107 protein-coding genes and 2 tRNA genes (2 of these 109 running past the window's edge) are annotated in these 115,343 nt (G+C 35.6%); 75 read left to right on the forward strand and 34 right to left on the reverse strand.

Annotated features, from left to right (window positions below; genetic code table 11):
- The 5 genes in view from fabG to ATE49_RS16880 are tightly spaced (at most 55 nt apart) and all read left to right on the forward strand, a layout consistent with a single transcriptional unit that may run on beyond the window.
- On the forward strand, window positions 1-203 hold the 3' portion of the coding sequence (gene fabG, locus ATE49_RS16860) for a 3-oxoacyl-[acyl-carrier-protein] reductase (protein WP_024563849.1). The gene continues 541 nt to the left of window position 1, outside the view; only the last 203 of its 744 coding nucleotides appear in the window; its start codon lies off the left edge, out of view; it ends in the stop codon at window positions 201-203.
- Window positions 204-243: 40 nt separating this feature from the next.
- The gene (locus tag ATE49_RS16865) at window positions 244-825 is read left to right on the forward strand and encodes a 5'-methylthioadenosine/S-adenosylhomocysteine nucleosidase family protein (RefSeq protein ID WP_065083038.1); all 582 of its coding nucleotides are present in this window, start codon (window positions 244-246) and stop codon (window positions 823-825) included.
- Between the two features lie 2 nt (window positions 826-827).
- On the forward strand, window positions 828-1,589 hold the full coding sequence (locus ATE49_RS16870) for a prolipoprotein diacylglyceryl transferase (RefSeq protein WP_065083039.1): 762 nt from the start codon (window positions 828-830) through the stop codon (window positions 1,587-1,589).
- Window positions 1,590-1,644: 55 nt separating this feature from the next.
- Window positions 1,645-1,827: a hypothetical protein gene (locus tag ATE49_RS16875; protein ID WP_236628096.1), complete on the forward strand. Its 183-nt coding sequence runs from the start codon at window positions 1,645-1,647 to the stop codon at window positions 1,825-1,827.
- Between the two features lie 12 nt (window positions 1,828-1,839).
- Window positions 1,840-3,243, forward strand: a complete 1,404-nt coding sequence (locus tag ATE49_RS16880) for a radical SAM protein (RefSeq protein WP_065083040.1) — start codon at window positions 1,840-1,842, stop codon at window positions 3,241-3,243.
- A gap of 36 nt (window positions 3,244-3,279) precedes the next feature.
- On the opposite strand, the gene surE is transcribed toward ATE49_RS16880, so the two are convergent.
- Window positions 3,280-4,047, reverse strand: coding sequence for a 5'/3'-nucleotidase SurE (gene surE / locus ATE49_RS16885; RefSeq protein ID WP_065083041.1), 768 nt, complete (start codon window positions 4,045-4,047; stop codon window positions 3,280-3,282).
- A gap of 90 nt (window positions 4,048-4,137) precedes the next feature.
- On the opposite strand from surE, the gene ATE49_RS16890 reads away from it, so the two are divergent.
- The 6 genes from ATE49_RS16890 (at window position 4,138) to ATE49_RS16915 (ending at window position 12,585) form a co-directional block, all read left to right on the forward strand.
- Window positions 4,138-6,264, forward strand: coding sequence for a carboxy terminal-processing peptidase (locus ATE49_RS16890; protein ID WP_065083042.1), 2,127 nt, complete (start codon window positions 4,138-4,140; stop codon window positions 6,262-6,264).
- A 61-nt stretch (window positions 6,265-6,325) separates the two neighbouring features.
- Window positions 6,326-7,171, forward strand: a complete 846-nt coding sequence (locus tag ATE49_RS16895) for a mechanosensitive ion channel family protein (protein ID WP_065083043.1) — start codon at window positions 6,326-6,328, stop codon at window positions 7,169-7,171.
- Window positions 7,172-7,309: 138 nt separating this feature from the next.
- Complete coding sequence (locus ATE49_RS16900) at window positions 7,310-7,534, forward strand: FeoA family protein (protein ID WP_009090100.1); 225 nt, start codon at window positions 7,310-7,312, stop codon at window positions 7,532-7,534.
- On the forward strand, window positions 7,524-9,566 hold the full coding sequence (feoB, locus tag ATE49_RS16905; protein WP_065083044.1) for a ferrous iron transport protein B: 2,043 nt from the start codon (window positions 7,524-7,526) through the stop codon (window positions 9,564-9,566). The genes ATE49_RS16900 and feoB overlap by 11 nt, the downstream gene beginning before the upstream one ends.
- Window positions 9,567-9,780: 214 nt before the next feature.
- Window positions 9,781-11,163: a phosphoglucosamine mutase gene (gene glmM, locus ATE49_RS16910; RefSeq protein ID WP_065083045.1), complete on the forward strand. Its 1,383-nt coding sequence runs from the start codon at window positions 9,781-9,783 to the stop codon at window positions 11,161-11,163.
- Between the two features lie 51 nt (window positions 11,164-11,214).
- Entirely contained in the window at window positions 11,215-12,585 is a 1,371-nt protein-coding gene (locus ATE49_RS16915) for a tetratricopeptide repeat protein (protein ID WP_045182673.1), read from the forward strand.
- A 58-nt stretch (window positions 12,586-12,643) separates the two neighbouring features.
- Here the strand turns inward: ATE49_RS16915 and ATE49_RS16920 are convergent, their stop codons facing one another.
- The 3 genes from ATE49_RS16920 to ATE49_RS16930 form a co-directional block, all read right to left on the reverse strand.
- Window positions 12,644-13,834: a DUF6080 domain-containing protein gene (locus ATE49_RS16920; protein ID WP_078794251.1), complete on the reverse strand. Its 1,191-nt coding sequence runs from the start codon at window positions 13,832-13,834 to the stop codon at window positions 12,644-12,646.
- 118 nt (window positions 13,835-13,952) lie between these two features.
- Window positions 13,953-14,192 (reverse strand): hypothetical protein, encoded by a 240-nt coding sequence (locus ATE49_RS16925; protein ID WP_065083047.1) that lies wholly within the window; start codon window positions 14,190-14,192, stop codon window positions 13,953-13,955.
- A 5-nt stretch (window positions 14,193-14,197) separates the two neighbouring features.
- The gene (locus ATE49_RS16930; protein ID WP_065083048.1) at window positions 14,198-14,395 is read right to left on the reverse strand and encodes a quinol oxidase subunit 4; all 198 of its coding nucleotides are present in this window, start codon (window positions 14,393-14,395) and stop codon (window positions 14,198-14,200) included.
- 191 nt (window positions 14,396-14,586) lie between these two features.
- Here ATE49_RS16930 and ATE49_RS16935 point away from each other — a divergent pair, with 191 nt between their 5' ends.
- On the forward strand, window positions 14,587-15,498 hold the full coding sequence (locus ATE49_RS16935) for a GLPGLI family protein (protein WP_065083049.1): 912 nt from the start codon (window positions 14,587-14,589) through the stop codon (window positions 15,496-15,498).
- 135 nt (window positions 15,499-15,633) lie between these two features.
- Here ATE49_RS16935 and ATE49_RS16940 read toward each other — a convergent pair whose 3' ends face one another.
- A complete protein-coding gene (locus ATE49_RS16940) occupies window positions 15,634-16,143 on the reverse strand; it encodes a superoxide dismutase family protein (RefSeq protein ID WP_034870805.1) in 510 nt (169 codons plus the stop codon).
- A gap of 145 nt (window positions 16,144-16,288) precedes the next feature.
- On the opposite strand from ATE49_RS16940, the gene ATE49_RS16945 reads away from it, so the two are divergent.
- The 14 genes from ATE49_RS16945 to menD all read left to right on the forward strand — a co-directional run bounded on the left by ATE49_RS16945 (window position 16,289) and on the right by menD (window position 30,513).
- On the forward strand, window positions 16,289-18,529 hold the full coding sequence (locus ATE49_RS16945) for a TonB-dependent receptor (RefSeq protein ID WP_065083050.1): 2,241 nt from the start codon (window positions 16,289-16,291) through the stop codon (window positions 18,527-18,529).
- 31 nt (window positions 18,530-18,560) lie between these two features.
- The gene (locus tag ATE49_RS16950) at window positions 18,561-19,205 is read left to right on the forward strand and encodes a tetratricopeptide repeat protein (protein ID WP_065083051.1); all 645 of its coding nucleotides are present in this window, start codon (window positions 18,561-18,563) and stop codon (window positions 19,203-19,205) included.
- Between the two features lie 132 nt (window positions 19,206-19,337).
- Entirely contained in the window at window positions 19,338-20,690 is a 1,353-nt protein-coding gene (locus ATE49_RS16955) for a 2TM domain-containing protein (RefSeq protein WP_065083052.1), read from the forward strand.
- Complete coding sequence (locus ATE49_RS16960; protein ID WP_059345831.1) at window positions 20,681-20,965, forward strand: 2TM domain-containing protein; 285 nt, start codon at window positions 20,681-20,683, stop codon at window positions 20,963-20,965. The genes ATE49_RS16955 and ATE49_RS16960 overlap by 10 nt, the downstream gene beginning before the upstream one ends.
- An 11-nt stretch (window positions 20,966-20,976) precedes the next feature.
- Entirely contained in the window at window positions 20,977-21,306 is a 330-nt protein-coding gene (locus ATE49_RS16965; RefSeq protein WP_065083053.1) for a 2TM domain-containing protein, read from the forward strand.
- On the forward strand, window positions 21,299-22,042 hold the full coding sequence (locus ATE49_RS16970) for a LytR/AlgR family response regulator transcription factor (RefSeq protein WP_059156164.1): 744 nt from the start codon (window positions 21,299-21,301) through the stop codon (window positions 22,040-22,042). Before ATE49_RS16965 ends, ATE49_RS16970 begins: the two co-directional genes overlap by 8 nt.
- A gap of 302 nt (window positions 22,043-22,344) precedes the next feature.
- Entirely contained in the window at window positions 22,345-22,779 is a 435-nt protein-coding gene (locus ATE49_RS16975) for a hypothetical protein (protein ID WP_065083054.1), read from the forward strand.
- Between the two features lie 15 nt (window positions 22,780-22,794).
- Window positions 22,795-23,343 (forward strand): RNA polymerase sigma factor, encoded by a 549-nt coding sequence (locus tag ATE49_RS16980; protein ID WP_065083055.1) that lies wholly within the window; start codon window positions 22,795-22,797, stop codon window positions 23,341-23,343.
- A complete protein-coding gene (locus tag ATE49_RS16985; protein ID WP_065083056.1) occupies window positions 23,340-24,692 on the forward strand; it encodes a hypothetical protein in 1,353 nt (450 codons plus the stop codon). The genes ATE49_RS16980 and ATE49_RS16985 overlap by 4 nt, the downstream gene beginning before the upstream one ends.
- A 115-nt stretch (window positions 24,693-24,807) precedes the next feature.
- Window positions 24,808-26,727 carry a glucosamine-6-phosphate deaminase gene (gene nagB / locus ATE49_RS16990; protein WP_065083057.1) on the forward strand — a complete coding sequence of 640 codons (1,920 nt, stop codon included), beginning with the start codon at window positions 24,808-24,810 and terminating at the stop codon, window positions 26,725-26,727.
- Between the two features lie 152 nt (window positions 26,728-26,879).
- On the forward strand, window positions 26,880-27,062 hold the full coding sequence (locus tag ATE49_RS16995; RefSeq protein ID WP_199161549.1) for a hypothetical protein: 183 nt from the start codon (window positions 26,880-26,882) through the stop codon (window positions 27,060-27,062).
- Between the two features lie 136 nt (window positions 27,063-27,198).
- The gene (locus tag ATE49_RS17000) at window positions 27,199-28,239 is read left to right on the forward strand and encodes a PA0069 family radical SAM protein (protein ID WP_065083058.1); all 1,041 of its coding nucleotides are present in this window, start codon (window positions 27,199-27,201) and stop codon (window positions 28,237-28,239) included.
- A 32-nt stretch (window positions 28,240-28,271) separates the two neighbouring features.
- Window positions 28,272-28,784 carry a GNAT family N-acetyltransferase gene (locus ATE49_RS17005; RefSeq protein WP_059156170.1) on the forward strand — a complete coding sequence of 171 codons (513 nt, stop codon included), beginning with the start codon at window positions 28,272-28,274 and terminating at the stop codon, window positions 28,782-28,784.
- Between the two features lie 61 nt (window positions 28,785-28,845).
- A complete protein-coding gene (gene menD / locus ATE49_RS17010; RefSeq protein WP_065083059.1) occupies window positions 28,846-30,513 on the forward strand; it encodes a 2-succinyl-5-enolpyruvyl-6-hydroxy-3-cyclohexene-1-carboxylic-acid synthase in 1,668 nt (555 codons plus the stop codon).
- On the opposite strand, the gene ATE49_RS17015 is transcribed toward menD, so the two are convergent.
- Window positions 30,494-31,114 (reverse strand): aminotransferase class IV, encoded by a 621-nt coding sequence (locus tag ATE49_RS17015; RefSeq protein ID WP_065083060.1) that lies wholly within the window; start codon window positions 31,112-31,114, stop codon window positions 30,494-30,496. The two genes, menD and ATE49_RS17015, sit on opposite strands and share 20 nt — an antisense overlap.
- Entirely contained in the window at window positions 31,098-32,078 is a 981-nt protein-coding gene (locus ATE49_RS17020) for an aminodeoxychorismate synthase component I (RefSeq protein ID WP_065083061.1), read from the reverse strand. The genes ATE49_RS17015 and ATE49_RS17020 overlap by 17 nt, the downstream gene beginning before the upstream one ends.
- 45 nt (window positions 32,079-32,123) lie before the next feature.
- Here ATE49_RS17020 and ATE49_RS17025 point away from each other — a divergent pair, with 45 nt between their 5' ends.
- The 4 genes from ATE49_RS17025 (at window position 32,124) to ATE49_RS17040 (ending at window position 34,979) form a co-directional block, all read left to right on the forward strand.
- The gene (locus tag ATE49_RS17025; RefSeq protein ID WP_233174258.1) at window positions 32,124-32,843 is read left to right on the forward strand and encodes a hypothetical protein; all 720 of its coding nucleotides are present in this window, start codon (window positions 32,124-32,126) and stop codon (window positions 32,841-32,843) included.
- Between the two features lie 71 nt (window positions 32,844-32,914).
- The gene (locus tag ATE49_RS17030) at window positions 32,915-33,661 is read left to right on the forward strand and encodes a hypothetical protein (protein WP_065083063.1); all 747 of its coding nucleotides are present in this window, start codon (window positions 32,915-32,917) and stop codon (window positions 33,659-33,661) included.
- Between the two features lie 6 nt (window positions 33,662-33,667).
- Window positions 33,668-34,738, forward strand: a complete 1,071-nt coding sequence (locus ATE49_RS17035; RefSeq protein WP_065083064.1) for an AI-2E family transporter — start codon at window positions 33,668-33,670, stop codon at window positions 34,736-34,738.
- Between the two features lie 19 nt (window positions 34,739-34,757).
- On the forward strand, window positions 34,758-34,979 hold the full coding sequence (locus ATE49_RS17040; RefSeq protein WP_065083065.1) for a DUF3820 family protein: 222 nt from the start codon (window positions 34,758-34,760) through the stop codon (window positions 34,977-34,979).
- A 32-nt stretch (window positions 34,980-35,011) separates the two neighbouring features.
- Here the strand turns inward: ATE49_RS17040 and uvrB are convergent, their stop codons facing one another.
- From uvrB to miaE, 6 genes are all read right to left on the reverse strand, one after another.
- Entirely contained in the window at window positions 35,012-37,006 is a 1,995-nt protein-coding gene (gene uvrB, locus ATE49_RS17045; RefSeq protein WP_065083066.1) for an excinuclease ABC subunit UvrB, read from the reverse strand.
- A gap of 137 nt (window positions 37,007-37,143) precedes the next feature.
- A complete protein-coding gene (locus ATE49_RS17050; protein WP_065083067.1) occupies window positions 37,144-38,637 on the reverse strand; it encodes a M56 family metallopeptidase in 1,494 nt (497 codons plus the stop codon).
- Window positions 38,630-39,016 (reverse strand): BlaI/MecI/CopY family transcriptional regulator, encoded by a 387-nt coding sequence (locus ATE49_RS17055; protein ID WP_065083068.1) that lies wholly within the window; start codon window positions 39,014-39,016, stop codon window positions 38,630-38,632. Before ATE49_RS17055 ends, ATE49_RS17050 begins: the two co-directional genes overlap by 8 nt.
- Window positions 39,017-39,113: 97 nt before the next feature.
- Window positions 39,114-40,490, reverse strand: a complete 1,377-nt coding sequence (locus ATE49_RS17060; RefSeq protein ID WP_065083069.1) for a tryptophanase — start codon at window positions 40,488-40,490, stop codon at window positions 39,114-39,116.
- 129 nt (window positions 40,491-40,619) lie between these two features.
- The gene (locus tag ATE49_RS17065) at window positions 40,620-41,237 is read right to left on the reverse strand and encodes a DUF502 domain-containing protein (protein WP_065083070.1); all 618 of its coding nucleotides are present in this window, start codon (window positions 41,235-41,237) and stop codon (window positions 40,620-40,622) included.
- Between the two features lie 3 nt (window positions 41,238-41,240).
- On the reverse strand, window positions 41,241-41,819 hold the full coding sequence (gene miaE / locus ATE49_RS17070; RefSeq protein ID WP_065083071.1) for a tRNA-(ms[2]io[6]A)-hydroxylase: 579 nt from the start codon (window positions 41,817-41,819) through the stop codon (window positions 41,241-41,243).
- Between the two features lie 69 nt (window positions 41,820-41,888).
- Between miaE and ATE49_RS17075 the strand changes: the two genes are divergently transcribed.
- Complete coding sequence (locus ATE49_RS17075) at window positions 41,889-42,743, forward strand: DUF4846 domain-containing protein (protein ID WP_260256195.1); 855 nt, start codon at window positions 41,889-41,891, stop codon at window positions 42,741-42,743.
- 2 nt (window positions 42,744-42,745) lie between these two features.
- On the opposite strand, the gene ATE49_RS17080 is transcribed toward ATE49_RS17075, so the two are convergent.
- The 4 genes from ATE49_RS17080 to ATE49_RS17095 form a co-directional block, all read right to left on the reverse strand.
- Entirely contained in the window at window positions 42,746-43,219 is a 474-nt protein-coding gene (locus ATE49_RS17080; protein WP_065083073.1) for an SRPBCC family protein, read from the reverse strand.
- Window positions 43,220-44,314 carry an acyltransferase family protein gene (locus ATE49_RS17085; protein WP_065083074.1) on the reverse strand — a complete coding sequence of 365 codons (1,095 nt, stop codon included), beginning with the start codon at window positions 44,312-44,314 and terminating at the stop codon, window positions 43,220-43,222.
- 64 nt (window positions 44,315-44,378) lie between these two features.
- Window positions 44,379-46,829, reverse strand: coding sequence for a vWA domain-containing protein (locus tag ATE49_RS17090; protein WP_065083075.1), 2,451 nt, complete (start codon window positions 46,827-46,829; stop codon window positions 44,379-44,381).
- Window position 46,830: 1 nt separating this feature from the next.
- On the reverse strand, window positions 46,831-47,364 hold the full coding sequence (locus ATE49_RS17095; RefSeq protein WP_065083076.1) for an RNA polymerase sigma factor: 534 nt from the start codon (window positions 47,362-47,364) through the stop codon (window positions 46,831-46,833).
- 139 nt (window positions 47,365-47,503) lie between these two features.
- On the opposite strand from ATE49_RS17095, the gene ATE49_RS17100 reads away from it, so the two are divergent.
- From ATE49_RS17100 to ATE49_RS20270, 4 genes are all read left to right on the forward strand, one after another.
- Window positions 47,504-49,420, forward strand: a complete 1,917-nt coding sequence (locus tag ATE49_RS17100) for an LTA synthase family protein (protein WP_065083077.1) — start codon at window positions 47,504-47,506, stop codon at window positions 49,418-49,420.
- A 94-nt stretch (window positions 49,421-49,514) separates the two neighbouring features.
- Window positions 49,515-49,913 (forward strand): 50S ribosomal protein L21, encoded by a 399-nt coding sequence (rplU, locus tag ATE49_RS17105; RefSeq protein WP_045182615.1) that lies wholly within the window; start codon window positions 49,515-49,517, stop codon window positions 49,911-49,913.
- A gap of 28 nt (window positions 49,914-49,941) precedes the next feature.
- A complete protein-coding gene (rpmA, locus tag ATE49_RS17110; protein WP_016199026.1) occupies window positions 49,942-50,199 on the forward strand; it encodes a 50S ribosomal protein L27 in 258 nt (85 codons plus the stop codon).
- Window positions 50,200-50,304: 105 nt separating this feature from the next.
- On the forward strand, window positions 50,305-50,481 hold the full coding sequence (locus tag ATE49_RS20270) for a hypothetical protein (RefSeq protein ID WP_155759314.1): 177 nt from the start codon (window positions 50,305-50,307) through the stop codon (window positions 50,479-50,481).
- 32 nt (window positions 50,482-50,513) lie between these two features.
- On the opposite strand, the gene ATE49_RS17115 is transcribed toward ATE49_RS20270, so the two are convergent.
- The gene (locus ATE49_RS17115) at window positions 50,514-51,128 is read right to left on the reverse strand and encodes a hypothetical protein (protein ID WP_065083078.1); all 615 of its coding nucleotides are present in this window, start codon (window positions 51,126-51,128) and stop codon (window positions 50,514-50,516) included.
- Window positions 51,129-51,245: 117 nt separating this feature from the next.
- Between ATE49_RS17115 and ATE49_RS17120 the strand changes: the two genes are divergently transcribed.
- The 4 genes from ATE49_RS17120 to ATE49_RS17135 all read left to right on the forward strand — a co-directional run bounded on the left by ATE49_RS17120 (window position 51,246) and on the right by ATE49_RS17135 (window position 56,003).
- Entirely contained in the window at window positions 51,246-52,688 is a 1,443-nt protein-coding gene (locus ATE49_RS17120) for a sensor histidine kinase (protein WP_065083079.1), read from the forward strand.
- Window positions 52,675-53,364, forward strand: coding sequence for a response regulator transcription factor (locus ATE49_RS17125; protein ID WP_065083080.1), 690 nt, complete (start codon window positions 52,675-52,677; stop codon window positions 53,362-53,364). The genes ATE49_RS17120 and ATE49_RS17125 overlap by 14 nt, the downstream gene beginning before the upstream one ends.
- A 48-nt stretch (window positions 53,365-53,412) precedes the next feature.
- Window positions 53,413-55,530, forward strand: a complete 2,118-nt coding sequence (locus ATE49_RS17130) for a prolyl oligopeptidase family serine peptidase (RefSeq protein ID WP_059156193.1) — start codon at window positions 53,413-53,415, stop codon at window positions 55,528-55,530.
- A gap of 128 nt (window positions 55,531-55,658) precedes the next feature.
- The gene (locus ATE49_RS17135; RefSeq protein WP_034870840.1) at window positions 55,659-56,003 is read left to right on the forward strand and encodes a hypothetical protein; all 345 of its coding nucleotides are present in this window, start codon (window positions 55,659-55,661) and stop codon (window positions 56,001-56,003) included.
- Here the strand turns inward: ATE49_RS17135 and ATE49_RS17140 are convergent.
- Window positions 56,000-58,162, reverse strand: a complete 2,163-nt coding sequence (locus ATE49_RS17140; RefSeq protein WP_065083081.1) for an AsmA family protein — start codon at window positions 58,160-58,162, stop codon at window positions 56,000-56,002. The genes ATE49_RS17135 and ATE49_RS17140 overlap by 4 nt on opposite strands.
- Window positions 58,163-58,181: 19 nt before the next feature.
- On the reverse strand, window positions 58,182-58,973 hold the full coding sequence (locus ATE49_RS17145) for a DUF2797 domain-containing protein (protein ID WP_059156195.1): 792 nt from the start codon (window positions 58,971-58,973) through the stop codon (window positions 58,182-58,184).
- A 113-nt stretch (window positions 58,974-59,086) separates the two neighbouring features.
- Here ATE49_RS17145 and ATE49_RS17150 point away from each other — a divergent pair, with 113 nt between their 5' ends.
- From ATE49_RS17150 to msrA, 11 genes are all read left to right on the forward strand, one after another.
- The gene (locus ATE49_RS17150) at window positions 59,087-60,121 is read left to right on the forward strand and encodes a GDP-mannose 4,6-dehydratase (protein WP_065083082.1); all 1,035 of its coding nucleotides are present in this window, start codon (window positions 59,087-59,089) and stop codon (window positions 60,119-60,121) included.
- 66 nt (window positions 60,122-60,187) lie between these two features.
- The gene (locus ATE49_RS17155; protein ID WP_002662059.1) at window positions 60,188-60,409 is read left to right on the forward strand and encodes a DUF2795 domain-containing protein; all 222 of its coding nucleotides are present in this window, start codon (window positions 60,188-60,190) and stop codon (window positions 60,407-60,409) included.
- 92 nt (window positions 60,410-60,501) lie between these two features.
- Window positions 60,502-63,573, forward strand: a complete 3,072-nt coding sequence (secA, locus tag ATE49_RS17160) for a preprotein translocase subunit SecA (protein ID WP_065083083.1) — start codon at window positions 60,502-60,504, stop codon at window positions 63,571-63,573.
- 255 nt (window positions 63,574-63,828) lie between these two features.
- Window positions 63,829-65,982, forward strand: coding sequence for a TonB-dependent siderophore receptor (locus ATE49_RS17165; protein ID WP_065083084.1), 2,154 nt, complete (start codon window positions 63,829-63,831; stop codon window positions 65,980-65,982).
- Between the two features lie 49 nt (window positions 65,983-66,031).
- Entirely contained in the window at window positions 66,032-67,228 is a 1,197-nt protein-coding gene (locus ATE49_RS17170) for a PepSY-associated TM helix domain-containing protein (RefSeq protein WP_065083085.1), read from the forward strand.
- Between the two features lie 13 nt (window positions 67,229-67,241).
- The gene (locus ATE49_RS17175) at window positions 67,242-69,359 is read left to right on the forward strand and encodes a TonB-dependent receptor (protein WP_065083086.1); all 2,118 of its coding nucleotides are present in this window, start codon (window positions 67,242-67,244) and stop codon (window positions 69,357-69,359) included.
- A 58-nt stretch (window positions 69,360-69,417) separates the two neighbouring features.
- The gene (locus ATE49_RS17180) at window positions 69,418-70,617 is read left to right on the forward strand and encodes a PepSY-associated TM helix domain-containing protein (protein WP_065083087.1); all 1,200 of its coding nucleotides are present in this window, start codon (window positions 69,418-69,420) and stop codon (window positions 70,615-70,617) included.
- A gap of 258 nt (window positions 70,618-70,875) precedes the next feature.
- Window positions 70,876-72,936 (forward strand): TonB-dependent receptor plug domain-containing protein, encoded by a 2,061-nt coding sequence (locus tag ATE49_RS17185; RefSeq protein ID WP_065083088.1) that lies wholly within the window; start codon window positions 70,876-70,878, stop codon window positions 72,934-72,936.
- A gap of 10 nt (window positions 72,937-72,946) precedes the next feature.
- Complete coding sequence (locus tag ATE49_RS17190) at window positions 72,947-73,567, forward strand: HmuY family protein (RefSeq protein ID WP_065083089.1); 621 nt, start codon at window positions 72,947-72,949, stop codon at window positions 73,565-73,567.
- Between the two features lie 247 nt (window positions 73,568-73,814).
- Complete coding sequence (locus ATE49_RS17195; protein ID WP_065083090.1) at window positions 73,815-75,407, forward strand: MAC/perforin domain-containing protein; 1,593 nt, start codon at window positions 73,815-73,817, stop codon at window positions 75,405-75,407.
- 142 nt (window positions 75,408-75,549) lie between these two features.
- Window positions 75,550-76,197 carry a peptide-methionine (S)-S-oxide reductase MsrA gene (gene msrA / locus ATE49_RS17200; protein WP_024568515.1) on the forward strand — a complete coding sequence of 216 codons (648 nt, stop codon included), beginning with the start codon at window positions 75,550-75,552 and terminating at the stop codon, window positions 76,195-76,197.
- Window positions 76,198-76,297: 100 nt separating this feature from the next.
- Here msrA and ATE49_RS17205 read toward each other — a convergent pair whose 3' ends face one another.
- Genes ATE49_RS17205 through ATE49_RS17215 form a run of 3 tightly spaced genes read right to left on the reverse strand, consistent with a single transcriptional unit; the run spans window position 76,298 to window position 78,135 of the window.
- Window positions 76,298-76,756, reverse strand: a complete 459-nt coding sequence (locus tag ATE49_RS17205) for a GNAT family N-acetyltransferase (RefSeq protein WP_024568514.1) — start codon at window positions 76,754-76,756, stop codon at window positions 76,298-76,300.
- The gene (gene yihA / locus ATE49_RS17210; protein ID WP_034870852.1) at window positions 76,756-77,373 is read right to left on the reverse strand and encodes a ribosome biogenesis GTP-binding protein YihA/YsxC; all 618 of its coding nucleotides are present in this window, start codon (window positions 77,371-77,373) and stop codon (window positions 76,756-76,758) included. The genes ATE49_RS17205 and yihA overlap by 1 nt, the downstream gene beginning before the upstream one ends.
- A complete protein-coding gene (locus ATE49_RS17215; RefSeq protein ID WP_065083091.1) occupies window positions 77,374-78,135 on the reverse strand; it encodes an alpha/beta fold hydrolase in 762 nt (253 codons plus the stop codon).
- A 274-nt stretch (window positions 78,136-78,409) separates the two neighbouring features.
- On the opposite strand from ATE49_RS17215, the gene mraZ reads away from it, so the two are divergent.
- The 20 genes from mraZ (at window position 78,410) to ATE49_RS17315 (ending at window position 99,261) form a co-directional block, all read left to right on the forward strand.
- Window positions 78,410-78,877 carry a division/cell wall cluster transcriptional repressor MraZ gene (gene mraZ, locus ATE49_RS17220; protein ID WP_034870854.1) on the forward strand — a complete coding sequence of 156 codons (468 nt, stop codon included), beginning with the start codon at window positions 78,410-78,412 and terminating at the stop codon, window positions 78,875-78,877.
- Complete coding sequence (rsmH, locus tag ATE49_RS17225; protein WP_059345869.1) at window positions 78,867-79,760, forward strand: 16S rRNA (cytosine(1402)-N(4))-methyltransferase RsmH; 894 nt, start codon at window positions 78,867-78,869, stop codon at window positions 79,758-79,760. The genes mraZ and rsmH overlap by 11 nt, the downstream gene beginning before the upstream one ends.
- A gap of 20 nt (window positions 79,761-79,780) precedes the next feature.
- A complete protein-coding gene (locus tag ATE49_RS17230) occupies window positions 79,781-80,152 on the forward strand; it encodes an FtsL-like putative cell division protein (RefSeq protein ID WP_009090270.1) in 372 nt (123 codons plus the stop codon).
- Window positions 80,133-82,127: a penicillin-binding protein gene (locus ATE49_RS17235; RefSeq protein ID WP_059156207.1), complete on the forward strand. Its 1,995-nt coding sequence runs from the start codon at window positions 80,133-80,135 to the stop codon at window positions 82,125-82,127. The genes ATE49_RS17230 and ATE49_RS17235 overlap by 20 nt, the downstream gene beginning before the upstream one ends.
- Window positions 82,127-83,587 (forward strand): UDP-N-acetylmuramoyl-L-alanyl-D-glutamate--2,6-diaminopimelate ligase, encoded by a 1,461-nt coding sequence (locus ATE49_RS17240; protein WP_065083092.1) that lies wholly within the window; start codon window positions 82,127-82,129, stop codon window positions 83,585-83,587. The genes ATE49_RS17235 and ATE49_RS17240 overlap by 1 nt, the downstream gene beginning before the upstream one ends.
- 7 nt (window positions 83,588-83,594) lie before the next feature.
- The gene (gene mraY, locus ATE49_RS17245; protein ID WP_009090276.1) at window positions 83,595-84,824 is read left to right on the forward strand and encodes a phospho-N-acetylmuramoyl-pentapeptide-transferase; all 1,230 of its coding nucleotides are present in this window, start codon (window positions 83,595-83,597) and stop codon (window positions 84,822-84,824) included.
- A 34-nt stretch (window positions 84,825-84,858) separates the two neighbouring features.
- On the forward strand, window positions 84,859-86,205 hold the full coding sequence (murD, locus tag ATE49_RS17250; RefSeq protein WP_165689187.1) for a UDP-N-acetylmuramoyl-L-alanine--D-glutamate ligase: 1,347 nt from the start codon (window positions 84,859-84,861) through the stop codon (window positions 86,203-86,205).
- Between the two features lie 11 nt (window positions 86,206-86,216).
- The gene (locus ATE49_RS17255; protein ID WP_059156210.1) at window positions 86,217-87,443 is read left to right on the forward strand and encodes an FtsW/RodA/SpoVE family cell cycle protein; all 1,227 of its coding nucleotides are present in this window, start codon (window positions 86,217-86,219) and stop codon (window positions 87,441-87,443) included.
- Window positions 87,430-88,545, forward strand: a complete 1,116-nt coding sequence (gene murG / locus ATE49_RS17260; protein ID WP_065083093.1) for an undecaprenyldiphospho-muramoylpentapeptide beta-N-acetylglucosaminyltransferase — start codon at window positions 87,430-87,432, stop codon at window positions 88,543-88,545. The genes ATE49_RS17255 and murG overlap by 14 nt, the downstream gene beginning before the upstream one ends.
- A 49-nt stretch (window positions 88,546-88,594) precedes the next feature.
- Window positions 88,595-88,888: a GIY-YIG nuclease family protein gene (locus tag ATE49_RS17265; protein ID WP_065083094.1), complete on the forward strand. Its 294-nt coding sequence runs from the start codon at window positions 88,595-88,597 to the stop codon at window positions 88,886-88,888.
- Window positions 88,889-89,002: 114 nt separating this feature from the next.
- Window positions 89,003-90,361, forward strand: coding sequence for a UDP-N-acetylmuramate--L-alanine ligase (murC, locus tag ATE49_RS17270; RefSeq protein WP_065083095.1), 1,359 nt, complete (start codon window positions 89,003-89,005; stop codon window positions 90,359-90,361).
- Window positions 90,362-90,440: 79 nt separating this feature from the next.
- Window positions 90,441-90,839 (forward strand): GxxExxY protein, encoded by a 399-nt coding sequence (locus ATE49_RS17275; RefSeq protein ID WP_065083096.1) that lies wholly within the window; start codon window positions 90,441-90,443, stop codon window positions 90,837-90,839.
- A gap of 97 nt (window positions 90,840-90,936) precedes the next feature.
- A complete protein-coding gene (locus ATE49_RS17280) occupies window positions 90,937-91,836 on the forward strand; it encodes a cell division protein FtsQ/DivIB (RefSeq protein WP_059156214.1) in 900 nt (299 codons plus the stop codon).
- Window positions 91,837-91,865: 29 nt separating this feature from the next.
- Window positions 91,866-93,227: a cell division protein FtsA gene (ftsA, locus tag ATE49_RS17285; RefSeq protein ID WP_059156215.1), complete on the forward strand. Its 1,362-nt coding sequence runs from the start codon at window positions 91,866-91,868 to the stop codon at window positions 93,225-93,227.
- A 63-nt stretch (window positions 93,228-93,290) separates the two neighbouring features.
- The gene (gene ftsZ, locus ATE49_RS17290) at window positions 93,291-95,123 is read left to right on the forward strand and encodes a cell division protein FtsZ (RefSeq protein ID WP_065083097.1); all 1,833 of its coding nucleotides are present in this window, start codon (window positions 93,291-93,293) and stop codon (window positions 95,121-95,123) included.
- Window positions 95,124-95,219: 96 nt separating this feature from the next.
- Window positions 95,220-95,666 (forward strand): GatB/YqeY domain-containing protein, encoded by a 447-nt coding sequence (locus tag ATE49_RS17295; protein ID WP_065083098.1) that lies wholly within the window; start codon window positions 95,220-95,222, stop codon window positions 95,664-95,666.
- Window positions 95,667-95,913: 247 nt separating this feature from the next.
- Complete coding sequence (locus ATE49_RS17300; protein WP_009090298.1) at window positions 95,914-96,324, forward strand: BrxA/BrxB family bacilliredoxin; 411 nt, start codon at window positions 95,914-95,916, stop codon at window positions 96,322-96,324.
- A 110-nt stretch (window positions 96,325-96,434) separates the two neighbouring features.
- The gene (locus tag ATE49_RS17305; RefSeq protein ID WP_065083099.1) at window positions 96,435-97,946 is read left to right on the forward strand and encodes a GH3 auxin-responsive promoter family protein; all 1,512 of its coding nucleotides are present in this window, start codon (window positions 96,435-96,437) and stop codon (window positions 97,944-97,946) included.
- A 283-nt stretch (window positions 97,947-98,229) separates the two neighbouring features.
- The gene (locus ATE49_RS17310) at window positions 98,230-98,436 is read left to right on the forward strand and encodes a hypothetical protein (RefSeq protein ID WP_065083100.1); all 207 of its coding nucleotides are present in this window, start codon (window positions 98,230-98,232) and stop codon (window positions 98,434-98,436) included.
- Between the two features lie 57 nt (window positions 98,437-98,493).
- Window positions 98,494-99,261 (forward strand): GLPGLI family protein, encoded by a 768-nt coding sequence (locus ATE49_RS17315; RefSeq protein WP_081278500.1) that lies wholly within the window; start codon window positions 98,494-98,496, stop codon window positions 99,259-99,261.
- A 213-nt stretch (window positions 99,262-99,474) separates the two neighbouring features.
- On the opposite strand, the gene ATE49_RS17320 is transcribed toward ATE49_RS17315, so the two are convergent.
- Window positions 99,475-102,012: an ATP-dependent Clp protease ATP-binding subunit gene (locus tag ATE49_RS17320; protein WP_059156219.1), complete on the reverse strand. Its 2,538-nt coding sequence runs from the start codon at window positions 102,010-102,012 to the stop codon at window positions 99,475-99,477.
- A 182-nt stretch (window positions 102,013-102,194) separates the two neighbouring features.
- On the opposite strand from ATE49_RS17320, the gene ATE49_RS17325 reads away from it, so the two are divergent.
- Genes ATE49_RS17325 through ATE49_RS17335 form a run of 3 tightly spaced genes read left to right on the forward strand, consistent with a single transcriptional unit; the run spans window position 102,195 to window position 103,862 of the window.
- Window positions 102,195-102,422, forward strand: coding sequence for a hypothetical protein (locus tag ATE49_RS17325; protein WP_009090305.1), 228 nt, complete (start codon window positions 102,195-102,197; stop codon window positions 102,420-102,422).
- A 52-nt stretch (window positions 102,423-102,474) separates the two neighbouring features.
- The gene (locus tag ATE49_RS17330; protein ID WP_034870871.1) at window positions 102,475-102,894 is read left to right on the forward strand and encodes a SufE family protein; all 420 of its coding nucleotides are present in this window, start codon (window positions 102,475-102,477) and stop codon (window positions 102,892-102,894) included.
- Entirely contained in the window at window positions 102,891-103,862 is a 972-nt protein-coding gene (locus ATE49_RS17335; protein WP_081278501.1) for a glycosyltransferase family 9 protein, read from the forward strand. Before ATE49_RS17330 ends, ATE49_RS17335 begins: the two co-directional genes overlap by 4 nt.
- Window positions 103,863-103,906: 44 nt before the next feature.
- Here ATE49_RS17335 and ATE49_RS17340 read toward each other — a convergent pair whose 3' ends face one another.
- The 10 genes from ATE49_RS17340 to ATE49_RS17385 form a co-directional block, all read right to left on the reverse strand.
- Window positions 103,907-104,383: a hypothetical protein gene (locus tag ATE49_RS17340; protein WP_065083101.1), complete on the reverse strand. Its 477-nt coding sequence runs from the start codon at window positions 104,381-104,383 to the stop codon at window positions 103,907-103,909.
- A gap of 4 nt (window positions 104,384-104,387) precedes the next feature.
- A complete protein-coding gene (locus ATE49_RS17345; RefSeq protein ID WP_065083102.1) occupies window positions 104,388-106,460 on the reverse strand; it encodes a hypothetical protein in 2,073 nt (690 codons plus the stop codon).
- 304 nt (window positions 106,461-106,764) lie between these two features.
- Window positions 106,765-106,839: transfer RNA gene (locus ATE49_RS17350), tRNA-Val, on the reverse strand.
- A 29-nt stretch (window positions 106,840-106,868) separates the two neighbouring features.
- A tRNA-Val gene (locus ATE49_RS17355) sits at window positions 106,869-106,943 on the reverse strand.
- 45 nt (window positions 106,944-106,988) lie between these two features.
- Complete coding sequence (locus tag ATE49_RS17360; protein WP_065083103.1) at window positions 106,989-108,233, reverse strand: bifunctional folylpolyglutamate synthase/dihydrofolate synthase; 1,245 nt, start codon at window positions 108,231-108,233, stop codon at window positions 106,989-106,991.
- 15 nt (window positions 108,234-108,248) lie between these two features.
- Window positions 108,249-109,124: an energy transducer TonB gene (locus tag ATE49_RS17365; RefSeq protein ID WP_021347623.1), complete on the reverse strand. Its 876-nt coding sequence runs from the start codon at window positions 109,122-109,124 to the stop codon at window positions 108,249-108,251.
- A gap of 9 nt (window positions 109,125-109,133) precedes the next feature.
- The gene (locus ATE49_RS17370; protein ID WP_009090321.1) at window positions 109,134-109,535 is read right to left on the reverse strand and encodes an ExbD/TolR family protein; all 402 of its coding nucleotides are present in this window, start codon (window positions 109,533-109,535) and stop codon (window positions 109,134-109,136) included.
- Window positions 109,536-109,542: 7 nt separating this feature from the next.
- Complete coding sequence (locus ATE49_RS17375) at window positions 109,543-110,238, reverse strand: MotA/TolQ/ExbB proton channel family protein (RefSeq protein WP_024563795.1); 696 nt, start codon at window positions 110,236-110,238, stop codon at window positions 109,543-109,545.
- A 98-nt stretch (window positions 110,239-110,336) separates the two neighbouring features.
- Complete coding sequence (locus ATE49_RS17380; RefSeq protein ID WP_045182542.1) at window positions 110,337-110,798, reverse strand: hypothetical protein; 462 nt, start codon at window positions 110,796-110,798, stop codon at window positions 110,337-110,339.
- A gap of 93 nt (window positions 110,799-110,891) precedes the next feature.
- Complete coding sequence (locus ATE49_RS17385; protein ID WP_065083104.1) at window positions 110,892-113,627, reverse strand: carboxypeptidase-like regulatory domain-containing protein; 2,736 nt, start codon at window positions 113,625-113,627, stop codon at window positions 110,892-110,894.
- Window positions 113,628-113,859: 232 nt separating this feature from the next.
- Between ATE49_RS17385 and ATE49_RS17390 the strand changes: the two genes are divergently transcribed.
- Both ATE49_RS17390 and ATE49_RS17395 read left to right on the forward strand, forming a co-directional pair.
- A complete protein-coding gene (locus ATE49_RS17390; RefSeq protein ID WP_065083105.1) occupies window positions 113,860-115,263 on the forward strand; it encodes an MBL fold metallo-hydrolase in 1,404 nt (467 codons plus the stop codon).
- On the forward strand, window positions 115,245-115,343 hold the start of the coding sequence (locus tag ATE49_RS17395; protein WP_065083106.1) for a rhodanese-like domain-containing protein. The gene runs 279 nt beyond the window's last position; 99 of the gene's 378 nt are visible here — the first part of the coding sequence; the start codon lies at window positions 115,245-115,247; the stop codon falls past the right edge of the window. Before ATE49_RS17390 ends, ATE49_RS17395 begins: the two co-directional genes overlap by 19 nt.

Below are 115,343 nucleotides of genomic sequence, written 5' to 3' on the forward strand. Positions count from 1 at the left end.
ACGTAGTTGCACCAGGATTCATTGAAACTGAAATGACAGCCGTTCTGGATGAGAAAACAGTACAAGGTTGGAGAGACGGAATTCCACTAAAAAGAGGTGGGCAGCCGGAAGATGTAGCCAATGCATGCGTATTCTTAGGAAGTGATATGTCTTCCTATATTACAGGCCAGGTTATGAACGTAGATGGCGGAATGTTAACTTAGTATATAAAGGCTTTGAAAAAAGCCTTTTTTTATTTGATATATGAAAATAACCATCAGCGGAAAAACGTATAATAATCCTGTTTTTGTCTTTGCAATGGAGAAAGAGGCAGGAAATGAATTTAAGGATTTACAACGGGTATTTACCGGAATAGGTAAAGTAAATGCTGGTTATTTTTTAATGAAATACCTGTCAGTAAATAAACCTGGTATTATTATCAACTTAGGAACAGCAGGAAGTACAGCTTTCAGAAGAGGAGATGTGGTTTGCTGTACGCAATTTGTTCAAAGAGATATGGATGTATCGCCTTTGGGCATAGAGAAGTTTAAAACACCTTTTTCAGACGATGATGTGGTTCTGGATTACGGAATGGACGTAGATGATCTGCCGAAAGGGATATGCGGTACCGGAGACAGCTTTGAGACAGAATATAATACCGATTTGTATAATGTGCTGGATATGGAGGCCTATGCTCTGGCTTTAATAGCTAGAAGAGAACAAATTCCTTTTCTTTGCCTGAAATATATTTCCGATGGAGCTAATGATGATGCCGTTGAAGACTGGACACAGGAAATTAATAAAGCTTCAAAAATTCTTCGTGAAGTTATAGCAACCAGATTTTAAATATGATTGATTTTCCGGTAACACTACATTTTTTTGGTAAAGATATACTCTTGCATCCAGTATTAGAATCATTAGGGATTTTTCTGGGGATGCGTTATTATTTCTTTCTGAAGAGAAAATCTCCGGAAAAACTTCCTCTTACAATCTCCCTGGCTATTATTGCCGGAGCAACAGCTGGTGCCCTTTTAGGTTCAAAAATTATTGGAAATCTGGAAAATCCATATACATTATTTTCAACAGGTTTTTCATTTAAAAGATTTTGGTCCAATAATACGATTGTTGGAGGTTTAGCATTTGGGTTAATAGGAGTAGAACTTGCTAAAAAAATAGTCGGACATAAAGAAAGCACAGGAGATCTGATTACATTTCCTTTGATGCTGGCAATAATTATTGGCAGAATCGGTTGTTTTTTTACCGGAATTTATGAAGAAACCTATGGATTGCCTACAGATTCAATCTTCGGAATGCACTTGGGAGATCAGTATCTGCGTCATCCTGTGGCATTGTATGAGATTGCTTTTCTCGTATTGCTTTGGGGGACTCTAAAAGTTATTCAGAAGAAACATTTTCCTTCAGGATTTATTTTTCAGATATTTATGTTGTCTTATTTTACGTTTCGTTTTTTTCTTGACTTTCTAAAGCCGAGAATCGAAATTGTAGGAAATTTGGGGGCTATTCAACTCACTTGTTTGTTAGTGATTATTTATTACATTTATAAAATTAATATCACTTTGAAATCTAAATATTTAGCACCAATAATTTAATATGAACCATTCTTTAACCATTTTAGAAGTAGGCGGCTTGGGCGGAATAGTTGTCATGATCATTAGTATGATTGTAGTGGTAGCTTTCGTTTTTGGATTAGTTGTAGCTGCTATTATAAAACTGATCTATGAATCAGGTGGAGATAAAAAATACTCGAAGAGTAACTTCTGGCTTACTGTATTAATCGTGATGCTGATTTGCGGTTTAATTAGTGGAGTTATTTGTGGGGGGATGTAAAAATAACGGAATATGCCAGTTAGAAATTATACTTATTATGATTATACGACAAGTCTTTGCCCGGACTGTTTGAAAAGAGTCGGAGCGAAAATAATCATTGAAAATGATGAAGTTTTTATGACTAAAAGATGTCCGGATCATGGCTTTTTTAAAACTAAGATTGCTACGGATGTCCATTATTATAAAAACATCAGAAACTATAATAAAGCATCAGAAATGCCACTGCATTTTGGTACAGATGTAGCATATGGATGCCCGTACGATTGTGGGTTGTGTGTAGATCACGAACAACACAGTTGTCTTTCCATTGTGGAAGTTACGGATCGCTGTAATCTTACCTGTCCCACCTGCTATGCGATGTCTTCTCCACATTATGGCAGCCATCGGTCACTAGAGGAAATAGAAGCAATGTTCGATATAATTGTAAAGAATGAAGGTGAACCGGATGTTGTTCAGATTAGCGGGGGAGAGCCGACAATTCATCCCGAATTTTTCAAAATAATGGATATTGCAAAGTCTAAACCTATAAAACACCTTATGCTGAATACAAATGGTGTAAGGATTGCCAATGATCCCGGGTTTGCTGAAAAATTGGCTACGTATGCACCTGAATTTGAAGTTTATTTACAGTTTGATTCGTTTAAGCCGGAAGTATTACAAGATTTTCGTGGAAAAGATCTTACAGATGTCCGCATGAAGGCCTTGGAAAAGCTAAATGAGCTGAATTTGTCTACGACATTGGTTGTGGTATTACAGCAAGGAAAAAATGTAGATGAAATAGGTAAGATTATTGATTTTGCACTTAAACAGAAATGTGTACGTGGAATTACTTTTCAGCCAGTAGAAATTGCAGGTAGAAACAGGGATGATTCTGCACATGAGAAAATAACACTGACAGAAGTTCGTCAGGAAATACTTAATCAGTTTCCGGTACTAAATTCCGATGATATAATTCCTGTGCCTTGTAATCCCGATGCCCTGGCAATGGGATATATTTTGAAACTTCAGGGAGAAATAATCCCTTTAACCCGTTATATTAACCCTGCCGATTTATTGAATAATGAATCTAAAAATACGATTGTGTATGAACAGGATGAAGGGCTGAAAATGCAGCTGATTGATATTTTCAGTACAGGAATATCAGTAGATAAGGTGCAGCCTAAAGTGAATCAGTTATTATGTTGTTTACCTGAAGTGTGTGCTCCGGAAATGGAATATGAAAATCTTTTCCGCATCATTATAATGAACTTCATGGATGCTCATGATTTTGATGTACGTGCAGTGAAAAAATCCTGTGTTCACATTGTAAACAAAGATTTGAAGCTAATACCTTTTGAAACAATGAACCTCTTTTATAGAGATCAGAAACAAGAATATTTAGAAGAACTTAGGAAAGATACAAGAGTATTATTCTAATAAAAAGCCACCTATCAGGTGGCTTTTTATTTATGTTTAGAATGTTAAAACATTCTGTAAATCTTTTAGATATTCGTAGGCAGTGAGGTCAAATTTAACTGGAACAACAGAGATGTAACCATCAGAAAGAGCTGTTTCATCAGCATCTTCAGATTTGTCCATATTATTGAAATAACCAGATAGCCAGTAATATTTTTTACCGTGTGGGTTTACTCTTTCATCAAAATTTTCTTCCCATTTTGCATTCGCCTGTTTGCAAACTTTTATTCCTTTTATTTCTTCAGCAGGTAGTTTCGGGATGTTTACATTCAACACAATTCCTTTTGGGATAGGATTTTCTAAAACTTTTTTTACAATACTTTGTATAAAAGTTTTTGCCTGAGAAAAATCAGCATCCCAGCTGAAATCTAATAAAGAAAAGCCAATGGCCTGCAAACCTTCAACTCCCGCTTCAACAGCTGCGGACATTGTCCCGGAGTAGATTACATTGATAGAAGAGTTTGCCCCGTGATTAATTCCCGATACAACAAGATCAGGTTTTCGGGTAAGTATTTTATCCAGTGCAAATTTCACACAATCTACAGGAGTTCCGCTTAATGAATAATCTTTTTGCGGTCCCTCCATGCTAATTTCTTCATAGGTTAATGTAGAATTGATTGTAATAGCATGTCCTTTTCCGCTTTGTGGAGAATCCGGAGCAACTACAACAACATCTCCGATTTCATTCATAAAGCTTACAAGATTACGAATTCCCGGAGCAGTTATTCCGTCATCATTAGTAACCAGAATCAATGGTTTTTTCATTTATTTCAAATTATTGTAACAAAATTAAAGAAAATAAGACCTATTTTTATAAATAAGATATTAAATTTGATCTTCGAAATTTCGTAAAAGATGTTTAAAAAATTCTTTGGTTTTAATAAACTACTGCTGTTGTCCTCATTAGGGACACTTATTTTTTGTTTTAATTCCCCGCAAAATGACGATGAAAAGATGCAGACCATTATGGTCAGTGTAAGCAATACACTGTCGTATCTTAGTTATAATGCGAAACCAATCAACGATGCTTACTCTCAGGATGTTTATAAAGAATATTTTGAAAAGTTAGATCCAAGCAAAAAATACTTTTTGCAGTCTGATATGGATGAGTTTGCAAAATATAAAACAAAGTTGGATGATTACCTTAAAGCAGGGGATATCACTTTCTTTAAACTTACTAATGACAGATACCTTCAGAGGCTTGCAGATATAGAAAAGATGTCACAGGATATCTTTGCAAAACCTATTAACCTGGATGAGGATGAAGATATTATCATGGAGCCGAAGCTTAAAAAGAATCCGACAAACCAGAAAGAAATGTATGCAGAATGGAAGAAGTTTATTAAATATAATATTCTTCAGGAGATGCAGACTCTAAATGAGAAAGAGGAATCGCAAAAAAAGAAAAAGGATTCGGCAATTGCTAAAAAGCAAAAAGATACCATAAAGTATGAGCCACTGACTCTGGAACAAAAGAAAGTAAAAGCAACTGGTGAAATCAAAGATCTTGTTTCCAGTATGTTTAACAGAATCAAAAAAAGAAAGAAAATGGACTGGTTCTCTGCTTCTTATATGAATTCTTATACGGAAGTATTTGATCCGCATACTAACTATTTCTCACCAAAAGATAAAGAAGACTTTGATGCTAACTTTAGTGGTAAGATCATTGGAATTGGAGCGCAGATTTCGGAAAAGAAAGGGCGATTATTTATTGGACCATTGGTAATCGGAGCTCCTGCATGGAAATCTAAACAGGTAAGCGAAGGGGATGAAGTCCTGAAAGTAAAATCTGATCCTAAGAAAGAAGCTGTAAATGTAGTGGGAATGCTTGTAGATGAAGCTGTGCGTTTAATTCGCGGAGCTAAGGGGTCTGAAGTAACACTAACGCTTAGAAAGAAAGATGGTTCTGTAAAAGAAGTTAAGCTAATCCGTGAAGAAGTAGAAATGGAAGATACCTTTGCTAAAAGTATCGTTGTAAACTCTCCGAACGGTAAGAAATACGGGTTTATATACCTGCCAAGTTTCAACGCTGATTTTAACGACTCTAAAGGAAGAAATGCTTCTACAGACGTTAAGAATGAGATTACAAAGCTAAAAGCTCAGAATGTAGAGGGTATTATTCTGGATCTTAGAAACAACGGCGGTGGATCTTTAACCGAGGTTGTGGATATTATGGGTCTATTCATGAATAGCGGACCAGTAGTACAGGTAAGAAGCCAGGACGGGAAAATTCAGGTTCTGAAAAATAAAAACAATGCGCCTGTATGGACAGGGCCATTAGTACTGATGCAAAATGAACTTTCTGCTTCGGCTTCCGAAATTTTAACCGGTGCAATCCAGGATTATGGAAGAGGAGTAATCTTAGGGGCTCCACATTCATTTGGAAAAGGAACTGTACAGACATTTGTTTCTCTTAACAGATTCCTGAATACTAATGATGATTATGGAGATCTTAAACTGACTATCCAGAAGTTTTACCGAATCAGCGGAAATTCTACTCAGCTGGAAGGCGTAAAATCTGATGTTGTAATGGATGATTACTTTACTTACGATGAAATCGGAGAAAAGTATGATGAGCATGCATTACCATGGGATCAGATAAAATCTTCAGACTATAAGCCTCTGAATACAATTGATATGGCTGGTATCGTGAAGAGAAGTACAGAAAGAATTAAGGCAAATAAACCATATCAGCTATTAGTAGAATCAGCAAAATGGCGCCAGGCACTTGGTAAAGAAGAAACAGTTACGCTTAATCAGACTAAATTCTTTGAATTAATGAAAAAGAGAAAAGAAGAATTGAAGAAGTTTGAATCTTTGACTAAGTACGATAATGGACTGCAGTTTACTCAGTATCAGAGTGAAGTAGAGCGTATGAAAAAAGATGAGGCTTTCTCTGTAAAAAGTAAAAACTGGATTAAAAATCTTAAACGAGATTTATATCTTCAGGAGGCGATGAATGTCATATCTGAAATCAAATAATAAAATCAAAGGCTGTCCGTTTAAAAGACAGCCTTTCTTATAAAAACACAAATAAAAACAAATGGAGTTAACATTAAAAGAAATCTTAGAGTACCACATTTTTGCATTAGGACAATATTCATTAACCGTGTATCAGCTGATCTCATCAGCTGTCATTGTTTTAGTAGGTTTAGGAATTGTACGTGTATTTAAATCACTTATTTATAAATCCGAAAAAATTGATGTCGGTAAAAAATTCGCTTTTGCCCAGATTTTAAAATATATTATTATTGTTTTTACTGCTATCCTTGCATTCAGAACATTAGGTGTAGATGTTTCTCCGCTTTTACTTGGAGGTAGCGTTATACTGGTGGGTATTGGTCTTGGTTTACAAAACCTGTTTCTGGACTTTATTTCTGGTGTTATTATCCTTTTGGATAGAAGTATAAAAGTTGATGATGTTGTAGAGATAGAAAATATTGTAGGAAAAGTTCAGCAGATTAATATCCGTACATCCACTATCCTTACGAGAGATAATAAAAGTATGATTATTCCGAACTCTATTCTGACAAAGAATAAGATTGTAAATATGTCTTATGATGATGATGTTGCCAATTTTGGGATCGTTATAGGTGTAGGATATGATTCCGATGTTAATCTGGTGATGAAACTAATGTTGGATGCAGCTAAAGAACATCCTGAAGTTTTTCAGGACAGACCGGCAGTAGCCCGTTTGTCTAACTTTGGTGATTCCTCATTGGACTTTAGTTTGTTTTTTAATTCAAGATATTTGTTCAAAGCTGAAGCTATTAAGAGTGATTTAAGACTTTCAATTCTTAATAAGTTCAAAGAGAATAACATAGATATTCCTTTTCCAATCCGAACACTATATACTCCAGATCTTCTGAAGCAGGGATATAATCAGTAAGATTTCAGGTGTAAAAAACGCAATAGCTGGTATTTATCATTCCAATTTCAATTTAGATTTAATTAAAATAAGGTATATTTGTATTTTTAAATACTAGCCTTGAAGAATTTAGACTCTAATAAGCTTTGCTGCTTTCCGATGGACCGGACAGGAATTATTGTCGATTATGACAATAACAATATGGAAATGCCCGGTAAAATTATTGAAATGGGACTTTTGCCTAATACACCTTTCAGGATATTATATCAGGCCCCATTTGGTGGTCCTTTGTATGTAGAATATGGAGAAGAGCGCTCTAAAGTAGCATTGCGGGAAGAAGAAGCTAGATATATTATTGTGGAAGAATTAGCAGATGGAAAATAAAAAAAAATCCACCAAGATTTTATTGGTTGGAAATCCAAATGTAGGAAAGTCTACTATTTTTAATCAGTTATGTAATCGTAACCAGAAAACAGGGAACTATTCAGGGGTAACAGTCTCCAGCTTGAAAGGAGATTATATTTATAAAGAAAACAAGGTTGAAGTAATTGACCTTCCCGGGACCTATAGTGTCTATCCTACCTCTGAAGATGAAGTAATCTGTGTAGAATACCTGATAAAGGAAAGGAACAATTATGATGGCATACTGTATATTGCCGATGCTCTGAATTTCAAACGGAGTTTATTGTTATTCGAACAAATCAGAGACTTGGGTATACCGGTTATAATGGTCGCAAACCAGATTGATGAAGCTGAAAAAAGAGGCTATTCTTTGGACGTGCAGAAATTATCTGAAGAAATCGGAGTAACTGTAAACCTTACCAATGCTAAGAAGAATAGTGGGATAGAAGCCGTAAAAGAAAGTATACATCTCAATAAGTTTACTGTTGCAGAAGAACCGCTTTTCCAAATTCCGGCAGAGCACAAGAGTAAAGTTGAGGAAATAGCACAAAAAACAGGCGATATGAACCTTTATAAAGCCTGGTTTCAGCTTTCTTCTACCAGAAAGTATATAAGCGGACAGCATCATGTTTTTCAGAATGATACCAACACAGAAGTAAAAGGAGTTGTTCCAAAGCGTTTACAAACGCAGGAAACATTGCGTCGTTACGATAATATTGATCAGATTATTGAAAGGGTAAGATCCAAAAGAACAATGCTGAAGGACTTGCTTACCGAGAAATTAGACCGCTTAATGGTGCACAAATTTTGGGGATATGTTCTTTTCCTGGTTGTTCTTTTGATTATTTTTCAGAGTGTATTCTTTCTGGCAGAATATCCAAAAGGATGGATTGAGGATTTATTTACATGGTTTTCCACGCTTGCCGCAACTTATTTGCCAGAGGGCCCTCTAAACAGTCTGATTGCAGAAGGAGTTCTGCCTGGTATTGGTGGTATTGTTGTTTTTGCACCGCAAATTGGAATATTGATGTACTTCCTGTACATTATGGAAGATAGTGGTTATATGGCCAGAGTCATCTTCCTAATGGATAGATTACTGCGTCCGTTTGGACTGAATGGTAAAAGTATTATTCCGCTTGTCTCAGGTACTGCCTGTGCAATTCCGGCAATTATGTCTGCCAGAAATATTGAAAATACTAAAGAAAGACTTATTACGATCCTTGTAACGCCTTTTATGACATGTTCTGCAAGGCTTCCGATTTATAGTATTATTATAACACTGGTAATTCCGGATGAATATATTTTAGGGATCGGTTACAGAGCTTTAGCATTGCTGGCAATGTATATGCTGGGATTTGTTACCGCACTGGTATTCTCTTTCTTTCTGAAAAAGGGGATTAAAAATACAAACAAAAGCTTTCTGATTCTGGATTTGCCAACTTACAAAATGCCTTTATGGGGATATAACTTTAAAATGGCTTTGCTGAAAGCTTGGGGATTCATTACTGGAGCTGGAAAAGTAATTTTTGCCGTTAGTATTATTATATGGTTCCTTAGTTATTTCGGACCGCACGATAAATTTGATATAACATCACATAAGTCTAATGTAGAGCTGAACGATTCTTATTTAGCACTTATGGGAAAGAGTATAGAGCCTGCTATCAGTCCTCTTGGCTATGACTGGAAAATGGGTGTAGGGATTCTTACTTCATTTGCTGCCAGAGAAGTTTTCGTAGGAACAATGTCTACATTATATTCTCTTGGGGATGGAGCAGAAGACGGAAGATTGATTGATAAAATGAAAGCTGATAAGAAAGCAGACGGTACTCCATTATTTACATTGGCTACCGGAGTATCTATTCTTGTTTTCTATGCATTTGCTATGCAGTGTATCAGTACTATTGCTATTGTTTATAAAGAGACAGGAAGCAAAAAATGGACATTTATTCAGCTGATAGGAATGTCTGGTCTGGCGTATTTTGCATCGTTATTTGTATTTCAGATACTAAAATAATTAAAATGAATACACTTGTTATTCAGTATATCGTAATCGGAGCACTTCTGCTTTTTGCCTGTTTTAGGGTTTGGAAAATTTTTTCAAAAAACTTTAGTAAGAAAAAAAGCGGTGGTTGCGACAAAAACTGCGGATGTTCATAAATCATGTCTGTAGTTGAATAATTTTTTCTTATTTATTCCGTATTTTTGCATAAAATTTAGCAAACAAATTTATGTCATTAATTAAGAGTATTTCTGGAATTAGAGGGACAATAGGAGGTAAAACAGGAGACAATTTAACTCCTCTGGATATCGTGAAATTCGCATCTGCATTCGGAGCATGGCTTCAGCAGAAGAACAACAAAAAGGACATTACTTTAGTTGTTGGGCGAGACGCAAGGATATCCGGTAAGATTGTTTCTAATCTTGCATCTTCTACACTACAGTCCTTAGGGATTAATGTAATAGATTTAGGCCTTAGTACAACTCCTACAGTTGAAGTTATGGTACCGGAGCTTAATGCAGACGGTGGAATTATCTTTACAGCAAGCCATAATCCTAAAGAATGGAATGCTCTGAAGCTTTTGAATGAAAAAGGAGAGTTCATCAATGCTCAGGATGGAGCAGATGTTCTGGACATTGCAGAGAAAGAAGCTTTTGAATATATAGACGTAGATCACCTAGGAAATTACTCAGAAAACAATGAAGGAATACAAATCCACATAGACAAAGTGTTGGAGCTTCCTGAAGTTATTCCGGGTATTGTAAAAGAAAAAAGATATAAGATAGTAGTAGATGCAGTAAACTCTACAGGAGGAATTGCAATTCCAAAGCTATTAGAAAGAATGGGATGTGATGTAGTAAAACTATATTGTGAACCAAACGGACAATTCCCCCACAACCCTGAACCATTAAAAGAACATCTTTCAGAAATCTGTGAGCTTGTTGTAAAAGAAAAAGCTGACCTGGGAATCGTTGTAGACCCTGATGTTGACAGATTGGCACTTGTAGATGAGAATGGCGAGCTTTTTGGTGAAGAATATACATTGGTTGCGGTTGCAGATTACATCCTTAGAAACAAAAAAGGAGTAGCAATTTCTAACCTTTCATCGAGCAGAGCATTGAGAGATGTTGCAAAATCACTGGATTCAGAATACTTTGCATCTGCAGTAGGAGAAGTGAATGTAGTGAATCTGATGAAAGAAAAAGAAGCTGTAATCGGAGGAGAAGGTAACGGTGGAATTATATTCCCTGAATTGCATTATGGTAGAGACTCTTTAGTTGGTGTAGCATTATTCTTAACTCACTTAGCACAACAGGATAAATCAGTTGCTGAACTTAGAGCAACATATCCGGATTACTATATGGGAAAAAAGAAAATTGAATTAACTCCGGAAATCGATGTAGACAAACTTCTTGAGAAAGTAAAAAAAGAATTCAAAAAAGAAGATATATCTACTGTAGATGGTGTTAAAATAGACTTTCCAACGAATTGGGTTCACCTTCGTAAGTCAAACACAGAACCTATTATCAGAATCTATACTGAAGCATCTTCTCAGGAAGAAGCAGACAGGTTGGCTGATGATATGATTGCTAAAATAAAAAGCTTAATTTAGTTGGTGATTTTGGAAATTTTTCCGAAATTCATGATATAATCAAAAATACATTTGGAAGAATTTTTTGAAAATGAAGCTGTAAAACGCTTCGAGGATATGCTAGAGAATAATGAAGAGGTGTTTTTCGATACTGAAGAATACGAGGACATTATTTCTTATTATCTGGAAATCGGCGACTATCAGTATGCCGAAACAGCTATTAAGTATGCACAGAAACTTTATCCGGATTCAGTTAATATAAAAGTTCGCAGATTGGAATTTCTTCTTGAAAAAGAAGATAATGCAAATGCGAAAATTCTAATGAAGGAATTAGCCGGTATAGCAGACGATAATCTTGATTTTATGATCTGTTGTGCCAAATATTATTCCAACATGGGGAATCCGAGAAAGGCGATTGATCTGTGTGAAAAAGCTCTGGAAAAAGAAGAAGATGAAGATTTCATTCACAACTTCATTGCGGACGAATATAAGAATCTTGATGATCCTTTCTCTGCATTAAAACATTATAAGCTCGCACTAAATTTCGAGCCAAATGATGAATATGCTCTGGAAAGCATCATGCTTTGTTATACCGAAATGAATCGGAATGAAGAAGCCCTGACTTTTATTAATGATTATCTGGACAATTATCCATTCTCTGAAACTGCATGGTACGAGTATGGAATTTTCCATTTCAATAAAAAGAACTATCAGGAAGCGATTAAAGGATTTGATTACCTGTTGGCGATCAATCCTAACTCTATGGCCGTTTATACCAACAAAGCAGCTTGTTATGAAGCTCTAAATGAATGGGAGAAGGCTATAGAAACATATATCGATTCACAGGAATACGAGTTTACCAAATCTTATTCTTTTTATAAGATAGGACAATGTTACCAGAAAATGGAGCAGTTGATCCCTGCACTGAATGCTTTACAAAAAAGCTTACACGAGGATCCTCAGTTTCATCCGGCAATGATTGCCATTTCGGATATTTATGAAGAACTAGGTAATCTGAATGAAGCTGCACATTTTGCACTGGAAGCATCCAGACTTAGTGAGAATAATCTGGATATACAAAAGAAGCTTGCATTTTTGTATATCAGCTTAGGAAAACTGGAAGAAGCTCTTATTTGCTTGAAAAAAATGGCCGAAACAGAACCCGGAAGATTTTATAACTGGTATGCCTATACAGAAGTATTAATGTTGGTGGGTGACTATGATAAGGCTGAAGAAAAGCTCTTAACAGCGCTGAAAAGGCACCAGAGAGCAGAGCTGTACTATCAGCTAAGTAACTGCTATTTTAATCTGAAAAGAGACACAGAAGCCAGAGCCGCTTTAGATCAAGCGTTACGTTTGGATCCGACTTTAATGAAAGATATGCAGATGAAATATCCTTATATAGATGCTGAAATAGAAAAAGAACGCTCTAAAACAAAATAAGGATTTGAAATTCTGAAAATGATAAATAAAAAAGCAACTGGTTACAGTTGCTTTTTTATTATCGATAATATTGATTTGCGAAAGTTATAAACTCCGTCAGCCTGTAGATGTTGTTAAAGCCTAAATAAGCAAATAAAATAATCAAAACGACCCAAAGTGCCGAAATAGTTTTTGGGTTCTCTTTTTGGCTGTAAAAAAGCCACCCCAATAACATCGGAACTACAAATATAAAATGACCTCCGTAAATATAAGATGTATGAAGTCCAAACTTTAATACACAGTGTATAATAACATCACACAAAAGCGATAATCCAAGTACCTGAACCAATTTATTCTTATAATTAGCAATAAATGCCCATATAATAAGCAGGGTAATAATGGCTATAAAAAGATATGAGACCCATGAAGAGTAAACATCCATAAATAAACCTTTATACTGAAATCCTGCTTTGCTCTCATAATCTCTGACAATAAAGCTTGGAAAAAGCATGCTTCCTCCCCAGAACCATGAAGTCATCATATCCCATAAAGGTGTTACTTTAGGCTTTGAAAACCTTTCATATTGAGAAGATGTCTGATCAATAATTAACTGAATCTTGAAATCTAATCTCCATAAATATAAGAAGATAAATATACCAGCAGAAATAATAGCTTTTAAGATTGCCCATCCAATATTTTTCCATTTTCTGAATAGATTCTTTTCGAAAAGAACAGGAATGTAAACCTTTACAATATTTGTAATAGTAAGTCCGCCAATCAGAATACCAAAACCAGTTAACGGAAGAAGCCCGATTTTCTTTTCTTGGGAAAGCTTTAAAGCAGCGAAATAATTAAAGAATACCAAAAAAAAGAATGAAAAGGTATATGTTTCCGGAGTAAAAGATAATAGTATAGGTGTGGTAAATAAACTGAAAAACAGTAATAAAAATAAATTTACCAAAAGTGGGAGCTTAATAATATTCCGGAAGTATTTATAGAACTGCAGCATTGTAAATGAAATTGCTGTAGCACTAAATAATGAAAGAACAATACGAAATGTAGCATCAGTTTTTCCACCGGAAAACCATAATGCCGCCTCACGGATAAAATCGAAAAAATAATTAGAAAAAGGATGGCGCTCCCAACCGCCGCCTGTTGTTACAATTGAATAATTGTCAAAACTGAAATAAGCATCCCATGGGACACGGTCATCATAGACTAGACGGAACTGATCCGCTATAAACCATCCAAATGCACTGTAAATACTCATAAAAAACAGTAAAACAAACAATTCTGTTGAGCTTACCGGAAATATGGTCTTAAAAAAGTTGATAAATTTTGCCTTCACGCGGCAAAAATAATGCTTAATGCTGATTTATAAAGAAAAATTAATCATCATAGCGATAATATTTTTTTCTCTGTCCAGGAGCGTAATCTTTAGCCGATCCTCCATACATTTTCTTAGCTTGTCCTGGAGGCAGTTTTCTATACTCTCGACCATTATAATAATAAGAGTCATTATAACGATTGGGGTTTCTTCTGTATGCATAACCATCATAATAAGTATCACATGATACTAGGAACGTTATTGTGAATGCACCGGCAAGTATATATTTTATAGTTTTCATTTTTACTAAGGGTTAACAATTATTGTGGTATTGTTACGTTGTTTTTTTCTTTGCCCAGGAGCATAATCTTTTGCAGAACCGCCATATATTTTTTTAGCCTGCCCGGGAGGCATTCCGTTATTCCCATTATTATATCGGACATCACATGATCCCAATAGTAGAGTTACAAGTACAAATGCTGTTAAATATTTTATAGTTTTCATTTTTCTGATTTTATATATGATAATCTATTTCAAAACAAATGCCATCGTTGATTATCAGGTTTTTAGGTTGTAAATGTTCTAATTGTACATTAGACCTTAATGGTAGTAATAACGGGATATACATAGTAAAAATTGTATTTCTCTGTAACAAAAAAATACTTGTGTATACTAATTGTATAAACAATACTACAATGAAAAAACTGACTCTCCTTTTTGTATTAACATTCGGAGTAATGGTTATGGCTCAGGAAACGGCTAACCGTTTTATTTATGAAATGACATATAAGCCGAAAAAGGATTCCACTAAGCTAGAGAAAGAATTAATGGTTTTAGATATTTCTAAATCGAAATCCATATATCAGGACTATACTAATGTATCACAGGATTCCATCATGAAAGATGCTGTGGAAAAAATGAAAAGAGCAGGAGCTTTCAATCCGGATTTTAGTAAAAATATGAAAAAAGCAAAAATTTCATATAGAGTAAATAAATCTTACCCATCTATGAAAATTCAATATGTGGAAGTATTAATGTCAATGGGTAAGTTAACACCAATCGCATACTCTGAAGATCTAAAGTTTAACTGGAAAGTTCTTCCGGATAAAACAAAAATAGGTGAATATAATGCTCAAAAAGCAACAACAGAATTTGGAGGAAGAAAATGGACAGCATGGTTCAGTACAGATTTACCTTTTCAGGATGGGCCATACAAATTTTACGGATTACCAGGTCTTATTGTAAAAATTGAAGATGATGTCAAAGACTACTCGTGGGTACTTCAGGCAAATAAAAAGGTTTCTGATTACAATGAGAAAACGTACATGGAGCAGACATTTATGCCTAATGCAACTGTAGCCGAGTTATCAAGAGAAAAATTTGATAAAACTTTCAATGAATACAAAAAAGATCCTTTTGGATCTATGCGACAGTATCTTACGCCAGAAGTGATGAAGCAAAAAATGCCTGGATCCGAAAAAACAGTTGGAGAGATGATGAAGGAAGGAGAAAGGGACATGAACAGATTGTATAATTCTGTTGACAATCCAATTGAGGTAAAATCAACAGTACAAATGGGTAAAGGAACCCAGGAAGTAGTAAAATAATATTCAATTTCATATCAATCTAAATGGATACGCTTCACTAAAAATTTTTAGTGAAGCGTATTTTTTAAAAAGAGATCGATACCTCAGAATAAAATAAAAATGATGACCATTTGGTCATCATTTTTATTTTCTGGATTATTTAATCTCAACGCATCCGACTCTTCCGCCTGCATTTCCGGTAGGCTGAGTATGGAAGTCATCAGCAGCTGCATGGATGATTAGTCCGTGATTCAGGATATTCTTCGTGTTATCAGTACAGCCAATACACCATTTACTTGTTTTAAAAGTCAATTTTGCATTACCCTTATCATCAGCATTAAGGTTGCCTATATCTCCCATATGGAAATGCTCTGCACCCCATTTGCCATGGTCACTTCCTGCGGGATTCCAGTGCCCTCCGGTAGATGTTCCGTCCGGAGCTGAGCAATCTGGCTTGTCATGAATATGAATAGCATGTACCCCAGGTGTTAATCCCTTTGCATCCACATTCATTACAACATTTTTTCCCATCTGTTTAAAGGTTACTGTCCCTCCTGTTGCTGTTCCGCTTTTAGGGGTAATAGCATAACTCACTTCCTTAGTTGCACATGAAACTGTAAATACAGCTCCCAGAATACCTAAGGATAATATTTTTAAATTTTTCATAAGCTCAGAATTTGAGGTTTTATTATATGTTAAAGGTACAAAACTTTCAAGAATTACCGTTTAGTATCAAAAACCAACCTTTCAGTAATCTTTTTTTAAAAGATTCGAAATTCTGATATTTCTTTGTAACATAAATCATAACAAAATGCTACTAAGACTACTATTTTCGATTTTTATTTTTGTGTTCTCTCTAATGCAGGCACAAGTGACAATCTCCGGAAAAGTTACTTCTAAAGGAAAGGGACTAAAAAATGTTTCCGTGACTTTGAAAGACACCTATGATGGTGCTACAACTGATGCTAATGGTAATTACATATTTCAGACTTCCGAAAAAGGGACTCAAACACTGGCATATAGTAGTTCCGATTATGCAGATGTAGTAAAGGAAATTGTAATAGCTTCTCAGAATCTTGTAGTCAATGCAGAAATGAAATCGTCTTTTAACGAAATAAATGCTGTTGTGATTACGGCCGGATCTATTGAGGCAAGTGATAAAAACAGAGCATCGGCATTGCTGAAGCCTCTGGACATTTATACTACCGCAGGAGCGGATGCGCAGATTACATCGGCTTTAGGATTTCTTCCCGGAGTTCAGAAAGTAGGTGAAAGTGAAGGTTTGTTTGTAAGAGGAGGGACAGGAACGGAAAGTAAAATATTTATGGATGGTAATCTTATTAATAATTACTTCACAAACTCTGTTCCGGGAATAGCTGGAAGGGATCGTTTTAATACTTCATTGTTTAAGGGAAATGTCTTTTCTTCTGGTGGATATTCTGCCCTTTATGGGCAGGCACTTTCTTCAGTTTTAACTTTAGAAAGCATTGATTTACCAGAAAGAACATCTGCAGATTTCGGATTGTCTCCAATATTTGCAACGGGATCTTTTCAGAAAGTAGACAGTGCCAGAACTCATTCATATGGTATCCAAGCCGCATATTCCAATCTTGCATTGATGACCAAAGTCTTTAAATTCAACACTAATTTTGACAACGGTCCAACCGGATTCTCAACCAATGCAAACTTTAGAATAAAGACAAAAAGGGGAGGATTTATTAAATATTACGGAAGCTATGATAGCAATGATATGTCCTTGAAACAAGAAAGTCTGGAATCAAAGTATAATGAGACGGGCGTAAAAATGAAAGGAGACAATACTTTTCATAACCTGTCTTATAGAGAAAAATTAGGCAGATATACATTGAACCTAGGCTCTACATTTACCTATAATAAAAATGACATGAATCTCGATTTTCTGAATAACGGACAAAGGGTTTACGGAATTGGAATTGAGAATCACGGATCATATTTCAATGCAAAGGCTGTTTTAGAAAGAAAAATCAACAAAGCTTCCATTATTCGTGGTGGAGTTGAATTTCAGAATAGTATTGAAGATATGACCTATCAGCCAGAAAATGCAGCTCGGTTTAAAAAGCATTATCAGGATCTGATATCTTCAGTTTTTGCTGAAACAGATTTGGCTTTGGATCAGAGGTTTTCAGCACGTATAGGAGTAAGAGCAGAAAACTCCTCTTACCTTTCTCAATGGAATTTTTCTCCAAGATTGGCACTAGCCTACAGAATTTCAAAAGAATGGACCAGCTCATTAGCCTATGGTATTTTCTATCAGAATCCAGAATCTAAATATATCAACTATCCGGCGCCATTAGGCTTTCAGAGAGCTGATCACTACATATTTCAGATTCAGAGAACAGCAAATGAAAGAAGCTTCCGTCTTGAGGCTTTTTATAAAGATTACAGAAGGCTTACAAAAACTTATAATTACGGAGACCTGCAAAACCAAACTTCTTTCAATAATATCCAGTCAGCTGTTAATGTAAATGGAGATGGATTTGCTAAAGGATTTGAATTATTCTGGAGGGATAAAAAAACGATTAAAAATGTGGATTATTGGGTTTCTTATTCTTATTTGGACAGTAAGAGAGATTTTTTAAACTATCCATACAGTCTGAATCCTAATTTTGCATCAAAACATACACTTTCATTTGTGGCAAAAAGATTCTTCACCAGTCTTAAAACACAGGTTAACGCATCTTATACCTTCAATAGCGGAAGACCATATTATGATATTATTTCACAAAACGGACAAAATATTATCCGAAATGAAGGAACGGTAAAAGATTTTAGTGCACTTAATTTAAGCATTAATTACCTTCCCAATCTTGGAAAGAAAAATGCAAAATCATTTCCGGTATTTGTATTGAGTGTGAATAATGTTCTGAATACTAAAAATATATATGGATATAATTTTGCTTCAAACGGACAAAGTTCAGCACTCAGACCACCGGTAAATACATTTGTTTTCATTGGAGTATTTATCAGTTTTGGAATCGATAGAACCCAGGATGCGATTAACAGTACATTATAATAACAATATTTAATTTCTAAACTTTAATATTATGAAAAAACTATTTTTAACAACAACACTTCTTTTAACTGGTTTTATAGCCTTTGCACAAAGTGCTTATGAAAAAGCAATGACCGATAAGATGAGCAAAATTGTTCAATGCAAAACCAATGATGATTTTACAGCATTGAGCAATGATTTCTCCAGAATTGGGGATAAAGAGAAAACACAATGGTTACCTTATTATTATGCAGCCTTGTCTACAATACAAGGAGGGCGCGTTCTGATGAGAGATCAAAAAACAGACGGATTAGATGCTTCCGGAGATGCAGCAATTAATTATATTGCAAAAGCAGAAGCTTTGAATCCAAATAATGCGGAACTCTTTCTTTTGAAAAAAATGGCACACGGGATTAAAATGATGGTAGATCCGATGTCCCGCTATATGACAGAGGGGCAGGAAGCTCAAAAATCATTGGGAGAGGCAATTAAATTAGATCCAAATAATCCGAGGGTATATGTGCTTCAGGCTGAAGACCTTTATTTTACACCAGAACAATATGGCGGAGATAAGAAGAAGGCAAAAGAGATGTTCCTAAAAGCAAAAGAACTCTTCAAAACGAGTAAGCCAAAGACGGCATTAGACCCAAACTGGGGAGAAAGTGAAGCTGATTATTTCCTTTCTCAGATGAAATAAATATAAAGCCCGGATTTTAAATCCGGGCTTTTTTATATCCTTTTGATAGAAAACCGATAACTCCTTTACCATTCAGTATATAAAATTAACCTCTCAGGTATAAAAATTTTAAATATTTACCAATTCCTGAGTATGTTTGTAACAGAAATTAAGAAAATGAACCGAAAATTTTTTATCATATGTGCCTGGATTACGATTGTATGCACAATAATATTTGGTGTTATTGAGCCGGGCTATATCTCTTGGGAAAACATATGGAAATCTTTCGTTATTTCTTCTATGTACTGTCTTCTTTTATCCATGTCCCAGGGGTATCTTAATGGATTCTTGGACAAAAAATGGAGCTGGATAGAGGATACTAAAAAAAGACTTATTTACGGAGTGTCACTAACCGTTGTAGTTACAATTGCTACTGTATTTTTATGTAACTATGTTAACTTCGTTCTGATACAAAATGTAAGTACTGAGAAGTTTTTCTCAAGGGATTATAATTTTGTCAATTGGTTTTTTATCAATTTTGCTTTGCTTATTTCAGCTATTTTCCATGCCAGAGGTTTTATGAATGCGTGGAAGTCTGCAGCGAAAAAAGCTGTTACTGAACAAAAGATTATTGCTTCTTCAGCAAATGCACAATTTGAAAGTCTTAAAAATCAGTTAGACCCACATTTTTTGTTTAACTCTTTAAATGTACTGAGTGCATTAATTGAAGAGAATCCTAATAATGCACAAAAGTTTACTTCTTCAATGTCTAAGATTTACAGATATGTTCTGGAACAAAAGGATAAAGAAGTAGTTTCTCTGGAAGAAGAAATAAATTTTGCCAGAACCTATATAGAGCTTTTAAAATATCGCTTTGAAGATAGTATCGTATTTCATTTGAACATAGATGCAGATAATTCTAAAGATTTTGTGGTACCACTTTCATTACAGTTACTTTTGGAAAATTGTATTAAACATAATCATGCTACATCTGCCAAGCCTTTAAACATAGAAATATTTGTCCAGGAAGAATACCTTGTTATCAGAAATAACCTTCAGAAAAGAGAACTTCCAAACGAAAAATCAGGAATTGGACTTTCTAATATCGTGCAACGATACAATCTTCTAACAAAAAGAAATGTTTTCATTGAAAACGATGAAGAGTTCTTTAGTGTAAAAATACCAATACTAACTCATAAAAATAACACCATGCAAGTAAATTATGAAAACGATGAAAGAGAAGCTTATAAGAAGGCTTCACGTAGAGTAAAAGAAATTAAAGATTTCTATTCTAATCTTATTTCTTACTGTTGTGTGATACCGTTTTTAGTTGTTATCAATCTAATGACGTCACCAGGATTTTACTGGTTTGTTTTCCCAATGTTGGGATGGGGGCTAGGAGTAGCAATCCACGGATTTACCACTTTTGGAATTGGTAAAAGCTGGGAAGAAAGAAAGATACAAGAGCTAATGAACAAAGAAAAAAATACACAGCAATGGAAATAAATGATCAACAAGAAGCCTATTCAGAAGCAAGAAAACAGGTTCGAAGAGAAGCGCGACTTTATGGAAATATACTGATGTGTTGTGCTTTCTGGGGCTTTGCAGGGCTCAATGATATTTTTGATTTTGTGAATATACCACGATGGATTGTAATTGTGTTTATTATTATAACCATATTTACTGCATTAAAATTTATAAAGGTTATCTTCTCGGGAATGATTTTTAATAAAAGTTGGGAAGAAAACAGAATCAGAGAGTTAATGAAAAAGAATAATTAATTTCTAATAAAATGAAAAGTTATTTTAATAATGATTCAGAATCCTTTTCGGATGAAGAAATAGAATTTCTTGAAGCCAAAAGAAGAGTAAAAGAAATTAGAGGGTTTTATATCCATTTTCTGATATATTTGGCAGTAAATGTTTTCATATTGGCAGAAAATTTTTATAATTATCATCAGATAGGATGGACAAATATATATGTACCTGTTTTATGGGGAATTGTAGTTCTTATTCATGCAGGATCTATTTTTCTTCCGGGGATAATTTTTGGAGACGACTGGGAAAAAAAGAAAATAAGAAAGTTAATGGAAAAATATAAATCTCAGAATAAATATGATTAAAACACTCATTATTGAAGACGAAAAACCAGCAGCACGACGTCTGGAGCGAATGCTCTCTACATTTCCGGAACTTGAAATCCAAAAGGTTATACATTCCGTAGAAGACGGGGTACAATGGCTTTCGGAGAATGAACATCCTAAGCTGATTTTTTCTGATATTGTTCTGGGGGATGGCCTTTCGTTTGACATTTTTGAGAAAATACCGACCAAGAGTTTTATTATTTATACAACTGCTTTTGATCAATATACATTGAAGGCATTCAAACTAAATAGTATTGATTATCTCCTTAAACCAATTGATGAAGAGGATCTTACAAAAGCTATTGATAAGTTTAAAAGCTTTATTCCGTCCGGAGAAGTGACACCGTCTTATGAAGTAAAATCAATGCTGGGAAAGGAAAAAACAACTCTTTCACGTATACTTGTGAAAATAGGTTATAATCTGAAGATTGTAATGACATCAGAAGTTAGTTGTTTTTATAGTGAAAATAAAATAGTATATCTTCAGACAGCGGAGCGTAGTTTTCCTACAGACTTTTCTCTTGAAGAACTGGAAAATGTTCTCGACGAGACACAGTTCTTCAGGGTAAACAGACAGTTTATGATTAATCTGAATTATATTAAAAGTATTCATACATCACCTGTTTATAAAGTTGAAATGAACTATCAGCCTGATGTTGAAATTACGGTAAGCCGAGACAGAGTGAAAGATTTCAAAGACTGGCTGGTTCGATAATTAATATAGATTATAAATTTGTTTACAGATTAACAGGGCCTGACTTAATCAAGTCAGGCCCTGTTAATTTTTACATACTTTTGCAGCAATAAAAACGAATAATCAATTGATTAAAAATCTTGCAAAGAATTCTTTTGTACATAAATTGATTAAAAGAATAATGTGATATTGTATTGATTATGAGAGTTTTTTTGTGCTGTAGATCAATTGGTTGTGATTGATTTATATAAATTTTATAAAATTAACGCAACCATTTTTATTATAGGCGTCTTATATAGAGACAAATAGAAAAATCAAATATTATGAAGTATTTAAAATTCGCATTCCTTTTAGGGATTTTTGGGGTAATTTTTACCAGTTGTTTAGGAGATAACAGAGGAGACAACATTATGTATGGTCTATTAGCTACAAGCAAAATTGAACAAAAGGATATCAAACCTGTAGGGGAACAGAGTAAGTTAAATATAACTTATACAACTACAAATACTTGTCAGGCATTTGTACAGTTCCAGTTAATAAGAAATGAAAATAATGTTATTGATTTAGGTGTAGTAGGCTCACAAAAATCCGGAGATGCATGTGCAGATAAGGTAGAAGATAAGACTGTAGAATATGCATTTACACCTACAAAAGCAGGTACTTATACTATCAGATTTTGGGCAGGAAAGAACAGTGATAATACGGATAAGTTTATAGAAGAAAAAGTAGAAATTAAAGCATTAGAACCAGCTAAATAGCATAACTTAATTTCTTTGGATAAAGAACTAATTGAGATTATTGAACGGTGCCAAGAAAACGATAGGAAAGCACAAGAACTTTTGTATCGGAGGTATTCTAATGTTTTGTTCTCAATATGTCTGAGGTATTCCGGCAATTATGAAAATGCGCAGGATGTGTTTCAGGAAGGCTTTATCCTTATTTTTAAAAAAATCACACAGTATAGCTTTTCTGGCTCCTTTGAAGGCTGGATAAAACGTGTGATGGTTAACCTAAATCTTGAAAAACACAGGCAGAAAGAAATCTGGTTAACTGAAATAGAGGAAAATATGCCTCTTATAGATGAAGAAGATAATGATCCAAATGATTTCCAGAACGTTAATTATCAGGATCTTATAAAATATGTTCAAAACCTGCCAACACAGTATAGGCAGGTTTTTAACCTTTATGTTTTTGAAGAATATACACATAACGAAATTGCAGAAAGCTTAAAAATATCCCCCGGAACATCCAAGTCCAATCTATCCAGAGCAAGAGAGATTCTTAGAAAAGAATTGATGAAAATAAAACGCAGAGCAGAATGAAAAATATAGACAAAATATTTAAAGACCAGCTTAGCCAGCCGCAGAATCCGCCGGCTGAAGCATGGGATTTTATTCAGTCTGCACTGAATGGAGAGAAACGACGAAAATCTGCGGCCTATATATGGCTTCCTGTTTCCGGAATTGCTGCAATGTTTCTAATTGGTGTTTTTATTTTTAAATCGAATGAAGATTCTTCAGAAAAGAAACAGGAGACAAGACTTGTTAAACAAACTCAACCTCAGAAATCTAATACTGTTGAAACAGAGAAAGATAGTACGAATGAAATAATACAGGAAAGTAGTGGAGTAGATTATATTTCCGGTATGAAGGATAATGTTATAGCCTGGACTAAAAATGTTTTTATACCAAAAGATAAAGCTTCTGATATCTCAGAGACAAATAAAGAGCTTATTTCTCAGTATAAAAATGAAACTGCTACGAATAAGGAAGGAAATGAAAAGACAACAATAGTACAACAGGATAAGAACGGAAATAAAACAGAGAATAAATACGAGCAGATTTTTCCAGATAAAAATAATGCGTCTGATCTTCTTACGGGAAGAAACAAAATATTACAGCAATCAAATAAAGGCTCTCAAAGTAGTGGAGATAAATTTTCTATCTCTGCGTTTTTTGCACCTACACAGGTAAATTCTTTCGGAGGCAAATCTTTACTGTCCAATGATTTCAATAACCTGGACATTCAGAACTCTGTAAACATGTCCTATGGAGCACGAGTAAGCTACGCAATAAATGACAAAATAAAGATCAGAACAGGAGCCGGAATGATGGATATAGAACAAAGAACAAAGAATGTTCCTATTTCCGTAAGTGTTTCCGGTGGAAGAGGAGGAGCAATGTTGTATCAGCTTGCACCTATTCCTCCTGCTCATAATATTTCTTATTCCGGAGATCTCAGAGTAGGGAGCATCGAACCTGTGTCCAACTTACAGGCAGACGGAGCTTTTGCAAAAAGCTATTTACAGGGAGATATTGCTCAGAAAATCCGATATGTAGAGATTCCTTTGGAAGCAGAGATCAATTTTGCCCAACTTAATAAATTAGGCTTTAATGCAACACTTGGAGCAAGCTCATATGTACTAACCCATAATAGCATTTCAGCAGTTACGCCAGGATCTTCTGTAAAACAGGATCTAGGAACAGCAACTAACCTGAATGATTTGAGTTTCAGTGCGAATGCCGGGATTAAAATTGACTATGAAGTTTCTAAAAAAATGAAACTGAATGTAGAACCAACATTTAAATACATGATAAAACCAATGAATAAAGTAAATGATACGAAACCTTATATAATAGGAGTGAGTACCGGAGTTACTTTTTCATTTTAACATAATATTAATTTTAATTTCTTTTTTTATTCAGATGGGGGTTTGGCTATATACCAGCCCCTTTTTGATTGGATTTCAAGTTTACATTCAGTATTTTTGAAAAAACAAAATAAACATGCAAAGATTAAATCTATTAGAAGAGACCAGATTTGAAAAAATTCCAGTAACGGTCTATTCTTCAGAAACAGAAGCAACAAAAACTGTTGCGAGCAGAATAGCACAGTTAATTAAAGATAAACAAGTTAAAGGCGAGAAAGCAGTGCTAGGCTTAGCGACAGGTGTTACACCAATAAAAGTTTATCAGGAATTGGTAAGACTTCATAAAGAAGAAGGGCTAAGTTTTAACAACGTTGTTACCTTCAATTTGGACGAGTATTATCCAATGCTGCCAAACGAACCCCAGAGTTATGTAACTTTCATGAATGAAAACCTTTTCAATCATGTTGATGTACCAAAAGAGAATATTCATATTCCTGATGGTAGTATTAAAGAAGAAGAAGTTGCAGAGTTCTGTAAAGAATATGAACAAAAGATCAACGCTTTCGGAGGTTTAGATATCCAGGTTCTTGGGATCGGTCGTACCGGACATATTGGTTTCAACGAACCAGGAGCAGCACCAAATTCGGGAACAAGAATGGTGACACTGGACGATCTTACACGTAAAGATGCATCCAGAGATTTTGGAGGAAAGGAAAACGTTCCGAAGAAAGCAATCACAATGGGGGTTGGATCTATATTCAAAGCCAGAGAGATTATTCTAATGGCTTGGAATAAGAAAAAAGCTCCGATTATTAAAAAAGCTGTCGAAGGAGAGGTGTCTTCTGATATTCCGGCAACTTATCTGCAACTTTCACAAAACGTGGAGTTTATTGTTGATGAAGATGCAGCATCGTTATTAACAAGATTTGATAAGCCTTGGTTGGCTCAGGATATTGAGTGGGATGATGTAATTACTAAAAAAGCTGTTGTATGGTTGTCTCAGAAATTAGGCAAGCCAATTCTTAAACTTACTGACGACGATTATAATACTCATGGTATGGATAAGCTGATTACCGAAAAAGGTCCGGCTTATAACATGAATATTAAGATCTTTAACGAATTACAGCATACTATTACCGGATGGCCAGGTGGAAAACCTAATGTAGATGATTCTCAGAGACCGGAAAGAGCAAATCCAGCGAAGAAAAATGTATTGTTATTCTCTCCGCATCCTGATGATGATGTAATTTCTATGGGAGGAACATTCATTAAGCTGGCAGACCAGGGACATAATGTCCATGTAGCATACCAGACTTCCGGAAATGCAGCTGTTTGGGATGATGATGTACTGAGATATTTAGAATTTGCTGAAGATTTCTCTAAACTGGTTGGTTTTGACGATCAGAAAGTAAAAAACATCTACAAAGATAATGTAGAGATTTTCGACCAGAAAAAGCCAAACCAAACAGATACAGAATTTATAAGAAAAGTTAAGTTCCTGATTAGAAAAGGAGAAGCAATTGCCGGAGCTCGTTTTGTGGGGCTAAATGAAGATCAAATCCACTTCCAGGATCTTCCGTTCTATGACAGAAGAAAGTTTGATAAAAGCAGTTCGTATGAAGATGATATCCAGCAAACAATCGAGCTACTGAGAAAAGTAAAGCCTCATCAGGTTTTTGCAGCAGGAGATTTTGAAGATCCACATGGAACCCATAAAGTGTGCTTCGATATTATTTTAGAGGCCCTAAAAAGGCTAAAAGAAACAGATGAGTGGACAAAAGACTGTTGGTTATGGATGTACCGTGGTGCATGGCATGAATTCCCGATCCATGAGATCGAAATGGCAGTACCTCTTTCTCCACAAGAAGTTTACAAGAAAAGATTAGCAATATTCAAACATCAGTCACAGAAAGACTTACCTGTTTTCCCTGGTGACGATGCCCGTGAGTTCTGGGTAAGAGCAGAGGACAGAACAAGTGAGACAGCACAGTTGTATAACAACTTAGGTTTAGCTGAATATGAAGCAATTGAAGCTTTTGTAAGATATAAGTTTTAAATAACTGATAATGAATCAATATAAAGGACGGATTTTTCCGTCCTTTTTTGTTTAAATAAACATTTATGCGTAATTTAACAGAATATTAATAGACACATTTTCCCGAAAGGAACACTATTTGCAGTATTTATACCACTTAAATTACAATGAAAATGAACAAGAGTATTGGAGTTTTATTAGCGAGTGCTGTTGGATTAGTAACAGTATTAGGAGTTTTTGGGCTACGTAAATTGGTTTCTAAACATGATCACGATGACTATTATGATTATCTTACAGATCGTAACTCGCAAAAGAATGATGAAGCTGATAGTGTGGAACTTAATGCATATTTGTAGTAAATAAACTTATTCATATTATAGCAGAAAGCTTTAACCATCGGTTAAAGCTTTTTTTGTGGAAAACTATCGGTAATAACTGAATATGTTTTCAGAATGTTTGATCTAAATTCGTACACAGAAATACAAAATTGTAATGGCAATAGATCCCGTAAAAGGGCAGGGCGCTCAGCAGAATGTACATAACAGATTCGATCGGTACTCGTTTGATTCTGAGGACGAAGATGCAGATCTGAGAAAAACCAATTTTACAGAAGTATTTCCGAAAACAATAGTCAACCAGGTTAAAAGTCCGGATCTGCCTATGGAGTATTCTCTAAACCCTTATCAGGGATGCGAACATGGCTGTTCTTACTGCTTTGCAAGGCCTACACATGAATATTGGGGATATAGTGCCGGAGTAGATTTTGAGAGAAGTATCATGTTTAAGAAAAATGCTCCGGAATTGCTTGAAAAATTTTTAAAAAAAAGAGGATATCAGCCAAAGCCTATTTTAGTATCCGGTAATACAGATTGTTATCAGCCTGTAGAACGTAAGCTGGAGATTACCAGAAAACTATTGCAACTGTTCCTGGATTACAGACATCCTGTCAATATTATTACCAAGAATGCTTTAGTACTTCGGGATATTGATATTTTAAAGCCTTTAGCAGAACAAAACCTTGTTTCTGTGGCTTTGAGTATTCCTACAATTAATGAAGATTTAAGAAGGGTAATGGAGCCGCGGACGTCTTCGTCAAAGAATAAAATACGTGCGGTAGAAGAGCTTACTAAAAATGGAATTCCGGTACACATAATGGTTGCCCCAATTATTCCGGGGCTGAACAGTGATGAGATACTCAGTATAATGAAAGTGACATCTGAAGCAGGGGCACTGTCTGCAGGTTATACATTAGTGAGGCTTAATGATACTGTAGAGCCTGTATTTGTAAAATGGATTGAAACATATTTTCCAGATCGGAAAGATAAAGTTCTCAATCTTATACGTTCTATGCGGGGCGGAAATCTGGGTGAAAAGAGATTTTATAACCGCTATGAAGGGGAAGGAAATATTGCAGAAATGATTCATAATACAGTAAAACTTGGAAAGAGAAAATTTTTTGCCGGAAGGGAGAGAATCGTATTGGATACAAGCAATTTTACAGGAACAAAAGACCAGCAACTCCGGTTGTTTTAGTATATTTGTTAGCACAGACATTAAAGTAGAATATGGAAGAAATCACATTCAGACAGGCGGAAGAAAAAGACAAAGATATTATCTGGGGAATCCTTCAGCAGGCTATTGAAAGAAGAAAAAATGACGGAAGCAATCAGTGGCAGGATGGTTATCCAAATTTACAGACTGTTGAAAATGATATTGCAAAAGGCCAGGGATATGTTCTGACACTAAATGATGAAGTAATTACTTATGCTGCTTTAATTTTCAATGACGAACCTGCCTATGAAAATATAAAGGGAGAATGGCTTACTAATGGTGATTTTATGGTTGTTCATAGAGTTGCCGTTTCCGAAAAAGCAGCAGGAAAAGGAATTGTAAAAAAATTCTTTGGTACTCTGGATGACTTTGCCAGATCTAAAAAGGTTTACAGTATAAAGGTAGATACCAATTTCGATAACCTTGCTATGCTGGCTATTCTTGAAAAATTAGGATATGTTTATTGCGGAGAGGTCGTTTTCCGTGAAAGTGCCCGTAAAGCTTTCGAAAAAGTATTAACGGCTTAAGCTTTGAAGGCTAAGCCTTTTTCTTTAGTTTTGTATTCTGGTTTTTATCCAAATTAATTTCATGAAGCAGTATTCCTCTAAACGCAGTATTCAGATTTTAGCACATATCCTGAAACAATACGGGATTGATCATATTGTATTGTCACCGGGCTCCAGGAATGCGCCTATTACTATACATTTTTCAGAAGATGATTTCCACTGTTACAGTATTGTAGATGAAAGATCTGCGGCATTCGTAGCAATGGGGATGGCTAAAAGTATGCATAAACCAGTAGCCGTTTCATGTACCAGCGGATCTGCTGCAACTAATTATTATCCGGCAATTGTAGAAGCATTTTATCAGAATATACCATTACTGATTCTGACTGCGGACAGACCGGAAAATTATGTGGATATTTTTGATGGACAGACGATTCGTCAGAAGGATCTTTTCCATCAGCATTCATACGGAGATTTCCAGATGAAAGAAGATCAGGAAACAGATGCAGACGAATACAATTTTGAAACAGTAAAAAAAGCTGTTGAGCTTTGTCTGGAGAAGCAAGGGCCTGTCCATATCAATATACCTCTTATGGAACCATTGTATGAAATGGTAACGGAGCTGATGCCTATGCCGGAAATAGAAAAGCACATCCAGGAAAATACATATGAGATACCTTCAAATGTTATTGCTGAATGGAATACCAGCAAAAGAATATTGATTTTATTGGGAACATTAGATCCGTCTCCGGAACTTAATGTATTGTTAGAGCAATTGGTAAAGAATCATTCTGCAGTTGTACTTACAGAAAGTACCTCTAATCAGTATCATTCCAAGTTTTTCAACCATATAGACCGCTATATATTTGATTTTACAGAAGAGGATTTTAAGAAATATGCTCCTGATTTATTGATTACAGTCGGACAAAATGTAGTGTCCAAAAAAGTAAAGATTTTCCTCAGAAAAGCTAATCCTGCACGTCATTGGCATGTAGATCCTTATTGGCAGCCCGATACCTATTTTGCACTAACAGAAAAGATTTATTCGGATCATGAAGTATTTTTCTCGCAATTGGTAAAGAAAGTCAATCTGGAACCTCAGGCTTATTATAACCTTTGGGATGCCAGAAGAGATAAAAAGGACGCCAGACATGAAGAGTATTCACAACAAGTGCCTTTCTCAGATTTTATGGTATTTAGAGACCTTGCAGAGAGTATTCCGGAAAACTACAGTGTACATGTATCCAACAGTTCAGCTATTCGTTATACATTGCTATTTAACTTCTCTGAAAAACATGAAGTTTACTGTAACAGGGGAACAAGTGGGATAGATGGCTGTACTTCCACAACTATGGGGTTTGCCATGATGAATGATAACCCGGCTGTTCTTATTACCGGAGATCTAAGCTTCTTCTATGACATAAATGGCTTGTGGAACAAATACATTCCACCTTATACAAGAATCATTATTGTAAATAACGGTGAGGGCAATATTTTCCGTATTATCCCAGGGCCAGGAGACACAAACGCAATAGGAGAATATATTGCGACAAGCCATAAAATGAATGCTTCTAATCTTGCAAAACATTTTAAGTTCGACTACTTCCAGATTGAAACAAAAGATGAATTCTACAGATCGCTGGAAAACTTCTTTAAGCCTAGTGCACAGCCTAAAATTCTGGAGATTAATACCAGAAGCGAAGATAATGCAGATGTACAGAAAGACTACTTTAAATTTCTAAAGTTTTAATACTAAAAAGATTCTGAATCAATGCAATAGGATATTCCTGAGTATTGAACGGAATCATGGCGTTAATCATTTGGAAATGAGAAAACTCTTTAATGTTTTTTAAACCTATTTCTAAGGTTTTTATTTTTCCGGATTTTAATAAATGCTGACGCATAACACCATTAAGTAAAAAAGTTTCGGGGGTGTACCATTCATTGTCTTTTCTGAAAATAAGATTAGAATATGAGGTATCGGTTATCATTCCGTTTTGATAAAATATTACGGCTTCTGCATCTGCAGAAGCTTTTAGTTTATTGATCTCATCCCTGTTTTCGTATTTAAATGAATACTCTAAATGATTTCCGTTGACCAGCTCAAAATTATTATGAATCTCAACAGCATAAGGTATCATCTGGCAGTGTATACCGCCATTAAGATCATACACAATGCGCCATTTGTAAAGGCCATGTTCATCATGATTTTGTTGCAGAAAATACTCTTTAAGCAGATAAGGATTTTCTTTTCCATAATGGAAAAATACACGATCCATCCTTTCCTGATGGAGATCAGGAAGGAAAATCTGAGAATCCTCTACGCGTATAGTTTCAATAAACCGGAACATATATTTTGTTAATCATTTCCTGATATTCTGCAGAAGCATCACTTTGATGCGTAATTCCGCCGCCACTTTTAAAATAAAACTGGTTATCCTCATTTTCTATAAAACGAATCATAACACCAGAATCCAGATCTTTACCATCAAAATAGCCGCAGACACCAGTATAAAATCCTCTGTCATAGCTTTCACTTTTTAATATCACTTCCTGTGTTTTGTCCTTCGGAGCTCCAAGAATGGAGCCTGCAGGAAGCAATTTTTGCATGATACTGCCAACTTTGTTCTGAAAAGAAGGTTTTATAGTTCCTTCAATTTCAGAGCTCATGGTATATAGATTCTTTTTCAAAGTCTTAAGATAGTCAATTCTTTGGAAATCAACTAATTTTACATTATTTGCAACCATACTCAGATCATTACGAAGTAAATCAACAACTGTATAATGTTCTGCTTTTTCTTTCGGATCATTTTTCAGAATATTTTCTGCATCCGGAATGTCAGCATCGATGGTTCCTTTCATTGGAAATGTAGAAATCCTCTGATTTTTAATTTTTACAAAAACTTCAGGTGAGAAGAATACCCAATTATTCTTATAACATATTTTATATTTAGCCTCAGAGTGGTAAAAAATATCCCGGAGTGTAAGATTGGTTTCTATTTTTGTTTTCCGGGTATAATTAATCAGGTAAGAATTACCTAACTGCAGATTTTCCATAACAAGATCGAAGCCTTTTTTGTAGGATTCAAATGTTTCCGGGAAGGACTGCAGATGTATTTTTTTGTTAAAAGAGGTTTCTGGAGTATAATTTCTGTAATCCTGAAAATGAACCAAAATATCAGGATTTTTATTCAGTTCTTCTTCTGTAAAAAGCAGAATATTTTGCTTTAAAAAATCAATAATAAAAATAAAAGGCTCTCCTTTTTCGGAAAGTTTATCCATTTCAGAAAATTCTTTCGCATTTATTGCTTTCATGATGCAAAAGTACGGAAGAAGATGTGTAATTTTGCGCAAAATTTAATGATGCAGCCGCGAGAAGTAATTTCCTTTTCTGAAATCCCCGGAAAAGCTTTTGAATACTGGAGTAAAACAATCATGTTTCAGGTTTTGTTTTCTATCTGTTATTTTGCCGTTTATTTAGGATTAACGTTCTTTCTATTCAGTTATTATGGAGTAATGGAACAAATACATGATCTTTCAGCATACTTTAATACAGATCAGGATCTTGCAAGGGAAAAGTATATGGAAATTATTGCTTCCGAAAACTTCAGATATGTTACACTGTGGATTGTTGCTATTACAGCGCTTCTATTTCCTCTGAATCTGGGACTTTTTAATATTTACCGGAAAATGGATAAAGCCGAAGAAATCTCTGTAGGAGATTTATTTGTTGGCTTTGAGGGAAGTAGCTTCTTTAAATATATTGGCTACGCTTTATTCTGGGGTGGTATTTATTACATCTCTAAAATGACCTTATTTCTTGCTCCTGTCTGGGTTCTATTAACCTTGTTTGTTGGACCTTTAATGTTTTTCAATAATCTGAATATTCAGGAATCGCTAAAGCTAAGTTTTCAGGCAGTTGGAAAAAATATTGTTGGCTGCTTAACAGCAGTGTTACTGGCAGTATTTGGAAGCTATATTGGAGCCGCATTATGCGGAGTCGGCATACTATTAACATTTCCTTTCTGGAATGCTGTTTTATACGCTTATTATCAAAAGATATTTCCTGAGAGCCATTAATTTTATTTCAATTTACCCATAAATCATAATAAGTTAATATATTTGGTATAAACAACAAATCTTAATTTATTATGTCTGAATTTGAAGAATTTGATAGCTCTGCAAAACAACCGCAGAGAGATTTCGGTGATATATTATCCCATGCTTTTAACCTTTATAAAGGGATTATAGGCTATGCTATAGTATTGACAATATTACTTATTGCCGTTTCCTGTTTGCTTGCTCTTATTACCGGAGGATGGTCTGAAATTAGGGAAATGAGCCGGACAGCGGGACCAGGATTTAACTCTAGGATCTATGAAGACATGTATAGCAGTGGCCCTATTATGTGGTGGCTGGGAGGCTCGTTTTTATTCTTTATTCTTGCTTCTCCTCTTATTGTAGGAGTTATCTACATAATGCATAAAAAGAATTCCGGACAGGTATTAGATTTTTCAGATTTGTTTATTGGGTACAAACAGAATACAGTGAATATTATGCTGTTTAGCTTAATCGTTACAATCATATCCGGAATTTGTAATAATTATCTGTATTATATCCCTACGATTTTTATTATGCCTTTCTTTTTCTTAGGTTATCCAATTTTATTCTTTGAAAATAAAGGTGCTATTGACGCAATTAAAAAATCATTTGAAATTGTGAAAAATAATTACGGAGCATTTATACTGTTAAATTTAGTAACTTATATTATATCTGTCCTTGGAATTGTTGCTTGTTGTATCGGAGTCATCGCAACAGCATCATTCTATTATGCAAGTATGTATTCTGCTTATGTAGCTTACAATGGAGTACCAAAACAACTGACTCATACAACATAATTCTGAATGCAGATAAAACAGGATAAACCGATTAGCGAAGTAGCAATCAAGCAAATTGCCCTTATCAGTATTATTATCATATTGGCAGGGCTTATATGTTATAATTTATCAATGTTTATACCCTCGCTTCTGGGAGCGATTACATTGTATATTATCTCAAGGAAATATTTATTATATCTGATTGAAGAAAAGAAATGGAAACCTTCTTTGGCAGCTATAGTAATTATTGTTGCAACATTACTAATTCTGATTCTTCCTGTTTACCTTATTATAGATGTCCTTATTGACAAGCTTGGAAATGCTCAGGCTTATATGCAGAAGTTCAATGTTTTTATCGATAAAATTCATGATTTTGTTTTTAAAGAAGTAGGTATTGACCTATTGAGTAAAGAAAATATCAATAAACTGAAAGATACGGCCGGAAGACTTTCAACGTCATTACTGAATACAACATTCAATGCATTAACAGTTATTGCTTCCATGTATTTTGTTTTGTATTTTATGTTGATTTCTCCACGGAAATTCGAGCGTCTCCTGGAAAGTGCAGCGCCTTTCAAAAAATCCAACAACTTCTTATTAGGAGAGAAGATCCGCAAAATGGTAATTGCAAATGCTATAGGTATTCCTGTCGTAGCGTTGGGACAGGGAATAGCCGGCCTTATTGGTTATATTATCTTTGGAGCACCCAGTCCGATATTGTTATTTGCACTCACATTTGTGACCTCCATGATTCCTATTGTAGGGGCTGCGATTGTATATGTACCTATATGCATATTTATGATTGCAGAAGGACAAACAGGAGCGGGAATAGGATTGGCAATATACTGTCTGGTTGTTGTTGGGCTTATCGATAATTTGCTGAGATTTACGCTGCTGAAAAAACTCGAAGATATACACCCGCTAAATACTGTATTCGGAATTATAGCCGGGATGAATATATTTGGCTTTTTAGGGCTTATTTTTGGGCCAATTCTGGTTTCGGTAACGATATTGCTCATGCAGGTATATAAAGATGAGTTTTTAGGCCGGAAAAACAATCCACCTGATGACGAGTTGCTTTTAGAAAAAGACGAATGATAAAAATTAAAACGAATAAATGAATCCGGAAATCTTAAAAGATATTGTAACCCAGAAAATGCCGTTTGGAAAATATAAAGACGCAATTATTGCAGATCTTCCTGTAAGTTATCTGGAATGGTTTCAAAGAGAGGGAATGCCCCCGGGAAAGCTGGGAATGATGCTTTCTACTATTTATGAGATTAAATTAAACGGACTTGAATATCTTCTGACAGAAATCAAACGACAAGTACAGAAATGATAAAACCTGCCATTTGGCAGGTTTTATTTTATTTATGAGCCTTTTAAAGCGGCTATTTCATCACGTAGCTTTGCTGCAGCAATGAAGTCTAAGTTTTTGGCAGCAAGCTCCATTTCCTTTTGCTTTTTAGCAACAATTTTCTCAATCTCATCGGATGAATAATTAGCCTGTACTTCGGCAACTTTCTGTAATATTTCTTTCTGAATATATTTTTGATCCGGGAAGTCAGGATTACGTCTTACCAAAGACTCACTAATCTTTTTATTCAGTGCCTGTGGCTCTTGACCATGCTCTTTGTTATAATTCATCTGCTTTTCACGACGATAGCTGGTTTCATCAATAGCAGCCTGCATGCTTTTGGTAATTTTATCTGCATACATAATCGCTTTCCCGTTAAGGTTACGGGCTGCACGACCAATGGTCTGTATTAGAGATCTTCTGGAACGTAACATTCCCTCTTTATCAGCGTCCAAAATTGCCACTAACGAAACTTCAGGAAGGTCTAATCCCTCTCTAAGAAGGTTAACACCGACTAAAACATCGAATAATCCGGCCCGGAGATCCTGCATAATCTGTATTCTTTCCAAAGTTTCCACATCGGAGTGTATGTAGCGTGTACGGATTCCAAAACGCGTAAAATATTTGGTTAGTTCTTCTGCCATTTTTTTTGTCAGCGTTGTCACCAATACACGTTCATCTTCTTCAGTTCTTTTCTGGATTTCTTCAATTAAATCATCAATCTGATTCTGAGTAGGTTTTATCTCAATAACAGGATCTAATAGGCCTGTAGGACGAATAATCTGTTCTACATATTCACCTCCTGTTTTCTGTAATTCATAATCTGCAGGAGTTGCGCTTACGTAGATTACCTGATTTTGCAACATTTCAAACTCTTCAAACTTCAAAGGTCGGTTGTCCATTGCTGCCGGTAGACGGAAACCGTGCTCTACCAAAACTTCTTTCCTGCTTCTGTCACCACCATACATAGCATGGACCTGTGGTACCGTAACGTGGCTTTCATCGATAACCATCAGATAATCTTCTGGGAAATAATCTAAAAGGCAGAAAGATCTTGATCCGGCTTCTCTTCCGTCCATATATCGGGAATAGTTTTCTATTCCGGAACAATAGCCTAATTCTTTTATCATTTCCAGGTCAAGTTCTGTTCGTTCCTCTAGTCTTTTCGCTTCATAAGGTTTTCCGATTTCCTGGAAAAAATCAACTTGTTTTACCAGATCATCCTGAATTTCCTTAATAGCATTCTGCATTGTTTCAGGAGAGGTTACAAACAAATTGGCAGGGTAGATATTAATTTTATCGAAGTTAGAAGTTACATTTCCGGAAACAGGATCAAAACTCTGAATTTTTTCGATCTGATCTCCAAAGAATTGTATACGGATAGCGCTATCTGCATAAGCAGGATAGACATCGATAACATCTCCTTTTACCCGGAATGTTCCCCGAATAAATTCGTTTACACTTCTGGAATATAAAGAGCTTACCAGTGTATGCAATAGCTTGGTTCTGGATATCGGGACTTCAACATCTAAGGAAATCACCGATTTATGGAACTCCGTAGGGTTACCAATACCATAAATACATGAAACAGATGCAACAATCAGTACATCCCGTCTTCCGGAAAGCAATGAAGCTGTTGCAGAAAGACGCAGTTTTTCTACTTCCTCATTAATACTCAAGTCTTTTTCAATATAAGTATTGGTAGTAGGAATAAAGGCTTCTGGCTGATAGTAGTCATAATAACTTACAAAGTATTCTACAGCATTGTCCGGAAAGAACTCTTTGAACTCCATGAAAAGCTGAGCTGCCAGAGTTTTATTATGTGCCAGTACCAATGTTGGTTTTTGTATTTCCTGTACAACATTGGCAATTGTAAAGGTTTTACCGGATCCGGTAACCCCTAATAGGGTTTGGTATTTTTCGCCTAGTAAAAGGCCTTTGGAAAGTTTATCAATTGCCTGGGGCTGGTCGCCGGTAGGTTTGTATTCTGATTGTATCTGGAAATTCATGAGACAGGTATTCCTTACAAAAATACGAAATAGGGAAGAATATTACATAAGTTTCTGTAGTCTGCACAATAGGTCTGTTAATGTATTTAAGAAGCAAAAGCTCTGGAAAGGGCAGAGCTTTTGTTGTATTAAATTTTCTATAACTTTTTAATTTCTTCAAAATTCATGGTTATAGGAAAGCGGTAACGTGAAACTACATTTTTGCCATTTAGCTGAGCCGGAATCCATTTTTTCTTTGCAACAATTGTTGCAATAGTTCTTTTTATTTCTGCATTGAGGCTTTCATTAGAACCTGTTGTAACTATATCTTTTACATCTCCGTTCTGATCGATAATATATGATGCTGTGGATTTAAGAGTCCCTTTGCCATCAACTTTACTGTTATCAAAAGTCTGAACGAACAAATTCCGGAAGCCTTCAATACCTTCAGAGAATGTTGCTTCCCTGTCTACTTTTTCTGAGGGACTTATGGGAATTAATTTTGCCATAGGGTCTGGTGGAATTGGAGGAGCGGGTGGTGCTGCTGGAGGTGTAGGAGGTACTGGGGGAGTGGGAGGGAAATCTGAATTTTTTAATTCCCCAGACTTATTGTACTTCTTGATAATTTCTGCCCGTTTTGTGGCTGTTTCGGCGTTAAGTTCCTCTATTTTTTTTGAAATAATAGCTTTCCGTTCCTGTTTTGTGGTATCGGACTTTGCAGAGGCTAACGACAGAGTAGTGTCTGTAATTTGATCTAGTTTAGCCGTAAGGGAGGTTGTTATAGACTCTTTTTCTTTTGCATTCATACTTATTCCAAATGCAGTAGCGGCTATCAATAAAGTAGCGCCGGATAATTTTAAAAAGCGTACTTTGTTTTTGGATGTTTGCTTTGTCATCATAATGAAACGTTTTTTAGTGAGTAAAAAATTGAAGTTACTTGCAAACTGGTTATGATATGGCGCCATTGTTTTTGATATAATCAATTTGCGGTAATGCTGTATATCTTTAGACAAACGAAGCGTATGCTCGTCTGCCAGAAATTCATGATTGGCAGTAATAGATTGTTTAATAAGCCAGAAAAAAGGGTTGAACCATGCAAATGCCAATACCAGCTGAATAAATATAATGTCTAATGTATGCTTCTGAAAAAGATGAGCCTGCTCATGCTGTAATATTTCAGATTCGATGTTTTTGTGAAGAAAATCTTCTCCGGGAACAAATATATAATTGAGAAAGCAATATGGAATTTGATTATTGTCGAGTAGTATATAATGGATATTATCAACAGTTTTCTTTTTGTTTTTATAGACCCTGTAGGCAATTTGAAGTATGCCTAGTAGAAAACGAATAATAAAAAAGGCAGTTATTATGATATAACCATAAGTAACCGTTTTATACCAATTGAATGAAGATTGTGGGGCTTTACCAATAATAACTTCCTGGATATAGTAAATGTTTACAGTTCGGGAAACAGGATTACTTTCCCGGGCAATATCAATTTGTATAAACGGTATAACAAGGCTAATAACAACAGCTCCTAAAAGAAAGAATCTGTTGAATACAAATAGTTTATGATCCGCCAATACGAACTTATAAATAAGCCAGCATAGGAATGAAATCCCTAAAAGCAGAATAATTTTGGAGCTATCCATCTTTTTGTTTTTTCTCTATTTCCAGATCTATCATATCACGCAGTTCTTTTAGCTGCTTTTTGCTAAGCTTAGCATTCGCCGTAAAGTAAGAAGCGAACTGAGAGACTGAGTTGTTGAAGAACTTTTTCATCATGCTTTGCATTTCTCCACTAAAGTACTGTTCCTTTTTCACCAGAGAATAATACTGTCGCGAGTTTCCAACTGTTTCGTATCCTATCAGGTTTTTGTCCTGCATACGTTTCAGTACGGTAGCTAAAGTTGTGCTAGCTGGCTTAGGATCATCATAAGCTTCCATAATATCTTTCATAAAAGCTTTTTCTTTAGACCAGATAACCTCCATTATAAATTGCTCAGCTTCAGTTAATTTTATCTTCGACATTGTTTTTATTTTTAGTTGCTCTACAAATGTAGAATTTATTTTTAATATTCCAAATGAAAAATAAAAAAACTCATCTTTTTAGGATGAGTTTAAAATATTATGCTTCAGTGAGATGAACTGTAAAGTGCCTTAAAATATCAGGTTCCCAGGTAATTTTATAACCTTTTGTAATCTCATTTCTTCGTTCAAAAACATTTTTAAGCGCTGCGGCAATATAATCCATGTGATTGTTGGTATATGTTTTTCTTGGAATAGCCAGTCTGAGGAGTTCCATTTTTGGATAACGGTTTTCTCTGGTTTCAGGATCTCTGTCTGCTAATAAGGTTCCTATTTCTACACCACGAATACCGGCTTCTTTATACAATTCTATAGCGAGGGTCTGTGCAGGAAATTCAGCCCTCGGAACATTAGGAAGAAAGGAAAGAGCATCTATAAAAACAGCATGCCCGCCAATTGGTCTCTGAATTGGGATTCCGTACCCAATGAGCTTGTTTCCGAGATATTCAACCTGAGAAATTCTGCTTTCAAGATAGGTAAACTCTGTTGCTTCATCCAGCCCCTGAGCAAGAGCAGCCATATCACGGCCTGCCATTCCACCATAAGTAATAAAGCCTTCATAAATAATTGTGAAATTTGAAGCTTTCTGAAATATTTCGTCATCATTAAGAGCAATAAAGCCACCGATATTTACGAGTCCGTCTTTTTTGGAAGACATGGTCATCCCATCCCCATAAGAGTACAATTCTTTTACTATTTCTTTAATGCTTTTATCTTGATATGCGGTTTCTCTTTTCTTAATAAAATAAGCATTTTCTGCAAACCTCGCCGAGTCAAAGAATACCGGAATGCCATATTGATTGGACAATTCCCGAACAGCTTTTATGTTTTCCATAGAAACAGGTTGGCCCCCAGATGAATTACAGGTAATGGTAATAAGGCAAAACGGTATTTTTTCCTTACCATATTCCTGGTAAACTTTTTCCAGTTTATTGAGATCAATATTCCCCTTGAAAGGATAAAGGTTATTAATGTCAAAAGCTTCGTCAATTGTACAGTCTATTGCATGGGCTTTACGAAATTCGATATGGCCTTTGGTGGTGTCGAAGTGTGAATTTCCCGGAATAATATGACCTTCTTTTACCAAAACAGAAAAAAGAACATTTTCTGCAGCACGCCCCTGGTGAGTTGGTAAAAGATGTTTGAATCCGGTAAGTTTATTAACGGTATTATAAAGCTGCTCAAAAGAACGGGAACCGGCATAACTTTCATCTCCGGTCATCAATGCCGCCCATTGCTTGTCGGACATAGCGCCTGTACCACTATCCGTTAACAGGTCTATAAAAACCTGTGAGCTTTTTAGGTTAAACAAATTATAATGACTGTTTTTAATCCATTCCGCTCTCTCCTCAGGAGCAGATTGGCGGATTTCTTCTGTCATTTTTATACGATAAGGTTCAGCATAAGGAAGTTTCATGTTGATAATATTTAAGATTGAAAAGAATTTTAGAAATTGTAAACAAAGCCTTTCAAATACTATGGAAGGCAAAATGCTGTTTTTGTAATACTTATACAAAAAACAACAGACTCACAATTTTCTAAAGCATCATTCCGGAGCCTTAAATATATTTTCGTCAGAATGGAAGCCTGATACACCGCCACTAACGGCAAATTTCATGGCTTCTACAGAATTCATACCTTCAACTTCCCGAACATTATCGGGTTCGGTAAGGATTACCCAGCCAGAAATTGCATATGAATGGGGAAGGTAAACGGCAATTTTTCCGCTCAAACCTACAGGTGATAAATCGTGTTGCGTAAGGAAACCGATACGCCATACTTCCGGGTTATTGTTGGTTTTTACCCATACCGGGTTACTGAATTTCTTTTTATCCCCGACAAAGGAGCTCATTACATCCTTTAGGGAAGAATAGATGTATTTAATCCCGGGAGTATGTTCCAACAAATTATCCATAGCATCTACAAGGATACGTCCCAGTAAGAACTTGGTGCCTATAAAACCTACAAGTGCAGTGATGATAATAACAGAAATGAATACAAGTCCGGGGAATCTCTCGGAAATGGAGGGGATAATATTATCGATGGAGGAAACAAGATACCAGATCAATCCAATGGTGGCACCAATAGGTCCAAGGATCACTAAGCCCTGTAGCAGCGATCTAAAGCATAAACCTATATAATAATTGATTCCTCTTTTTTCCATTAATTAGCCGTGGATGGTTTCTTTTTTTCCGTAAGACTGGATTATTTTGGCCTCATATTCAAGCCATTCTTCCCAGCGTTGGTTTACTTTTTCAGAATCACCCAATTGTCTTGCGAATTTAATGAAAGTTGTGTAATGATTGGCCTCAGAAATCATTAAATCGTTATAAAAAACTTTTAGTTCCTCATCTTTTATATTTTCTGTCAGCACTTTGAAACGCTCGCAGCTTCGTGCTTCAATCATGGCAGCAAATAACATTTTGTCTATAATAAGCTCCTCACGGGTTCCCTGAACAATAAATTTAAAAAGATCATTTACATAATCGTCTTTGCGGGGTCTGCCTAATGTATAACCTCTTTGTTTGATAATTTCATGTACCTGATTGAAGTGATCCAGCTCTTCCTGAGCAATAGCCAATAGTTCTGTTACTATTTCCGGATATTCTGGAAGCAGCGTAATAAGGGTAATGGCATTGGTTGCAGCCTTCTGCTCGCACCATGCATGGTCGGTTAATATTTCTCCGAGATTACCTTCAGCAATATTTGCCCAGCGTGGATCGGTTGGTAATTTTAGCCTGAACATGAATTATAATTTTTCACAAAATTAAGAATTTGGAGGATGAAATCAGTTATATTTGGTAAAATGAGTTCTATGAAAACAGCATTTTTATTAGGAGCCTTTGCAATACTCTCTTCCTGTCAGAAGAATGAAAATTTGTCTGCAAAAGTATCGACAAAGAATGATTCTGAAATTCAGGAACGTTATGTTGATGAAAATGCCAATACCCTGAAAGAAAGACTTTTGCTCCCAAAGGGCTTTACCCGGGAAATAACGAATGAAAATACGTGGCAGCATTTTATTCAGAATCAGGCACTGGAAAAATATGGTAGCCCGATTCTGAGGTATGACGGAACGAGAATATCGGATCAGATACATCATGTTGGAACTCTGAAGTATGATGTTGGAGAAAAAGATCTCCAGCAATGTGCAGATGCTTTAATAAGACTCCGGGCTGAATACCTTTTTGGCCAAAAAAGATATAGTGAAATAGGGTTTAATTTTACCAGTGGTGATCACTTTTCATGGAAAAGTTATACAGAGGGCATCCGCCCACTAATTAACGGAAATAGTGTGAAATTCATAAAAAGAGCTCCGGAAAATATGCTGAATTCCTATTCCGATTTTCGTCAATATCTTGATATTATCTATAATTATGCGGGGACAATATCACTTTCTAAAGAATTAAAAGACGGACAAAGCAATACTGAGCTGAATATTGGAGACTTAATCATCACGCCTGGAAGTCCTGGGCATACGGTAATGATTGCAGATAAAATCTCAAAAGGGAAGGACAAAAGATATGCTTTGATTGAAGGCTTTACTCCGGCACAGACTATTCATATTCTTTCCGTAAATGGAAATCCATGGTTTAATATTAAACCTGGGGCTATTATTGAAACACCGAGATATACTTTCCAAAATGCGGTTATAAAAAGATTTGAATAGATTTATTTTAGAATCTGTTTCCATTTGTCACTCTCAGCGAAATCTTTTATAACTTGATTTCTTTCTGATAGGAACTGCCTTAGGTAATGGGTTAGAATAAGTTTATTAAATATCTTACCTAAAATACCAAAAGGAGAATCAAATCTGAAAATATCGGTCATTAGTGTTCCGGTATTTGTTTTCTCAAAATAATGATCATGTTTGATGTATTTAAAGGCACCTTTTAACATCTCATCCCGAAAATGAAAAGGCAGATCAAATGCTGTTATTTTTGATGTTAAAGTCTGTCGGATACCAAAGTGTGTTGCCTGCCATGTAACCGTTTCACCATTGTTTATTAAACCAGAAGTGGCCCCGGCAATAGCTTTTTCATTAGTTTTGGCTGTTGAAATAGAATGCAGATCAATGCTTCTCGATAAATCAAAGACTAAATGAATATCAGCATTTATATAGGTTTTTAATTCTATTACCGGCATTTAGACCTTTTTTGCAGTTAATTTCCTCAGTTTTTCCAGAATTTTCCAGCCTAAAGTATCTGCTTTTTTCAGTATTTCTGCAATAAGAATTGCCAGAATAACATTGATTACATATACAAGAACCATCAGTATTGCCCAATGGATATTCCCTTTTAGAGGAACAACAATAAAGTAAACCAGAGATGAACTGATCCCCTGTGCAAAATAGAAAAATATGGCATTCCGGCCAATATTATTGATGAAGGTATCTTTTGTAATTTTTAATCGGTTGTACAAAACAAAAACAGTAATCAGAGAGAGCAAAGACCAAACAATATAAGGTATCTGTGGCGGGAATTTCTGTTTGTTGATTTTATAATAAATATTTGGTCCATAGATGTAGCCGATTGTAATAATACTTATCACTGCTAGTGCATATAAAACAGGAATGTAAGTCTTTTTTATAGTTTTTCCTTTTAACAAAAATCCTATAAGAAATACACCTAAATAATACACAACATAACCAACCTGTCCGGAAGGATAATTGTTGAGATCAATATTGAAAATAAGAGTAAGTACTACACAAAGAGCGATAAACCAAGGGATATGCTGTTTGAAGAAGCGAAGAATTAGCACACCTAAAACAGTAACAATATAATATACCTTAAGGTACCAGAAGCTGCCCATGACAACCGGAAATGTATCGCAGTTGCTATAGCTGTGCAGATACCAGTTGCCTAATTGTGCCCAGTTGATCGCTGTAGAAGGATTCTGAGGAACATACTTTCCACCGAAAGTAGAATAAAAGCTTTTTAGTGTATCTGTATCCCAAAAGTTTATGACACCCGCTTTGAATATCCAGTCTGCAAAAAATAATCCGGTCACAAAGATCATATAAGTAATCTGTAACTTTAGTAAGCGATAAAGTGTTTTCTCTATATTGCCGGAAGATGTAATCCCACTTAATGCAAAGAAAATAGGAACATCTATCAGAAGACTTAATAATCTGAATTCACTGGGGATATAAAATTGGCCGGACCAGAATGCGGTATGAATAAAAATAATACTAAGTGTAGCCAGTCCTTTGGCAAAGTCAATATAGAGATCTCGCTTCATGAATTTCTTTTTTCAAAAATAGAAAATAAAACAGCCGCTTAAAACTTTTTAAGCGGCTGCAGCATTATTTAACTAATTCTACTAGTTTTAGGAATTCATTCCGGTAGCCGTCCGGATCATATTTTATAGCTGATTTTCCGAGATTTAAGATACTTTTTGTTTCTTTATTTTTCAGGTATTGGGAATCACGTAATTTCATTCCGAACCATGCTACATCAGCAGCAAATCTGAAATCATCGGAAGTATTGCTTAGAGCAACATTTTTATTGTCAATATTTTTAATGATCTCAATACTTTTGTCTCCGTCAGGTTTTTTATATCGGAATTTTATGGTTGCCAATTCTTTTCCAAAATTGTTGTCTGTTTCTGTTTTTTTGGAATATTTCAGATTTATATTCTTTGGAGAAAATTCATCTTCTGTACCTGCAGGTATAATTTCATAGAGAGCAGTAACCTGATGTCCTGCACCGATTTCTCCTGCATCTATAGCGTCATTCACAAAGTCTTCATCTTTCAGCAATCTGTTTTCATAACCAATCAGTCTGTATGCCTGTATATTTTGTGGGTTGAATTCTATCTGGATTTTTACATCTTTGGCTATTGTATACATGGTGCCGGCAAATTCCTTTACTAAAAACTTATTAGCTTCCTGCAGGTTATCTATATAAGCGTAGTTTCCGTTTCCTGCTTTTGCAAGGGTTTCCAATGTAGTGTCTTTATAATTGCCCATCCCATATCCCAGGCAGGTTAGGAAAATTCCGGATTTTCTTTCTGCTTCAATAAGACTTGTAAGGTCGTTTCTGGAAGAAACCCCAACATTAAAATCTCCGTCAGTAGCAATTACTACTCTGTTGTTTCCATTTCTAATGAGGTTTTCTCTTGCTATTTTATAGGCTAGCTGAATTCCTGCACCACCAGCGGTACTTCCTCCGGCAGAAAGTCTGTCAATAGCTTCAAGAATTTTTTTCTTATCACTTCCGTAAGTAGCTGGTAAAACCAGTCCTGCTGAACCAGCATATGCTACTAAGGATACTTTATCCTCAGAGCTGAGCTTTTCTGTCATGAGAGCCAATGATTTTTTGAGCAGAGGTAATTTGTTTTCCTGATTCATAGAGCCTGAAACATCTACCAGAAAAACCAGATTAGATTTGGGAGCCTTACCCATGTCTAAATTTTTGCCCTGTAAACCTATTTTCAAAAGCTTATGCTTCGGATTCCACGGTGCAATACTGTATTCTGTACTGATAGAAAAAGGGTGCTGATCCGTTGGCTGAGAGTAGTTATAAGGGAAATAATTAATCATTTCTTCAATTCTTACAGCGTCTTTAGGTACAGTCTGTCCATAATTAATCATTCTTCTGATATTGGAATAAGCGGCTTTGTCTACATCAACAGAGAAAGTTGAAAGAGGATTTATTGCAGGGTTCTCAAAACTATTTTCTGTGAATTCTGGATACTCCTCTTTTGAAACTTCAATTTTCGGTTGAGGAAGTGTAATTATTGGATTTTCTTTTTCTAATTTCCTCGCTTTACGTTTTATTTTTCTTAGCTCCCGTTTAGATAAATCTTTAGTGGTAATAACAATTACACCATTTGCCGCTTTTGAGCCATATAATGCAGTCGCATTTTCACCTTTCAGCACATTTATAGATTCAATATTGTTGGGAGACAGGACTTTTAAATAGCTATTGTTTACAACTTCATCATTCATTACATATAAAGGGCTGTTGGTTTGTGAAGGAGTAGATACTCCTCTGATAATAACATTGTTCATGTTACCTGGAGATCCCTTGATTCCCATTGCAGATGAAATTGTATTTACTCCTGTTTCAGCAGCGACTTTTTTATATGCTCTTGCTGAATACCCGGTAATAACAACTTCTTTCATATTGTTTTCCGATGATATTGCAAGACCAGCCACTTTTCCCTGAAGATTCATACTATTAGTTCCATCTGCATTACTAAGCCTTTTAATCTCTCTTCTTTCATCTCGCATGCGAGGAAGCTCTACATTTTTTCCGGCTCCGGTAGTTGCTGGAGGTGGTGGCGGAGCATAGCTGGCAGAAGGGCTTGTCCCAAGAGAAGGTGCTGCATAATAAGCTTCTGTTTTAGCAGGTTCCTGATATGCAATAATATCTTTAGGAGCATTTAGTTTCTTTTTCTCCTCTTTTATTTTTTCTATCTGGCCCGTTGTAATATCATTTTGTACAATTTTTTGTGGCGGGGTATGTGTTTCAACGGGAGAGTCTGCTACGTTTACAGATTCAGTCTTAGCCATTATCGGTGTTTGTTTATCTGTAGGTTTGACAAACAGATAAGTAACTCCTGCAAGCATTATTACTGCAGCTGCAGCAAGCCATTTCCGATTGAATGAAAACTCTTTTGTCTCTTTTTTAGCAGGCTGTTCCAGTTTGTTTTCCAGCATAGCCCATACCTTCTCTTTAGAAGAAAGGTCGTTAGATTCCGAATGGTCTAACTTTTTAAATATATCGTTAAGTGGATCTCGTGGGTTCATTTTAGTTGGTTTTTGAAAAGTAAAACTGATGTACCAATTTCTGTAGCTTGTTTTTTGCAAAGTTTAGCTGAGACTTGGAAGTTCCTTCACTTATCCCCAGTTGCTCAGCAATCTCTTTATGAGAATAGCCTTCAATAGCATACAGATTGAAAATGGTCTTGCTTCCTGTCGGAAGAGTGTCCATTAAGCGTAATAATTCTTCTTCATTATACGGAAAGTCCTGTATAACGGGATCCGGTATATTGAGTTCAAACTCATCAATAGAGATGGAGGCCAGCTCTTTTCTGCGCAGAAAACTGAGACATTGATTGATCGTAATCCTTCTTGCCCAGGCATCAAATGCCAAAATTTCCTTCAGCTGCGGCAATTTGGAAAAGATACTGAAGAAGGCATCAGCCAAAACTTCTTCTATGTCTTCCTGAGACTTCAGGTATCTTTTGCAGACAAAATGCAGCTTCGGATAGTAGGCGTCATACAGCTTTCGCTGTGCGATACGATCGTTACCGATACATTGTTGTAGAATTTCCTCGTTCATTTTGGTGGTTTCTATTGATAAAGACTCTGTTTCTTTTCAAAAGGTTGGAAAAGATAACTAAGTTTTATCTTTTAAAAAACAGTGTTATGCTTTTCAGTATGAATTATTTGCTAATTTTGTCATTCTCTATTTACTAAAAATGATCAGGAATTTTAGAAAAAATGAATATCTGGCTTTAGCATATCGCTTATTTTTAGCCTACTTCTTTTATTTTGTAACCAGAGTTTTGTTTGCCGTTTTCAATTGGGATCTTTTAAAAATTGATTCAGTTGGAGAACTGCTGAAACTTTGTTTTCATGGGATAGCATTCGATACTACAGCAATTTTATATACCAATGCGCTGTTTATTCTATTTTCGATTTTACCATTGTTTATAAATACAAAAAAGGGATATCAGAAATTTCTGATGATTCTTTATTTTGTCTGTAACCTTGTGGCAATATCGTTCAATTTCGTAGACTTTATTTACTATAAATTTACTTTCAGCAGAAGTGCAGTTAACATATTGGAAAGTGTTCAGCATGAGTCGAATAAAGGAAAGCTTTTTGCAGACTTTCTTATAAATTACTGGTACGTATTTTTATTATATTTTGCATGTGCATTTCTATGGATTTTCCTCTATACGAGAGTTAAAGTAAAGGAAAAGATATATGAACATAAAGGAATGTATGTGCTAACATCAGTTATAGGTATTTGTATCATCACTGTTTTGGCAGTAGGTGGAATCAGAGGCGATTTCAAGAAGAGTACAAGACCTATTAATCTGGTAGATGCCAATAAATTTGTAGATAAATATGTACAGGCCAATGTGGTTCTTAATACGCCATTTTGTATCATCAGAACAATTGGTACAACATCTTTCAAGAAGCTCACCTTTATGCCACAGGAAGAGGCAGATAAATTGGCTCATCCTGTAAAGCAGTATGAGAATAATGCTCCCTCCAAACCTAATATTGTGATCTTTATTCTGGAAAGTTATTCTCGGGAATATATTGGTGCCTTTAATAAGAATAGCGGAATCAAAGATTATGTAAGCTATACACCGTTTTTAGATTCATTATCACAGAAGAGTATGATTTTTACCAATGCCTATGCCAATGGTTATAAATCTATTCACGGGATGTCTTCCGTTCTGTCTGGCATTCCGTCATTTAAAGATGCATTTACATCTTCTCCTTATCCTAATCAGACGATACAGTCTTTGGTTTCCATTTTAAACGGTGAAGGTTATGATACTTCTTTCTTTCACGGTGCTCCAAACGGATCTATGGGATTCTTAGGCTTTGGAAATATTCTTGGCTTCAAGCATTATTATGGTAAAACAGAATATAATAACGATGCGGATTTCGACGGAGTCTGGGGGATCTGGGACGAACCTTTCTTTCAGTATATGAATAAGACGCTTACTCAGAAAAAAGGACCTTTTATGTCGACAATATTCTCTGTTACTTCACATGAACCTTTCCAGGTACCAGCTAAATTTAAAGGAAAATTCCCGATGGGTAAAGTACAGATGCACCAGGTTGTTGGTTATACAGATTATGCATTGAAAAAGTTCTTTGAATCTGCGTCAAAAGAGCCGTGGTATAAGAATACTATTTTTATTCTGACAGCTGACCACGATAATCAGAGTTATTATAAAGAATATCAGGAAGGTATGAACAAGCAGGCTGTGCCGATTATTATTTATAAACCGGATGGAAGTTTGCAAGGGGTAAATGATGAATGGGCTCAGCAGATAGATATCTATCCGACAGTTCTGGATATGATAGGCTATCAGAAACCTTTCAGAAGCTGGGGGGTAAGTTTATTCGGAGATAAAAATCAGTTACCGTTTACTGTAAACTATATGGATAATACATACCGTTATGCATCCGGAAATTATATTTGTGTTTTCGATGGACATAAAACTTTAGGTTTTTATGACAAGAATGATAAGGGGCTGAAAAACAATCTCATCGGTCAGCGAAATTCAGAGATGAATCAATTAGAGCTGCAGTGTAAAGCATTCCTGCAAGATTATTTCCACAGAATAGTAGATAAGAAACTGAACTAATTGATTTTGTGCGCAAAAAATGTTGATAAACATATTGCTAATTGCAAAAAAATAAATATCTTTGCACCTCGAATAATTATAAAAAATATATACAATGTTTGCAATCGTAGAGATAGCAGGGCTTCAATACAAAGTTGAGCAAGACCAAAAATTGTATGTTAACCGTTTGAAAGGAGATAAAGGAAACAAAGTTTCTTTTGACAAAGTTCTTTTAACTGTTAACGGAGCAATCACTGTGGGCGCCCCAGCTGTAGAAGGAATCGCTGTAGAAGCGGAGATTATTGATCATGTTCAGGCTGATAAAGTAATCGTTTTCAAAAAGAAAAGAAGAAAAGGTTACCAAGTTAAAAACGGTCACAGACAACAATTAACTCAAATCCAGATTACTTCAATCACAGGATTTGACGGAGCAAAGCCAGCTAAAAAAGCTGCTGCTAAAAAGACAACTAAAAAAGCTGCAGAAGAAACATCTGAAGAAGCTGCAGGAGAATAATATTTAACCCGAAAAAAGTTAAAATAAAATGGCACACAAGAAAGGGGTAGGTAGCTCCAAAAACGGTAGAGAATCACACTCTAAAAGACTAGGTGTTAAAATTTTCGGTGGTCAAGAAGCTATCGCGGGTAACATCATTGTTAGACAAAGAGGTACTCAGCACCACGCTGGAGAAAACGTAGGTATCGGTAAAGATCACACGCTTTTCGCTCTAGTAGATGGTAAAGTAGTATTTACTAAAAAGAGAGATAACAGATCTTATGTATCTGTAGCACCAGACGCTTAATTTTAGCGTTTTATAAAAATTAAAACCCCAACTTTCGTTGGGGTTTTTTGTTTTTTATTAAATAATGTTATATTAGTAAAACCAAAACCTTATAAATATTACATTATGAAAAAGTTATCTAAAAAAGGACTGAAGTCTATCAAGGGGGGCGCCTGTGAAGTAATTATCAATCCACCAATGAATTGTGATGAATATTGTGATATTCAGCGCAAATATAACGGAGTAGATGTATGTTATAACAATCCTCAGATTCCTTTGTCATGTGAAACATCTTGTCAATAAATTAAAACCTCAGTATTTACTGAGGTTTTTTGTCATTTTATTTGTTCTAAAAATTGAAGAGTAATAATGAAGTAATGAGGAATATTATATTTCCTGCCTAATTGATCCGGGGAAATTTCTGATCCGGAGACTTCACAATAAGAAGCTGATCCATCTGATTGTACATAAGGTGTCATAATAATGAAAATCGGAGTTTCTTTTCTCAAATCCAGGTTTTTGATTTTTTGCGCGCTTATCAAATCGTGTAGAACATAAGAATATTTGTTTTCTTTAAGTAAAAATTCTTTTTTAGGTGTTCCAAAATGGTTTGCTCTGAAAGCTATATTCAGAATATTATTTTTTTTATCAGTTTCAGTAAATAAACGTAGTGTAAAAGGTGTTGATTGTATTGCAAGCCCTTCTTCGGGAGAAATAAGATTTTCTGTTTTTGAAAGTTTCCCATTAGTAAACTCTTTTATTTTTACTAAAGAGTATTTGCCAATAAGTTCTTTAGCCTGAAGTGTTAAAGTAATTGATGTAATGTCCTGAAAATCCATTAGTTGGTTAATAACTGGATCCTTGCTGCCGTATTCGGATGATACTTTTGCTGTTTGTCCAAATGTAGAATGTGCTATTAGTGCTAAAAAATAAAATGTAATCTTTTTCATATTTTTTTATGTAAAAGTACCTTGTGGTAATAACTATGATGGTTATTTACTGAAAATTAGCGTTAATTAGTGTTAATGAAATTTTATTTCCAAAGAGAAAAGTATTTATTTTGAAACGTGAATCTGAAAATTAAAATAGCAGTTACATTGGTAGTTGGCTTATTGCTAACTGTGACGGGTTTGCAGTTTCTGTATAACTACAATCTCTATAGAACAGAGACGACAGTTTTTACCAGAACAGCTGACGAATCTTTAAAAGAGGCTATTCAGCTGTCCAGAGATCAGAAACGACAAACAATGCTCAGAAATTTAAAATACTATCTTGAAAATCCAAAGTACTTTAAAATTATTGTTGAAAAAAAAGAACCACTAAAATTTTCTTTAATAGAGCGCTCTCCTAAAATTAAGAATCATGATCGCCTAACTATGAGTTTTCAGAATCTGAATTTAGATAATGAAGATTTAAAAGGAAAAGAAAAAGATATTTTTATTCCACGTTTTTTAAAAAATGTGGATGATGATTTAAAAGAATATTATACATGGTATTACACGCCATTAGTTGGAGACTTTATTGATAATCAGTTTGAAATAAATGTTATAACACTAAATAAAGTTCAGGAAAACTACCTGAATATATTGAAGCAAAAAGGGATTAATGAATTTTTTGTATTTAATAAACCCAATAGAGGAGAAGTGACCACCCATACTTATGAGGTAGAGCCCCGTGTAAAAAATATAATGAATGTCTATGCGGCTTTTCCCAATCCTATGAAGTATTTTCTTCGTCAGCAAATATGGACAATATTAGGCTCCTTTTTGCTGGTTTGTGTTGTTCTGATAAGTAGTGTTTACCTGACAAAACTACTTTTAAGTCAAGAGCGGCTTGGTAAGGAGAAAGACCAGCTCATGCAACACCTGTCTCATGAACTAAGAACTCCTGTAAGCTCAATCCAGATAGCGGCAGAGGGTATGCGGGATCATTTACAGGGTGAAAGAGAAAGAAGAGAATATATAAATATTATACTAGATAAAACAAAAGAGCTTTCTTCTTTTACACATGATGTATTGAATGAATTGAGTTTAAATAAAACCCGTTTTTTTGTTGAAGAATATGATCTGAGTGATATACTAATAAGATTAAAAAATAGATTCGAAAATGAAAGAGTCGTAATTGATGTTATAGAAATTAATCCTGTAAAAATATTTATTAATGTCAAACATTTTGAAAACGCACTTAATAACCTTATTGAAAATGCGATTAAATATAATAAAAATGAAACCCCAAGAATTATTATAAGATCCAGAAATATAAAAAAGACAATAGAAATAACATTAGAAGATAATGGAGAAGGCATTGAAGATCAATATAAAAAAAAGGTGTTCAAAAGATTTTTCAGAGTCCCTAAAGAATCTGGTTATATATACGAAACAAAAGGATTTGGAATAGGACTTAGCTATGTAAAATATGTAATAGAGTTACATAAAGCATCAATAGAAATCCTGGATGCTGACCCACAAGGAACAATTTTTAAAATTATTTTACCTTATGCAAAAGCATAGATTACTTTTGGCTGAAGATGATATTACCTTGGGAAAACTGATTAAAGAGAGTCTTGATAGACTCAATTATGAGGTTGTGTGGGTAACAAATGGCATAGAATCACTGAAACATATTAATAAACAGACGGATTTATGTATTTTGGATGTTATGATGCCCGGAAAAGATGGATGGAGTGTAGCGAAAGAGGTAAAGAAAAACTATCCCGAAATTCCTGTAATATTTCTCACAGCATTATCCGAAACTAAAGATCTGGTAAAAGGATATGAAGCAGGGGCTAATGATTACCTTAGAAAGCCCTTCAGTATAGATGAATTGCATTTAAGGGTGAAGGAGCTATTGAAAAGAAATAAAACGGACTCCGAACAGATGAAAATTGGAGCTTATCTTTTTGATAATCACAGACAGGAACTTATCTTTGAAAATCATCAAATTATAAAACTTTCATATAAAGAAGCAGAACTCTTGAAAAGGTTATTTTTTCATAAAAATGAACTTCTGAGTAAAATAAAAGTTCTAAAGGAATTATGGGGAGATGATAACTTTTTTACCAGCCGGAACTTGGATGTCTATATTACTAAATTACGCAAGAAATTAAGTCTTGATAATAATGTTGAAATCATTAATGTGCGCGGATTCGGATATAAGTTGCTAATCAAAGAAAATAGATTTAATTAGAATTCTTAGAATTAAGAAAACTTCCCTATTTTTGGTAAAACCAATTCTATGAAGTATAAAAAACTATCTGTGGCAGTTGCAGCTTTTGCTTTTGCGGCTGTTTCAGCACAAAATTCTAACTCATTGAAGTATCCCGAAACAAAGAAAGTAAATCATACCGATACCTATTTTGGTAATCAGGTAGCAGACCCATACCGTTGGCTGGAAGATGACAGAGCCGAAGATACCAAAGCATGGGTACAACAGGAGGTGAAATTTACGCAGGATTATCTTGCGCAGATTCCTTTCCGTGAGCAGCTTAAAAAACAACTTTTAGATATCTGGAATTATGAAAAGATTTCAGCTCCGTTTAAGAAAGGTAAATACACTTATTTCTATAAAAATGATGGTCTGCAGGCTCAATCAGTATTATACAGAAAGGATGCTGCTGGTAAGACAGATGTATTTTTAGATCCCAATAAGTTTTCTGATAAGGGAACAACCTCTTTAGCAAGTCTTTCATTCAACAAAAAGGGCACGCTAGTAGCCTACAGTATCTCTGAAGGGGGATCTGACTGGAATAAGATTATTATTCTGGATGCAGAAACTAAAAAGCAGATCGACGAAACGCTTCTTGATGTGAAATTTAGTGGTATATCCTGGTTAGGAGATGAAGGTTTCTTCTATTCCAGCTATGATAAACCAAAAGATGGAAGTGTGCTTTCCGGAATGACAGATAAGCACAAGGTATATTTTCATAAGCTTGGAACAAAACAGTCTCAAGATGAGTTGATTATTGGCGGTGATAAATTCCCAAGAAGATACTTAAGTGGTTATGTAACAGATGATCAGAGGTATCTTGTTATTTCTGCAGCTAATGCAACCAACGGCAACGAACTGTATATTAAAGACCTTAAGAATAAAACAGATTTTATCCCAATTGTTACAGGTTTTGACAGCAATGTAGGTTTGGTTGATACAGATGGAGATACATTGTTCCTGCATACGGATAAAAATGCGCCGAATATGCGCATGGTAAAAACAACGATTCAAAATCCGAAACCGGAAACCTGGAAGGATGTTATTGCTGAAACATCTGAGCCTATGCGTGTGAACTCAGGCGGAGGTTACTTCTTTGCAACCTATATGAAGGATGCACTGAGTCAGATTAAGCAATATGATAAAACAGGAAAGCTGGTTAGGGAAATTAAACTTCCGGGTAATGGTACTGCTGGTGGTTTTGGTGGTGAGAAAACAGAGAAAGAACTGTATTATTCATTTACCAACTATATTACGCCTCCAACGATCTTTAAATTTAATGTAGATTCAGGAAAATCCGAGGTATACCAAAAACCAAAAGTGAAATTCAATCCTGAAAACTATGTTTCTGAGCAGGTATTCTATACGTCTGCAGACGGAACTAAAATTCCGATGATGATCAGTTATAAAAAAGGACTGAAAAAAGACGGAAAGAATCCTACAATATTGTATAGCTACGGAGGATTTAATATCAGCCTGCAACCTGCATTCTCTGTTGTAAATGCCATCTGGATGGAGAATGGAGGGATTTATGCTGTTCCGAATATCCGTGGTGGCGGTGAATACGGAAAAAAATGGCATGATGCCGGAACCAAACAGCAAAAGAAAAATGTTTTTAATGACTTCATTGCTGCAGGGGAATATTTACAGAAGAATGGTTATACTTCCAAAGATTATATGGCGCTTTCAGGACGTTCAAATGGGGGATTGCTTGTTGGTGCTACAATGACAATGCGCCCTGATTTAGCTAAAGTAGCTTTCCCTGGTGTTGGTGTACTGGATATGCTGCGTTATAATAAATTTACAGCTGGTGCCGGATGGGCATATGATTACGGTACAGCTGAAGACAGTAAGGAAATGTTTGAGTACCTGAAATCTTATTCACCAGTACATAATGTAAAAGCAGGTACATGTTACCCTTCTACAATGGTAATTACGAGTGATCACGATGACAGAGTTGTTCCTGCGCATTCATTTAAATTTGGAGCTGAATTACAGGCAAAACAGGCTTGTAAGAACCCAGTTCTTATCCGTATTGAGACGAATGCGGGGCACGGAGCGGGACGTTCTACCGAGCAGGTTGTTGCAGAGAATGCAGATCTGCTTTCATTTGCACTGTATGAAATGGGTATTAAAAACCTGAAATAGAATTTGTTTTCAATTTAGATATAAACAGACAGGCCAAAAGCTTGTCTGTTTTTTATTATGTTAAAAAGAGAACGGATAAGCCTTATTTGTCTGGAAATGCATAACTTTAGTAGACTAAATTACAGACAATGGAAAATAATGACATGACAACTCTGGTACAGGTAATGAATACCTTGAAAAGAAGAGGTGTAGATAAGGAAATTCAAATGAATGAAAATAAAAAATTTGTTCTTCAGAATTCCGATAAAGAGTACCAACCGGAAGATCTTACAATTATTAAAGTTTATCGTTTCGAAGGTGATTCGAATCCGTCTGATAATGCCGTGCTTTATTTAGTAGAAGATACTACAGGGCAAAAGGCATATATTATAGATTCATATGGTGCTGAAAGCAACTATGCCGGATCAGAATTTAATAACTTTCTTACAGGGATTGCTGTAGATGAGAGAGAAGGTAGAAATCTGAGTATCTAGTCTGTTGTTTCTTTCTTTTTAAAGAGGCCGTTAAAAAGTCCTTTTTTAGCCTGATTATTTTGTTTTCGGGCGTCAATCTTTTGCTTTATTTTTTCCTTTTTTTCTTTGATGTCATCTACTGTCTTTTCAATTTTGGAGGTATCACCAATCAACGAGCCTTTTAATCCGGTTTCTATACCGCGCCACAATAAATTGAAAAGAGATCTTTTTTCGGCTCTGGTATAATCCACATCAATTTGTTTTGGGGTATTACCGGTATTATTTTTTATAAACCAGTTGGTCAGAAAGCTTAGGAATTTTTTCTTTTTCTGATTTTTCTCATCCAGAAATTCTACTTTCAGATTGGTATTTGTCATCAGGAAAGGACCTTTTATACCATATTTGTTCCCCTTGAAATCAAAATCGACACTATTAATCATCCCACTGGTGCTTACATGCAGATAGGGTCTTATAAAATCATTAACTCGGGAGGCATCCAGATTGATGATATTGGCTTTGAAGTTAAAAGCATCTTGCATGTTTTCAACATCAAAAGTCCACAAAACTGTAGTTGGAGAAGTTCCGAAGAAGCTGGTTTTCCCGTTTACGGTAACCATAGTATTCTTTCCTTTTAATTTGGCTGTATTTATATTTTCAATACCAACATTAAGGTTCGCAAAAGAAAGTTTTCCCGGAGCTAAGGCTCCTTGGTCTGTCTCCTCATATTCCAGAAGGCTATTGATTACTTTCGTATGGTGTATAGTCAACGGAAATTTAATTTTTCTGAATTTTTCTGAAAAAAAAGTTCTTGGAGTAGGATCTGGTGGTGGCAGGTTACTGCTGAAAATATTCATGTACATCTGATATACATTCAGATTGTTGACTTCTACCTGCAAATGGTTGTTTAGATTTGAAACTTTATATCCGACGAGTTCTATTTTAGGAATCTTTACAGTATACAAGTCTTCCTGCACCGGAATTGATTTATTGAACTGAGTTCTGTTCATGGTCGGAAGAAAGCTGAAATCCGAAACAGTAATTTTATGATTGTCCAGAACAAGAGATGATAATGAGAGCTTGTAGTATTTGCCAGGATTATAGTTGAAATCGTGTGTCTTAAAGCTATAGGCGCCATATTTAAATGGGATTTCTCCTTTTGATGTTTCCTCGTTCATCAGGATTTTATTCATATTGGCAGAAACTCTTTTTAACTGGAAATGTTGGCTCCCGTCTGGTTTCAGCATTAGGATATTTCCATTTTTTAGAGAAATGTTATCCAATTCAATATCATAAGAGAAATTTTTCTGAGATTTAGGACTCTTCCCATTAGTTGACATGATTCTGATGTCAGGGCTGTCAAACTTTACTTCTGCCAATGAGATTTTATTATCCTTAAAAACAACATCCTTAAAGGTCATTTCTCTGGAAGTAACAGCGAACAGATTTGTTTTATTGGGATATTTTTGGGCAAACTTCTGCTGGGTGAGTAAAGGTTTCATTTCAAAACCTTTAATACTCATCTGTCCATTTTCAGTAGCAATTCTTTTCGCTTTATAATCATAAATATTTTCGTCACGGTAGATGAAATCCTCTCCGGAAATAGAGTAGGAGTCAAAAACGACAGGAAGTTTTTGTTTTACCTCCTTTTCTGTCATTCTGAAGTTTGTTAGCTCAAGATTCAGATTCTTTACTGTAATAAGAGAATCTTTATTGAACTTCAAAATATCAATATCGCCATTCTGTACATGGATGTTTTTAAAAAGTATAGGCTGTTTACTATTATTGCCTGCCTTCTCATCTTTTGGCTTCGCCAGCACAACTCTTAATTTCGGCTGTACAAATGTGACATCGTCAGTATTGATTACTTTATTGTATAAAGCGTCCCATATTCCGAGGCTGCTTATTTTTAGTTCCCCGATACTTCCGTCTAAGCCAATTTCATTTTGATTATTCGGATTTTTATTGGAAATATTAATCTTTTTCGCGGTTATATTTCCTGTTTTAATATCTACATCCAGGTGCTGGTATGTAATATTATATGGAGATCTCTTTTTAATGATCTCCGGCAGATTGTTTTTTAGCCAGTAATTGAATCCATAAGAAGCAGCAAAAGAAAGAATCGCTAATATGCCGATACCAAAAGCAAATATTTTTAAAAATCTTTTGTACTTTAATTTCATCCGTGTATTGTGTTTTCGTTTATCCGGCCGAAAAATCTATTACATAGCCTTCATGGCTTCGTACGTTGATGAAGTTTCCACCATCAAAGTATAGATATTGGCCTTTTATACCTTTTAGTACTCCTGTAAATTCAGGTTTCTTATCCAATGTAAATACTTTTATATCATTAGGTGCTTCATATGGATAATCCAGTCTCCAGATTTCTTCATCAGAAGAATAGAACTTTTGCGAATCTTTTGGGAAATACTCTTTTATTTTTTCACGGAAATCAGCAAGGTCAACGTCTGATTCCAGTGTTTGTAGCATTTTTTTCCAGTTGGTCTTATCAGCAAGGTGATTTTTCATCTCTACTTCTATAACTCCTGCTTCATATCGGTTGTCAGTTCTTGCAATAGGAAGAGCAAATGTAGCACCTTGATCAATCCATCGTGTCGGAACCTGAGTTTCCCTTGTTACACCAACTTTTACATCCCCTGTATATGCCAGATACACAACATGAGGAACTAACTGAATTTCTTTTTCAACTTCCAGATCTCTCTCTTCAATACCTAAATGAGCTGTTGATAATTCAGGGCGGAGGATCGTTTCACTGGCATAGGGACTTTCAAAAAAACATTTTTTACAGAATCCCATACGGAAAATAGGTAGATCCTGCCCGCAGGAAACACACTGATATCCGATATGCTTTATGCTTATTTCTTTATCAAAAAGCTGATTCATACTAATCAAATCACCCGAAAGATTAAGGTAATATTGTATAGGTTTACCATTTTCAGTGATCATTTTTAGTATTTGTCCGGAGAATTTCATGTGTATATAAATTATGTATATGTAAAAGTAAGTAATATTTCAGAAATTTATTTATTCCGAAATTAACATAAATGTCTATAGAAAAGGTTATTTTTGTTAGGAACAGGAAAAAGATGAATTATTTAGTAACAGGAGGATCTGGTTTTATAGGATCACATCTGGTGGAAAAATTATTGAGAGAAGGACATTCTGTCATAAATGTGGACAACTTTGATAATTTCTATGACTACCAGATAAAAGTTCAAAATACACTGGAATCAGTAGGTGATGACAGTGCTTTTGAATTCGATCATAAGCTTACAGATATAGCTAAGCTTATTGACAGAACAAGGTCCGAACAATATAGGCTTTACTATCAGGATATCAGGGATAAAGACGGGCTGGAAAAGATTTTTCAGATGCATTCTTTTGATATGGTAATACACCTTGCTGCATTAGCGGGGGTACGACCATCTATCGAAAAACCTCTTGAATATGAAGAAGTGAACATCCGTGGTACCATGAATCTTTGGGAGCTTTGTAAAGATTTTGAAATCAGTAAGTTTGTATGTGCTTCATCTTCCAGTGTTTATGGTAATAATGATAAGGTGCCATTTGCAGAAACAGATTTTGTCGACGAGCCTATATCTCCTTATGCCGCTACCAAGAAATGTGGCGAAATATTAGGACATGTATACCATAGTCTGTATAAAATTGACATGATCCAGCTGCGTTTCTTTACAGTATATGGGCCAAGACAAAGACCGGATCTTGCCATTCATAAATTTGCTGATTTACTGCATCTTAATGAAAAAATTCCTTTTTACGGAGATGGCACTACTGCCAGAGATTATACCTTTATAGACGATATTATAGATGGTGTTACCAAATCAATTAGTTATCTTCATAATCATGAGGGTGTTTATGAGATACTAAATCTGGGGGAGAGTGATGTTATAACCCTGCAGGAGATGGTTTCGATACTATCAGAAGAGTTAAATACAGTTCCTGTTCTTCACCGCTTACCTATGCAGGCCGGAGATGTACAGAGAACAAATGCTGACATCCTGAAAGCAAAAACTTTAATAGGCTATCAGCCAAAGACTAAGTTCCAAAATGGCATAAAAATATTTGTGGAATGGTTTTTGAGAAAAAAAACAAAAAAATAGTGAGTTAGAGGTGGAAAATTAATTAATATCCCACCTAATTTTTTACATTTGCAAAAAATTCAAAATATGTACTGGACATTAGAATTAGCTTCATATCTTAGTGATGCACCATGGCCAATGACTAAGGCAGAATTAATCGATTATGCTATTAGAACAGGCGCACCGATGGAGGTTGTGGAAAACCTTCAGGCTATTGAAGATGAAGGTGAAATTTATGAAAGTATCGAGGAAGTTTGGTCAGATTACCCGACCGATGAGGATTTCCTTTGGAACGAGGACGAATATTAATAAAACGTTTGGCTGATTGCATAGAGCTATCGGCTTTTTTTAATGATTAACTAATGCAATTAGCCAAATGCTATTTGCCAAATGCGATATAAATGGGTTTTTTAGACACGATTCTCAAGGGTTTTTTAGGTAACAAAAATGAAAAAGACCTGAAGGAAGTAAAAAAAGTAGTAGAGAAGATAAAAAAGACTGAGCCGGCTATTGGACAGCTTTCCGATGATGGGCTTAGAGAAAAGACCAGAGAATTTCAACAAAAAATTCAGGATGCTGCAGCTAGTGTGCGTAAGCAGATAGAGGATATCCAAAGCAAAATCGAGACAACTGATAATGTTGACGAGAAAGAAGCGCTTTACGGGCAGGTAGCAGATCTTAATAAAGTTGCATATCAGCACGAAGAGAAAGTTTTAGGAGATATTCTTCCGGAAGCTTTTGCATTGCTGAAAGAAACTGCAAGAAGATGGGCACAGAATGGTGAGATCCGTGTAACTGCATCAGACAGAGACCGTGAACTGGCTGCAACAAAAGATTTTGTTGTAATAGAAGGGGATCAGGCAATCTGGAAGAGCGAGTGGGATGCTGCCGGTACTGCTGTGAAGTGGGATATGGTACATTACGATGTTCAGTTTATCGGAGGAACGATACTTCACCAGGGTAAAATTGCCGAGATGGCAACCGGTGAAGGTAAAACATTAGTAGGAACACTACCTATTTTCCTTAATGCACTTCCGGGCCGTGGTGTACACGTTGTAACGGTAAATGATTACCTTGCAAAACGTGACTCGGCATGGATGGCTCCTATTTTCGAATTCCACGGACTTTCTGTAGATTGTATCGACAATCACCAGCCAAACTCAGAGAGCAGAAGAAAAGCATATAAATCCAGTATTACCTACGGAACCAATAACGAATTTGGTTTTGACTACCTGAGAGATAACATGGTAAACAGTCCTGAAGAATTAGTTCAGGGTGAGCTAAACTATGCGATTGTGGATGAGGTAGACTCTGTATTGGTGGATGATGCAAGAACTCCGCTTATTATCTCCGGTCCTGTTCCACAAGGAGACAGACAGGAATTTGATCTGCTAAAACCAAGTGTTGACCGTATTGTAGAGGTACAGAAAAAGACCATTACTGGTATCTTCGGGGAGGCTAAAAAACTTATCGCAGCCGGAAACAAAAAAGAAGGAGGATTCAAACTTCTTCAGGCGTTCAGAGGATTGCCAAAGAACAGACAATTAATTAAATTCCTTTCTGAGGAAGGAAACAGAGCGCTTCTACAGAAGACTGAAGCGCAATATATGGCAGATAACAACCGTGAAATGCCAAAGGTAGATAAAGACCTTTATTTCGTTATCGACGAGAAAAACAATCAGGTAGACCTTACCGATAAAGGGGTAGAATACATGTCTCAGGGTAACTCAGACCCTAGCTTCTTCGTTCTTCCTGATATTGCAACTGAAATTGCAGAACTAGAAAAGCAAAACCTCCTTAAAGAAGAAGAATTTGCTGCTAAAGAAGAATTATACCGTGATTTTGCAGTAAAATCTGAACGTGTACACACTTTAAGCCAGTTACTAAAAGCTTATTCATTATTCGAAAAAGATGATGAATATGTGGTAATTGACGGCGAAGTTAAGATCGTTGACGAGCAGACAGGTCGTATTATGGAAGGAAGACGTTATTCAGACGGTCTTCACCAGGCGATTGAAGCAAAAGAAAATGTAAAAATTGAAGCGGCAACCCAAACCTTTGCAACGATTACATTACAGAACTATTTCCGTATGTACAACAAACTTGCGGGGATGACAGGTACTGCAGAAACAGAAGCAGGCGAACTTTGGGAAATCTATAAATTGGATGTAGTGGTAATCCCTACCAACAGACCAATCCAGAGACATGATAAACACGACTTGGTTTACAAGACCAACCGTGAGAAATATAATGCGGTAATTGAAGAAATTGAGAAGCTTACAGCTGCCGGAAGACCTGTACTGGTTGGTACAACTTCAGTAGAGATTTCTCAGTTATTGTCAAAAGCACTTCAGTTAAGAAAAATACAACACCAGGTACTTAATGCTAAGCTTCACAAAAAAGAAGCTGAAATTGTTGCCGGAGCCGGACAGCCAGGAGTTGTGACTATTGCAACAAACATGGCAGGACGTGGTACCGATATCAAGCTTTCTAAAGAAGTAAAAGATGCGGGCGGTTTAGCAATTATTGGTACAGAAAGACATGACTCCAGACGTGTAGACAGACAGTTAAGAGGTCGTGCAGGACGTCAGGGAGACCCAGGTAGTTCTCAGTTCTATGTTTCTTTGGAAGATAACTTGATGCGTCTTTTCGGCTCAGAAAGAATTGCGAAGATGATGGATAAGATGGGGCATAAAGACGGAGATGTGATTCAACACTCTATGATCAGCCGTTCCATCGAAAGAGCTCAGAAGAAAGTGGAAGAGAATAACTTTGGTATTCGTAAGAGATTATTGGAGTATGATGATGTAATGAACAAACAACGTGATGTTATCTATAAGCGTAGAAAAAATGCTTTATTTGGGGAACATTTGAAGTTTGATATTATGAACATGATCTACGAAACAGCAGGATCTATTGTTAACCAAACAAAGGCAGATAATAACTTCAAAGAATTTGAATTTGAAATTATTAAAAACTTTACAATGGATGCTCCGGTTTCTGAATCCGAATTCAAAAATATGCAGGCACCTGCACTAATTGATAAAGTATACCATACAGCTGTAGAAGACTACAAGCAGAAGTTAGCTTTATTGAAAGAGAAGGCTTTCCCTATCATCGAGAATGTATACCAAAACCAAGGTAGTATGTTCAAAATGATTCAGGTTCCTTTCAGTGATGGTCACAGAACTCTGACTATTGTTACTGACCTTCAGAAGGCTCATGAGACACACTGTGAATCTTTAATTACAGATTTTGAAAAGAATATTTCTTTAGGTATTATCGACGAAAACTGGAAGAATCACCTTCGTGAAATGGATGACCTTAGGAGATCTTCTCAGGGGGCTGTTTACGAACAAAAAGATCCGTTAGTAATCTACAAGCAAGAATCTTTCTTCTTATTTAGTGAGATGGTAGATAAAATTAACAAAGAGATTGTTTCTTTCCTTTACAAAGGAGAGATCCCGGCTTAATAATCTTTAATTTAAATATTGTTGAAAACCGTCAGCCTCAGGCTGGCGGTTTTTTTTATATCACATACGACATTAAAATATATGATAAATGATAGGTTTATATATATGATCAGTATTTCACGTATTAGTGATGACCTTTTGTTATTACAAATTTCAGAAGTTATTTATATTTATAATAAATAAAAGAAATTTGATAGAAAAATAAAATTTATTTAGAATTGTTAAAGATAATATATTTGCAAAAAAATTACACACATGAATAAAGCACTAATATGTGCCTCTTTACTAGGTTCTGTATTGTTTTTTGCGCAGGAAAAAGATTCTCTTAAGTCAAAAAATATAGATGAAGTAGTCATTAGCGGGAAATATTACCAAAAATATAAGCTAAATGAAGTTTCGGGATCACTAAGATTACAGACCCCAATTATAGAACTCCCTCAGAATGTTCAGTCCATAAGTTCTCAGATTCTGGCTGATCAGATTACTTTAAATATGTCAGAAGGCATTGTCAGAAATGTAAGTGGTGCCAGAAAAGTAGAGCATTGGGATAATGTTTATTCTAATGTATTTATGAGAGGAGCTAGTATTGCAACTTTTATGAACGGAATGAATGTTTCGTCTACATGGGGGCCAATTAATCCGGATGCAGCAATTATTGATAGAATAGAATTTGTAAAAGGTCCTGCTGGTTTTATGGGATCTATGGGAGATCCTGCCGGATTTTATAATATCGTAACCAAGAAGCCAACAGGTAGGTTTAATAATAGTGTAAGATTTACAACAGGCAGTTACAATCTTTTCAGAGGAGAAGCAGATTTAGATGGCGTATTGGTGAAAGGTGGCGTATTGGACTATCGTTTAAATCTTATGGGAAGTACCAATAAAAGTTGGGTAGAGAACGATAAAACCAACAAGATAATTATAGCACCTTCCATTACTTTCAGACCTACAAAAACAACAACTTTTACAGCTCAGTATAACTATCAGTACCTTAAGTTTGCACAGCCCGGGGCTTATCTGATGTCTAATGACGGATATGCATCTCTGAATGTACATACCAACTTTAATGATCCTAACTTTAAAAAAACTGAGGTAAAAGATCAGAGTTTATTTTTAAGTTTGGATCAGAGACTATTCAACGATTGGGTTTGGAGCACTCAGTATGCTTATATGGACTTGAATTATGATGGTGGTTCATGGTGGGGAACATTTGATAAGGATAATAAGAATATCCTGAACAGGGCTTTGAGCAACTGGCAGGCTGTCGGAAAAAACCATATTTTCCAAACCTATGTTAGGGGTAGCCTAAAAACGGGAAATGCTGTTCACAAGATTATTGCAGGATTTGATTTTGGAGACAGGAAATACAATGCTGATTTTTCATCATTCCCGGGGAGTTTTCCAATTGATATTTATAATGTTCAATATGGTGTAGACCCATCAAAATTACCTTCGTTCGATTTTTATACGCTAAACACCAAAGCCGATTTTTATAATGATCAAGGCGTAAAATACACTTCGTATTATGCTCAGGACCAGATAGAGTTATTTAATAATAAACTTCGTATTACTCTGGCAGGAAGATATACAAGCGGTACAACCTATGCAGCTTATCCTAATCTTAGCCTTGGCACACCTATCGTACCAGATAAAGCAGGTGAATTTACGCCAAGGGTTGGTATTAGTTATTCCATTATGAAAGATTTCTCTGTGTATGGTGTTTATGATAAGACTTTTATCCCACAGTCAGGAACAGGTATTGGAAAAACTAAAGTTACGGATCCACTTAGAGGTCAAAACCTTGAAGTTGGATTGAAAAAAGACTGGTTTGGTGGAAAATGGAACTCAACATTTGCAGTATATGAGATCAGAAGAAAGAATATCCTAACAAATGGTGATATAACACAAAATGATGGGAAGCCTTTTGTGATTGCAACAGGTGAACAAAGAGCCAGAGGGTTTGAAGCAGATATTAAAGGTGAGATTTTTAAAGGATTGAATGTTGTAATTAACTATGCTTACACCGACGCAAAAACTATTAAAGATAATAATCCAACAAGGATAGGGGTTCAGTCTCCGGGGAATGCTAAGAATGTTCAGAATACCTGGTTAAGTTATAGATTTGGAGATGGATTCTTAAAAGGGTTTGGCCTTTCTGCAGGTTATCAGTATCAAGGTGGAAGACAATCCTGGTTTGGATCTAATACGCAATACGATCAGAGATTACCAGACTATTTTGATACCAACTTGGGAATCTCCTATGTGGCTAAAAAATTCGATGTTAATTTGTTGCTGAACAATACGCTTAACAGAAAGCTTTATAGTGGATACAGAGGTGGGGCAGGAGAATATGCATGGATCTATAATGCTCCAAGAAACTTTAGATTATCAATAGGATATAAATTTTAAATAATGAAGAGCTAAACCGGTGGGATCCCGCCGGTTAACTTTTTTTAGAATGAAGAAGAAACATCACCATAAAAAGAAGCCTGGATTTTTTAAAATATGGTCTGCCAAATTACATCTTTGGCTGGGACTATCTGTCGGGTTTATTGTTTTCATAGTGTCCTTATCGGGGACTTTATTTGTTTTTAAAGACGAGGTACAGAACGTGCTCCGAAAAGAGGCTATTTATGTAAAATCACAGACCGTAAAGGAACAGGCCTTGCCCATAGAAGTACTCCGTAAAAAGGTGATGACTCATGTTCCGGAGAAATATCCTGTGAGCGCTGTAGAAATCCCTTTAGATAAAAATAAAACCTATATGTTCTCTTACTATGAGAAGAGCAAGAAAGGATGGAATTACTTCGGTCAGGTAAAGGTCAATAAACTGATTTATGTGAATCAGTACACAGGGGATATACAAGCAGTATATAATGAGAAGTACGATTTTTTCATGCTTATGAAATATCTTCACTGGAGTCTTTTATTGAATTCTGAATGGGGTCCATATGTTATCGGAATTCCTGTTGTACTCTTTATTTTTATGCTGATTACCGGAATTGTATTATGGTGGCCGAAAAATAAAAAAGCAAGAAAAGGACGATTTAGTTTCGACTGGAAGAATGTGAAAACCTGGAAACGCAAAAACTATGACCTTCACAATATTTTAGGCTTCTATGCTTCATTTATTGGGCTAATAATGGCTGTCACCGGAATCTATTTCACTTATCCGTACGTGAAGAATGTATTCAATTATGCCCTATCCGGATCCGCAGAGCTCAAAAAAGAGAAAGATATTAAATCACCGGATTCACTTACAATAAAGAACAGTTCTGTATATGATCTTACCGCACAGCAGACAAGATTACATTATCCCGGATCATCAAGTTTCAGAATTCCCCTAAGCGGAAAAAATAAGAAAGGAAAGAAACTGAAAAATATCCCAGTAACGGTCTATCAGAAAGAGGGCAGGTACAGCGAAAGGCATCAAATCATTTTTGATAAATATTCAGGGAAAATCCTTCTGAATAAATCTCATGAAAGCCTAAATGCTGCAGAGAAATATTCTAACGCCAACTATGACATTCATACCGGGTCCTATTTTGGACTGTTTGGAAAAATAATCTGGTTTATTACAGGGCTTATATGTACATCTTTACCTGTAACAGGATTTTTAGTATGGTGGGGAAAACAGAAGAAAAAGAAAATATAAGCACACATTAAAAATGAATAAGGCAATACTAACTGCAGCTTGTCTGGCTGCAATCAATATATTTGGGCAAAAAAATGACAGCCTGAACACCAAAAGTGTAGACGAGGTTATACTTACTGCTTCAAGAAAAAAAGAGAATATAAAAGAAGTACCAAGTTCTGTTACTATTGTAGGAGAAAAACAGGTACAATCCCAGTTAACTGTAAACTCTGATATTACAAGTATTTTACAATATACAGTTCCCAGTTTAGGGCCTAGTGCCGGACAGACTTCCAATACAGGGCAAACCCTTAGGGGCAGACAGGTGCTGGTACTGATAGATGGTGTGCCACAATCGACACCGTTGAGAAACGGAGGAAGAGATATCAGGGTAATAGATCCCTCTTCAATAGAACGTATAGAAGTTATTAAAGGAGCGTCTTCCATCTACGGAAACGGAGCAGACGGAGGTATCATTAACTATATCACGAGAAGAGGTAAATCGGACAAAAAGATTTCCGGAATTTCTCAGGTTGGTTTTACAGGACAACCTTATGGCGGAACGCTTGGAGTAAGAGCGAGCCAGCTTCTTTCGGGTAAACTATCGGATAAATTCGATTATGTTGCTTCATTAGCCTATGAAAGAACGGGATATATGAAAGATGCCAATGGTGTAAATCTTAGCCCTTCTTACAGCACAGCAAAGATGGACAACTATAATGGGATGCTGAAGCTGGGTTATAACATCAATGAAAATCAGCGAATAGAAGCTTCTTATATTGGTTATGCCTCAAAATCCGATTTGAATTTGGGATTAAAAACCGGTAAATATGGTATTACTCCAACTATAGGAGAAGGCAAAGGTCTTGGATTGGAGACAACCCCACAAGGAACACCTAGAAATCATAACTATAAATTGAGTTACGATAACAAAAACCTTTTCAATGGTACTTCTCTGAATGTAAATCTTTATTATCAGGATTTCAGAACTGTTTATGGCTATAGTGATACTTTCCTGAACGGAGGGCAATCCAACGTAATTTCAAAGAAAAAAGGGTCAAGAATAAATCTGGATACACAGTTATGGAATACAGCGAACTCTCAGGCTGAAGTCATCTATGGAGTAGATATCCTAAATGATCAGACTGTTCAGAAGCTGGAAGACGGACGTTATTGGACTCCGGATATGGATATGACAAACATAGCGCCCTTTGCATTAATAAAAATTGATTTATTAAAAAAGCTAACGATAAAAGGAGGGTTGCGCTATGAAAATATGAAAGTAAAAGTGGGGGATTTTAATACCCTGTCTACACTTAAAAGTGACGGAACTTTTACCAAGAGTATATTTGTAAAAGGTGGAAATTTAGAATATAATGCCCTTGTTGGAAATATAGGTGTACGTTATAATGTTCAGCCCTACATCAACTTATTTGGTAGCTTCTCACAGGCTTATTCCATTAATGAGTTGGGAAGGATATTAAGGACGTCTACAGCCAGTACAATTGCCAGTCTGGAAACCAAGCCGATTATTGTAAACAATTATGAATTTGGAGCAACCGGACAACTTGCTAAGTGGATTAACTATGAGATTACGTCTTATGTAAGTACCTCCAAACTAGGGGCAACATTTGTACAAAGTCCGGACAGGTCTCTTACTATACTCAGAGCACCGGAAGTTGTGTATGGAGTAGAAGGATTCCTGCACTTTACACCAGCCCGATGGATCAACTTCGGTACCAGCTACAGCTGGATGGAAGGTGTTACATCGCTGAATAACGATGGCGATTATTCTGCAAAGATTAATAACAGCAGGATCTCCGCACCCAAAGTTTTAGCTTATGTACAGGTTAGACCAATTCAGGCACTTTCTGTAGGATTGGACATGATGCATTCCTTTAAGCAGGATCGTTTCCAGCCAAACCCTAAAACAGGCCAATTTACATATGGTGAAGGTTTTGTTCCGGAATACACCATTTTTAATTTGAAATCCAGCTATGAGGTAAATAAGAACTGGAAACTGTCATTAGGTATTGAGAATCTTTTTGATAAGCTTTACCAGCCAGCCGTTGCATGGTGGAATGCACGAGACAACGAATTTGTCAATTCTATGGGGATGAGAGGTACTTTTATGATTGAATACAAATTTTAATTAATCTAAATAAAAAAAGAAGCTTATCTTTGGGCGAATTTATTTTCACTGACAGGATATGAAAAAACATCATCATAAAAAGAAGCCGGGATTCTTCAAAAAATGGTCTGGAAAGCTGCACCTTTGGTTTGGTCTTTCTATTGGCTTTCTCATATTTATTATTTCAATAACCGGAGCTTTGTATGTTTTCAAAGATGAGGTTGAAAACTATACCCGAAAAGATGTAATCTACCATAACGAACAGAATATTGAAAACAAGCAGATCCTTCCGATAAAGGTTATGGAAAAGCTGGTGGTAGAGCAGGTGAAAGAAAAATATCCCGTTCACTGGGTAAATATCCCGATAGATAAGAAACAGTCTTACATGTTCTTCTGGTATGAGCATAATCCGAAGGCATGGAACTATTTTGATGAATTTCCTGTTTACAAGCAAGCTTACGTAAATCCCTATACAGGAAAAGTTCTAAGAGTATATGATGAGAAAAACGGATTTTTCAATATTGTAAAGATGATCCACTGGAGCTTTCTGCTAAAACAGGAATGGGGTTCTTATGTGGTAGGTATTCCGGTGATTATTTTTATGGTTATGTTAATTACAGGAATTGTCCTTTGGTGGCCTAAAAATAAAGCGGCGAGAAAACAACGATTTTCTTTTAAATGGAAAAACATTAAAAGCTGGAAAAGGAAGAATTATGACCTTCATAATGTTCTGGGCTTCTATGCTTCTATATTTGCTTTGATCTTCTCCATTACAGGGTTGTTTTATGCTTTTTTCGTTGTTCAGGCAATGATCTATATTGTTTTCTCCGGGGGCAATACAAAATATCCGGATTTTACACATATCAAGACCAAAGCTCCTGTAGAAATGAGAACAGACAGAACACTGGATAAGATTATTAATACTGTTAAGGAAAAGTACCCTGAGTCTTATGGTTTTGCATTAGACCTTGGACACGAGCATATGGATGATCATGAACATGCTAACTTTGAAGTTTATGTAAAACATTTATCCTATTCTTATCATAAAAACAGCAGCCTTATTTTTGATGAAAACTCTGGTGACTTGCTTCATACACATGACCCTAAAGACAAAAACTTTGGAGAGAAGGTTGTGGGGGCTAATTATGATATCCACGTAGGAGCTATATTGGGACTGCCGACTAAGATTATAGCCTTTATTGTGAGTCTGGTCTGTGCATCATTACCCGTAACCGGATTTATGATCTGGTGGGGCAGAAGGAAGAAAAAGAAAGCTTAAATTTTTAAAAGATTATAATAATTGACGAAGCCGGAACTTTAGTTCCGGCTTCTGTATTTCAGTATAGGATCATTATTTACTGAATGTATATGTCTGTTTTCAATCAGTTTACTGCTTAATTAAGTAGCCTGAATATAAACTATTTGTTTTCGTTAAATTTTATACACCAAAGTTATTTAAATTTAGTCTAAATAAAATATGATTAATTTCATGTCTTAATTTAGAATAAATAAATATAATTTTGCACAAAAGAAGATTATGAAAAAAGCTGTCTTGTTTTTCTGTCTTTCAGCTTCTATAGCTGTGGGTGCTCAACAACAATCTGAGAAAGAAAAAGAGATTGAAGAAGTTGTGGTATCCGGAAATACTTTCGAGCAGAAAGTAAAGGAAGTTCCTATTCCTATAAAGGTTATAGATAAAAAACAGATTCAGCAGTCAGGAAGTGTACGATTAAGTGATATTCTTGCAGAGCAAACGGGTCTTATTATTACCCCAAACCATGGTACAAGCCTGCAAATGCAGGGGATGACCGGTGAATATACACTAATACTTATAAATGGAGAACCTTTGGTCGGAAGGACTGCGGGAACTCTGGATCTTTCCAGAATTACCGTAAATAATATTAAGAGAATAGAGATTATAAAGGGACCCAGTTCTTCACTATATGGATCAGATGCTTTAGCCGGAGTGGTTAATATCATCACCGAAACAGCAACCAAAGATTCAGGAAGTTTAAGCTTGCGCTACGGGACCAATACCAACATAGATTTTGGTGGAGACATCAACATCCGAAGAGATAAATTTTCAGTAAACCTATCTGCCAACCGTTATAGTTCCGAAGGCTACAGCCTTAATTCCGGAGCAGACAGCTATGGGAAAACAGTGAATCCATTCGAAAATTTCACTTATTCCACCAATATCAATTTTACACCTAATAGTAAATGGAAGTTTGGCCTGTATGCAAGATATTATTATGACGATCAGGATGGTAAGATGCTTAGCCAGGGGCAAAAAGTTGATGGTTACTCTAAAAACAAAGACTACAACATTGCCCCACAGGCTACATGGACACCAAATGATAAAGTGACTTCCAGATTAAGGCTTTATATGTCTGCATCGAACAACGATTCTCAGTATAAGTTTGTAGATGGAGGGCAGGTGATGGATGAAACCTACTTTAGAGAACGTTATGTTAAAGCTGAAAACTTTACAGATATCAAGTGGAGCAAAAAATGGCAGACCACTTTAGGTGCAGGTATTATTTATCAGGATATTGAAGCCAATAGATATAATGAGAGAAAATCTTCAAATCAGTTTTATGGATTAGGGCAGATTGCATATACACCAATGCAGGGTTGGAATATTCAGGCAGGATTCCGTTATGATAACAACAGTGTATTCGGATCTCAGTTTAGTCCAAAGTTGGCAACAGATATACAGGTCTTTAAGTTTCTAAGTATTCAGGCTTCTGCAGGACGTGGATTTAAGGCTCCGGATTTCAGACAGCTCTATCTTAACTTCACCAATAATTTAGTAGGTTATTCTGTATTAGGAACACAGGAGGTTGGTGTAGAACTGGCCAAAATGATAGCACAGGGAATTGTAAAACAAGAAAATGTACTTATAGATCCTTCAAAAATTAGTGAGCTAAAACCCGAAAGCTCATGGGCCTATAATTTAGGAGCAACATTAAAACCAGCTAAAGGAGTAGTTGCCAAAGTGAATATATTCCGTAATGATATTGACAATCTTATTCAGACGGTCCCTATTGCCAGAAAAGAAAACGGACAGAGTGTTTTCTCTTATCAGAACTTTAACAAAGTCTTTACTCAGGGAATAGAAACAGAGTTGTCTGTAAGTTTCCTGAACAATTTTACGCTTGCGGGAGGTTATCAATACCTTGAGGCAAAAGATAAAGATGTATTAGACCGTATAAAAGCCGGACAATTAGGTGGGAATAATGACAGAGGAAACTATATCATATTAGGCCCCGGAGATTACTATGGTATTCCGGGAAGAAGTAAACATACTTTCAATGCTAAGCTATTTTATGAGGACAAAAATGGCTGGTTCTTCAATGTAAGAGGAATCTATAGAGGCGAATATGGCTTTGCAGATAAAGACGGCAACGGAATTATCAATAATAAATCCGAAATGGCACCAGGTTATTTCTTACTCAACGCTTCACTAGGAAAGAAGATTTTCAAAAACTATCATATCAGCATAGGTTCTGATAATATCACGAATTTCAAAAATATACAATTTAACCCAGAGTTTGCCGGAAGATTACTATGGGTGAGCTTTAAAATAACTTATTAATATATTATATATGAAAAAATTACTTTTTACTACAGCAATCGGATTACTATCACTGGCATCATGTTCCAGTAATGACAGAGGCTCTGAACCAGCACCAGTAAACCCATCCGCAACCGTTAAAACTCAGGAAGTGAAAGATGTAAATGCAACTGACAGAGCTAATTATACTTTGTATAGCCTTCGTGAAAATAAAGTCATTGCCACTACAGAACAGGATACAGATAAGTGGGATATAGGTTTTAGCGGAACGAAAATTATTATTAACGGTGGGAAAATAAGAAAAGGAAAAGGAGCTGCAACAATTGTAAAAGGAAGTTCTTTTGATGGTGTAAAAACAGCACCTGAAGATACGGTATTTAAAACGGATAACGGAACGACTAATGCTGATTTTGCATTAGAGCCATTATCGGATAAAGGATGGTATAATTATGCAAATACACGTATTACTCCTATTGCAGGAAATATTATTGTCATCAAGACAGGAGATGGTAAATATGCAAAAATACAAATTACAAGCTATTATAAAGGGGCGCCAGCTACTATTTCGGATGCAGCTGCAGCAAATGATTCAGCATACTATAACTTTAAATTCGCTTTACAAACTGACGGAAGTAAAACTTTCAGCAAATAACTATTTAATCTTTGGGAGATGAAATTAAAATCTTCCAAAGATTTATATATAACTCCAAATCAATCAAAATAATTATATATGAAAAAAAAAAATTACTTATTTTATTGTTTGTTCCTTAATTTTCATAGGGTGTAGATCTGAAGATAATGCTTTTAGTAGTAATAAAGAAAAACAAAATATAGATTTAGGAACAATAATTCTTCAAGAAAGAGATTCTAATTCTCTACTAACTCTCAGTAATAAAGGTATGAAATCTTCTGCTCAGGCTATGGCTGGCACAAGAGCTATTCCTAATCAACCTCTTGAATTACAATATTATTTGGGGAGATCATATAAAATTCAGGATATTCCTATTGCAGATCCAACAAATGTTTCTTTTCCTATTATAGATATTGAAAAGTTATATGCACTGAACCCAAACCTTTTTCAAATTACTGATATAGGGAAAAGTGACCCGAAATCTTTTGCTTTTACCAGTTTTGATCGTTATGAAAGTAAATCCTCTATAACAAGAAAGGTTAGTTCTGGGTTTAAGCTTAATCTTCTGGTATTTAGTATAGGTTCTAAAAAGACATTGACTGAAATCTTTACAAAAACTAAAGTTGAAGAGAATAAACGTGTTTTCGGAGAATTAAATGTATCAATCTTAGCTAATTCTTATAGACTAAGAAATGGTTCTTTTGATAAAGAAATAGCTGAAAAATATTTGCATCGTGATTTTGTTAATGAACTTTATAATAGTTCATATACCGATGTTGTAAATAATTTTGGACCATTTATTCTAACCAAATTCTTTTCTGGAGGGAAAGCAACTGCTTTGTTTACGGGTTTATATAATAAATCGACAACAATTGAGGAAAAGGAAAGAGAAATGGAAAGAAATATTTGGGCCTCATTTGAATTGAAGAAGAAAAGAGATGAAAAAGATGATAATAAATCAACCCTAGATATTAATATAGGCAGGAAAAATAGTGATAATACAAATATTTCTAACGAAATATCCCAAATGGAAACTTCTGTTAAAACTCTTGGTGGCGGCTACGGCTTTAGTGGATTTACTATTCCCAAAAATATTAATGATGTAGATATAAATTTATCAGGTTGGGCTGCTTCCTTAAATGATAAAAAAACTCATACATTGGTTGAAATAGATGATAACGGATTAAGTTTGCTTTCCGAGTATTTGCTAGAAGATAATTTTAAGAATGCTTATGATTATTATTTAACTGGTCGTATGAAAGAAAGAAAGTTGCAAGAACCTGCTATTATTATTCGCTCTCACTATTGTTTTGAGTGTTATCTTGGAGAACCAGATCAAATGAGAGCAGTTGCAATGCTTTATACCAGATTTGGAGATTGTATTATCTTAGATATAGATAAGTTATTAGAAAATGAGGATTTACCAATTCATCCAACGTTAGGGAAAGCAGGTTTAGGTACTCTCTTTGATCATAATAGAGGTGAGAATTGGGGCTGGAAAATAATAAAGATTGGAGAAATCGTCAAGAATAAATTAAAAGATATTTATAAAATAAAATATGATGTAAGGGTTTTTACAGGAGATTGTGGATATGTTGGCGATTGTGATGGATTAAGTGAGTATAAAGGATATCCCTTTGTGCAATTTAAATTTGACGAGAATAATGCAAAAAAATATGTCAATGCTAATAATAATATAACCTATATTCTTTCTACTAATCGTGATAATAAAAAGTTTGCTTATGCAATTCATGATGACTATATATTAGATACCTATGGTATTAGATCTTGGGTTAATGGCTTGCCCTCAGTGCAAATAACATCACAAGAACTAGGGCAATACACTATCGTTGGGCTATAATATTTAATACACCATAAATTAAATAGTTTGTTTTTTTACTTTACTTTTGGCCAGCCGGATTCCGGTTGGCTTTTTTTTGATAAAGCAATTGATAAAAACTAATAGATAATAATCTGAGAAATAACTAACTTCGTATAAGATTATGAAAAAAGTATTTTTCCTTATTCTTAGTTTACTATTAGTTTCCTGTCAGGGGCAGGAGAAGAGGAAGAGCACGGTTAAGCAAAATAAAATGGAAAATAAATTAGCGTATGCAACCATTGGAGGTGGTTGTTTTTGGTGTGTTGAATCATGCTTTAATATGTTAAAAGGGGTAGACTCTGTTATCTCAGGCTATTCCGGCGGGCATAAAGCGAATCCTACCTATGAAGAAGTTTGTACCGGAGATACAGGACATGCTGAGGTTGTACAGATAGCTTATGACCCTGCGGTAATCAGCTACAAGCAACTGATGGAGGTATTCTTATTTCTTCATGATCCGACACAGCTAAACAGACAAGGAAATGATATAGGGACACAGTACAGATCTGTAGTATTCTATAACAGTGAAGAGCAGAAAAAAGAAACAGAAGAGGCTTTAAAAGAATCTGAGGCTAAACAACAATGGAACGGTAAATATGTAACGCAAGTTGTTCCGTTTGAAAAATTCTGGCCGGCAGAAGCTTACCATCAGGGCTATTATAAAGAGAATCCAAATCAGCCTTACTGTAGCGCTGTTGTAGGCCCTAAAATTCAGAAGTTCAAAAAATACTTTGGTGAAAAGGGTTGGTTAAAATCCGAAGAAAACTAAGTATTTATTAACCATAAAAAAACAGTAAGAAACAAAATGCTTCTTACTGTTTTTTTATGTCTATTGAGAAATTTAAATCTTCTCTTCTTTAGATGTAAAGCTATAAAGAATGCTTTCTTAGCATTTCAGTATGGGGAATATTATCTTCAAGATAGCTTTCTCCCACAGGTTCGAAGCCAAGGCTTCCATAGAACTTTAATAGATAATTTTGTGCACTGATTCTGATATCAGGATTGGCGTATCTGTTTTTAATAGTTTCCAGAGTCAGATTTAGCAAGGGTCTTCCCAGCTTGTGGCTGCGATATTCCGGATGAGTAACAACTCTGCCGATACTGCTTTCAGGATACTTTATTCCCTGATCAAACATTCTGCAGTAGGCAACAACTTTACCACCCATTTCTGCCCACAAATGCAATGCTTTCTGATCTGTGTTATCTACATCCTGGTACGGGCAATTCTGTTCCACAACAAAAACTTCTGCTCTCAGCAGAAGGATTTGATATAATTCGGTTGTTGTAAGCTCTTCAAAAGCTTTTACTTTCCAGACAGGAATTTCCATTAAAACTTCACCTTATTTTTTTCTAAAATAATATTAGTCTCTCCAATGAAATCAAGAATAGCATCTCCACCTTCTTTTTTCTCAGCAGAAGTGATATAAGATTGCGGCAGTTCTTCCCAGAATTGTAAAAGCTCATCGTGATATGCTTTTACATGGTTTTCAATAGCTTTGGGTTTTAGCTTGTCCGCCTTAGTAAATATGATAGAAAACGGAATTCCGGATTCACCACACCACTGCATAAATTCGATGTCAATTTTCTGAGGAGCATGGCGAATGTCTACCAATACAAATAGATTCACCAGATTATTACGGTTTAGGATATAATTGGTGATTAGTTTTTCAAAACTTTTACGAAGAGTCTTCGATACTTTTGCATATCCATAACCAGGTAAATCGGTAAGATACCAGGTCTCATTTACAAGAAAATGATTGATAAGCTGTGTTTTTCCGGGAGTCTGTGAGGTTTTTGCAAGGTCCTTTCTATCCATCATCGCATTGATGAGAGAAGATTTTCCCACATTGGATCTTCCGATAAATGCGTATTCCGGAAGATTAGCTTCAGGGCACTCCTGCCATTTGCTGCTACTTTTTACAAAGTCAACTGATTTTATCAGCATTTATATTTTGTCTTTTAACCAGTTATACAATATATCACTAAACTCTTTTGGCTTTTCCATCATGGCAGCGTGGCCGCATTCATCGATCCAGAAAAGATCAGAGTTTGGTATTTCTTTATGCATTTCTTCTGCTACCTCAGGTGGAGTAACATTGTCCTGCTTACCCCAGATAATACATGTTGGACATTTAATATCCGGAAGATCATTCTGCATATTGTGTTTAATGGCACTTCTGGCAAGCATAACTGTTTTTATACCTTTCATTCTGTCATTCACCACGGCAAAAACTTCGTCCACAAGTTCATCTGTTGCCACTTCAGGGTTGAAGAATACTTCTTCTGTTTTTCTTTTGATATAAGTTTTATCGCTTTTTCTTGGAAAAGAATCACCGAAAGTACGCTCATATAATCCTGAACTCCCTGTAAGAACAAGATGTTTAACAAGATCTGGTCTTGCTAGTGCTGTTATAAGTCCTACATGTCCGCCCATAGAGTTCCCCACAAGAGTTACCGGGGCTTTAATATGTTCTTCTATAAAACGGATTACATATTTAGATATACTTGTAAGATTAGTATTTAAAACAGGCAAATCATAAATAGGAAGTTGTGGTACGAATACTTTAAATCCTTTTTCCGAGAAGTATGCTGACATTTCATCGAAATTGCTCAAACCACCCATTAATCCGTGCAACAGCACCATAGGATATCCTTCTCCTGCTTCCATATAGGTGAATTTCTTCTCTTTTTTTGTTTTAAAAATCATAATTATATGTTGCCTAAACCCTGCAAAAATACGAAAAAATCAAGTCTTGATTAGAGGTAAAGTTGATTAATATGTCAGAAATTACAAAATTTTAATATCAATCAGATCTCTTTTTATGAAAAAAAATAAAAATATATGATAAACTGTTATAAACCAAAATATTAGAAAACACAGGAGATTCGTTAAAATTTTGGAAATCAAAAGTTATCCACAATAAACAAAATAGTGGTATGAAGTGGTAAAAAGTGGAAATATTTGTATAAATTTGTCCCAAATGAATAATTTCATCGGGACATATGAGTGTAAAATTGACGATAAAGGCCGCTTGAAAGTACCTGCGTCGCTGGTGAAGCAAATGGAGAATTTTGCTGACCAGCCGTTTGTTGTTAAGCGATCTGTTTTTCAGTCATGTCTTGAAGTGTATCCGATGAGTGGTTGGGAAAAATTAATGGTCAAAATTAATAGTCTTAACCGATTTGTAAAGAAAAACGCAGATTTTATCAGAATGTTTACGGCTGGTGTAAAAACAGTGGAGGTGGATAATGCAGGCAGGTTACAGATTTCTAAAGACTTGGTACAGTATTCAGGTCTTAAGAAAGATGTTGTGGTTACGAGTGCCGGAGAGCTTTTCGAGATTTGGGACAAAGAAACGTACGAGCAGGTAATTTCAACAAATGATGTTGATTTTGCAGCATTAGCGGAAGAAGTAATGGGATCAATAAATCCAGAAGATGTATCATAACCCAGTATTATTAGATGAAAGTGTCAGTGGCCTTATTACTAATCCGGACGGAATCTATGTAGATTGCACTTTTGGAGGAGGAGGTCATTCACGGGAGATTCTTTCCAGACTCTCCGACAAAGGGCGTTTATATTCCTTTGATCAGGATCTGGATGCTCTTGAGAATAAAATAAATGATGAAAGATTTACGCTGGTAAATCAAAATTTTCGTTTCCTCGAAAATAGTTTGTTAATGTATGGTGTAAGCCAGGTTGATGGTGTTTTGGCGGATCTTGGTGTTTCTTCTCATCAGTTCGATGAGGCAGACAGAGGATTCTCTATACGGACAGACGGACCTTTGGATATGAGAATGAACACTATGCAGGGCCTGGATGCCAAGAAAGTAGTGAACGAATATGAAGAGGAGCAGTTGGCGGATATTTTTTATCTCTATGGAGAATTGCGTGATGCCAGAAAGCTTGCAAGAGAATTGGTGGCAGCTCGTAAAAAAGGAGAGATTAAAACAACGGAAGATCTGAAGAAAGTCTTCTTTTATATCCCGACACATAAGAGCAATAAATTTTTTGCTCAGATTTTTCAGGCTATAAGAATAGAGGTGAATCAGGAGCTAGAGGTGCTGAAAGAAATGTTGGAACAATCTTACAGAGTTTTAAAGCCTGAAGGCAGACTTTCTGTAATATCCTATCATTCACTGGAAGACAGACTTGTTAAACGTTTCTTGAAAAATGGAATGTTTGAAGGGGAGCCTGAAAGAGATATTTACGGGAATTATAAAAAATCTTTCGAACTCCTGAAGAACAAAGCAATTGTTCCGACAGAAGAGGAGATTGAAGAAAACTCTCGTGCGAGAAGCGCAAAACTGAGAATAGGAGCTAAGGTTTAAGATAAAAAAACACAATATTAATGGCTAAAAAAGCTTCAACGCCTAAGCAAAGGAAACGATTAACCTTCATAGATGTTGTGAAGGGGAATTTCCTTAATAGGGATGAAGTAAAAGAACATTATAAATATTTTACACTGGTTTTTATACTGATGATGGTGATGATTTATTCTAACCACTTGGTAAACCAGAAAATAGAAATTGTTAACGGCCTTAAAGAACAAAGTGAAGAATACAAATCCAGAAATGCTTATGCACAGAGCAGACTGATCCATATCAAAATGGAATCAGAGCTTAGCAAAGAAATGGGAAAGGATTCATTAATGACGTTGGAGAGTCATCCGACTAAACTTTTAATAAAAATGGATTCAATTGATGGTAAGAAAAGGAAGTGAATACAATGAAAAAAGAAGCAAGATGCTTTTTTGGGGATATGCCTTTGTTGGTGTAGCCCTATTGACTTTTGTTGTATTTGTTGCCAGGATTATCATTCTTCAGAATACAAATGTTGAGGAGTATAAAGACAACATTATTAATAAGAATTACCGGGAAGCAACATTAAAGGCTGCTCGGGGGAATCTTTTTGCTTCGGATGGTTCTATTCTGGCGACAACAGTAATGCGCTATGATATTTATCTTGACTTCAAAACCATGCGGGATACCATATATAAAAATAACGCAGGTAAATTGTCGGATTCTTTGGGCGCCATGTTTGGTAAGCCCGCTTCTTATTTTAGGCAAAGACTGGATCAGCAGAAAAAATCCGAAAATCAGTATTATCCTTTGGTAAAGGGACTTGATTTCGATCAATATGACAGAATTCGCAAGTTTCCGATTTTTAACAGAGGAAAAAATAAAGGTGGATTTATTGTAGATCGCGAATATCGTAGAGAAATTGCTACGGCTCAGATTGGATCGGGAACTATAGGAATGGACCGCGACGGAGCAAAATCAGGATTTGAGGGCGCTTTTAGTAAATTCCTTACAGGTACTGACGGAACCCGTTTAGAACAAAGAATTAACTCTACCCAATGGAAGCCAATTGACTTCTGGAAGGTAAAGGAACCTGTAAACGGAATGGATGTCTATACAACATTGGATCTTCGTGTACAGGATATTGCACATTCGGCATTGGAAAAACAATTGGTAGAGTTTGATGCGGATCATGGAAGTGTTATTGTAATGGAGACCGAAACAGGTAAGGTGAGAGCGATGGTGAACCTTCGCAGAACGGAACCTGGTATATATGTAGATGCATATAACTACGCAATAAAAGATGCTACAGAGCCGGGATCTATTTGGAAAACGGTAACATTGCTGGCTGCAATGGATGATGGATTTGTAGATGAGAATACAAAAATAAATATTGGAGGTATAGAGTGGACATATGCCGGGCAAAGGATTACAGATAGCCATTCCGGTGGTGTTTACGATATCAGTGATATTATGGCGCAATCTAGTAATATTGGTGCAGCAAAAGTGATTACTTCTCATTATGCAGATAATCCTCAGATTTTATTTGATCACCTTAAAAAATGGAAGCTGTACGAAAAAATGAATATTGAGCTTCCTGGTGTAACAAGACCTCGTGTTCTTACACCTGCCAATAAAAGATGGTCAAAAGGAGCTTTGGCTTCTATTGCCTTCGGATATGGTGTTAATGTAAACCAATTACAGCTTACAACTTTCTATAATGGTGTTGCCAATAAAGGAAAGATGGTAAAACCATTATTCATTGATAAGATCATGAAAGAAGGAAAAGTCGTTTATGAGGCTAAACCTGAAGTAATGGTTCAGAAAATGGCTTCTGATAAAGCGATAGAAATGATGACGCATTCTTTGACAAAGGCTGTAGAAAAAGGTACTGCAAAAAGTATCTATACACCAAATCTAAAGATTGCAGGAAAAACAGGAACTGCTCGTTTTGAATACTGGAAGCCGGGACCAATGAAGTATATAGCATCGTTTGCAGGATATTTCCCTGCGGATAATCCTAAGTATACATGTATCGTGGTGATTAACCAGCCGGATAACTCAAAAGGCTTTTATGGAGCAAGAGTGGCGGCCCCTGCTTTTAAAGAAATTGCAGGAAAAATATTCCTTAAGACACCGCTGAATGTAAACAAGGAAATGTTGGTGAATAAGAAGGTGGATATGAGCAGAATGATTGAACCAACACGGAAAGTAAGCGTAGATAGTAACAAGATGCCAAATTTGGTAGGATTGATGGGACGGAATGTAATCCCGCAGTTGGAAAATTTAGGTTATCGTGTTGAATATAAAGGTGCTGGAAAAGTATTAGAGCAATTTCCGGCAGAAGGAACAAAGATTAACGGGAATCAGAAAATTTATTTAAGTCTTCAGAATTAATGTTATTAGAAAAAGTATTACATAGAATATCCGTTTTAAATTCTCAGGGAGAACTTTCCCGTGAGATTTCAAAGATTGTTTTTGATTCAAGAAAAGCAATAGATAGTGCTATGTATGTAGCAATGAAGGGGGTAGTAGCGGATGGACATCAGTTTATAAATGCTGCAATAGAGAAAGGAGCTAACGTTATTGTTTGTGAAGAAATTCCGTCCGATAAGAAAGAAAATGTAACCTATATTCAGGTTAAAGATACAGCTGTTGCTTTAGGTCATCTGGCAAGCAATTTTTATGGTAATCCATCGGAGAAATTAAACCTTATCGGAGTTACCGGAACCAATGGAAAAACTTCTGTAACAACATTATTATTTGATGTGTTTACTCAATTGGGGCATGAATGTGCACTGATATCTACTGTTGAGAATCGTATTGGAGAAAAGGTTATCCCATCGACTCACACAACACCAGACGTGATAACGCTGAATGAACTTCTGTCAGAAGCTGTATATGAAGATTGTGAATATGCTTTTATGGAAGTAAGCTCACATGGTATTCACCAGCACAGAACAGAGGGACTGCATTTTAAAATTGCAGGATTTACTAATATTAGCCATGATCATTTAGACTACCACAAGACTTTTCTGGAGTATCTGAATGTGAAGAAATCATATTTCGATAACCTTCCAGATACAGCTGTTGCTATTACCAATATAGACGATAAGAACGGAATGGTAATGCTGCAGAATACCAAAGCAAAGAAGAAAACTTATGCTTTGAAAACACTTGCAGATTACCATGGTAAAATTCTTGAATCTGACTTTAACGGAATGTTGTTAAACTTCAATGGTAAAGAATTCTGGACGAGCCTTACAGGAAGGTTTAATGTATATAACCTTTTATTGGTATTCGGAATCGCTGTTGAACTGGGTATTGAAGAGGGTGAAATACTAAGAGCTGTAAGTCTGCTGAAAAGAGTAAAGGGGCGCTTTGAAACCCTGAAATCCAGAACAGGAATCTTCTTTGTTGTGGATTATGCACATACTCCGGATGCGCTTGAAAATGTTTTGAACACCATCAACGATATCAGAACCAAAAATGAAAGACTGATTTGTGTTTTTGGTTGCGGTGGAGACAGGGACCATTCCAAAAGACCGGAAATGGGTGATATTGCATCGAAAAATGCAACATTGGCTATTATCACATCAGATAATCCGAGAACAGAAGATCCGTTAGCTATTATCAAAGAAATAGAAGCCGGAGTTCAGCCGCAGAACTACAGCAAATATCTTTCGGTCCCGGATAGAAAAGAAGCGATTAAAATGTCTATAAAATTTGCTGAAGGCGGAGATATTGTGCTGGTAGCAGGAAAAGGACATGAAGATTATCAGGAAATTAATGGTGTAAAACATCATTTTGACGATAAAGAGACGATACAGGAATTACTAACCATAATGGGAAAATAGAAAACCTATGTTATACTATCTATACGAATACTTAACCGCGCACGGAATTCACATTCCAGGTATGAATTTGCTGAAGTATATTTCCTTCAGAGCAGGGTTGTCTATTTTAATGTCCCTGGCGATAGCTATGATCTACGGAAAAAGAATCATCAACTTTTTACGCAGAAAGCAAATGGGGGAATTGGTAAGAGATTTAGGTCTGGAGGGACAGAAGCAAAAAGAAGGGACTCCTACAATGGGTGGACTTATTATAATTCTAGCCACGATTGTTCCTGTATTATTGTTTACACGTGTATGGAATGTGTACATCGTTTTGCTTATTGTTTCTATGGTTTGGATGGGAGCAATTGGTTTTCTGGATGACTATTTGAAAAAAGTAAAGAAAAATAAAGACGGACTTCGAGGTATTTTCAAAGTAATAGGACAGGTAGGACTTGGCCTTATTGTAGGTGTTACCATGTATTTCCATTCAGATATTACTGTTCAGCGTAAATATGCCAATGCATCACCGGAGAACAGACAGAATATTGAGAAAAACTTTGCACCGCCAGAAAAGGCAGTTGTATCTACAGTGCCATTTGCGAAAAACAATGAGTTTGATTACAGCAAAATTTTATTCTGGATGGATGATGCTCAGGCACAGGAGTGGGCATGGGTTGTTTTCATTCCGGTAGTTATATTTATTGTAACAGCAGTATCTAATGGTGCCAATATTACCGATGGTATCGATGGGCTTGCAGCAGGTACCAGTGCCATAATATTGTCCACGCTGGCATTCTTTGCCTATTTGTCGGGGAATATTGTCTTCGCGGATTATCTCAATATTATGTTCCTTCCGAATATGGGAGAAACAACCATATTTGCGATTGCAATGGTGGGAGCAGTTATTGGTTTCTACTGGTACAATACTTATCCGGCTCAGGTCTTTATGGGAGATACAGGAAGTCTTATGTTAGGTGGCGTAATTGCAGTATTGGCTATTATCCTTAGAAAAGAATTATTAATACCTGTGCTTTGCGGAGTGTTCTTAATAGAACTTGTATCTGTAATGCTTCAGGTGGCTTATTTTAAATATACGAAGAAGAAATTTGGAGAAGGAAAAAGAATTTTCCTGATGTCTCCATTACATCACCATTATCAGAAAAAATCTTATCACGAATCTAAAATCGTGAATAGATTTATGATTATAGGAATTATGCTGGCGGTTATTTGTCTAATTACACTAAAAGTAAGATAAAATGGAAAAGCATGCAGAGATCCAGAGCGGAAGGATGAAAATTGTTATCCTGGGTGGCGGTGAAAGCGGCGTTGGTGCTGCCTTTCTGGCTAAGAAAAAGGGTCTGGATGTTTTTTTATCAGATCAAGGATCTATAAGAGATAATTATAAAAAAATACTTCTCGATAATGCAATAGATTTCGAGGAGGGAAGCCATGATGAAGATCGGATATTACAGGCAGACTGGATTATTAAAAGTCCGGGAATACCTAAGAAAGCCGAAATCGTAGGCAAAATTCATCAGAAAGGTATTAGGCTTTCTTCAGAGTTGGAATTTGCTTATCACTTCACTGATGCTAAAATAATTGCAGTTACCGGAAGTAATGGTAAGACCACTACTACGTCTCTAATCTATCATATCCTGAAAAATGACGGATATAATGTAGGACTAGGCGGAAATATTGGAAAAAGCTTTGCTTACCAGGTAGCAACTGAGGATTTTGACTATTATGTACTTGAGGTAAGTAGCTTCCAGTTGGACGATATTCAGAATTTTAGACCATATATCAGTTTGCTTCTGAATCTGTCTCAGGATCATTTAGACCAGTATAACTACAATTATGAAGAATACGCATTAGCAAAATTCAGAATTGCAGAAAATCAGGAAAATGATAATTATTTCATCTACAATAAAGATGATGAAATGAGCCAGAAAATTCTGCAGTCTCTGGAGATTAATGCTACAATGATTCCTTTCTCTATGAAAGAGAAGCTAAGTGAAGGTGGTTATTCAGTTGACAATGAATTAGTCATTAAACTTCAAGACGACTTCAGAATGAAAATTTCTGATCTTTCACTTGTAGGAAACCATAATGTTGCCAATAGTTTAGCGGCAAGTATAGCAGGTAAACTGCTAAATATTAGTAATGAAAGTATCCGCAATAGTCTGATGACATTTCAGGCTGTTCCGCACAGATTGGAGCAGGTTGCAGTTATTAATGATGTGAAATACATCAATGACAGTAAGGCAACCAATGTAAATGCTGCATATTATGCACTGGAAAGTGTGAAATATCCTGCAATATGGATTGTTGGTGGAATAGATAAAGGAAATGACTATACAGAAATTGAAGATCTGGTAAAGAAGAAAGTTCGTGCCATCGTATGTCTGGGATTGGATAATGAAAAGATCATTCAGTTTTTCAGAAACAAAAAGGATTTGATTTTTGAAACCTCTAGCATGGAAGAATGTGTAAAGCTTTGTAAAAGCATTGCTGAACCGGGCGATACTGTATTACTGGCACCATGTTGTTCAAGCTTCGATTTATTCAAAAGCTACGAAGATCGTGGAGATCAGTTCAAAAAGTATGTATTAGAAGGAGAAGAAGTAAAAGAAGATTAAGCAAACGTAAAATGGAAAATAATAACGATAACAAATTTGAATTTCTGAAGGGAGATAAAGTCCTTTGGATGGTTATCATTTTGATTTCCATTTTTTCCATATTTCCGGTGTATTCAGCCAGTTCTAACCTGGAATATATTGTGAATAATGGTACTACAACCGGTCACGTAATCAAGCATATTTTCTTTGTACTTCTGGGATTAGGAATTATGCGTCTTGTAGGGGTTGTCAAGTATGAATATATCGGAAAGCTGAGTAGTATTTTACTCGGAGTTACCGTTTTTCTATTGTTACTAACCACATTTACGGGGCAGAAAATTGATGGAGCCAGTGCATCTCGTTGGTTAAAGATACCTGGTACGCCAATATCTTTCCAGCCGTCTACATTTGCTTATTTAATGCTAATCATATATATCTGCAGATATCTGACAAAAAAGATCACCAGAGAAAGGTTGCCAATAGAGAATATTATTTACCTGTTCGGACCTACACTATTGGTGTTTGGTCTTGTAGCAAAGGATAATGGTTCCACAGCATTAATGATCATGTTTGTGTCTTTAATCGTTATGGCACTGGGAAGGCTTCCGCTGAAGTATATTATAGGCTTCTCCGGAGCTTTGGGAATATTTGCAGGAATCTTCCTTGTAGTTGCTCTCAATACTAATCTTATTGGCGGAAACCGTGTACATACATGGAAGAGCCGTATTGAGGCATTTAGCAAGAAAAAAGATGAAGCTTTAACCGAAGAGGATAAAGCAAAAAACTATCAGGTAATGCAGGCGAAAGCTGCGATAGTACATGGTGGGGCTATAGGAATGGGACCCGGTAAAAGTGCATTAAAACAAACTTTGCCACAGTCCGTATCCGATTTTATTTTTGCAATTATTGTAGAAGAGTATGGTGCTATTGGTGCCACAATACTTATCACATTATATTTCATTATGATTGTAAGGATTGTAATGATCGCCAGTAAGATTCCAATGTTCTTTGGTTCTTTGCTGGTATTGGCATTAGGAATTATGATTTTTGTACAGCTATCAGTAAACATAGCGGTGGCAGTAAATCTTATTCCGGTTACAGGGCAGCCATTGCCACTGATTAGCTACGGAGGTACATCCATGTTGGTGACCTATCTGCAGTTAGGAATTATATTAAGTGTAAGCTCAAGAATTCTGACTAATGAAGAAGAAGGAATGGGTAAAAAACAAACAGTAGAAGAAATAAATGACATCGCCTAGAGTATTATTAAGCGGAGGAGGAACCGGAGGACATATTTTTCCGGCGGTTTCTATTGCTCAGGAAATTCAAAAAAGATTTCCGGATGCAGAGTTCATGTTTATCGGAGCTTTGGGAAAGATGGAAATGGAAAAAGTTCCACAGGCCGGATTTAAAATTGAAGGGCTGGATATTGCAGGTTTCGACAGAGGCAATATTTTATCAAACTTTAAACTGCCATTCAGACTACTGAGCAGCATTTCTAAAGCAAAGAAAATTATCAGAAACTTCAAACCCGATTTTGCTATCGGAACCGGAGGTTTTGCAAGTGGACCCGCTTTATGGGCAGCGTCTCAGTTAGGAGTTCCTACATTTATTCAGGAGCAAAACTCTTTTCCTGGAGTTACTAATAAAATTCTGTCGAAAAAGGCTAAAGCAGTATTTACTGCTTATCCTGGAATGGAAAGTTTCTTTCCAAATACAGAAGTGAAATTTCTTGGAAATCCAATACGTCAGAATATTATAGATGATAAGCTGGCTCCGGAGGTAGCAAAAGAAAAATTAGGATTACAGAATAAATTAACCATTCTTTCTGTAGGAGGAAGTCAGGGGTCCAGAACACTGAATAACGGTTGGAAAGATAATCTGGATAAGCTGACTGAAAAAGGCTATCAGTTGATATGGCAGACAGGAAAGCTTGATTATGAAGCTCTAAATAAAAATCAGGAAATTCAAAATCTGAGTAGAGCTGAAGGTCAGATTTCACTGAATGAATTTATCAAAGATATGGGAACAGCTTATTCTGCAGCAGATGTTATTGTTTCCCGTGCAGGGGCAATCGCTATTTCTGAGCTTGCAGTAGCAGTGAAGCCTATCTTACTGATCCCATTACCAACTGCAGCAGAAGATCATCAGACCAAAAATGCACAAAGTCTGGTTGATCAAAAAGCGGCATTTATGGTTAAGGACGTAGAAATGAAAGATAAATTCTGGAATACACTGGAGCAGATTTGTGAAAATGAAGCTCTGAGAAAAGAAATGATGGTAAATCTGGAGAAATTTGGAAAGCCAGAAGCTACAAAGCAAATTGTAGATGAAATATTGAAAATATATAAAGATAAATAAAGAATAAAATCAGCAGTGTCATCCTGAGCTTGTCGAAGGACAATAAAAGATGAAAACTTATTATGTATATATTGTAAAGTGTTCGGATAATTCTTACTATACAGGGATGACGAATAATCTAACCAGAAGAATTGATGAACATAATGAAGGTAATAACCCAGAAAGTTATACATATACAAGAAGACCTGTTAAGTTGGTTTTTTATTCCGAATTTAATGAAGTAGAACAGGCAATCGCTTTTGAAAAACAAGTGAAAGGCTGGAGTAGAAAAAAGAAAGAAGCTATAATTAATGACAATTGGGAAATATTACCAGATTTGTCTAAAAATAGAATGAAAAAGTAACGAGGCTTCGACAGGCTCAGCCTGACAAAGTTACAGAAGAGGTTACAAAATAATAATATAAGCATCCTGAAGAAAACTAAAGGATAAATAAAAATTAAAAAAGTAAGAAGTCAGATGGCTGATGTTAATACATACGAAAACTATTATTTTATAGGAATTGGAGGAATTGGAATGAGTACGCTGGCGCGTTACTTCCATTCTGTAGGTAAAAAGGTGGCGGGTTATGATAAAACGCATACCAAACTTACGAATGCCCTTCAGACGGAAGGAATAACAATAAATTTCGATGATGTATTAACTAATGTAGAAGAGAACCTGACTCCTGAAAATACATTAATTGTTTTTACACCAGCAATTAAGAATCTTAAGATCTTAGACTACTTTACAGAGAAAGGGTTTACCATAATGAAGAGAGCTAAAGTTTTGGGAATTCTTACTGAAACTACAGAATGTGTAGCCGTAGCCGGGACACATGGGAAAACTACAACTTCTACGCTGATAGCACATTTATGTAAAGTTGCGAATCTTCCTTTCTCGGGTTTTTTAGGAGGTATTGCAGAAAATTATGGGTCTAATTTCATTTTCAATGGTACAGATATATCCGTTGTAGAAGCAGATGAATATGATCGTTCTTTTATGAATCTTCGTCCAAAGTGGGCAGTTGTAACCTCAATGGATGCGGATCATTTAGATATTTATGGTGATAAAAATACAATAGAAGAATCATTCAGAGATTTTGCAGGGCTGGTTCCTGAAGATCAGCAGTTATTTGTCCGTAAAGGACTTGACATTGGCAGAGAATCAGTATCCTATGCTGTAAATGAAGAAGCAGACTATTATTCCGATCATATTCGTATGGAAGGTGGAACGCTTAGATTTGATTTTCATGCCGGTGATGAAACTATTGAGGATTTTGAATGGCATTTACCAGGAATTCATAATGTAGAAAACGCGACTGTAGCAATAGCAATAGTACACCAGTTGGGAGCAAGCTATGAAGATCTTAAAAAAGGAATTAAATCTTTCAAAGGGATTAAAAGAAGATATACCAAGCATTTCTTTGAGAATGGGAAAATATATATAGATGACTATGCCCATCACCCAACTGAGCTAAATGCTGTAATTGGTTCCATAAAAACCTTTTATCCCGATAAAAAGCTGTTAATAGTCTTTCAGCCGCATTTATTTACCAGAACAAGAGATTTTGTAGATGGTTTTGCTGAAAGTCTGAGTAAAGGAGAAGAGTTGATCTTATTAGATATATATCCAGCTCGTGAATTGCCAATAGAAGGTGTGACTTCTGATTGGTTATTGGAAAAAGTAAAAAGTGAAAAGAAAGAAATAAGCAGCCTTCAGGATGCATTTGAAAAAATTAAAAATAAAGAATTTGATATTCTCCTTACTGTCGGAGCAGGAAATATAGATACTTTGTACGATCCGATTATGGAATGGATGGGAAAAGAAAAAGAATAATTTATTTGAACGCAAAGAATTAAGAGCAGATGATTTTTGAATAAAGAAAGCAAAGGCGTTTCACTCAACAAAGCTAAAAATGACAGAAAACGAAATTTCTAAAGAAGTTATTGATGCAGGACTTAAAGTGCATAAAGCTTTAGGAATGGGTTTATATGAGACCGTATATGAACAATGTCTGGCTCATGAACTAACTAAAAGAGGTTTGTATGTTGAAAGACAAAAATTTCTGTCCATTATTTATGATGATCTGGAAGTAAGTAATGCTTTTAAAGTGGATTTACTAGTGGAAAATAAAGTTGTTATTAAAGTCAAAGCACAGGAAAACCTGATTGATTTTCATGCCGCACAACTAATGAATTATTTAAAATTAGGAGATTATAGACTGGGATTGTTGTTAAATTTTAATTCGAAATTATTTAAGACAGGAATAAAGAGAATTGTAAACAGGCTGAAAAATGAAACAGGCATAGCTTAAGCGAAGCGGCTCAGCGAAACAAAAAAGGTATAAATCCTTTGCGGTCTTTGCATTCAAGAAAATATGTTCAGAAAGAAATAGGTATTGAGATAGAAAAATGAAAAATAAATACAGAATATTAAAAATCTTCGTAGTAATAGTGCTTTTGGCATTTTTACTCAATTTTTCATTGAAACGATTCAGTACCAAAGAACAGAAACTAAAAATAGACTTAACACAGGAGACGCCTGTATATTTTATAGATGAAGCAACAGTAAAAAGTATTGTAAAGAAAAGTAACCCCTCAGGAAAAGTAGGAACTTTAGATATACCCGCACTTGAAAAAAAATTGAATGCTCTTAAAGCAGTAGACAGTGCAAATGTGTATCTTAACCTGAACGGAGTGCTAAATGTAGATGTAAAACAAAGAGTGCCATTTATGAGAATAAACAATGGCGCGAAGCAATACTATGTTGATAGCAATGGCGAAGAATTTCCGCTTTCAGATAAATTTTCATACCCGTGTATGCTGGTTTCAGGGGATATTCCGAAAGAAGATTATAAAGGACTATCTGAGCTTATTGCTAAAATAGGAAAAGATGATTTCAACAAAAGATATTTTGTAGGAATAAATAAAGAAGGCGGGAATTATGAGTTGCTTACTGATGAAGGAAACTTCAAGGTGCAATTAGGAGATCTGGAAAATATAGACTTTAAACTAAAAGGATTTAAAACTTTTGCTGAAAAGTACCTTATTTATCAGGATCCGATGAAGTACAGACAAGTGTCGGTAAAGTATAATAACCAAATTGTAACAACATTACGAAAAGGTTTTAAATCAGATGCTGACAGCTTGTTAACTCAGAAACTGCCAAATAATATTATTGCGAGACCAGTATTGGTCTCGGATAAAAAAGCTCCGGAAAAGAAGAAAGCTCCTCCCGAGAAAAAGCCCGAGCACAAAAAAGAAAAGGGCAAAAAGACACAAGCTAAAGATAAAAAGAAAGAAAAAAAATAATAAATCAAACTGAATAATTAGAGATAGTGATGGAAACAAACGAATTTGCAGTAGGGCTCGACATTGGGACTACCAAGATTGTAGCCATTGTGGGCAGAAAAAATGCCCATGGAAAAATAGAAATAATGGGCGTAGGACGAAGTAAAAGTCTTGGCGTTCATAAGGGCATTGTTAACAATATTTCACAAACGATAAGCTCTATTCAGGCAGCTGTTTCCGAAGCTGAGAAAAGTGCGGGAGTGAAAATAAAGAATGTTACAGTAGGTATTGCCGGTAAGCACATTCGAAGCTTACAACATTCCGATTATATAATGCGAGAGCATCCGGATAGATATATTACTGAAGACGATATAGAACAACTTAAAAACCAGGTGAAAAAGCTGGTAATGCTTCCTGGTGAAGAGATTATCCACGTGTTGCCTCAGGAATATAAAGTAGATTCTGAAGGAGAGATTCAGGAACCTATTGGAATGCACGGAAAGAGGTTGGAAGCTAACTTCCATGTTGTTGTTGGACAGATGGGATCTATCCGTAATATTGCACGTTGTGTAAAAGAAGCTGGGTTAGATATGGAGGCTCTTACGCTAGAGCCATTAGCATCTTCCGAAGCAGTTCTTACAAAAGAAGAAAAAGAAGCAGGTGTTGCGATTGTAGATATCGGAGGTGGTACTACAGATGTCGCAATATTTAAAGACAATATTATCCGTCATACATGCGTTATTCCTTATGGCGGAGGAATTATTACAGATGATATTAAAGAAGGATGTTCTATCATCGAGAACCATGCAGAAAAGCTAAAAGTAAAATTTGGTTCTGCTGTTCCCGAGTTAGAAAAAGATTCAACTTTTGTTACCATTCCTGGACTTCACGGAAGACCAGACAAAGAGATTTCTTTAAAAACTTTGGCACAAATTATTAATGCGAGAGTAGAAGAGATTCTGGAAATGGTAAATAATGAACTAAAAGGCTACGGTGCATACGAGCAAAAGAAAAAACTTATTGCTGGTATTGTGCTTACAGGAGGCGGATCTAATCTTAGACACCTTCGTCAGCTTTCCAATTATATAACCGGATTTGATGCCAGAATCGGTTATGCAAATGAATATGTAGCGAATGATAAGAACCAGTTTTTAAAAGGTCCTGAATTTGCTACTTCTATTGGACTTCTGATGGAAAGCTTAAAAATCAGAGATAAGAGAGCTTTTGAGGAACCTGAGATTGTTGAACAGGTAACCGAAACAGTTACTGACAAGAAAGAAACAGTAACCGAAAATACGACAGAAGTTGTAGCACAAACTCCGGTAGCAGAAGCAAGCAAGAGTAAGATGAAACCTACTCTGGGACAGTCTATTATGGAGAAAGTTCGAAAATTTTTCGAAGAAGTTGAATAATTTTTTTTAAATATCATTAAAGTTTGCTAAATTTTGCAGACCGTTATATAAACGAAACAAAGAATGGAAAATATAAGTGTACAAGGATTTCAGTTTGATTTGCCAAAAGGAAATTCATCAATTATAAAAGTTATCGGTGTTGGAGGAGGTGGTAACAACGCACTGAAGCACATGTACGAGAGAGGGATTCATGGAGTAGATTTCGTCATTTGTAATACCGATGCACAGACATTAGACAATAACCCTGTTGCCAACAAAGTACAGTTGGGTATAACCATGACTGAAGGTCTTGGTGCCGGAGCAGATCCTGAGGTTGGAGAAAAGGCAGCTATTGAAAGTATCGACGATATCAAAGCCTCTATGGGACAAAATACCAAGATGGTATTTATCACTGCCGGAATGGGAGGTGGTACTGGTACGGGAGCTGCCCCAGTAATTGCTAAAGTAGCAAAAGAAATGGGCATCCTTACCGTAGGTATTGTAACTATTCCGTTTAGCTTCGAAGGGAAAAGAAGATTAGAACAGGCAGAACTTGGTCTTGAAAAGCTTCGCAACAATGTTGATTCATTAATTGTTATTAATAACGATAAGCTTCGTCAACAATTTGGTAACCTTGGTTTCAAATCAGGTTTCTCAAAAGCCGATGAGGTTTTAACCAATGCTGCAAAAGGAATGGCTGAGGTTATTACCGGTTATTTCGATGTAAACATTGACTTCCGTGATGCTAAATCTGTACTTCAGAATAGCGGTACGGCATTGATGTCTAACGGTGTTGCTTCTGGTGAGAACAAAGCAGAAGATGCTGTTAAGAAAGCATTAGATTCTCCATTATTGAATGACAATAAAATTACAGGAGCAAAGAATGTTTTGCTATTGATCAGAAGTGGAAACGAAGAAGTTACCATGGACGAAATCGGTATCATTATGGACCATATCCAGAAGGAAGCAGGCCATACAGCGGATATCATTTTCGGAGTTGGTTCTGATGAAGAATTAGGAGATTCTGTAAGTGTACTTGTTATTGCTACAGGATTTGCAAAAGAGCACCAAAAATATTCAGGGCCTACAGAGAAAATTGTACACAGCCTTTCCGAAGATAAATCTGCATCTCAGATAAAAAGAGAATCTCCATTCAAAACTTCCGAAGAGCAAGTTGTTACTTCCGGAAAAGATTTATTTCGTTTAGATGATGAAGACGATGCTCCAAGACCTGAATTTCCAGTTAACTCTGTAGAAAGAAGTGCAGACAGAGCACAGTTTTTTGTAGAAGAAACACCTACTGAAATTCAGTTTTTAGATAAAGAGGAAGAAGGTTTTGGTGATCAGAACTGGAAACTGGAGAATGATAGCAACGAGTTCAATTTATTTTCTTTTACCGGAGAACCTCAGGCAAAAGAAGATCAAGCTCAGGATTTCCAATTTAACGGAGAATTATTCGAAGAAGAAGAGAAACCTGTAGCCTTTACATTCAACTTTGCTGATGATAGAGTTGAGGTACAGGAACCCGCAAACAGAATAGAAGAAACACAGGTTAAAGAAGTTGTAGAAGCTGAAGTTACACAAACACCAGTAGAAACTCCTTCAGAAGTAACAATAGAAAATATTACTATTGTTGAAAAACCATACGAAGAAGAAATCAGTATTGTAAACAAAGCTCCTTTAAATGAAAATCAGTTAAAGATTGAAGAGCGCCGTAATAAACTGAAAGAGTTTAACTCCAGATTCGTTAATACAGAGGCTGAAAATGCTTTTGAAACGATTCCTGCATTCAAGAGAAAGAACATTAATATCGAAGGGGAAAACGCTTCCGATCATACTATTAATTCATTCTTTTCCGAGAACAAGGGACAGATGAATCTTCGTGAAAACCGTTTTTTAAATAAAGACGTAGACTAAACTATAACAATGTAAAAATGTACCAATGTAACAACCTTCCTCTAAGTAATTATTGGTAAACTGTTATATTGATACATTGTTAAATTTTAAAATAAGATGAGCTTAGAAGTACAAGTAATGGACGCAATGAAAACAGCCATGAAAGAGAAAGACAAAGTCGCTCTGGATGCATTGCGTGCTATTAAAGCCCAAATAATATTAGTGAAAACCGACGGAAAAGGAGCAGATGTTACACCAGAGCAGGAAATTGCAATTCTACAGAGAATGGTGAAGCAGCGTAAAGACTCTATGGAGCAATTCAATGCTCAGAACCGTCAGGACCTTGCTGAGATAGAAGAGGCTCAGACAAAGGTTATAGAAAAATTCTTACCTGCACAGTTAAGCGCGGAAGAACTGGAAGCTGAAATAAAGAAAATTATTGCAGAATCCGGAGCGGAAGGAACAAAAGATTTAGGTAAAGTAATGGGGTTAGCCTCCAAAGCATTAGCCGGAAAATCCGATGGAAAAAGTATTTCGGAAATGGCTAAAAAACTATTGAGTTAGATATGAAAGAAAGGAGGAAAGAAATCTGTTCTTTCTTCGGAATTCATACGCTAGCATTTAATTTGAGATATCATTAATCTGTATATCGGTTTGATTTAAACCCGGAACTACGAGTTGGTTCTGGGTTTTTTGTCATAATGTCCGATTACTATTGAACATATTTTTCATAGATGTAGTATATTGATACATCTGTAAAATATGTTTACTTTTGTATGAGATATTTCAATTATTATAAAAAAATTAAATTATGTATCCATCAGATTTAGTATTGCCTATGAAGGCAGAACTTACCAGCAACGGATTCGAAGATCTTACTACTCCTGAGGCAGTAGATGAGGCTATAAAACAACAAGGAACAACCCTGTTAGTAATTAACTCTGTATGTGGTTGTGCAGCAGGTGCAGCAAGACCAGGTGTTATAGCATCTTTATTAGGTGATAAAAAACCAGATCATCTTACAACTGCTTTTGCAGGATATGATACAGAAGCGGTAGCAGAAGCTAGAAAGCTTTTGGCTCCGTTCCCACCTTCTTCTCCGGCAGTAGCATTATTTAAAGATGGTGAATTAGTACACATGCTAGAGCGTCACCACATCGAAGGTAATCCTGCAGGAGCTATAGCAGCTAACCTTCAGGCAGCTTATAACGAATATTGCTAATTAGCTATTTGTAATGATAAATTTAAGCCATCTTTTTAAGGATGGCTTTTTCTTTGTCAAAAAATCTTTACAAAAGCTAAAAAACATTATATTTGTTTTTTAGGCATTTTATGGCAACAAAAGCGCTTTTCAATTCTGTGGTAAACTGGTTTATTGGGAGAAGAATAGACCAGATAGAGCGCTTCATTGCTCATCCTTACGAAACGCAAAAAGGAGTGCTTTTTTCTCAGCTTTTTCTGGCAGAGGATACTGAATACGGACTTAAATATGGTTTCAAAAGTATTTCCAGCATCAGCGATTTTCAAAATAGGATCCCCATTGTTAGCTACGAAGATTTTGAACCTTATATAGAAAAGGCTCGCCAGGGAGAGCCGGATATTATCTGGCCAGGACAGATTAAGCGTTTCGCTAAATCCTCGGGTACTACCAATGCCAAGAGTAAGTTTATTCCAATTACAGAAGAAAGTCTTGAGGATTGCCATTATAAAGCAGGTAAAGATCTTATTGCACTTTATGTGAATAACCATCCTGAATCGGAACTCTTTCAGCATAAAAACCTTCGCTTAGGTGGAAGTTCAGAAATGTATCAGGATTTCAATACCAAATTTGGAGACCTTTCAGCTATACTCATTGAAAATCTCCCATATTGGGTAGAAGTTATTAATACACCGAGCAGAAAGGTGTCGCTAATGGGAGAATGGGAGAGTAAGCTAAAAGCAATAACTGCTGAAGTTAAAAGCCAGGATGTGGGAAGCCTTACCGGAGTGCCAAGTTGGATGATGGTTTTGCTGCTAAGATTACTGAAAGAAACTAATGCAGACAATATTGGGCAACTCTGGCCAAATCTTGAAGTGTTTTTCCATGGAGGTATAAGCTTTATTCCTTACAAGGATCAGTATAAGCAGTTGATGGGTAAGGATATCAATTACTACGAGATTTATAATGCATCCGAAGGGTTCTTTGGTATTCAGGATAGGTCCGGAGCCGATGATATGCTCTTGATGCTGGACTATGGAATCTTCTATGAATTTATTCCAATGGAACATTTTGGAGAATCCCATCCTAAAACAATCACTCTGGAAGACGTTGAGGTAGGGAAGAACTATGCAATGGTATTGACAACAAATGGAGGACTATGGCGATATCTGATAGGCGATACCGTGAAATTTACTTCGACCAACCCATACAGAATAAAAGTGTCAGGAAGAACCAAACATTATATCAATACCTTTGGTGAAGAATTGATGATTGATAATGTAGAAGTTGCTCTGAAAAAGGCATGTGATTATACGAATGCAGAAATCATAGATTATACTGGTGCACCAATATACATGAACGGAAACGAATCCGGAGCACATGAATGGGTGATAGAATTCTCCAGAAAGCCATCCGAAATTGAAGCTTTTGCACGCATATTCGATGATACCCTAAAGAAAGTCAATTCAGATTATGAAGCAAAACGTTATAATAATATAACACTTAAGCATCCAGTAATTCATATCGCCAGATCAAACTTGTTTTATGATTGGATGAACAGCAGGGGAAAACTCGGCGGACAAAATAAAGTACCGAGGCTAAGTAATAATCGGGAATACATCGAACCGCTTTTAGATATGAATTAACCAGCGTATAATTTTATATAAATAAAAAATAAGAGCCACTGATTTAATCAGTGGTTTTTGCTTCCCATATTTTATTATGCTAAATAATATTATTGTCTTTTGTTTTTATAATAAAAATCATTTAACATAAGTAAATTTTAATATGATTAATTTATTTTCAGTATTTTTTTATTTAAATTTAATCATTGATTTGAAAATATAAAGTCGAGAATTTATTTTTTAAATCATAATGACGTCATTCACAGTTATTAATATGTTTAACGATTAAAAATTAATTTAAACAATGAAAAAATTATTTTTATTTTCAGCAATTCTTTTAGGAGTCGGACAAATGTTTGCTGCTAAATGGACAATCTCCACTTCTTATGGTACCACAGCCACTAAAGAGATTTCAGACAATGCAACTGTTGACCAAATTAAAGCAGCAGTAAGTCAGGTTAATTATAACGAATGTGGAGTTAGGCCTTCAACAATCACCCTGATAGTATGACTTTATAAAACTATATAAATATGAGGCAGCTTAATTGCTGCCTTTTCTTAATAATTTATGAAAAATATAATTTTATATATATTACTACATCTTTCAGCTGTTTTGTATTGTCAAAAAGAAAAATTTGATTTTGTAGCTGCATATAGTCTGACATATCCTATAAACAAAGTGAAAAATGATGAGCAGTTTCTCTTATTTATGAATAGTAAAAAAAATATGAGCTATTTCATCGGTACAAATAATTATGTACTGGATTCACTTAAACGGTCGGGTAAAATTAACAATGATGATGTCATGGGACAGCTGAAATATAATTCAGCCTTTAATGAAGAAGTGATCAATCAGTCTGGAAATTTAATTGTTTTAGAGAATATAATTGGAAAGAAATATACTTATAGTGAAGCTCCGGATATAAAATGGAAAATACTAAGCGACAGAAAGCCATATAATGATACAACTATACGAAAGGCAGAAGGTTTTGCTTTTGGTAGAAAATGGAGTGCATGGTATGCTGAAGACCTGACATTGAACTTCTTTCCATATAAATTTACAGGACTACCGGGGCTTGTATATATTCTTTATGATGATAAACAGAATTATTATTTTAAGTTAACTCAGTTTAAGAGGAAAAATAGAGAAGTATTAATACCTGATTCTAAAAAGATTAGTAAGGTTGCAAAAACTAAACTAAATACCATTCGATATAACACGAATGTCTATGGGACTGCACAAGTTGTTAGCTTTGAAACGGCGAAAGAGAGAAAGGACTGGATTGATAAAGCTAAAGAGATATATAATAATTCTCCGAGATTAGATCTGGAATAAAGCTTTATTAATAATTTGAGTTTATAGAACAAGAGGCTGTTTGATTTTTATAATTAATACTCTTCGACAGGCTCTGAGTGACATTGTCCGTCTCAAATATTTTCTTTTTTGATGTGTCAGGCTGAGCTTGTCGAAGCCTAATGCTTTTTTGAATTAAAATTTAAACAGACTCTAAATAAAAAATCCCTCAGAATTTTCTGAGGGATCTTGTTTTTATGAAGTTTTAGGCTCTTTTTCTTTCTTTTTAGGAGTCTTCTCTGCTTCCAGAGCATCTTTGGCCTCATTGACCTTAAGAGTGATTTTATCGCCTTCTTTCATCTGTTTGTTCACAAGCATCTCTGCCAACAGATCTTCAATGTATTTCTGAATTGCACGCTTTAACGGACGGGCACCAAAATCTTTATCCCAGCCTTTTTCAGCAATGAACTCAGTGGCATCATCAGAAAGCTCAACATGGTAGTCAAGTTTTTCCAGTCTGCTGTATAATTTACCTAATTCCAGATTAATGATTTTCTTAATATCATCTTTTTCCAGAGAGTTGAAGATAATGATATCATCTATTCTGTTCAGAAATTCAGGAGCGAATGCTTTTTTAAGAGCGTTTTCAATGGTGCTTCTCGCTCTGGTGTCTGATGTAGATTTTTTAGCTGAAGTTCCAAACCCTACACCATCACCGAAATCTTTAAGATCTCTGGTTCCGATATTTGAAGTCAGGATAATAATGGTATTACGGAAGTCTACTTTTCTGCCCAAGCTGTCAGTAACATGTCCTTCATCCAGAATCTGAAGAAGAATATTGAATACATCAGGGTGAGCTTTTTCAATCTCATCCAGAAGAACTACTGCATAAGGCTTTCTGCGCACGGCTTCTGTAAGCTGTCCACCTTCTTCGTAACCTACATATCCCGGAGGCGCACCTACTAATCGGCTCACAGCAAATTTCTCCATGTATTCACTCATGTCTATTCTGATTAGCGCTTCGTCTGAATCAAAAAGTTCACGAGCCATTACTTTGGCTAGTTCTGTTTTACCAACACCAGTTGTACCAAGGAAAATAAATGTTCCGATAGGTCTGTTCGGATCTTTCAGTCCGGCACGGTTTCTTTGAATTGCTTTTACAACTTTTCGAACTGCATCTTCCTGACCGATAACTTTACCGTTAAGCATAGCATCCATCTGGGATAGTTTATCCAGCTCGTTTTTACCTACTTTGGTTACCGGAACACCACTCATCATAGATACTACTTCAGCAACATTCTCTTCAGTAACAACTTCTTTCTTCTCTTTTACCTCTTTGTCCCAGTTTTCCTGAGCAAGGTTAAGTTCGATCTGCAGACGCTCTTCCTCATCTTTAAGCTTGCGGGCTTCAAGATAATCCTGTGCTTTTACAGCTTTCTGTTTTTGCTCTTTTACCTCTTCTATCGCTTTTTCGTACTCGATAATTTCGGTAGGAACTTTCATGTTTTTGATATAAACACGAGATCCGGCTTCGTCTAAAGCATCAATTGCTTTATCCGGAAGAAAACGATCGGTAATATATCTTGCTGTTAAATTAACACAAGCTTTGATAGCATCATCAGTATAAGTTACATTGTGATACTCCTCATATTTATCTTTGATCTGGTTAAGGATCTGAATACTTTCTTCAATAGTGGTAGGCTCTACCATTACCTTTTGGAAACGACGCTCTAAAGCACCATCTTTCTCTATATACTGACGGTATTCGTCCAGAGTAGTAGCACCAATACATTGGATTTCGCCTCTTGCCAAAGCAGGCTTGAACATGTTTGAAGCATCCAGAGATCCTGTAGAACTTCCGGCACCTACAATGGTATGAAGCTCATCGATAAACAGAATTACATCTCTGTTTTTCTCCAGCTCAGACATAATAGCCTTCATTCTTTCTTCAAACTGTCCTCTGTACTTAGTTCCTGCAACAAGACTTGCCAAATCCAGAGTGATTACTCTTTTATTGAATAATACGCGGGACACTTTTTTCTGGTGTATTCTTAATGCTAACCCTTCAGCGATAGCAGATTTACCTACCCCTGGTTCACCGATCAGAAGAGGATTGTTTTTCTTTCTTCTGGAAAGAATTTGAGATACTCTCTCAATCTCTTTCTCACGGCCGATTACAGGATCCAGTTTTCCATCTCTTGCAAGTCCGGTAAGATCTCTGCCGAAGTTGTCAAGAACCGGAGTTTTACTTTTACCTGTTCCCAGATTTCCAGAAGGTTTCTTCATCTGACTGAATGCATCATCTTTGTCTTCGTCATCATCGAATGCCTGATTTTTAGGCAAATCGCCGTTTTCCTTCAGCATAGATTTATAATGCTTGGACACAGCTTGATAATCGATGTCGTAAGACTCCAGAATGCTGGTTGTCGGATCTTCGGTTTTATACAAAATACCCAGTAACAGGTGTACAGTATTTACTTCTGTAGATTTATACAATCTGCATTCAAGTGCTGCACGTTTAATAGCCTGATCTGCCATCTTAGTTAACGGAATTTTCTCCGTTACCATAGCATTCGGGTTGTTACTAGTTATGTTAAGGCTTTCAATCTTTCTTCTTATTTGTGTTAAGTCGGCGTTGAAATCCTCAAGAATAGCGTAAGCGGAAGAGTTTTCAGACTTTATAATACCCAATAATAAATGTTCAGTATTGAGGAATTCACTCTGCAATCTCTTGGCCTCATTACGGCTATTGTTGAACACTTGGTTCATCCCTTTTGAGAATTGATATTCCATGATTTTAAAATGTATACTAATTTAAAAGTTATTTCTGAAAAAGTTCTTGTTTTGTTATAGAAGTTTTTCAGGTAATTGAAATTTGCAAACATCTTACCAAAGAAAAAATATGCCGTTATGGCACAAAAAGATTTGATTTTAAGCGAATTGTTTATTAGGTTTGCGCCAAAATTGTATTCGTTATGAATGAAAGCTGGGTTGAAATTGTAGGCTATTTAGCGTCAGTACTAATAGTCCTGGGCTTTATACCGAAAGACGTACTAAAAATCAGACTTATTAATCTGGCAGGTTGTATTTGCTTTGTAATTTATGGTATTTACAGAGGAATGCTTTGGCCAATTATTATACCCAATGCAATTATCTGCTTCATTCAGGTTTATTACCTTCTTCAGAAAAAGGTAAAAAAGTAGATTTATGATCATTTCTTCCAAAATCTTTACCTTTGCATAAAGCATTTTAATAATGACAATTCAAGAAAAACAGAGGGCTTTAGTAGATGATTTTGCTTTCCTGGAAGACTGGGAGCAGAAATATGAATATATCATTGATTTGGGTAAAGAATTGAAAGGATTATCTGAGGATAAGAAGACTGACGAGAACCTTATTCGGGGGTGCCAGTCCAAAGTGTGGATTGATGCTGAATTTAAGGATGGTAAATTGTTCTTTCAGGCAGATTCCGACGGAATACTTCCTAAAGGTATTGTAGCAATGCTTACTCAGGTATACAGTGGGCACTCAACACAAGAAATTCTGGACTCTGATTTTAAATTTATTGAAGAAATAGGTCTTCAGGAATTCCTTTCGCCATCTCGTGCAAACGGACTGATGGCAATGACCAAGCAAATTAAATTTTACGCAGTTGCATTTCAGTTAAAAAGTTGAAAACTATTTTGGCATACCGCTTCTCCGCGTTTGGAGATGTAGCGATGACTGTACCTGTTTTTCGGGAATTTCTCGAACAAAATAAGGACGTTCGTATTGTAATGGTTTCCAGAAAAGGCTTTTCGGGGCTTTTTGAAGGGATCGAAGGAATTGAATTTGTTGGAATTAATATTGACGACTATAAAGGAATTCTTGGTATGCGAAAGCTCGCCAAAGAACTTCTGAAAAAATATAATCCCGATTTTATTGCAGATCTGCATGATGTGATCAGATCAAAAATTCTTTACCTGTTCTTTAAGAGAAGAGGTTTTAAGGTTTATAAGATTAATAAAGGAAAAGAGGATAAAGAAGAGCTTACTGATGTATGGAATCTGAATAAACACCAGTTGAAGAAAACAACTGAACGATATTCAGATGTTTTGCGCTCTATGGGTTTTTCTGTAAATCTTTCTCATACATTAAGACCTTTAGTTGAAGATAAATCCGGGATAGGTTTTGCACCATTTGCTCAGCATAGAGGTAAAATGATGCCTCTTGAAAAATCTTTTGAACTTGTAAGAGAGCTTGCAAAAAGCGAGCATATTTACTTTTTTGGAGGTGGAGCATCGGAAGTGGAGGTTTTGTCCAAATGGGAAAAAGAAATACCCAATACAACGTCTCTTGCCGGTAAATTAAGCCTTTCTGATGAATTAAATATGATATCGAAACTCCGGGTGATGATATCTATGGATTCTGCTAACATGCATCTGGCATCTTTGGTGGGGACACGAGTAGTTTCTGTCTGGGGAGCAACACATCCGTATGCAGGGTTTTTAGGTTACGGACAAAAAGAAGAAGATGTGGTTGGTGTAAAAGATTTAACTTGTAGGCCTTGTTCTGTCTTTGGAGATAAAGAATGTTATCGTGGTGACTGGGCGTGTCTGGAAGAACTGAAAATACAACAAGTAATAGATAAGATAAAGAAATAAAAAAACTCTCAGTTTTCTGAGAGTTTTTTTGTGGGTTCTATGATTTAAGGATTTTCTGTTTTTTCCAATTCTTTTAAGATTTCATCCATAACTTTTTGTGTTGTAAAATATATAATATCGTTTTTTAAATCATCATATTTTTCCTTATCATTTTGAACAAGGAACTTTATCATTTCAGGAGTTTTATCCTTAAATGTTAGACGAACTATTCCTCCATATCCTCTAGGGAGGATACCAATATTATCTCCTTTTTTTAAAGAAACAAAATCTAATTCTGCATCAATCTTTTGATAACCTTTGACATCTTTTCTTCTAAAAACAACATTAAACTTTGTTCCAATAATGAAATCAAAACTACTTCTATTATTGTCTAAATACAATTGTTTTTCTTTATTTATGATAGGAAGACCATATTGTTTTATATCAGATTCTGAGTGAACTCTATGTGAAAAAAGAAAAGGGTTAAGAACCACTTTGCTATCATTTAGATTTTCAATGACTTCGTTAGTTAGTATATTCATATTTTTATTTTTTTAATTTAAATATTTTTTTATAAAATTCTTCTGATTCTTTTGGTGTCAGTTTGGTTATATCATCTAGTAGCATATTACTACTAGGAATAGAGTTCTCTGTTATTGTTTTAGGAATATCAAGCCCATATATTTCATTGACTAATTTCCTTGCGTCTTCTACTGCAATTTCCTTTACAGCGAAATTAGATAAATTTTCTGGAGAAGTATTCACTATTACTTCCAATTCTTTACTTACTCTAAAATTTGGTGCTTGTAAATTTAGGCCTTTTAAATTTTTAGGTATGTAAATTTGCAAAACTCCCTTTGTTCCTGGTTTTGATGAAGATTCTATTGCGAAAATAACCGCTCTTATCGGATCTGTAGAAGTTGAGGCTCCGTATTCTATTGAATTCATATTTCCAATAAAAAGGTCTCCATTTGTACTTCTCGTTGTACCTCTGAAAAGAACCTGTATTCCTAATTTTTCAAGATCTTCGGCCATTACATTTTGGTCTATTTTCTCTAAAAATTCTATAAGCTCTTCTATCGTTCTTATCTTTCTACCATTAAAGATTCGTGCTAAAATAGCTGTTCCTCTTGCGATACCTGCTCCGAGTTCTGGTAATAGACCTGAGGCAATATTATTAAGAAGTATCCAAAACTCCTCACTTATCTTTTTATTGGTAAAATATTCAGCAACAAAGCAGGGTATGTATAATGTTTTGCCTTCTTGTAGTACCATTTTCATAGGGCTAAAAGGCTGCTCAATTCTGTTTCCTATTTCTTTTTCATTATAGGGTGTTATAACAGAAGGACTATCATAACTAAATAAGGCTGTTCCTACTCTGTATTTCTTTTCTTTTTCAAGATAATAGGCAAAACCGGTATATCTTATGTATGGATCATTTGTTCCGTCAGAAGGTTTGTAATTTTCATAATCAAGATCAAATTTCCATGCTTTTTCCAGTTCTTTATTAGTCCAGTTTTTTAGACCGATTCTTGAAAAAGATATAATTAGTTCTTCTATATACTGAGTATTGAATTTGCTAAATATTTTACGTACGGCCTCGGGTGTTTGATTGACCTGGTGGTACCACCAATTTGCATTTTTAATGCCTTTCAGTAAATTAATAACAGAGAGGTTCTCATTGGTGCCGATTGTATTAATGTTTTTTTCGGATAGGGAAACAAAATCTTTCCACAGCATTTCATCTGTAAGGGTTTCTAATACAAAATCAGGGATGTTTTCATATAAAGCGTCAATAATATCAGGATTATTTTTGGCTCTTGTAAAGAAACTTTTATAATACCGGATAATATCATTTTTCATTTCTTCAGCAGCTGAATTACCTTTTATCACTCTTAAAAACTCTACAAAAGTTTCTTCATTTGTTGTGTAAAGTTTTATTGCAAAATATTCATCATTCAGTTTAAAATCATAAGGGCTTTCCGTTGCATCTGTTTGTGCATCTGAGAATTTTTTATCTTCACCATCTTTATAGATAAAATTCAAATTATAAGTGATCCTATGATTGTCAAAATAAATCCCAAAATTGTAAGAATTACTTAGCAGATTTTTTCGGGTGTTCAATTTTGCCAACTCAAAGATAGCTTGAACTTCTTTGTTATTCTTTTTGTAAAAAAAAGGTTTATTATCTTTAATACTACTATTGACAGGAATTCCTATTGAGGAAGAACCGGAATAAACATTTTTATCTTTTAATAAATACTTTTCTGGTTCAAATAAGAAATTTTTTGTCTGTCCTAATTTCTCTTTTAAATCTTTTGCAAGGAGTTCGTAATTAATCCCGTCCGTATAAAAGTCTTTGGATAAGGAATCATAATCCTCAAATGTAGGTTTATAAAAAGAACTGTCTTTTCCCAAAGGTGTGCTTAAGGCATATTCATTAGATATTTCATCAAATGATTTATTGGTTCTTATTTCTTCAAAAACATCTTTTCCTTTTCCATATATCCCCTTTTTAAGATCTTGAAATTGTATGATGCTATTGCTTTTGGTAATACTACGGAGAACTTTTTGGCTTGATATATCAAATTCATCTAAGTCATCTATTAAATCTTTCATAACATAATAATTTGTAATTAATAATTCTTTCTGAAACGTTTCTAGAGCAAACCTAAATATCTAATACGCCAAAACTCGTCGTATTTAAAATTATTATTCGAAAAATTTATATTTTAATTAATTTATTGATTATGAAGTGTTAATGTTACAGAGTGAGTGGTTTTTTGAAATTTGCTACAAGATTTCTGCATTAATGACTTCTCTGCACAAAATACAGAGTAAGAGTAGCACGGAAATAAAGAAAAACAGATTATAGATAAAGTAAGGATATAAAAAAACTCTCAGTTTTCTGAGAGTTTTTTTGTGGGTCCTGAGGGATTCGAACCCCCGACCCTCTGGGTGTAAACCAGATGCTCTGAACCAACTGAGCTAAGAACCCGAATTTTTTAAAGGATTTCGAACCTTTTGTGGGTCCTGAGGGATTCGAACCCCCGACCCTCTGGGTGTAAACCAGATGCTCTGAACCAACTGAGCTAAGAACCCTCTTTTAGAGTTGTTTTCTCTTTTTGAGTGGTGCAAATATACAACTTATTCGTGAACTGCCAAATTTTTTTCTAAAAAATCTCCAACAACAAAGTTACTTCCACCAATGAATATCATATCATCTGAAACACAATTTTCTTTAGCTGCTAAATAACCTGATTGTACATCGCTGAATATCTGATAGTTTAAATTTTCTTTTTTAATGAGGTCTTCATATTCCTGAGGATTTCTCCCTCTATGAATAGATGGCTTTACAAAATAAAATTTTTCATTTTTTGGAAGTAAAGGAATTACATCGTCTATGTTTTTATCATTTACAAAGCCAAGAACAATATGTTTTGACTGGGAATAAGTTTTTAACTGGTTAAATACATATTCCAATCCTGCCTGATTGTGTCCGGTGTCGCAAATGGTAAGAGGACTTTTAGAAAACTCGAACCAGCGACCAATAAAATTAGTGTTTTTATAAACGTGCAAAAGACCTTTTTTTAAAGATTCTTCCGAAATAGAAATATTCTGAAGGCGTAGTTCTTTAACTAAAGCCAGAACAACTCTGATATTATTTTTCTGATAAGTTCCTTTTAAATCGGAATCGAATTCAGGATTCAGGCTTGTAGCATCTATAAACTTAGCATTAAGCTCGTTTGCCTTTTGCTGGATAATATTCCTTACCGACGGATTTTCGTCGCCGGAAACAACAGGAATTCCTGCTTTTATAATTCCTGCCTTTTCTGTGGCGATTTCTTCTTTTGTATTGCCCAAAATATTGGTGTGATCCAACGCAACATTAGTAATGGCTGTAAGTATAGGCAAGATAATATTAGTTGCATCCAGTCTGCCTCCAAGGCCTACTTCTATAATGGCATAATCTACTTTCTGCTGACGAAAATATTCGAATGCCATAATGGTCGTAAACTCGAAAAATGAAGGCTTTATTTCCTCAGGAAGATTCTTCAGCTTCTGAATAAAATTGTAAACAAACTCATCATTTGCATTCTTTCCGTTTACTTTTATTCTTTCTGTAAAATGAATAAGATGTGGAGAGTTGTATAATCCAATTTTATAGCCTTCTTCCTGTAATACAGATGCCAGCATATTGCTGGTAGATCCTTTACCGTTGGTTCCACCAATATGAATCATCTTGAGTTCATTTTGTGGATTCCCAAAATATTCACAAAGTCGGATAATATTATCAAGTCCGGGTTTATAAGCCTTTATACCGTCCGTTTGATAATTAGGCATTTGTACAAAAAGCCACTCCAAGGCTTCTTGATATTCTGATTTTGTCATGATGGTTTCATCGGTTTAGAAAGTGATGCGATAGGTTCCGGTAGAAGAGAAATTAGCTTTTTCAGCTTTTACATATTGTTTTACCCATTGGATAGAAGTAGAGACGATACATGGATCCGAAATACCCCCTGAACGTCTTACAGATATTACATTTCCGGCTTTATCTACAGTATAAGCCAGTGTAATAGATCCTGATGCTTTGCAGGAATGTACGGGCTGAGCTCCACCACGTCCCATAGTACCGGGAATATAACCGGTAAGTTTTCTGTCAACACCAATTTTGCTATCGCCATTACCATCTCCACCTAAGGGATCGCCAGCGTTTCCGGCTTTTCCGCCGTCACCCTGAGACCCATCTTTTGTTCCGCGTCCTTTTAGTAAGTTTCCTATAGCTGCGGTTCCTTTTCCGTCACCAGTTGCTCCTTGTTTTTTATTAGGGCCATCGGCTTTAGTATTTCCGGTAGTTGTTTTCTTAGCGTCGCTTTTTTTAGTCTCTTTAACGGAGGACTTGGTGGCTGTTTTTTTCTCTGCTTTTTCTACTTTGGCAACGGGTATTTTTTCGTTTTTACCTGTAATAATTTTTTCTTTAGCCTCAACAGGTGGCTCAGGCTTTGCGATTTCTTTAACGGGCTCTTCTTCTACAACAGGTTTGGTTTCGAGAGGCGCAAAGCTTCCTTCCTGTTCTTTAGGTTCTTCAGTTCCGTTACCATTACGGTTATCACCAAAATTTACAAGCATTGTATTAATAACTTCAGCTTCTTTTGGGAAGTTTACTTTAACGGAATACAGTGCAATAAAAAGCAGGAGTGTAGTCCAAACTATAGCGGTTATTACAGCACTTTTTAGTTTGTCTTTTCTTTCTTCCTTTTTATTTACTGAGAAATAACTCATCTTTTGTGTTTATTCAGCCTCTGTAGTAGTGGCAATCGCAATGTTGTATTTGTGCTTTTCTGCAATTTCCATAACGAAAACTACATCTTTATGTAAGCAGTCTTTGTCGGCTCTGATTGTAAAAGATGGACTTGTTACATTCTGTAATCTGTTTACAATAAGGCTCTCCAGTTCGTTTCTTTGTACTTGTTTTTCATCTATGAAATAAGATCCATCCGGTTTAATGCTTACAGACAAAGGATTAGGTATGTCCATTGCCTCGCTTTCTCCTTTAGGAAGCTTCACATCTATTGCATTTTGGTTGGCTGCAGAAGAGGTGATCATGAAAAATATAAGAAGTAGCAATATAACGTCTGTCATTGCTGCCAAACTGAATTCAGGATTTGCTTTATTTCTTCTTGAGATTTTCATGATATTCTTACAAAGGTTTGTTGATGATATCTAAGAACTCTGCGGACAAGTTTTGAATCTTCAGAATGAATTTGTCAATTTTTGTCAGCAAAAGGTTATAGAAAAAGTTAGCCGGGATTGCTACTGCAAGACCTGTAGCTGTTTGTCCTAATGCTGTATAAATACCCTCTGAAAGAGTTTTCGGAGAGAAAGAACCTGTAGAGTTAGACAAATTAAAGAAGGCTAAGATCATCCCGATTACGGTACCTAAAAGTCCTAACATGGGTGCGATACTTGGTACTGCTGCCAACAGGTTAAGATTCATTTCCATATTAGCAACCTCAGCTTGCCCTTGTCCTTCCATTGCATTTACAATATCCGATACTGGACGGCCGATACGGGAAAGTCCTTTTTCCAGAATTCTGGCTTCAGGAGAATCCTGACGGGAGCAATAATCTATCGCTGCATCTACCTTTCCGTCTTTTAAGAAATCTTCAATATTTCTCATAAGATTAGGATCGGTATTGGAAGACATTCTTTTAATAAAGAAGAATCTTTCCAAAAACAGGTAAAAAGAGAATATACCCAGTAATAAAACGGTTATCATTACCACATTGGCAAATATATTACCGTGGAACATTATTTTCCAGAAAGAAAATTCCTGGGTTGTTGCCGCCACCTGAGTCTGTGCCTGCAATATGGTTGATATTTCTAAAAATGCCATTAATGAATTTGTTTAAATTTTAAAACGCAAGTTTCCTATAGATATTGTTGAGAACAATATATTAGAATACTTGTTTACGGAAAAGTTAAATTTTACGCTTATTCGTCGTCTGCCTCGGGAGTATCCTGTCTGAAGTGACATTTTAGTTTAAAGGCAATTGGTTCGTCCGAAAAAGTATAAAAATCATCTATGTTTCCCTGCCAGATTAACTGAAGATCTCCATTCTCATCTTTCGAGAATTTTAACTCATTATCATGAATGAAGGCATCTTCGTCATCATATAAATTTACGCCACAATAGGTTTCTTCTTCAGAATCATTCACATTGAATGTTTGCCCTACAAGTTTGTCTGTATCAATAGGGAAGTCCGAAATGCTTAAAGAAAGCTGCGGGAAGTTATACTGCAAAGAGTCGTCATCAACGTGATCCAGATCATCATCCGTAATGATTTCTACTTCCAGGAAGTTTTGCTTATTACTATAGACTGCCTTGCAGTAACTACTTTTAATATTGTACTTAAGGATCTCTTCCGGATGGTAGATTTTCAAAATCCCTTTCATAGGATAGTTTAAATGCTTTTAGTTAATTAATAATCAGTATATGGAACAAAGATAAAAAACATTTTTTTCCAGACAAGAGACAAGGCTTCAAAATTATTTAAAATTAAATTTCACTGTAAACATAACCTGGCTTGGACGGATAAACATTCTTCTGTATGTAGTTCCTACTGAGCTGTTACCAATCTGTTCGTATACTTTTGTATTGGCGATGTTTAGCCATTTTACTTCGAAGTCTATTTTCTTTTTAGCCCATGTATATTGATACGTTAAATCATAAAATGGGTTTTGAAAGCTTTGTCCACCTTGGGAGAAATTTGTCTGATCCCAGTTAAGTCCGATAGAATGATTCTCGATAGGGTAGAATATTAAGTTCAGATTTTGAGTCCAGTTGTTAGATTTTACTGTTGTCTCTCTTCCCTGCGTTGTATATAGGTTATTTCCCCATCCATAGCTCATTGTATAATCCAGACTCATCCAGCTGAAATAAGCATTGTTAAATTTGAATGCTATATTTTCATTGTTGTTTTTAGAGCGTTGCAGAATATTATTGCTTAAGCTTAAAGACTTGTTATTGCTATTTGTAAAACTTACAGAAGCATTCGTTTTAAACTTAGGGAAATATTTACCAACCTCAAAGCTTTGTGAGTTAGTGTTAATATCATTATCTCTTACAATATAAGAAAGTGTAGTACCGCCTCCGTTATAAAAAGTATTTACCATAAGATTATTTCGGGTATTGGAAACGCTGCCTCGTATATTAAAGAATAAATTATTCAGAGGATTTCTATATTCTATTCTTGCTCCTGATGACTGTACTCTGTTTTGGGATAAAACACCATCTGCAGATGTTGCTATAAGGCTTGATGGAGTTTGTAATATATAACCAGCATATACACTGTTAATAGTCCCGAAATTATAATTAATATTTCCGCTGACAGACGCTTTCCAAAATGATGCAAATTCATATTGAGCAAATAGACTCGGTTCAAATGTAGTTTTTTGAAGATCGATTGCTACCTTTCTTGCAGGATCTGTTGCTTTAATATTATTAAAATTAACAGGAAGCGTTAGATACATACTAAAGTTTGCTCCTTTATAATTAATCTGGGTAGAAGCTGTTGGAGTCGTGTTGGTGAACTCCAGGTTATTAGAATAGTTGTCTCCATAATTTTCTCTATAACCATTATTGTCAACACCAAACAGAGTTGTATTCAATTTATTGCTTATATATGAGATACCAATCTCCGGAGTGAATGTCCATTTTTTAGCAGAGAAACTAACATTTACAGCATTGTTGGTTTCAAAAGTTTTAGTTCTTAAATATTGTTCAGCAATTTTTGCGTTAGGTGAATATGCAAAAATAGGCGTGAAAACAGGCTTCCCTAAAGAATCAAAAGACTGTCTGTCTGTAAATTTGATAGGATCTACCCGAAGTGTTTGTCTGTCTGTCTGATAATTGATGAAAGATCTGACATTAATTAATTTTTCTTTCCAAGGAATAATAGTACTCAATGAGTTTTGAAAACTTGTTGTCGGTGATTCCAAAGCTTCATTGGCAGGATTCGCAATAAATCCAGAGCTTTGACTAATGCTTCTGTCAATAACAGCGCGATCTCCATTCCAGAACTGAGAAAAGGTTGTAGTGTTTTTAAAGAAGCCTTTTTTAGCGTTTTTAGTAAAGATAACTTCTCCTTTTACTTTGTCTGTGTAAAAGTTGTTTTTTATCGCATTTGTTATTTTTGCCCCTTGGTTAAACTGTGGTATGTATTGTGTTTCATTATATGACTCTCTTTCTACAGCATTGTTAGTATAACTTGCATTGGCCTTGAACTCCCATTCCTTATTTTTATTCAGATTGGTTAATAGATTTCCGGACAGGTAGTGAACACTGTTCATTAAATATCTTTTTTGCGGAATATTAGGCGCATCAGAATTATCTACATTCAACCAACTATTTTGAGTAATATTTCTTCTGATACCTTCATAACGACCTCCGAAAGATAATATGTTTCCTTCATTTTCTACGGCATCACCATTATTGTTGGATTTGTAATTGAACAACCATTGTATCTTATCGGTAAAGAGCATTGGTGTTAATTTTACATTCCATAAAAGAGGAGAGGCTCCTAATCCTATTTCTCCCCGGCCGGTCATGGTTACAGATTTCTTTAATTTGATATTGATAGCAGCACGATCACTCGGTACTTTGTCCTGAAGGATTTTTACAGGCTGGTGATTTTCCATAATTTCTACCTTACCAATGGCATCGATAGGTAAGGAGTTGTTGATCGTACCATAACCTCCTTCCATTAAGTCTTTTCCGTTGACATAGAACTTATTAAGTGGCTCACCTTGGTATAAGATGGTTCCGTCTTTGTTAACATCGATACCTGGGATCTTCTTAAGTGCATCTGCCAAAACACGGTCGTTTTTATTGGCAAAAGCTTTAAGGTCATACGCAATTGTATCTCCTCTTTTTGTGATGAGTTTCGTTTTTAGTACCACCTCTTTTATCTCGGTAACATCAGATGCAAGACTGAAATTGACAGTCTGGTCCTGATTATTAACTTCTTTAGTTTGTGGTTTTTGATTGAATGCTTTAACCTTTATGTTGACTTTGGATAAATCTGTGTTGAATGCAATTTTGTAATTTCCTTTGCTGTCTGTAATTCCGTAAGCAATAATTACAGGATTATCTGGATTTTCGATGGTGACACTTGCACTTGCAATTCCGTTGCCACTGGTATCCGAAACTTTTCCGGAAATAGTCTTCTGCGCAAACAAGAAAAAGGTTGCCATGAAGAACAAAAGAGTTAAGAGTTTTTTCATATCAAATTTTATAACTAAATAATTAGTAAACAAGATTGTGACTTTGTTACAGATAAAAATAAATAAATTTCATAATAGTTAAGATAAATGATCATGCATAAAGTTAAATATAGCCTCAGAAAATGTGAGAAATAGCAATAAAAATCATGTTGTATATTGAGTTTACGGTATGGTCTTTGACGCAAAAGTTGTACTTTAGATGGCTATTTTATTCAAAATAAATTAAATTAAAATGAAAGTAGAACAAATATATACAGGATGTCTTGCACAGGGAGCTTACTACATTGTATCCCAGGGAGAAGCCGTAATTATAGATCCTTTAAGAGAGGTGCAGCCCTATCTGGATAAATTACAAGAGGACAATGCGAAGCTTAAATATATTCTCGAGACCCACTTTCATGCAGATTTTGTATCCGGGCATGTTGACTTGAGTGATAAAACAGGCGCAGCCATAGTTTACGGGCCAACTGCAAAACCTGAATTTGAAGCAATTATTGCTAAAGACGAGGAAGTTTTTGAGATAGGTAATATTAAAATAAAAGTATTGCATACACCCGGACATACGATGGAAAGCTCATGCTACCTGCTTATTGACGAAAATGGAAAGGAAACAGCTTTGTTTTCGGGAGATACTTTATTCTTAGGAGATGTTGGAAGACCGGATCTTGCCCAAAAAGGTAAAGACCTTACACAGGAAGATCTTGCAGGAATGCTTTATGATAGCCTTATAAATAAGATTATGCCTTTATCTGATGAAATAACAGTTTATCCTGCTCACGGAGCCGGAAGTGCATGTGGTAAAAATATGCAAAAGGAAACAGTGGATACTTTGGGCAATCAGAAGAAAACGAACTATGCGCTGAACCAACCGGATAAAGCGACTTTTGTAAAAGAAGTTACGGACGGATTAACACCACCGCCAGGATATTTTGCCATGAATGTTGCCATGAATAAAAAGGGCTATGAAAGTTTTGATCAAGTTCTTGAACAAGGGCTTAACCCATTATCAGCAGAAGATTTTGAAGCTGTGGCAGATGAAACCGGAGCATTGATACTGGACACAAGACCTGCAGCAGAATTTCATAAAGGCTTTATTCCACAGTCAGTAAATATCGGAGTGAAAGGAGATTTTGCACCATGGGTGGGTGCAATGATAGTGGATGTAAAGCAGCCGCTATTATTGGTAACAGATGAAGGAAGTGAAGAAGAAGTTATTACCCGCCTTAGCCGTGTAGGTTTTGATAATGTATTGGGCTATCTGAAGGGAGGTGTTTCTGCATGGCAATCAGCAGGAAAAGAAACTGATTCTGTGGACAGAATTACCCCTGAGGAATTTGCTCAAAGGTACACAGAAGACGCAAAAATAATAGATGTAAGAAAAGAAGGAGAATATGCTGCAGAGCATATAGCAGATGCATATAGCCGTCCTTTAGCTTATATCAATACCTGGATAAAAGATGTTGATCCAAAAGAGCATTTCTTCCTGCACTGTGCTGGAGGTTATAGAAGTATGATTGCTGCAAGTATTCTTCAGGCGAGAGGTTATCGTCATTTCACAGAAGTGGAAGGTGGCTTTGGTAAGATTAAATTAACAGAAGTGCCAACAACGGATTTTGTATGCCAAAGCAAATTATAGGAACTTTACTGGTTATTCTGTTATCTGGTGGTATGATCTCTTGTTCGGTAACTCCAAAAACAGAGAACCAGAAAATAAGC

Source organism: Elizabethkingia miricola, from assembly GCF_001675285.1.
Lineage (GTDB): Bacteria > Bacteroidota > Bacteroidia > Flavobacteriales > Weeksellaceae > Elizabethkingia > Elizabethkingia miricola.

Bases quoted from the DNA above. Each gene is read 5' to 3' on its own strand.
- ATE49_RS16865 (WP_065083038.1), top strand. From the start codon at position 244: ATGAAAATAACCATCAGCGGAAAAACGTATAATAATCCTGTTTTTGTC.
- ATE49_RS16870 (WP_065083039.1), top strand. From the start codon at position 828: ATGATTGATTTTCCGGTAACACTACATTTTTTTGGTAAAGATATACTC.
- ATE49_RS16875 (WP_236628096.1), top strand. From the start codon at position 1,645: ATGATCATTAGTATGATTGTAGTGGTAGCTTTCGTTTTTGGATTAGTT.
- ATE49_RS16880 (WP_065083040.1), top strand. From the start codon at position 1,840: ATGCCAGTTAGAAATTATACTTATTATGATTATACGACAAGTCTTTGC.
- surE (WP_065083041.1), bottom strand. From the start codon at position 4,047: ATGAAAAAACCATTGATTCTGGTTACTAATGATGACGGAATAACTGCT.
- ATE49_RS16890 (WP_065083042.1), top strand. From the start codon at position 4,138: ATGTTTAAAAAATTCTTTGGTTTTAATAAACTACTGCTGTTGTCCTCA.
- ATE49_RS16895 (WP_065083043.1), top strand. From the start codon at position 6,326: ATGGAGTTAACATTAAAAGAAATCTTAGAGTACCACATTTTTGCATTA.
- ATE49_RS16900 (WP_009090100.1), top strand. From the start codon at position 7,310: ATGGACCGGACAGGAATTATTGTCGATTATGACAATAACAATATGGAA.
- feoB (WP_065083044.1), top strand. From the start codon at position 7,524: ATGGAAAATAAAAAAAAATCCACCAAGATTTTATTGGTTGGAAATCCA.
- glmM (WP_065083045.1), top strand. From the start codon at position 9,781: ATGTCATTAATTAAGAGTATTTCTGGAATTAGAGGGACAATAGGAGGT.
- ATE49_RS16920 (WP_078794251.1), bottom strand. From the start codon at position 13,834: ATGAGTATTTACAGTGCATTTGGATGGTTTATAGCGGATCAGTTCCGT.
- ATE49_RS16925 (WP_065083047.1), bottom strand. From the start codon at position 14,192: ATGAAAACTATAAAATATATACTTGCCGGTGCATTCACAATAACGTTC.
- ATE49_RS16930 (WP_065083048.1), bottom strand. From the start codon at position 14,395: ATGAAAACTATAAAATATTTAACAGCATTTGTACTTGTAACTCTACTA.
- ATE49_RS16935 (WP_065083049.1), top strand. From the start codon at position 14,587: ATGAAAAAACTGACTCTCCTTTTTGTATTAACATTCGGAGTAATGGTT.
- ATE49_RS16940 (WP_034870805.1), bottom strand. From the start codon at position 16,143: ATGAAAAATTTAAAAATATTATCCTTAGGTATTCTGGGAGCTGTATTT.
- ATE49_RS16945 (WP_065083050.1), top strand. From the start codon at position 16,289: ATGCTACTAAGACTACTATTTTCGATTTTTATTTTTGTGTTCTCTCTA.
- ATE49_RS16950 (WP_065083051.1), top strand. From the start codon at position 18,561: ATGAAAAAACTATTTTTAACAACAACACTTCTTTTAACTGGTTTTATA.
- ATE49_RS16955 (WP_065083052.1), top strand. From the start codon at position 19,338: ATGTTTGTAACAGAAATTAAGAAAATGAACCGAAAATTTTTTATCATA.
- ATE49_RS16960 (WP_059345831.1), top strand. From the start codon at position 20,681: ATGGAAATAAATGATCAACAAGAAGCCTATTCAGAAGCAAGAAAACAG.
- ATE49_RS16965 (WP_065083053.1), top strand. From the start codon at position 20,977: ATGAAAAGTTATTTTAATAATGATTCAGAATCCTTTTCGGATGAAGAA.
- ATE49_RS16970 (WP_059156164.1), top strand. From the start codon at position 21,299: ATGATTAAAACACTCATTATTGAAGACGAAAAACCAGCAGCACGACGT.
- ATE49_RS16975 (WP_065083054.1), top strand. From the start codon at position 22,345: ATGAAGTATTTAAAATTCGCATTCCTTTTAGGGATTTTTGGGGTAATT.
- ATE49_RS16985 (WP_065083056.1), top strand. From the start codon at position 23,340: ATGAAAAATATAGACAAAATATTTAAAGACCAGCTTAGCCAGCCGCAG.
- nagB (WP_065083057.1), top strand. From the start codon at position 24,808: ATGCAAAGATTAAATCTATTAGAAGAGACCAGATTTGAAAAAATTCCA.
- ATE49_RS16995 (WP_199161549.1), top strand. From the start codon at position 26,880: ATGAACAAGAGTATTGGAGTTTTATTAGCGAGTGCTGTTGGATTAGTA.
- ATE49_RS17000 (WP_065083058.1), top strand. From the start codon at position 27,199: ATGGCAATAGATCCCGTAAAAGGGCAGGGCGCTCAGCAGAATGTACAT.
- ATE49_RS17005 (WP_059156170.1), top strand. From the start codon at position 28,272: ATGGAAGAAATCACATTCAGACAGGCGGAAGAAAAAGACAAAGATATT.
- menD (WP_065083059.1), top strand. From the start codon at position 28,846: ATGAAGCAGTATTCCTCTAAACGCAGTATTCAGATTTTAGCACATATC.
- ATE49_RS17015 (WP_065083060.1), bottom strand. From the start codon at position 31,114: ATGTTCCGGTTTATTGAAACTATACGCGTAGAGGATTCTCAGATTTTC.
- ATE49_RS17020 (WP_065083061.1), bottom strand. From the start codon at position 32,078: ATGAAAGCAATAAATGCGAAAGAATTTTCTGAAATGGATAAACTTTCC.
- ATE49_RS17025 (WP_233174258.1), top strand. From the start codon at position 32,124: ATGATGCAGCCGCGAGAAGTAATTTCCTTTTCTGAAATCCCCGGAAAA.
- ATE49_RS17030 (WP_065083063.1), top strand. From the start codon at position 32,915: ATGTCTGAATTTGAAGAATTTGATAGCTCTGCAAAACAACCGCAGAGA.
- ATE49_RS17035 (WP_065083064.1), top strand. From the start codon at position 33,668: ATGCAGATAAAACAGGATAAACCGATTAGCGAAGTAGCAATCAAGCAA.
- ATE49_RS17040 (WP_065083065.1), top strand. From the start codon at position 34,758: ATGAATCCGGAAATCTTAAAAGATATTGTAACCCAGAAAATGCCGTTT.
- uvrB (WP_065083066.1), bottom strand. From the start codon at position 37,006: ATGAATTTCCAGATACAATCAGAATACAAACCTACCGGCGACCAGCCC.
- ATE49_RS17050 (WP_065083067.1), bottom strand. From the start codon at position 38,637: ATGGATAGCTCCAAAATTATTCTGCTTTTAGGGATTTCATTCCTATGC.
- ATE49_RS17055 (WP_065083068.1), bottom strand. From the start codon at position 39,016: ATGTCGAAGATAAAATTAACTGAAGCTGAGCAATTTATAATGGAGGTT.
- ATE49_RS17060 (WP_065083069.1), bottom strand. From the start codon at position 40,490: ATGAAACTTCCTTATGCTGAACCTTATCGTATAAAAATGACAGAAGAA.
- ATE49_RS17065 (WP_065083070.1), bottom strand. From the start codon at position 41,237: ATGGAAAAAAGAGGAATCAATTATTATATAGGTTTATGCTTTAGATCG.
- miaE (WP_065083071.1), bottom strand. From the start codon at position 41,819: ATGTTCAGGCTAAAATTACCAACCGATCCACGCTGGGCAAATATTGCT.
- ATE49_RS17075 (WP_260256195.1), top strand. From the start codon at position 41,889: ATGAAAACAGCATTTTTATTAGGAGCCTTTGCAATACTCTCTTCCTGT.
- ATE49_RS17080 (WP_065083073.1), bottom strand. From the start codon at position 43,219: ATGCCGGTAATAGAATTAAAAACCTATATAAATGCTGATATTCATTTA.
- ATE49_RS17085 (WP_065083074.1), bottom strand. From the start codon at position 44,314: ATGAAGCGAGATCTCTATATTGACTTTGCCAAAGGACTGGCTACACTT.
- ATE49_RS17090 (WP_065083075.1), bottom strand. From the start codon at position 46,829: ATGAACCCACGAGATCCACTTAACGATATATTTAAAAAGTTAGACCAT.
- ATE49_RS17095 (WP_065083076.1), bottom strand. From the start codon at position 47,364: ATGAACGAGGAAATTCTACAACAATGTATCGGTAACGATCGTATCGCA.
- ATE49_RS17100 (WP_065083077.1), top strand. From the start codon at position 47,504: ATGATCAGGAATTTTAGAAAAAATGAATATCTGGCTTTAGCATATCGC.
- rplU (WP_045182615.1), top strand. From the start codon at position 49,515: ATGTTTGCAATCGTAGAGATAGCAGGGCTTCAATACAAAGTTGAGCAA.
- rpmA (WP_016199026.1), top strand. From the start codon at position 49,942: ATGGCACACAAGAAAGGGGTAGGTAGCTCCAAAAACGGTAGAGAATCA.
- ATE49_RS20270 (WP_155759314.1), top strand. From the start codon at position 50,305: ATGAAAAAGTTATCTAAAAAAGGACTGAAGTCTATCAAGGGGGGCGCC.
- ATE49_RS17115 (WP_065083078.1), bottom strand. From the start codon at position 51,128: ATGAAAAAGATTACATTTTATTTTTTAGCACTAATAGCACATTCTACA.
- ATE49_RS17125 (WP_065083080.1), top strand. From the start codon at position 52,675: ATGCAAAAGCATAGATTACTTTTGGCTGAAGATGATATTACCTTGGGA.
- ATE49_RS17130 (WP_059156193.1), top strand. From the start codon at position 53,413: ATGAAGTATAAAAAACTATCTGTGGCAGTTGCAGCTTTTGCTTTTGCG.
- ATE49_RS17135 (WP_034870840.1), top strand. From the start codon at position 55,659: ATGGAAAATAATGACATGACAACTCTGGTACAGGTAATGAATACCTTG.
- ATE49_RS17140 (WP_065083081.1), bottom strand. From the start codon at position 58,162: ATGAAATTAAAGTACAAAAGATTTTTAAAAATATTTGCTTTTGGTATC.
- ATE49_RS17145 (WP_059156195.1), bottom strand. From the start codon at position 58,973: ATGAAATTCTCCGGACAAATACTAAAAATGATCACTGAAAATGGTAAA.
- ATE49_RS17150 (WP_065083082.1), top strand. From the start codon at position 59,087: ATGAATTATTTAGTAACAGGAGGATCTGGTTTTATAGGATCACATCTG.
- ATE49_RS17155 (WP_002662059.1), top strand. From the start codon at position 60,188: ATGTACTGGACATTAGAATTAGCTTCATATCTTAGTGATGCACCATGG.
- secA (WP_065083083.1), top strand. From the start codon at position 60,502: ATGGGTTTTTTAGACACGATTCTCAAGGGTTTTTTAGGTAACAAAAAT.
- ATE49_RS17165 (WP_065083084.1), top strand. From the start codon at position 63,829: ATGAATAAAGCACTAATATGTGCCTCTTTACTAGGTTCTGTATTGTTT.
- ATE49_RS17170 (WP_065083085.1), top strand. From the start codon at position 66,032: ATGAAGAAGAAACATCACCATAAAAAGAAGCCTGGATTTTTTAAAATA.
- ATE49_RS17175 (WP_065083086.1), top strand. From the start codon at position 67,242: ATGAATAAGGCAATACTAACTGCAGCTTGTCTGGCTGCAATCAATATA.
- ATE49_RS17180 (WP_065083087.1), top strand. From the start codon at position 69,418: ATGAAAAAACATCATCATAAAAAGAAGCCGGGATTCTTCAAAAAATGG.
- ATE49_RS17185 (WP_065083088.1), top strand. From the start codon at position 70,876: ATGAAAAAAGCTGTCTTGTTTTTCTGTCTTTCAGCTTCTATAGCTGTG.
- ATE49_RS17190 (WP_065083089.1), top strand. From the start codon at position 72,947: ATGAAAAAATTACTTTTTACTACAGCAATCGGATTACTATCACTGGCA.
- ATE49_RS17195 (WP_065083090.1), top strand. From the start codon at position 73,815: ATGAAATCTTCTGCTCAGGCTATGGCTGGCACAAGAGCTATTCCTAAT.
- msrA (WP_024568515.1), top strand. From the start codon at position 75,550: ATGAAAAAAGTATTTTTCCTTATTCTTAGTTTACTATTAGTTTCCTGT.
- ATE49_RS17205 (WP_024568514.1), bottom strand. From the start codon at position 76,756: ATGGAAATTCCTGTCTGGAAAGTAAAAGCTTTTGAAGAGCTTACAACA.
- yihA (WP_034870852.1), bottom strand. From the start codon at position 77,373: ATGCTGATAAAATCAGTTGACTTTGTAAAAAGTAGCAGCAAATGGCAG.
- ATE49_RS17215 (WP_065083091.1), bottom strand. From the start codon at position 78,135: ATGATTTTTAAAACAAAAAAAGAGAAGAAATTCACCTATATGGAAGCA.
- mraZ (WP_034870854.1), top strand. From the start codon at position 78,410: ATGAATAATTTCATCGGGACATATGAGTGTAAAATTGACGATAAAGGC.
- rsmH (WP_059345869.1), top strand. From the start codon at position 78,867: ATGTATCATAACCCAGTATTATTAGATGAAAGTGTCAGTGGCCTTATT.
- ATE49_RS17230 (WP_009090270.1), top strand. From the start codon at position 79,781: ATGGCTAAAAAAGCTTCAACGCCTAAGCAAAGGAAACGATTAACCTTC.
- ATE49_RS17235 (WP_059156207.1), top strand. From the start codon at position 80,133: ATGGTAAGAAAAGGAAGTGAATACAATGAAAAAAGAAGCAAGATGCTT.
- ATE49_RS17240 (WP_065083092.1), top strand. From the start codon at position 82,127: ATGTTATTAGAAAAAGTATTACATAGAATATCCGTTTTAAATTCTCAG.
- mraY (WP_009090276.1), top strand. From the start codon at position 83,595: ATGTTATACTATCTATACGAATACTTAACCGCGCACGGAATTCACATT.
- murD (WP_165689187.1), top strand. From the start codon at position 84,859: ATGAAAATTGTTATCCTGGGTGGCGGTGAAAGCGGCGTTGGTGCTGCC.
- ATE49_RS17255 (WP_059156210.1), top strand. From the start codon at position 86,217: ATGGAAAATAATAACGATAACAAATTTGAATTTCTGAAGGGAGATAAA.
- murG (WP_065083093.1), top strand. From the start codon at position 87,430: ATGACATCGCCTAGAGTATTATTAAGCGGAGGAGGAACCGGAGGACAT.
- ATE49_RS17265 (WP_065083094.1), top strand. From the start codon at position 88,595: ATGAAAACTTATTATGTATATATTGTAAAGTGTTCGGATAATTCTTAC.
- murC (WP_065083095.1), top strand. From the start codon at position 89,003: ATGGCTGATGTTAATACATACGAAAACTATTATTTTATAGGAATTGGA.
- ATE49_RS17275 (WP_065083096.1), top strand. From the start codon at position 90,441: ATGACAGAAAACGAAATTTCTAAAGAAGTTATTGATGCAGGACTTAAA.
- ATE49_RS17280 (WP_059156214.1), top strand. From the start codon at position 90,937: ATGAAAAATAAATACAGAATATTAAAAATCTTCGTAGTAATAGTGCTT.
- ftsA (WP_059156215.1), top strand. From the start codon at position 91,866: ATGGAAACAAACGAATTTGCAGTAGGGCTCGACATTGGGACTACCAAG.
- ftsZ (WP_065083097.1), top strand. From the start codon at position 93,291: ATGGAAAATATAAGTGTACAAGGATTTCAGTTTGATTTGCCAAAAGGA.
- ATE49_RS17295 (WP_065083098.1), top strand. From the start codon at position 95,220: ATGAGCTTAGAAGTACAAGTAATGGACGCAATGAAAACAGCCATGAAA.
- ATE49_RS17300 (WP_009090298.1), top strand. From the start codon at position 95,914: ATGTATCCATCAGATTTAGTATTGCCTATGAAGGCAGAACTTACCAGC.
- ATE49_RS17305 (WP_065083099.1), top strand. From the start codon at position 96,435: ATGGCAACAAAAGCGCTTTTCAATTCTGTGGTAAACTGGTTTATTGGG.
- ATE49_RS17310 (WP_065083100.1), top strand. From the start codon at position 98,230: ATGAAAAAATTATTTTTATTTTCAGCAATTCTTTTAGGAGTCGGACAA.
- ATE49_RS17315 (WP_081278500.1), top strand. From the start codon at position 98,494: ATGAAAAATATAATTTTATATATATTACTACATCTTTCAGCTGTTTTG.
- ATE49_RS17320 (WP_059156219.1), bottom strand. From the start codon at position 102,012: ATGGAATATCAATTCTCAAAAGGGATGAACCAAGTGTTCAACAATAGC.
- ATE49_RS17325 (WP_009090305.1), top strand. From the start codon at position 102,195: ATGAATGAAAGCTGGGTTGAAATTGTAGGCTATTTAGCGTCAGTACTA.
- ATE49_RS17330 (WP_034870871.1), top strand. From the start codon at position 102,475: ATGACAATTCAAGAAAAACAGAGGGCTTTAGTAGATGATTTTGCTTTC.
- ATE49_RS17340 (WP_065083101.1), bottom strand. From the start codon at position 104,383: ATGAATATACTAACTAACGAAGTCATTGAAAATCTAAATGATAGCAAA.
- ATE49_RS17345 (WP_065083102.1), bottom strand. From the start codon at position 106,460: ATGAAAGATTTAATAGATGACTTAGATGAATTTGATATATCAAGCCAA.
- ATE49_RS17360 (WP_065083103.1), bottom strand. From the start codon at position 108,233: ATGACAAAATCAGAATATCAAGAAGCCTTGGAGTGGCTTTTTGTACAA.
- ATE49_RS17365 (WP_021347623.1), bottom strand. From the start codon at position 109,124: ATGAGTTATTTCTCAGTAAATAAAAAGGAAGAAAGAAAAGACAAACTA.
- ATE49_RS17370 (WP_009090321.1), bottom strand. From the start codon at position 109,535: ATGAAAATCTCAAGAAGAAATAAAGCAAATCCTGAATTCAGTTTGGCA.
- ATE49_RS17375 (WP_024563795.1), bottom strand. From the start codon at position 110,238: ATGGCATTTTTAGAAATATCAACCATATTGCAGGCACAGACTCAGGTG.
- ATE49_RS17380 (WP_045182542.1), bottom strand. From the start codon at position 110,798: ATGAAAGGGATTTTGAAAATCTACCATCCGGAAGAGATCCTTAAGTAC.
- ATE49_RS17385 (WP_065083104.1), bottom strand. From the start codon at position 113,627: ATGAAAAAACTCTTAACTCTTTTGTTCTTCATGGCAACCTTTTTCTTG.
- ATE49_RS17390 (WP_065083105.1), top strand. From the start codon at position 113,860: ATGAAAGTAGAACAAATATATACAGGATGTCTTGCACAGGGAGCTTAC.